84 protein-coding genes, 1 tRNA gene and 2 pseudogenes are annotated in these 109376 nt (G+C 45.1%); 41 read left to right on the forward strand and 46 right to left on the reverse strand.

All coding sequences use genetic code 11. The annotated features are described in order from the left end of the window. Both QUA42_RS05110 and QUA42_RS05115 read right to left on the reverse strand, forming a co-directional pair. The coding region (locus tag QUA42_RS05110; RefSeq protein ID WP_445301289.1) for an SAM-dependent methyltransferase at positions 1-1037 on the reverse strand (1037 nt) is incomplete at its 3' end. A gap of 143 nt (positions 1038-1180) precedes the next feature. Next, entirely contained in the window at positions 1181-1354 is a 174-nt protein-coding gene (locus QUA42_RS05115) for a hypothetical protein (RefSeq protein ID WP_333135684.1), read from the reverse strand. Between the two features lie 135 nt (positions 1355-1489). Here QUA42_RS05115 and QUA42_RS05120 point away from each other — a divergent pair, with 135 nt between their 5' ends. The 3 genes from QUA42_RS05120 to QUA42_RS05130 are packed head-to-tail and all read left to right on the forward strand — an operon-like array spanning position 1490 to position 6864. Further along, the gene (locus tag QUA42_RS05120) at positions 1490-4498 is read left to right on the forward strand and encodes a tetratricopeptide repeat protein (protein ID WP_333135686.1); all 3009 of its coding nucleotides are present in this window, start codon (positions 1490-1492) and stop codon (positions 4496-4498) included. 20 nt (positions 4499-4518) lie between these two features. After that, the gene (locus QUA42_RS05125) at positions 4519-5484 is read left to right on the forward strand and encodes a DUF4214 domain-containing protein (protein ID WP_333135688.1); all 966 of its coding nucleotides are present in this window, start codon (positions 4519-4521) and stop codon (positions 5482-5484) included. A gap of 30 nt (positions 5485-5514) precedes the next feature. Continuing rightward, complete coding sequence (locus tag QUA42_RS05130; RefSeq protein ID WP_333135690.1) at positions 5515-6864, forward strand: glycosyltransferase family 61 protein; 1350 nt, start codon at positions 5515-5517, stop codon at positions 6862-6864. Positions 6865-6866: 2 nt separating this feature from the next. On the opposite strand, the gene QUA42_RS05135 is transcribed toward QUA42_RS05130, so the two are convergent. From QUA42_RS05135 to nadD, 7 genes are all read right to left on the reverse strand, one after another. Further along, complete coding sequence (locus QUA42_RS05135) at positions 6867-7781, reverse strand: NAD-dependent epimerase/dehydratase family protein (protein WP_333135692.1); 915 nt, start codon at positions 7779-7781, stop codon at positions 6867-6869. A gap of 16 nt (positions 7782-7797) precedes the next feature. Further along, on the reverse strand, positions 7798-9123 hold the full coding sequence (locus QUA42_RS05140) for a class I SAM-dependent methyltransferase (protein ID WP_333135694.1): 1326 nt from the start codon (positions 9121-9123) through the stop codon (positions 7798-7800). Between the two features lie 287 nt (positions 9124-9410). Then, a complete protein-coding gene (locus QUA42_RS05145; protein WP_333135696.1) occupies positions 9411-10418 on the reverse strand; it encodes a GDP-mannose 4,6-dehydratase in 1008 nt (335 codons plus the stop codon). Next, positions 10415-11191 (reverse strand): glucose-1-phosphate cytidylyltransferase, encoded by a 777-nt coding sequence (gene rfbF / locus QUA42_RS05150; RefSeq protein WP_333135698.1) that lies wholly within the window; start codon positions 11189-11191, stop codon positions 10415-10417. The genes QUA42_RS05145 and rfbF overlap by 4 nt, the downstream gene beginning before the upstream one ends. Positions 11192-11282: 91 nt before the next feature. Beyond that, positions 11283-12242: a GDP-mannose 4,6-dehydratase gene (locus QUA42_RS05155; RefSeq protein WP_333135700.1), complete on the reverse strand. Its 960-nt coding sequence runs from the start codon at positions 12240-12242 to the stop codon at positions 11283-11285. 413 nt (positions 12243-12655) lie between these two features. Then, entirely contained in the window at positions 12656-13675 is a 1020-nt protein-coding gene (locus tag QUA42_RS05160; RefSeq protein WP_333135702.1) for a type I glyceraldehyde-3-phosphate dehydrogenase, read from the reverse strand. 190 nt (positions 13676-13865) lie between these two features. Next, positions 13866-14582: a nicotinate (nicotinamide) nucleotide adenylyltransferase gene (nadD, locus tag QUA42_RS05165; RefSeq protein ID WP_333135704.1), complete on the reverse strand. Its 717-nt coding sequence runs from the start codon at positions 14580-14582 to the stop codon at positions 13866-13868. Between the two features lie 331 nt (positions 14583-14913). Here nadD and QUA42_RS05170 point away from each other — a divergent pair. From QUA42_RS05170 to QUA42_RS05195, 6 genes and pseudogenes are all read left to right on the forward strand, one after another. Further along, positions 14914-14982 (forward strand): annotated as a pseudogene (locus tag QUA42_RS05170) (hypothetical protein); the annotation flags it as partial. 203 nt (positions 14983-15185) lie between these two features. After that, positions 15186-16178, forward strand: a complete 993-nt coding sequence (locus QUA42_RS05175; RefSeq protein ID WP_333135706.1) for a transposase — start codon at positions 15186-15188, stop codon at positions 16176-16178. Between the two features lie 811 nt (positions 16179-16989). After that, a complete protein-coding gene (gene murC / locus QUA42_RS05180; protein WP_333135708.1) occupies positions 16990-18546 on the forward strand; it encodes a UDP-N-acetylmuramate--L-alanine ligase in 1557 nt (518 codons plus the stop codon). Between the two features lie 150 nt (positions 18547-18696). Further along, a complete protein-coding gene (murB, locus tag QUA42_RS05185; protein ID WP_333135710.1) occupies positions 18697-19653 on the forward strand; it encodes a UDP-N-acetylmuramate dehydrogenase in 957 nt (318 codons plus the stop codon). A 62-nt stretch (positions 19654-19715) separates the two neighbouring features. Next, the gene (locus QUA42_RS05190) at positions 19716-20066 is read left to right on the forward strand and encodes a YbaB/EbfC family nucleoid-associated protein (RefSeq protein WP_006634273.1); all 351 of its coding nucleotides are present in this window, start codon (positions 19716-19718) and stop codon (positions 20064-20066) included. A 207-nt stretch (positions 20067-20273) separates the two neighbouring features. Continuing rightward, positions 20274-20774: a low molecular weight protein-tyrosine-phosphatase gene (locus tag QUA42_RS05195; protein ID WP_333135712.1), complete on the forward strand. Its 501-nt coding sequence runs from the start codon at positions 20274-20276 to the stop codon at positions 20772-20774. Here the strand turns inward: QUA42_RS05195 and QUA42_RS05200 are convergent. From QUA42_RS05200 to QUA42_RS05210, 3 genes are all read right to left on the reverse strand, one after another. After that, positions 20745-21179: a hypothetical protein gene (locus tag QUA42_RS05200; protein WP_333135714.1), complete on the reverse strand. Its 435-nt coding sequence runs from the start codon at positions 21177-21179 to the stop codon at positions 20745-20747. The two genes, QUA42_RS05195 and QUA42_RS05200, sit on opposite strands and share 30 nt — an antisense overlap. 382 nt (positions 21180-21561) lie before the next feature. Beyond that, positions 21562-22296 (reverse strand): response regulator transcription factor, encoded by a 735-nt coding sequence (locus tag QUA42_RS05205; RefSeq protein WP_333135716.1) that lies wholly within the window; start codon positions 22294-22296, stop codon positions 21562-21564. A 72-nt stretch (positions 22297-22368) separates the two neighbouring features. Next, positions 22369-23961: a glucose-6-phosphate isomerase gene (locus tag QUA42_RS05210; RefSeq protein WP_333135718.1), complete on the reverse strand. Its 1593-nt coding sequence runs from the start codon at positions 23959-23961 to the stop codon at positions 22369-22371. 463 nt (positions 23962-24424) lie between these two features. Between QUA42_RS05210 and dusB the strand changes: the two genes are divergently transcribed. The 3 genes from dusB (at position 24425) to QUA42_RS05225 (ending at position 27266) form a co-directional block, all read left to right on the forward strand. Beyond that, on the forward strand, positions 24425-25435 hold the full coding sequence (gene dusB / locus QUA42_RS05215; RefSeq protein WP_333059203.1) for a tRNA dihydrouridine synthase DusB: 1011 nt from the start codon (positions 24425-24427) through the stop codon (positions 25433-25435). Between the two features lie 99 nt (positions 25436-25534). Continuing rightward, the gene (argF, locus tag QUA42_RS05220; RefSeq protein WP_333135720.1) at positions 25535-26455 is read left to right on the forward strand and encodes an ornithine carbamoyltransferase; all 921 of its coding nucleotides are present in this window, start codon (positions 25535-25537) and stop codon (positions 26453-26455) included. 160 nt (positions 26456-26615) lie between these two features. Continuing rightward, the gene (locus QUA42_RS05225; protein ID WP_333135722.1) at positions 26616-27266 is read left to right on the forward strand and encodes an NAD(P)H-dependent oxidoreductase; all 651 of its coding nucleotides are present in this window, start codon (positions 26616-26618) and stop codon (positions 27264-27266) included. Between the two features lie 228 nt (positions 27267-27494). Here the strand turns inward: QUA42_RS05225 and QUA42_RS05230 are convergent, their stop codons facing one another. From QUA42_RS05230 to QUA42_RS05245, 4 genes and pseudogenes are all read right to left on the reverse strand, one after another. After that, the gene (locus tag QUA42_RS05230) at positions 27495-29108 is read right to left on the reverse strand and encodes a family 10 glycosylhydrolase (RefSeq protein WP_333135724.1); all 1614 of its coding nucleotides are present in this window, start codon (positions 29106-29108) and stop codon (positions 27495-27497) included. Between the two features lie 92 nt (positions 29109-29200). Continuing rightward, positions 29201-29341: pseudogene (locus tag QUA42_RS05235) on the reverse strand (alpha-E domain-containing protein); the annotation flags it as partial. A 4-nt stretch (positions 29342-29345) separates the two neighbouring features. Continuing rightward, entirely contained in the window at positions 29346-30146 is an 801-nt protein-coding gene (locus tag QUA42_RS05240; RefSeq protein ID WP_333135726.1) for a hypothetical protein, read from the reverse strand. Next, positions 30143-31510, reverse strand: a complete 1368-nt coding sequence (locus QUA42_RS05245; protein ID WP_333135728.1) for an AAA family ATPase — start codon at positions 31508-31510, stop codon at positions 30143-30145. The genes QUA42_RS05240 and QUA42_RS05245 overlap by 4 nt, the downstream gene beginning before the upstream one ends. Before the next feature lie 198 nt (positions 31511-31708). Here QUA42_RS05245 and QUA42_RS05250 point away from each other — a divergent pair, with 198 nt between their 5' ends. Further along, on the forward strand, positions 31709-33763 hold the full coding sequence (locus QUA42_RS05250) for an Eco57I restriction-modification methylase domain-containing protein (protein ID WP_333135730.1): 2055 nt from the start codon (positions 31709-31711) through the stop codon (positions 33761-33763). Between the two features lie 128 nt (positions 33764-33891). Then, positions 33892-35256, forward strand: coding sequence for an MFS transporter (locus tag QUA42_RS05255; RefSeq protein ID WP_333135732.1), 1365 nt, complete (start codon positions 33892-33894; stop codon positions 35254-35256). Between the two features lie 215 nt (positions 35257-35471). Here the strand turns inward: QUA42_RS05255 and QUA42_RS05260 are convergent, their stop codons facing one another. Together QUA42_RS05260 and QUA42_RS05265 are read right to left on the reverse strand one after the other, a co-directional pair. After that, positions 35472-36830, reverse strand: a complete 1359-nt coding sequence (locus QUA42_RS05260) for a calcium-binding protein (RefSeq protein ID WP_333135734.1) — start codon at positions 36828-36830, stop codon at positions 35472-35474. 216 nt (positions 36831-37046) lie between these two features. Beyond that, complete coding sequence (locus tag QUA42_RS05265; protein WP_333135736.1) at positions 37047-38408, reverse strand: calcium-binding protein; 1362 nt, start codon at positions 38406-38408, stop codon at positions 37047-37049. Between the two features lie 135 nt (positions 38409-38543). Between QUA42_RS05265 and QUA42_RS05270 the strand changes: the two genes are divergently transcribed. From QUA42_RS05270 to QUA42_RS05285, 4 genes are all read left to right on the forward strand, one after another. Continuing rightward, positions 38544-38747, forward strand: a complete 204-nt coding sequence (locus QUA42_RS05270) for a hypothetical protein (RefSeq protein ID WP_333036629.1) — start codon at positions 38544-38546, stop codon at positions 38745-38747. 4 nt (positions 38748-38751) lie between these two features. After that, on the forward strand, positions 38752-39288 hold the full coding sequence (locus tag QUA42_RS05275; RefSeq protein ID WP_333135738.1) for a GNAT family N-acetyltransferase: 537 nt from the start codon (positions 38752-38754) through the stop codon (positions 39286-39288). Between the two features lie 339 nt (positions 39289-39627). Next, positions 39628-40374: a HEAT repeat domain-containing protein gene (locus tag QUA42_RS05280; RefSeq protein ID WP_333135740.1), complete on the forward strand. Its 747-nt coding sequence runs from the start codon at positions 39628-39630 to the stop codon at positions 40372-40374. Positions 40375-40415: 41 nt separating this feature from the next. Beyond that, entirely contained in the window at positions 40416-41318 is a 903-nt protein-coding gene (locus QUA42_RS05285; RefSeq protein ID WP_445301291.1) for an Rpn family recombination-promoting nuclease/putative transposase, read from the forward strand. 111 nt (positions 41319-41429) lie between these two features. On the opposite strand, the gene QUA42_RS05290 is transcribed toward QUA42_RS05285, so the two are convergent. The 6 genes from QUA42_RS05290 to QUA42_RS05315 all read right to left on the reverse strand — a co-directional run bounded on the left by QUA42_RS05290 (position 41430) and on the right by QUA42_RS05315 (position 46146). Next, on the reverse strand, positions 41430-42203 hold the full coding sequence (locus QUA42_RS05290) for a class II aldolase/adducin family protein (RefSeq protein ID WP_333135742.1): 774 nt from the start codon (positions 42201-42203) through the stop codon (positions 41430-41432). Between the two features lie 132 nt (positions 42204-42335). Then, complete coding sequence (locus tag QUA42_RS05295) at positions 42336-43004, reverse strand: hypothetical protein (protein ID WP_333135745.1); 669 nt, start codon at positions 43002-43004, stop codon at positions 42336-42338. A 179-nt stretch (positions 43005-43183) separates the two neighbouring features. After that, positions 43184-44449: an NAD(P)/FAD-dependent oxidoreductase gene (locus tag QUA42_RS05300; RefSeq protein WP_445301292.1), complete on the reverse strand. Its 1266-nt coding sequence runs from the start codon at positions 44447-44449 to the stop codon at positions 43184-43186. Between the two features lie 24 nt (positions 44450-44473). Beyond that, positions 44474-44632 (reverse strand): rubredoxin, encoded by a 159-nt coding sequence (rd, locus tag QUA42_RS05305; RefSeq protein WP_333036615.1) that lies wholly within the window; start codon positions 44630-44632, stop codon positions 44474-44476. 224 nt (positions 44633-44856) lie between these two features. Beyond that, positions 44857-45624, reverse strand: a complete 768-nt coding sequence (locus tag QUA42_RS05310; protein WP_333135748.1) for a ChaB family protein — start codon at positions 45622-45624, stop codon at positions 44857-44859. A 354-nt stretch (positions 45625-45978) separates the two neighbouring features. Continuing rightward, positions 45979-46146, reverse strand: coding sequence for a DUF433 domain-containing protein (locus QUA42_RS05315; RefSeq protein ID WP_333135750.1), 168 nt, complete (start codon positions 46144-46146; stop codon positions 45979-45981). Positions 46147-46225: 79 nt separating this feature from the next. Here QUA42_RS05315 and QUA42_RS05320 point away from each other — a divergent pair, with 79 nt between their 5' ends. The 4 genes from QUA42_RS05320 (at position 46226) to QUA42_RS05335 (ending at position 50504) form a co-directional block, all read left to right on the forward strand. Further along, on the forward strand, positions 46226-46915 hold the full coding sequence (locus QUA42_RS05320) for a polysaccharide deacetylase family protein (RefSeq protein WP_333036612.1): 690 nt from the start codon (positions 46226-46228) through the stop codon (positions 46913-46915). A gap of 4 nt (positions 46916-46919) precedes the next feature. Continuing rightward, positions 46920-47906 carry a DUF6263 family protein gene (locus QUA42_RS05325; protein ID WP_333135752.1) on the forward strand — a complete coding sequence of 329 codons (987 nt, stop codon included), beginning with the start codon at positions 46920-46922 and terminating at the stop codon, positions 47904-47906. Positions 47907-48068: 162 nt separating this feature from the next. Next, positions 48069-49550, forward strand: coding sequence for an S-layer homology domain-containing protein (locus QUA42_RS05330; protein ID WP_333135754.1), 1482 nt, complete (start codon positions 48069-48071; stop codon positions 49548-49550). A gap of 279 nt (positions 49551-49829) precedes the next feature. Next, entirely contained in the window at positions 49830-50504 is a 675-nt protein-coding gene (locus QUA42_RS05335; RefSeq protein ID WP_333135756.1) for an acetoacetate decarboxylase family protein, read from the forward strand. A gap of 364 nt (positions 50505-50868) precedes the next feature. Here QUA42_RS05335 and QUA42_RS05340 read toward each other — a convergent pair whose 3' ends face one another. Next, on the reverse strand, positions 50869-51348 hold the full coding sequence (locus QUA42_RS05340) for an orange carotenoid protein N-terminal domain-containing protein (RefSeq protein ID WP_333135758.1): 480 nt from the start codon (positions 51346-51348) through the stop codon (positions 50869-50871). A 288-nt stretch (positions 51349-51636) separates the two neighbouring features. Here QUA42_RS05340 and QUA42_RS05345 point away from each other — a divergent pair, with 288 nt between their 5' ends. Further along, positions 51637-52224 (forward strand): Uma2 family endonuclease, encoded by a 588-nt coding sequence (locus tag QUA42_RS05345; protein WP_333135760.1) that lies wholly within the window; start codon positions 51637-51639, stop codon positions 52222-52224. Between the two features lie 86 nt (positions 52225-52310). Here the strand turns inward: QUA42_RS05345 and QUA42_RS05350 are convergent, their stop codons facing one another. Both QUA42_RS05350 and QUA42_RS05355 read right to left on the reverse strand, forming a co-directional pair. Next, positions 52311-55454, reverse strand: coding sequence for an MFS transporter (locus QUA42_RS05350; protein ID WP_333135762.1), 3144 nt, complete (start codon positions 55452-55454; stop codon positions 52311-52313). 515 nt (positions 55455-55969) lie between these two features. Continuing rightward, on the reverse strand, positions 55970-56275 hold the full coding sequence (locus tag QUA42_RS05355; protein WP_333135764.1) for a hypothetical protein: 306 nt from the start codon (positions 56273-56275) through the stop codon (positions 55970-55972). 85 nt (positions 56276-56360) lie between these two features. Between QUA42_RS05355 and proS the strand changes: the two genes are divergently transcribed. Together proS and QUA42_RS05365 are read left to right on the forward strand one after the other, a co-directional pair. Next, positions 56361-58166, forward strand: coding sequence for a proline--tRNA ligase (gene proS / locus QUA42_RS05360; protein WP_333135766.1), 1806 nt, complete (start codon positions 56361-56363; stop codon positions 58164-58166). A gap of 349 nt (positions 58167-58515) precedes the next feature. Continuing rightward, complete coding sequence (locus QUA42_RS05365; RefSeq protein WP_333135768.1) at positions 58516-61485, forward strand: adenylate/guanylate cyclase domain-containing protein; 2970 nt, start codon at positions 58516-58518, stop codon at positions 61483-61485. A gap of 84 nt (positions 61486-61569) precedes the next feature. On the opposite strand, the gene rpmB is transcribed toward QUA42_RS05365, so the two are convergent. The 4 genes from rpmB to rppA all read right to left on the reverse strand — a co-directional run bounded on the left by rpmB (position 61570) and on the right by rppA (position 66638). Continuing rightward, the gene (gene rpmB / locus QUA42_RS05370; protein WP_015177569.1) at positions 61570-61806 is read right to left on the reverse strand and encodes a 50S ribosomal protein L28; all 237 of its coding nucleotides are present in this window, start codon (positions 61804-61806) and stop codon (positions 61570-61572) included. Positions 61807-61954: 148 nt separating this feature from the next. Beyond that, the gene (htpG, locus tag QUA42_RS05375) at positions 61955-63943 is read right to left on the reverse strand and encodes a molecular chaperone HtpG (RefSeq protein WP_333135770.1); all 1989 of its coding nucleotides are present in this window, start codon (positions 63941-63943) and stop codon (positions 61955-61957) included. 264 nt (positions 63944-64207) lie between these two features. Further along, positions 64208-65539 carry a two-component system sensor histidine kinase RppB gene (gene rppB, locus QUA42_RS05380; protein ID WP_333135772.1) on the reverse strand — a complete coding sequence of 444 codons (1332 nt, stop codon included), beginning with the start codon at positions 65537-65539 and terminating at the stop codon, positions 64208-64210. Positions 65540-65948: 409 nt separating this feature from the next. Beyond that, positions 65949-66638: a two-component system response regulator RppA gene (gene rppA, locus QUA42_RS05385; protein ID WP_333135774.1), complete on the reverse strand. Its 690-nt coding sequence runs from the start codon at positions 66636-66638 to the stop codon at positions 65949-65951. 207 nt (positions 66639-66845) lie between these two features. On the opposite strand from rppA, the gene QUA42_RS05390 reads away from it, so the two are divergent. The 3 genes from QUA42_RS05390 (at position 66846) to QUA42_RS05400 (ending at position 70065) form a co-directional block, all read left to right on the forward strand. Beyond that, the gene (locus tag QUA42_RS05390) at positions 66846-67850 is read left to right on the forward strand and encodes a multicopper oxidase domain-containing protein (protein ID WP_333135776.1); all 1005 of its coding nucleotides are present in this window, start codon (positions 66846-66848) and stop codon (positions 67848-67850) included. 164 nt (positions 67851-68014) lie between these two features. Beyond that, complete coding sequence (locus QUA42_RS05395; RefSeq protein ID WP_333135777.1) at positions 68015-69043, forward strand: helix-hairpin-helix domain-containing protein; 1029 nt, start codon at positions 68015-68017, stop codon at positions 69041-69043. Positions 69044-69120: 77 nt separating this feature from the next. Then, complete coding sequence (locus QUA42_RS05400; RefSeq protein ID WP_333135780.1) at positions 69121-70065, forward strand: FTR1 family protein; 945 nt, start codon at positions 69121-69123, stop codon at positions 70063-70065. Between the two features lie 114 nt (positions 70066-70179). On the opposite strand, the gene QUA42_RS05405 is transcribed toward QUA42_RS05400, so the two are convergent. From QUA42_RS05405 to QUA42_RS05425, 5 genes are all read right to left on the reverse strand, one after another. Further along, entirely contained in the window at positions 70180-70659 is a 480-nt protein-coding gene (locus QUA42_RS05405; protein ID WP_333135782.1) for a hypothetical protein, read from the reverse strand. 39 nt (positions 70660-70698) lie between these two features. Next, on the reverse strand, positions 70699-73812 hold the full coding sequence (locus QUA42_RS05410) for an efflux RND transporter permease subunit (protein WP_333135783.1): 3114 nt from the start codon (positions 73810-73812) through the stop codon (positions 70699-70701). A 65-nt stretch (positions 73813-73877) separates the two neighbouring features. Continuing rightward, positions 73878-75833 (reverse strand): efflux RND transporter periplasmic adaptor subunit, encoded by a 1956-nt coding sequence (locus QUA42_RS05415; RefSeq protein WP_445301290.1) that lies wholly within the window; start codon positions 75831-75833, stop codon positions 73878-73880. Positions 75834-76026: 193 nt separating this feature from the next. After that, a complete protein-coding gene (locus QUA42_RS05420) occupies positions 76027-76224 on the reverse strand; it encodes a hypothetical protein (protein WP_333135785.1) in 198 nt (65 codons plus the stop codon). Between the two features lie 348 nt (positions 76225-76572). Next, the gene (locus tag QUA42_RS05425; protein WP_333135787.1) at positions 76573-77295 is read right to left on the reverse strand and encodes a DUF305 domain-containing protein; all 723 of its coding nucleotides are present in this window, start codon (positions 77293-77295) and stop codon (positions 76573-76575) included. 319 nt (positions 77296-77614) lie between these two features. On the opposite strand from QUA42_RS05425, the gene QUA42_RS05430 reads away from it, so the two are divergent. The 4 genes from QUA42_RS05430 (at position 77615) to gloA (ending at position 81171) form a co-directional block, all read left to right on the forward strand. After that, entirely contained in the window at positions 77615-77809 is a 195-nt protein-coding gene (locus QUA42_RS05430; RefSeq protein WP_333135789.1) for a heavy-metal-associated domain-containing protein, read from the forward strand. Between the two features lie 35 nt (positions 77810-77844). Then, on the forward strand, positions 77845-80100 hold the full coding sequence (locus tag QUA42_RS05435) for a heavy metal translocating P-type ATPase (protein WP_333135791.1): 2256 nt from the start codon (positions 77845-77847) through the stop codon (positions 80098-80100). A gap of 19 nt (positions 80101-80119) precedes the next feature. After that, positions 80120-80632 (forward strand): cupredoxin domain-containing protein, encoded by a 513-nt coding sequence (locus QUA42_RS05440; protein WP_333135793.1) that lies wholly within the window; start codon positions 80120-80122, stop codon positions 80630-80632. 110 nt (positions 80633-80742) lie between these two features. Then, a complete protein-coding gene (gene gloA, locus QUA42_RS05445; protein ID WP_333052871.1) occupies positions 80743-81171 on the forward strand; it encodes a lactoylglutathione lyase in 429 nt (142 codons plus the stop codon). A 94-nt stretch (positions 81172-81265) separates the two neighbouring features. Here gloA and QUA42_RS05450 read toward each other — a convergent pair whose 3' ends face one another. The 3 genes from QUA42_RS05450 to QUA42_RS05460 form a co-directional block, all read right to left on the reverse strand. After that, complete coding sequence (locus tag QUA42_RS05450; protein ID WP_333135795.1) at positions 81266-83041, reverse strand: hypothetical protein; 1776 nt, start codon at positions 83039-83041, stop codon at positions 81266-81268. A 276-nt stretch (positions 83042-83317) separates the two neighbouring features. Next, the gene (locus QUA42_RS05455) at positions 83318-84307 is read right to left on the reverse strand and encodes a DUF459 domain-containing protein (protein WP_333135797.1); all 990 of its coding nucleotides are present in this window, start codon (positions 84305-84307) and stop codon (positions 83318-83320) included. Between the two features lie 5 nt (positions 84308-84312). Then, entirely contained in the window at positions 84313-85728 is a 1416-nt protein-coding gene (locus QUA42_RS05460) for an MBOAT family O-acyltransferase (RefSeq protein WP_333135799.1), read from the reverse strand. A gap of 275 nt (positions 85729-86003) precedes the next feature. Between QUA42_RS05460 and QUA42_RS05465 the strand changes: the two genes are divergently transcribed. After that, the gene (locus QUA42_RS05465) at positions 86004-88943 is read left to right on the forward strand and encodes an AAA family ATPase (RefSeq protein ID WP_333037380.1); all 2940 of its coding nucleotides are present in this window, start codon (positions 86004-86006) and stop codon (positions 88941-88943) included. A 185-nt stretch (positions 88944-89128) separates the two neighbouring features. Here QUA42_RS05465 and QUA42_RS05470 read toward each other — a convergent pair whose 3' ends face one another. Then, on the reverse strand, positions 89129-89359 hold the full coding sequence (locus QUA42_RS05470; protein WP_333037381.1) for a photosystem II protein, Psb35-related: 231 nt from the start codon (positions 89357-89359) through the stop codon (positions 89129-89131). A gap of 428 nt (positions 89360-89787) precedes the next feature. On the opposite strand from QUA42_RS05470, the gene treS reads away from it, so the two are divergent. After that, positions 89788-93171 carry a maltose alpha-D-glucosyltransferase gene (gene treS, locus QUA42_RS05475; protein ID WP_333135800.1) on the forward strand — a complete coding sequence of 1128 codons (3384 nt, stop codon included), beginning with the start codon at positions 89788-89790 and terminating at the stop codon, positions 93169-93171. 604 nt (positions 93172-93775) lie between these two features. On the opposite strand, the gene QUA42_RS05480 is transcribed toward treS, so the two are convergent. The 4 genes from QUA42_RS05480 to QUA42_RS05495 form a co-directional block, all read right to left on the reverse strand. Continuing rightward, positions 93776-94099 carry a 2Fe-2S iron-sulfur cluster-binding protein gene (locus QUA42_RS05480; RefSeq protein WP_333135802.1) on the reverse strand — a complete coding sequence of 108 codons (324 nt, stop codon included), beginning with the start codon at positions 94097-94099 and terminating at the stop codon, positions 93776-93778. A 174-nt stretch (positions 94100-94273) separates the two neighbouring features. Further along, on the reverse strand, positions 94274-94921 hold the full coding sequence (locus QUA42_RS05485; RefSeq protein WP_333060700.1) for a sigma-70 family RNA polymerase sigma factor: 648 nt from the start codon (positions 94919-94921) through the stop codon (positions 94274-94276). Between the two features lie 438 nt (positions 94922-95359). Then, positions 95360-99079: a hydantoinase B/oxoprolinase family protein gene (locus tag QUA42_RS05490; protein WP_333135804.1), complete on the reverse strand. Its 3720-nt coding sequence runs from the start codon at positions 99077-99079 to the stop codon at positions 95360-95362. A gap of 145 nt (positions 99080-99224) precedes the next feature. Next, positions 99225-100073, reverse strand: coding sequence for a M20/M25/M40 family metallo-hydrolase (locus QUA42_RS05495; protein WP_333135806.1), 849 nt, complete (start codon positions 100071-100073; stop codon positions 99225-99227). Positions 100074-100156: 83 nt separating this feature from the next. Here QUA42_RS05495 and QUA42_RS05500 point away from each other — a divergent pair, with 83 nt between their 5' ends. After that, the gene (locus tag QUA42_RS05500) at positions 100157-101287 is read left to right on the forward strand and encodes an AAA family ATPase (protein ID WP_333135826.1); all 1131 of its coding nucleotides are present in this window, start codon (positions 100157-100159) and stop codon (positions 101285-101287) included. A 1-nt stretch (position 101288) separates the two neighbouring features. Next, positions 101289-101960: a phage tail protein gene (locus tag QUA42_RS05505; RefSeq protein WP_333135808.1), complete on the forward strand. Its 672-nt coding sequence runs from the start codon at positions 101289-101291 to the stop codon at positions 101958-101960. A 33-nt stretch (positions 101961-101993) separates the two neighbouring features. On the opposite strand, the gene QUA42_RS05510 is transcribed toward QUA42_RS05505, so the two are convergent. Further along, positions 101994-103067 (reverse strand): DMT family transporter, encoded by a 1074-nt coding sequence (locus QUA42_RS05510; protein WP_333135810.1) that lies wholly within the window; start codon positions 103065-103067, stop codon positions 101994-101996. A 256-nt stretch (positions 103068-103323) separates the two neighbouring features. On the opposite strand from QUA42_RS05510, the gene sppA reads away from it, so the two are divergent. Both sppA and aroH read left to right on the forward strand, forming a co-directional pair. Next, a complete protein-coding gene (gene sppA, locus QUA42_RS05515; RefSeq protein ID WP_333135812.1) occupies positions 103324-104142 on the forward strand; it encodes a signal peptide peptidase SppA in 819 nt (272 codons plus the stop codon). 284 nt (positions 104143-104426) lie between these two features. Further along, complete coding sequence (gene aroH / locus QUA42_RS05520; protein ID WP_333135814.1) at positions 104427-104834, forward strand: chorismate mutase; 408 nt, start codon at positions 104427-104429, stop codon at positions 104832-104834. A 159-nt stretch (positions 104835-104993) separates the two neighbouring features. Here aroH and crtR read toward each other — a convergent pair whose 3' ends face one another. Beyond that, positions 104994-105884, reverse strand: a complete 891-nt coding sequence (gene crtR, locus QUA42_RS05525) for a beta-carotene hydroxylase (RefSeq protein WP_333135816.1) — start codon at positions 105882-105884, stop codon at positions 104994-104996. 432 nt (positions 105885-106316) lie between these two features. Here crtR and pyk point away from each other — a divergent pair, with 432 nt between their 5' ends. From pyk to QUA42_RS05540, 3 genes are all read left to right on the forward strand, one after another. Further along, positions 106317-108104: a pyruvate kinase gene (gene pyk / locus QUA42_RS05530; protein WP_333135818.1), complete on the forward strand. Its 1788-nt coding sequence runs from the start codon at positions 106317-106319 to the stop codon at positions 108102-108104. Positions 108105-108198: 94 nt separating this feature from the next. Beyond that, positions 108199-108270, forward strand: a tRNA-Thr gene (locus QUA42_RS05535). A gap of 242 nt (positions 108271-108512) precedes the next feature. Beyond that, entirely contained in the window at positions 108513-109316 is an 804-nt protein-coding gene (locus QUA42_RS05540; protein ID WP_333135820.1) for a type I restriction enzyme HsdR N-terminal domain-containing protein, read from the forward strand. Positions 109317-109376: the final 60 nt, after the last annotated feature.

Below are 109376 nucleotides of genomic sequence, written 5' to 3' on the forward strand. Positions count from 1 at the left end.
CTCTGAGTTTGGTGCTGTAGTGCTTGGGAGTGTTCCAATTCACTCTGAGTTTGGTGCTGTAGTGCTTGGGAGTGTTCCAATTCGCTCTGAGTTTGCTGCAGTTGTAACTGGGATTGTTCTAATTTACTCTGAGTCTGCTGCTGGAGTGCTTGGGATTGTTCCACTTCGCTCTGACTCAGTTGCAATTGCAACTTAAATTCTGCCAATTCACTTTGAGTTTGCTGTAGCAGAGCCTTGTTTTGCTCAAATTCTGTCCGCGTCTCATAGGGCATATTGTATAACAGAGGACTCGGCTCGACATTTAATTTTAAGTGAAAATCACTTGAAAGCTTGGAAAGCTCGATAACTGCGATCGCATTTGCTTGAGAAAAAGGTGAGCCGTATTCCACATAACTCAGTTCAAGAGCATCTAACTCTTCCCAAAGCACGTTAAAACCACGGTCAGTTGTTTCTCTGTCTATTAGCTTTAAACAATTAACTGAGACAGCCTCTTTCGGAATTCCATAGTTTTTACCTAATAAATACAAATACTCTTTACTAAACTGAATATACCATTCCCCATCTATAAGTTTCCCAAAAGGAACGGTAATCAAGGCTTTGCCATCAGGAGCCAGTAGGTCGTATATCTTAGCAATTGCTTTTAAGGGAGCTTCCAGATCACGGTTTTCGGCCTGCTCTCCATATCCACCAGAGGGATCTCCTTTTTGTCCAATGTGTTCGACTGTAGAAAGTGAGACAATGGCGTCGTATTTTTCTTCCGACGGCAGGTTCATTAAGTCTTCATTATCTACCCCTAGTTCTACTTCAAATTTATCGACAATTCGTCTTGATGTTATACCAAGCGTTTCACTCAAATGATTTTCATAATGAGATAGTACATTTCCCACTTCAAGTATGCTTCCTCGCTTTTCTATAGTGGCAAGAAAATTAAAAGCAATAGGTATCTCTACAGCTCTCTCGGTAGGATTGTTAAAATTTATACGATTGTAATAAAAGTCTTTTTTATTGAAAGAGAACGTTCTTTTCCATTCTTGCATTGTGGCTTCTCCTGTCTTTTATACATTAAATTTAGTCGGCTTTGAGACTTGTGTGAATTGACGTAAGTAATACTGACAAGGATTCCATTTGACTCATCTACACGTCAACACAATTTTCGCATACAATGATCATTAAGCGCGGCTTATATTACAGCAATTTCCGTTAGTCTATTAAGACTGGCGTCTAGCGCTATATGTTCCTGCCGATTTAATCTGGCATCAATCACTGTCGCCAAAATTTCTGACAACGCATGATGACTTTCACCTGTTGCACTTACCCAGCCCTCTGGCTGTTCGTGCTGCAACATCAAGTACATCGCCTCTCAAGATTCCGGGATTCAACCACAGTTTACACTAAGGTCAGGTCATTAAGGTTACATCTTGTCAAAGGTACACGACTTAGTGTAACCTGAAGTGGTTCATCAGCTTAGCACGATTGACACTAACTCAAGATGGAAGCGAAAAAAACTGCCGTTGATTATTTGGACGAGGGCGATCGACTTGTAGAGTCAGGGAATCTGGAGGAGGCGATCGCAGCTTTTCGCCGTGCTATTGAGCTAAATCCTGAGTTCTATTGGTCTCACCATAATTTAGGGGAAGCTCTAGCGAAACTCCGTCAATTCGAGGAAGCGATCGCATCTTACCGCCGCGCCATAGAACTCAACCCGGATTTTTCTTGGTCTTATCATCACTTGGGGGATGCTTTAGATCGACAGCAACAGTGGGAGGAAGCAGTGGCTGCCTTTCGTAAAGCTACTGAACTCAATGCCGATCACTTTGGTTCTTACTGTGGATTGGGGCAGAGTTTGGTGAAACTGGGCCGGTTAGATGAGGCGATCGCTGCTTACCGCCAAGCAAGTATTCTTAACCCGGATGTGGATTGGATTTACGGCTGCATAGCAGATCTTTTACAACAGCGAAGAGAGTTAGATTTGGAGGCGGCGATCGCCTCCTACCGCCGTGCAGTACAACTAAATCCAAATGACGTGCAAGCATACCGCAACCTGCTAAATATTCAACCAGATAACTTTGAAATTTATTTGGATTTGGGGAATGCTTTAGCGAAACAGGGAGATGGGCGGGGGGCGATCGACACATATCGGAGAGCGATCGAGCTTAATCCACAAGAGGCTTTAGTTCACAACCTTTTAGGGGAAGCGTTAGAACAACTCGGCGATCTAGAATCTGCCGTTTTCTCATACCGGAAAGCAATAGATATTAACTCATTTTTCATGTCGGATGAGCAGTTAGGGAAAGCGTTAGCTAAGCTTAGTTATCTGCAGCAATTTCCCCCGGATGACGCAGCCTTTTTGCAAAAAACTAGCCACCTCAGTGATGCAGATTTCGTCCAAGAACTTTTCTACACCTATATGAAACGCTCTCTCAATGATGAAGAAGTTGCGTCATTCGTTGAAGTTATTCGATCAAGTGGTCGAACTCGTCACCAAACAATCGCCGAAATCATCCGACCCTCAATGGAATTTCAATCAAGGTACAAACAATTCTGCTCACTTTCATTGGAGGAAGTTCACTGGCAATTGGGAACCTTGTTTGCACAAGCAGGGAAATGGGATAAAGCCCTTACCTCGTTCCATCATGCAGTTTTACTAAAACCTGAAATAGCATTAGGCTATAGCCGTTGGGCTGAATATCTAGTTTTAGAGAACAAATATGATGAGCAGGTTGCGATTAGATCCCAATTTTTCATTGCTTTACTAAATAAATCATACTCAGCGGAATTTTATGCCTGTTTAGGAAAAATTCTAGCACGAATAGGTCGGGTAGATGAAGCAATAGAAGCTTATAAAAATTCACTATTGTTAATTGAGCAACCAAATCGACCTCAATTTCCCGAAGAAATTTATATCAATATCGGTCAGCTACTGCAACAAAAAAATCAGCTAGACGAAGCGATAAAATATTATCAAGAAGCTCTGGCTATCAATCAAAACCAAGGTGAAGCGTACCTAAATATTGCGCATATTCTTTCAGTACAAAATCAACTATACGCAGCCATTAAATTTTACAAAAAAGCACTTGAAATGCAGCCCAGTAAAGGAAATATTTACATTTTTATTGGGCATATCTTATTACAGACCACTCAAATAGATGAGGCAATAAAGTATTACAAAAAAGCTCTGCAACAACCTGAAATCCACTACCATGCCTATCTAGCATTAGCAAGTAGCCTGACTCAACAAGGTAAATTAGATGAAGCTGTATCTTGTTTGGAAGAGCTAATTAATCAAGGGAGTTCATCTAATTATCCTGAAGCTCTCAGAAACTTGGGAAATATTTTGCTGCAACAAGGTAAAATAGATGAGGCAAATAGTTGTTTCCAAAAAGCAGAGCCCGTTACTCCTCTGCAAGGGTTTTATCCCTCAACTAGAGAGTGGGCAGTTAAATTGAGCTCGGAGTCAAGTCACTATATAGATATACATCCTAGTCATCAAATCCAAATCCCACTACCGAAAACACTAGATGAAGATGTCCATCCTGGTTTGAAGAATTGGAGTAATTTTGAATCGCCAGCTACCTTTGTTGCTGTAGTGCCAGAAGGAAGGTACTGTCAGCTTGACGGTAGGCAGACTGCTTACATCACGGCTGACAATCAGATATTGCTAGATGTTTCTAGTTTCATAAACCCTGGAAACTTATCAGAACTCTGTTTGCCGTCTATTCACGAAGTTAATGGTACAGTAGCAGTTTTATCAGGTAATACAAGTGCGATATACTACCATTGGATAATTGATGCGCTTCCCAAGTTGGGACTAATAGAATTGAGTGGGATAGAACTGGATAGTATAGACAAATTTGTAGTTCCCAATTATAAGTCTGACTTTCACAAAGAAACACTAAATATATTGGGAATTCCAGAAAATAAAATTATAGATGGTAGTAAATACCCTCATGTGAAAGCGGATAGGTTGGTTCTTTCATCTTACCCAGGCATAATTTGTTGCCCGACTAAATGGGCCACTGATTTTCTCCGGAGTAAATTTTTATTGGCGGCAGCTAAGTCAAAATTAGAGCATCCAGAGCGTATATATATCAGTAGGAGTATTGCAGGAAATCGGAGAATTATCAATGAAGCTGAAGTGATAGAAGTCTTGGATAAATTGGGGTTTGTAACTATTACGGCCGAATCAATCTCGATAGCCGAAAAGATTTCCTTGATGTCCAGCGCTAAAGTCATAGTAACTCAGCATAGCGGTGGAGGGACTAATCTGCTATTTTGTAATCCTGGGACTAAAGTTATAGAAATTTTTACTCCTCACAATGTGGGTATGTGTTACTACATTATGAGTCATCACTTAGCAATTGATTACTACTATTTGATGGGCGATGGTCTGGAATGCTCTTACTTGCGTCAAATCATTTATCAGATAGATGGTTTTGAAGATACAATCGTCAACATCGCTTCACTGAAAGCCTTGCTAAATATGGCTGGTATTACATAGCCTTTATAGAGATAGTAATTATGTTCAAGCCCTTAATTCATAAACTACTGTGGCACTGCCCACCCGATGACAATTTTTTTTTGAACGCAACTACAAACCTGAGTGATGTAGAGTTTGTGCAAACTGTTTACTGCGTTTATGTGAAGCGATGGGTGGAGTCCCCTGAAAGCATTAGTGAATTGGTGCTAATTTTACAAGAGTATAAAACACGCCAAGAATTTATCACCAGATTTATCCGACCCTCACAAGAATTTCAGTCTTTGTGTCAATGGTGGGCTTCTGCTTCCCAAGATGATATTTACTGGTCTTTGGGGATTTTCTTTGCCCAACAAGGAAAAAGACATGAAGCAATTACAGCCTACCGTCAAGTACTTGCTCCTAATTCAAAATCTGAGAACTTTTATGGGCAATTAGAGCAGATGCAGAGCAAGAACATACCTCAACTGCAACTAGAAGAATTCCCACCAAATGACGAGGCCTTTTTACAAGTAACTGGTGAGCTAAGCGATGCAAAGTTTGTGCAAGCTGTTTACTCCGCTTATGTGAAACGTTCAGTAGATTCGTCTGAAGGTATTACTGAATTAGTGCAAATTCTACAGCAACATCAAACGCGAAAACAATTTATCACTGGTTTCATCCAACCTTCAGAAGAATTTCAGTCTTTGTGTAGATTTTTTCAATCAGCCACAACTTCGGAAATTCAAGGGCGTTTAGCCTCATTGTATGCCAAAGAAGGAAAATGGGAGGAGGCTATAGCAGGATTTCATTGGGCCTTACTACTTAAACCCGATCTAGTAAAAGCTTACTGCCGTTGGGCAGATTCTTGCGCCCGACAAAACAGAAGCGATGAAAAGGTAAAGTTTGTAAGTAAATTTCTTAAAACCTTATTGCTTCATCCTTATTCTGAAGATGTTTATCTTAGTTTTGGCCAACTGCTAGCCCCCGGTAACGACTCAAATAGTAAAATGCAAGTTTACCGTCAATAACTATTAATTGAACAAATATTAGGACAAGCTGTGCTTTTAGCTTTGCAAGATAATTTAGATCAATTTTTAAATTATTTGCAAGATGAAATCTGTAAAATAAAAATTGATGAAATCGTCAATTCTCAAAATCACTCAATTCTTGATGATCCTTGGCTTTACTCCTCTATTCTTGCTCGCGCTAGTAAAATTTTATTTCATAAAGGTAACTTAAAGCAAGCATATATTTGCGAAAAAAGCGCACAGCCAGTAGGTGTGCCAAAAGATGTTTATGCTACTACAAAAGAATGGGCTTTAGCTTCAAACTTAGAATCTCACTACATAGAAATACATCCACCTCATAATCCTAATATTACAACTATTGCCAAAACAATTGCTGGAGAAATTCATCCAAATTTAACAGGAGAGTATTGGCTTGAATTTGAGTGCCCTGAAACATTTATTAGTATTCTTTCAGAAGGAAGATATTACCAATTTGGTGTTTATAACACTGCTGTTATTACTTCAGATAATTACTTGTTGCTTGATGTCTCTCAAATGCCTGGTTGTCCAAAAGAAGTTAAACCACTTATGTTTTTAGGCAAAAATCTTCCACCTATTTGTAAAGAAATAGAAGGTACAGTAGTTGTTTTTACATCAAATCCTTGTACAAATTTGTATCATTATATGTTTGATTTTTTACCCAGATTCGGTCTACTTGAAGTAAGTGGATTGGATTTAGATAAAATAGATTACTTTTTACTTAATTTTTATCCCTTTGATTTTTACAAAGAAACTTTAGAAATTTTAGGAGTTCCCCCCAAAAAAGTTCTGACTATTCAAAAGTATCCTCATGTGAAAGCTAAAAGTTTGATAGTTCCATCTTTACCTGGTGTTATATGCTTTCCCACTAAATGGTCAGTCGAATTTCTGAGGCGCAAATTTATGCCTCTAATCGATCAAATCACCTCTGAATCATCTGGTCGGGTATATATTAGTAGAAACCTGGGCTCCAACCGGAGAATGGTTAATGAAGATGAAGTTTTAGAATTATTGAATAACCTAGGATTTATAACCGTCTATTTTGAAAAAATGTCAATGCTGGAAAAAGTCGCACTTATGTCTAGGGCTGAAGTGGTAATTGGTGTGTGTGGTGCTGGATTAACTAATCTAGTTTTTGCTAATCCAGGAACGAAAGTAATAGAAATATTTGCCCCAAATTATATACATTTTACTTATTATATTCTCAGCCATCACTTGGGGCTGGAATATTATTATTTAGTTGGAGATGGGCTTGAGATAAATTACTTAGCAGAAGTAATTTATAAAGGGGGTATATATGAAGATGTAATAGTTAATCTCAATTCTCTAAGAGATATTTTAGAGCTTGCAGGAATAAAATAAATTCAGTTTAGTTGTTTTTGCCACCAAATAATAGCTTCATCTAAGCCCTTGTCTAAATCATATTTTGGTATAAAACTCATTTCTGTTGACAAATGAGAGACATTGGCAGCAAATAGGGGTGGTTCCTCAGCAGAAGCAACTATAGCCCCTAGTTTAACTAAATCCGATTTACCCAACTTTTTAGCTATTTTTAAGACAATTTCTTTAACAGCTACAGGCTTTCCAGAAGCTATATTAATCTCACCGGCAACATTACTTTCTAAAAGTGCAACAAAAGCGTTTGCCACATCTTCAACATACAGATAATCTCTTAGTTGATTACCATGAGAACACAAAGCCGATTCGCCACGCAACAGAGAACAGATAACTGATGAAACTAAACGCTTGGGATGATCGTAAGGGCCATAAACGTTAAAAATACGCCCCCAAGCACTACTAAGTTTAGTGATTTCTGTATAGGCTTTTAACATTTCTTGCAAAGCATTTTTGCAAACCCCGTAAGTTGTATGGGGGTTTCTTGGAGTTAAAACTTCCGAACAGTAACCGTAGTTCCAATCATATTCCAAGGCGCTACCAGCCATGACAACTCGTTCCCCGCCTTGTTCTCGAAAATGTCTTAGTAATTCTAAACTAGCTTGTACCCAAAGGAAATTTTCTTCTGCTACTAAGCATTTTCCCGGTATGTTGTACCAAGCAAAGTGCAGCAGGTGAGTTGGCTGGATGGTAGACACAAGATTTTTAACTTGAATGGGATCTAGTAAATTCATCGTATGCCAACAACATTTCCCGTCTACATCTGTTGAATTTACTGAGATTTTAGAGGTTACAGCATGAACCTCAAAACCCGCATCAGTTAAAGGTGCGATCGTGTGTCTACCAATAAAACCAGTCGCACCTGTTACTAGCACTTTTTTCATGGTTTATCGGCCTAATTTACAAAGGAAAAGCTAATTCTTCAAAAGGAGCGCTTAAATAGCGCTTATAGTTATCGCGATCGACAATATGCAGACGCGGTAAGTCAAACACCAACTTTCCACCTTTTTCCAGATACTCAATCTCATCCTCAATCACTTCGCGGCGGAAATGCCAGATGAGAACGAATACATAGTCAGGTTGATTGCGCCGCAACTCTTCTTGGCTAATAATCGGAATGCGCGTACCGGGCGTAACCAGACCGTCTTTCTGAGGTTGCTTATCACAGATGGCAACTAAATCTTGGGGCGTAAGACCGCAATAATTCAGTACAATATTGCCCTTGGTTGATGCTCCATAGCCATAGACTTTTTTGCCTGCAGCGCGGGTTAAATCGAAAAAATTGCGCACTTCATCGCGATGTTGAAGGACGCGATTTCGGAAGCGATTGTAAGGAGCTATTGTGGTAAGTGGCTCTTCATAATCAACCAGCTTCTTGATATTTTGATGATTCGGGGTCAGCGTACTATCATTCCGCGCTGCAATGATGTCAAAACTGCCACCATTAATGTCATTTAAGCTGACATCCAGAATTTTGATGTTAGCCCGTTGGGCCATCCAAAAAATTTGGCGCAAACCCATATAAGTTATGTGTTCGTGACAAACTTGATCGTAGGTAAGATTAGTCAACATCGTAGGCATATACGACAATTCAAAACCCCATACCCCTTCTTGGGCCAGTATTGAGTGAATTTGACGCATGAAGCCTACGGGATCTTCAAGGTCGTAAAACATCGCAATTGAAGTTATGATGCGACATTTACGATCTCCAAGGATGTCACGAACGCCATCGGCGGAAAAGAAATCATAAATAACCTGAATATCGGGATCGAAATTATCAGCGAATTTTTCACTTGATGGATCCATCCCAACCCGAACCAGGTCGAGGTCTCGATACAAATTCAGCACCGTACCGTCATTGCAACCGATATCCAATACGACATCGCCCTTCTTCGGCTGCACGATGTCTAGCAAGCGTTTAATCTTTGCTTCTAGGTGACTACGCATCGTGCGACTGGTGGAGGAACGGTAGCCGTAAGTTGTCCCGTACATTTCCGATACATTAGCGGTGTGCTTGAATTGCAGCATCCGACAAATATCACTTGAATCATCGCCATCACAGAGAACTAAATCGAGAGGAGAAATTGATGGGTTAGGGGAGTCTTGTTCTGGAAAAACACTGCTGAGGCATTGCTCGCCAAGACTTAAAACAGGGGTGAGATTTTCGTTGCCACAAATTCGACATTTAGTGATTTCTTTAATGGGGCTGGGGGAAGATTGAGTCATATGATTCTCCAAAGAGTCAGTATTCAAGCGGTAGATCGAGTTGGTTGATTCAGTTAATACTCTTGTCTGCAAATCAATAGCTTAGCATCATTAGTGCATCGTCATTGCCTCTAGTCTCACATTTGTTTTACTTGCAAAAATTCTCTGACGGTGAGCTGCTATTCAAAGCTAGTGTCAACAGCAAAAACATATTTACTAGACATACGGCTGGCAACTATGATTCCAGTTCATCTAGTTTTGGAGATGTTCCTTTTGAAATAAAACTAGCTAAGCAAGGCAAAGCTATTTTATTTTTGCATAAGTAATGGCAATGTTTTGCTGTCAGGATTGAGCAATTGCTCATACCATTGAATAGTCTCCCGCAGACCTTCTTCAATAGAATACTTTGCTTGCCAATTCAGCAGCTTACGTGCTTTTTCTGCTGACAGATACTGATGTTTGATTTCATTCTTAGCCTGATTCAAAATAATTGGCTTTAAATGAGTCTTATCCATCACTTCCAAAATCTTACACACCATTTCTAAAACCGGGATTTGCAACTCATTACTGAAATTAAACGCTTCTCCCCATATTTCTCTTCTATCCATCTGCTCTGCCAGATGTAAATAGGCTAAAACCCCATCTCTAATATAGAAATAGTCTCGGATATAACTCCCATCGCTGCGGAGTACCACTGGCTTGCCACGCAAAGCTGACCTAATTGTATCCGGCACTATACGATTAAAGTTTAAGTCTCCACCACCGTAAAAGTTGCCACACCGGGTTATGCACACTGGCATCCCATAGCTGACAGAATAAGTCCGACAAATCAAATCAGCACAACTTTTAGAGACATCGTAGGGGTGTTCTCCTTGTAGTGGCGTTGTTTCGTCGTAGGGTAACACTGGCTGGTCTCCATAGGCTTTGTCACTAGATGCCATAACAATGCGACTGACACCCCCAACTTGGCGACAGGCTTCTAGCAGGTTCCAAGTTCCTTTAATATTTGTCTCGAAAGTATCTAGTGGATCTCGGTTGCCAATACCCACAATAGATTGAGCTGCCAAGTGAAATACTGTGTCTACTTCATACTCATTGATCGCTCGTTTTAGGGTTTGTAAATCTTGTACGCACCCGCGTACTACGTTAATCTGCTGATCCCAGTTTTCTGTGTAAAGTCTGGATTGCGGTACCCAGTCTCTGACTAATCCAGTTACCCTTGCCCCCCTCTGCACTAAATCAGCTACCAACCAGCTACCCAAAAGGCCGGTGCAGCCAGTTACTAACACAGATCGATCGCGCCAAAATTCACTCATTCCCACACCCTCCAAGGAGCCTCTCCATTATCCCAAAGTTCGTTCAAATATTTATACTCGCGGTAAGTATCCATCGCAAAAAAGAAACCTTCGTGGCGGTAGGCCATCAATTGTCCCTGCGCCGCTAACTGCTCTAGTGGCTCTCGCTCAAAAAAACAATCATCTCCGCTCAAAGCCTCAAATATGCTGCGGTGAAGTACCAAAAATCCCGCACTAGCCCAGCCATCTATTTGAGGTTTTTCCGTAAATTCCAGAACTTTGCCTTGGCTGTCCACATCTAAAATACCATATCGGGATATCGGACGAACTGTACTAACAGTTGCCAGCTTACCATGAGCCTTATGAAAATCCACTAAAGCTCCAATATCGATATCAGCAACTCCATCACCGTATGTCACCATAAAGGTATCATCAGTAATGTATTTCTCCACACGTTTCACCCGCCCTCCAGTCATAGTGTCCGAGCCAGTTTCTGCCAGTGTCACCTTAAAATCTTGCTCGCGATGTTCCTCGTGATAGGTAATGCAATTCTGCCGACCCAAGCAAATAGTAAAATCATTATTCATCGCTTCATAATTCAGGAAATACTCCTTAATCATGTTGCCGCGATAGCCCAAACACACAATAAAGTCCCGGAAACCGTAATGGGCATAGGTCTTCATAATGTGCCAGAGAATTGGATACCCCCCTACATCTACTAGGGGCTTAGGACGAAATTCTGTTTCTTCTCGGAGACGTGTCCCCAAACCGCCTGCTAATATAACTACTTGCATTGTTTCACATCTTGAAAAGGGTACACAACCGCTGATAATTCACAACAGGTATTTATTGCAAACAAAGAGGTATTTTTATAGGAAAAAATCCTCACACCTTACCCATCCTCGCTTCTACCATCATCCGCACCACATCAGCCATCTTATACTTCGCCTCCCATCCCAATTTTTCTTTTGCTTTAGCCGGATTTCCCCTGCCAACAGCAATCTCGGTCGGTCTGTAGAGACTAGCATCACTTACTAAATGTTCCTGCCAATCCAAACCTGCAGAAACAAAAGCTGTCTGCACAAACTCCTCCAGAGGATAACTTACACCCGTTGCAATTACATAATCGTCCGGTTCTTCCTGCTGTAACATCAAATACATAGCCTCCACATATTCCGGCGCCCAACCCCAGTCCCGCTGCACTGAAATATTACCTAAATGCAGTTTTTCCGAACTACCCGCAGCAATTCGGCACACCACAGATACTATTTTTTGGGTAACAAATCTCTCCGGCCGCAGCGACGACTCGTGATTGAACAAAATACCAGAACACGCAAACAAATTGTAAGCTTCCCGATAATTCGCTACTTCCCAAAATGCCGTTGCTTTCGCCACCGCGTAAGGACTTCTGGGGCGAAAAGGCGTATTTTCATCGGCTGGATTGCCTCGGGTATCCCCAAAACATTCGCTGGAACTGGCGTTGTAAAGTTTGATTTTTCCGCCTGTAAACCGAATTGCTTCTAAGAGATTCAATGTGCCTGTGGCAATGCTTTCGAGGGTTTCTACGGGCTGTTCAAAAGACAGACCGACGGAACTTTGACCTGCTAGATTGTACACCTCATCTGGCTCTATTTTGGCAAGCACTTGCAAGACGCTGCGAAAATCGTTGAGAGACATGGATTCTAGTTTTACTCTGTCTCGGATGCCCAAACGGGCCAGGTTTCCGAAACTAGACATTTGGGCGTCTCTGGAGGTGCCACAAACTTCATAACCTCGATCGAGTAACAGTTTAGCTAAATAAGCTCCGTCCTGACCTGATATACCACTAATTAACGCTTTTTTCATACCACATTTTGCTTCCAAAACTCTACCGTAGCTGTTGCTATTTTTTCAGGTTTTTAACTTTTATAGTCGGAATTTTTATTTTTTTAATATTTGGGGTTTTCCGAGAACTTAACTAAAGCAATTTTAAGCGCTTACTACAAACAACAAATTTATCATCAAGCAGACCCGAAAGCCCAATCATAGTATTATGGCAAAAAGTTCGATAGCTGGGAGTAGCAGCTTACCAATATCGTAGAGACAGGGCAGTCCTGTGTCCCTACGATATTTCATCTTCTACTCGCCAACTATCGACTGCCAAAAGTCTCTACCGCTCGAAAACAGAAATAACCAATCAGCTAGAAATCGACTCAAAAGTACAAAATATCAGGATTTTTACCTTCTGCCGAATGACTAAAGCCTTCTGCCTTCGGGTACTAGGCTTCCCAACGTTCGGCGACCAATTCAGCCAAGTCAACCACCCGCTGACTGTAGCCCCACTCATTGTCGTACCAAGCCAACAGCTTCACCATGTCGCCATCCATCACCAGCGTCAAGCTGGAATCCAGAATCGAAGAAGCATCACTTCCGCGATAGTCGCAGGAAACTAAAGGCAAATCGTTGTACTCCAAAATCCCTTTCATGGAACCGGAGGCAGCTTCTTTGAACACTTGATTTACTTGCTCGGTAAAAGTCTTTTTCTCTACCTGAGCCACAAAATCAACTACCGACACATTAGGAGTCGGGACGCGCATGGCGATACCATTTAACTTGCCTTTCAATTCCGGAATCACCAAAGCCACAGCTTGGGCTGCTCCGGTAGAAGTCGGCACAATATTCATTGCTGCTGCCCGGGCCCGGCGCAAGTCTCGGTGGCTGGCATCCAGCAAGCGCTGGTCGCCAGTATAGCTGTGGGTAGTGGTCATCATGCCTTTGATGATGCCAAAATTTTCGTGCAGCACTTTCAGTACAGGAGCCAGACAGTTGGTAGTACAGCTAGCATTGCTGATGACTGTGTAGTCACTGTGCTTGTAGTTGTGGTGGTTGACTCCCATCACATAAGTGCCAACTTCAGAACCCTTGCCGGGAGCGGTAATTAGCACTTTTTTAGCGCCGGCAGTGATATGCTTCGATGCACCAGCTTGGTCAACGAAGACGCCGGTCGATTCAATAATCAGATCAATACCCCAATCTTTCCAAGGCAAGTTTAGCGGGTTGCGATCGCTCACGCATTTAACTGTCTTGCCGTTGAGAGTAATGGAATTTTCATCCGCACTGATGTCCACATTCTTCAACGTTCCCATCATGGAATCGTATCTCAGCAAGTGAGCATTACTTCTGGGATCGGAAGTGTCATTAATAGCTACCAACTCTAGCTGGCTGTTTTCTCTGCCCAGCCAGCAGCGCGCAAAACTGCGCCCGATACGTCCAAAACCATTGATCGCGACTCTAATCACCTTGTACCTCCTAACGATGGCAGCCTCTAGCTCAGGCTTAAATTTTGAAAAAATTTAAGAATTGACTTATGAGACAAGATCATATCGCAAAGGTCGATCCTTTCTAACTTTTTGTGTCGAGCAAAAAAGCTTGAACTTTTCTAGAAGGCTGAAATTGCAAGGCAGAAGGCATTAGGCTTTCTGGCGCTAGTTACTGGTAAAGCTGATGGGATGCAATATAAGTCCCGACCAATTCCGGGACTAAGTAGCGGAGGCCGATCCTTTCGGCGCAGCAGCGGCGGATGTGGCTCGACGAAATCTCGATCGCAGCCATGGAAAGCACCTCCCAGCGAATTTCCACGTCCAAAAGAGCCATTTGTTCGGCAACTCGTCTGCCCAAAGCATTTGCCTGAACCTGCATCCTGTCCCTCGCGGAATCGATGGGTTTTCCACTCGGACAATCTCCCCACTCGGACAGTCCCCCAATCTCCCCGCTTTCTGCTGTCTCTCGATCTTCCTGACTCGGACGTGGGGCTACCAACCAGTCGCACAACCCGGCAATTTCGCCGGACCGGTGCCATTTGGGCAGAGTAAGGAGTGCGTCACTACCAATAATCCAGTACCAGCGATGATCGCCTGGATACAATTTTTGCAAATACAGCAGGGTGTCGATCGCAAAAGAACTGTCGGATGGATTTGCCGACGGCGGCGAAATTACGAAGTCGGGGCGATCGGCGATCGCCAGAGCGAGCATTTCCCGTCGCTGGTCAAAACTTGCCAAATCCGGGCGCCACTTGTGAGGAGGAGAGCGATCCGGTACCCAGATGACTTGATCGAGAGCAAATTGACTCGCAGCCGTCTCGGCTACTAACACGTGACCCCAGTGAACCGGATCAAAAGTCCCCCCCAAAATCGCTATTTTCGCCATATTCCCCCCACATCAGGATTAATACAGACATCGCGCCAATTTTATGTTTATACGCTTTTAACCATAAGCTCGTTTATTAGAAAACCCTCGGTTTTCATTGGGGACAAACCCCTGGACGACCCTAGTTTCGACGATCGTCCTGAACGCTGAAACCGGTTTTTTTAACCCCCTTAACTTTTGAGGGGTTCGGGGAGCTATAAGTCTCGCGCTGTATGCTTCGCATCAGCCTCGGGATACATGGACTCCCCGCGCTTGTCGATTCCCCTCGATGGGGATGAGACAAGCATTTACCACTGATTATAGCTTGTGGTAAATTATAGCTATGCTGACAATGAACTACACCTACCGAATTTATCCAGATGCCACAGAGCAAACCAAATTGTTGGAGTGGCTTGAGATGTGCAGAGGCGTGTATAACTACGCTTTGCGCGAAATCAAGGACTGGATTGCTTCGCGTAAGTGTTCGGTAGACAGGTGTTCGCTGGAGAAGGAATATATCATTCCCGCCAATGAGCCATTCCCGTCTTACCATCGTCAGCAAAACAACTTGCCCAAAGCTAAGAAGCAATTCCCGCATTTGAGCAAGGCGCATTCCCAGGTATCATGCAGACTACAATTCGCAGACTGCATGATACCTGGGAAGGTTTTCAGAGGCGTGGGCATGGCTTCCCGCGTTTCAAAAAGTTTGGTCAATTCAAGTCCTTTGTGTTCCCCCAGTTCAAGGACAACCCCGTCAACGGCTTCACGATCAAGCTGCCGAAGATTGGAGAAGTGCCTATCAACCTGCACCGCCCCATCCCTGACGGGTTCAAGGTTAAGCAAGTGAGAGTTTTGTCTAGGGTGCGAGGAAAGCAGTGGTATGTCGTTGTCACCATTGAATCGGGGGTATCGGTTCCCAGTGTCCCGGTGCATGGTCGGGCGATTGGAATTGACCTGGGATTGGAGCGATTTTTGACGGCTTCGGATGGCAGCTTTCAGCAGCGCCCTAAGTTCTTCAAGTCGATGCAACGCAAGCTGAAATTGCTGCAACGCAGAGCGGCACGAAAACAGAAGGGTTCTCAAAACTGGGAGAAGGCGCAAATTGAAGTTGCCAAAATGCACCATCGGATTGCGAACCGTCGTAAAGACTTCCATCTGAAGACGGCTCACAAGCTTTGCGACCAAGCGCAAACTATCTTCGCAGAAGACCTCAACATCAAAGGGTTGACGCGGGGAATGCTGCGAAAAGATTGTATGGATGCTGCCTTCGGACAATTTCTGTCCCTGACCGAATGGGTGTGCTGGAAACGTGGGGTGTACTTTGCCAAGGTCAATCCCAACGGCACCAGTCAAACCTGTCCCAATTGCTTTGCCACTGTGAGCAAAGACTTAAAAGTCAGGGAACATCATTGTCCTGAGTGTAGCTATCGAACGCATCGTGACCATGCTGCCGCAGAGATGGTATTGCATCGTGGACTAGAACAAGTAAGTAGCCAGGGACTCCGGCGAAACGAAAGTGCCTGTCAAGTCGGTCTGTCGGGGGTCTATGACCTAGATAAGTGGCGGGGGACAGGAATGCCTAACTGCGAGGTTGGGAAGCCTGCGCTGTACCCGTAGGGTCAGCGCCGGGAGGATGTCACTTCGTTCAAACCTTCAATAAGACTTAAAAAACCCGGTTCTGAGGGTCGGAGTGGGTGCGGGACTGGATGATTAACCTTGCCAATATTAATCCCAACTTGTTTTGAGTGCGCGATCGACCGCCCGAGCATTCGTTTGTTGGCGGTCTAACAAGTTTTGACGGTAGATATACTTATCGCAGTGGTAAAAATTTTAAGGACTGCCAAGAGGGTGCATCGGCTTCTCGATCAAGCCCATGATTTGGTTTGCTCAATGGCTATTCAACTATTCCGACTAACTGCATAACTTGTATATATACAATAAAGTAAAAATATATACTATAGCTGCGATCGTGTCAATCTCTCACTTTCAAGAAAAAATGACCGTAGGGGTAGATAAATGACTATAAAAGGAGCGAAATTTTGTTGTTCGTGGTAGTGTTTGTAAATCCTTATGGGTTTTACCCTCAATCTTGGTAGAAAGGTTGTGGGGCTTTTGCTGCCGTATCCCAGCACAGCAGGCGGATCGAAATAGAAAGAATGCAGGAGTATGCAACCACCCAAAATTAGTCTATTGGCCCCGACCCCAGACCCCGTTTTCTGTTACCTGCAATTTTCGAGCTGTGACTGTTCCGGAAAACTACTCGGTACTAAGTCATATAGGATACAAGACAAACATCTCTACAAGTCCCGTAAATCTAGGGACGCGCAGAGAATTTTGTACAAAATCTCTAGCGAACTGTATCCTGAAAAAACAATTCTTGATATGATATCGCGTGTTATTGGCGTGGTGTGGTGTGTGAGGAGCAAAGATGCCGAGTTCTGTTGATTTTAGCGGTAGACCATTTCATTTCATCGGCATTGGTGGGATTGGGATGTCAGCCCTTGCCTACATTCTAGCTAAACGCAAGTTGCCTGTGTACGGCTCCGACATTAAATCGAGTCACATAACCGAGCGCTTGCAAGGAATGGGAGCTCATATTTTTTGGAGTCAAGACGCCAGCAATTTTGAATTATTTCAAACGGCCCTTAACGGTAGCAGTCCCGACTGCGGGCAACAGGAAAGGGCAGTATCCTCGATAGTCGCGGGTACGGTAGGGACTTCTGTCGCGACAGCCAAAGCTCTCCAATTGAACGGCAACAGTTCAAGCGCCCAAGCAATTCCGGGATTGCCTCAAGTAGTATGTTCGACGGCTATTCACCCAGCAAATGCCGAATATCGAGCTGCTTTAGATTTGGGCTGTCCGATTTTTCATCGATCGGATGTGTTGGCAGCGTTAATTCAAGATTACCAAAGCATAGCGGTAGCCGGGACTCACGGCAAAACTACTACTAGCAGTTTAATCGGCTTCATGCTGATGGCGGCGGGTCTAGACCCGACGATCGTGGTAGGAGGCGAGGTAAATGCTTGGGAAGGCAATGCCCGTTTGGGGGAAGGGCCCTACTTAGTGGCCGAGGCTGATGAATCCGACGGTTCTCTCGTTAAGCTGGTAGCCAAAATTGGCATAGTGACGAATGTGGAACTGGATCATCCAGACCATTACGATACCCTTGACCAGGTAATAGACACATTTAAGGTGTTTGCCCAAAACTGTCAAACCTTGGTGGGTTGCATTGACGACCAAATAGTCAAAGATTCCCTTCAGCCTCATGTCAGCTACAGCTTGCAGCCAGACAGCGGTGCTGACTACACAGCTTCGGGCGTGGAGTACGGAGCAGAAAGCACCAAGGCCCAGATTTGGGAGCGAGGATCTTTCCTAGGGGAAATGGAGTTGAAGTTGCTGGGTACACACAATCTCAGCAATGCACTAGCTGCGGTAGCAGTGGGCAGATTGTTGGGGTTAGAATTTTCGGCGATTGCCAAAGCGATTGCTGGCTTTGAAGGAGCTCGCCGCCGTTTTGAGGTGCGGGGTTTTCACAATGACATCCTGTTTGTGGACGACTACGCCCACCATCCTAGCGAAATTCGCGTTACCTTGGCGGCGGCTCGCTTGCGGATCGAAGGTAGCGAAAAAAATCCCAAATCCCGAAGAGTGGTTGCAATTTTTCAACCCCACCGTTACAGCCGGACTCTGACATTTTTGCCAGAATTTGCTCAATCTTTTGGGGATGCTGATTTGGTTGTGGCTTGCGATATTTATAGTGCTGGGGAACCGAATTTAGGAGAGATTAGCGGGCAGCAGGTTGCTGATTTGATTGCTAAAGAAGGCGGAGAGGTTGAGTTTGCGCCTTCCCTGGAGTCAGTCACTAAGTTTTTAACCAAAAATCTGCAACCGGGGGATTTGGCTCTGTTTTTGGGCGCTGGTAATCTGAATCAGATTATTCCAGAAGTTATGGCTTTTTATCAACAAGCCGATCGCCCGGATTAGCTCGCGAACTGAGTAGAGTTGATCGACATTATGGCGTGGCACGTTGTGCCGAAACTTCTGTCGGACGGCTCGCTCAAAGCGGCGACATAAGTTAGCTAAATGGATTTTGAATTACGTCTTCGAGCGAAGGTATTTTTAAGGATTTTCAAGATGGTGACTATCTCGAATGACTCCTCTGTTAAGGACAATCGGCGAGTGTATTCTCCTATTGCTTTGCGGGGAACTGATTGCAAGATTAACTCCCAAGTTTCGCTGGCGGGCCTGACTTCCTTCCGAGTTGGTGGCCCGGCCGAGTGGTACGTTGCTCCCCGCAGTATGGAGGCTTTGCAAGCGAGTTTTGCCTGGGCACACGATGAAGGAGTGCCGGTGACTCTGCTGGGTGCAGGTTCTAATTTGTTGGTGAGCGATCGGGGTTTGTCCGGTTTGGTCGTCGGCACTCGCTACCTCAAACAGGTGAATTTTAATCTAGAAACAGGTCAAGTTACAGCGGGGGCGGGGGAGTCAATTCCCCGCCTCGCTTGGTTGGCGGCTAAACGAGGCTGGAAAGGTCTAGAATGGGCAGTCGGGATACCAGGTACGGTGGGAGGGGCTGTGGTGATGAATGCAGGCGCTCACAGAGGCTGTACTGCTGATATTCTGGTCAACGCTCGCGTCCTATCGCCTGGTGGCAAGGTGGAAATTCTTACTCCCCAAGAGTTGGAGTACCGCTACCGGACTTCGGTGCTCCAAGGGGGCGATCGGCTAGTAACAGAAGCGACTTTCCAGTTGCAGCCGGGATTTGACCGATCGCAAGTAATGGCAGAAACTAATGACCATTTCAGCCAGCGGCGGACAACTCAACCTTACCACTTACCGAGCTGTGGCTCAGTCTTCCGCAACCCCGGCCCCAAGACGGCAGGTTGGTTCATCGAACAAGCGGGACTGAAGGGATATCAGATCGGAGGCGCACAAGTAGCTCAGCGCCATGCTAATTTTATTCTTAACTGCGGGTCGGCAACGGCCAATGATATTTTTCAAGTGATCCGCCACGTTCAACAGCAAGTCGAGCAGCGGTGGTCGCTGTTGTTGGAGCCAGAAGTTAGAATACTGGGAGAGTTTCCCTTCTAAGGCATCATTGAAGTAATACGGAAACGGCAGACTGCCAGCCCACACACCATCACAAAGTAGTTATGACAAAATCAGGACAAGGATTTGGCTTCGGCCTGGGAAAAATGAAAGAACTGACTGAAGCTTTCAAAAAAGCTCAGCAGGTTCAAGAAGGAGCTAAAAAGCTCCAAGAAGAGTTGGATGTAATGGAAATTGAGGGAACAGCCGGCGGCGGCTTGGTCAAGGTTTTTCTCAGCGGCAACCAAGAACCCCGCCGCGTGGAAATCTCACCGGATGCCCTCGGTGAAGGTGCTGATGTGGTTTCTGAACTCGTCACGGTGGCGATGCAGGATGCTTACGCTAAGTCTACGATGACGATGCGGGAGAAAATGGAAGAACTCACCGGCGGACTAAATCTCCCCGGTTTCGGTTAGTCATTAGTCATCAGTCAATTGTTGACTGTTGACTGTTGACTGTTGACTGATTAAACTTTCTGGAAAACCACTATAGTAAGGTGCGTCGCTGCTCCATGTTCGATGGAACTTGCAGATTGACTCTGAAAGCGACGCACCCAACAAATTAGCACTGTTGACTGACTAATAACTAATAACTAATAACTAATGACTAATAACTACTAACTAATGACTAAATTATTGTTTGTCTGCCTCGGAAATATCTGCCGATCGCCCTCAGCAGAAAATATTATGAATCACTTAATTGAACAAGCTGGTTTGAGCGATCGTATCACCTGCGATTCTGCCGGAACTGGTAGCTATCACATTGGCAGCCCCCCTGACAGGCGGATGGCATTGGCGGCGAGGAAGCGAGAAATTGAATTGTTAGGCGAAGCCCGCCAATTTATAAGGGAAGATTTCGAGAATTTTGATTGGATTCTGGCGATGGATCGGGAAAATTATCGGAATATTCTTGCTCTTGATAATGCTGGAAAATATAAAAAAAAAGTGCGGTTGATGTGCGAGTTTTGCCATAAATATGACCTGAAAGAAGTGCCAGATCCTTATTATGGTGGGCCGGAGGGATTCGATCGAGTAATTGATTTACTGTTAGATGCCTGCGAGGGTTTGTTGGAATACGTTGTTAGTCAGGAAGGCTTAAGGGTTGGTGGCCAGAAGGAAAGTTAGAAAATTGCGATCGACAGCTACTGTAAACTCTCTAGACGATGGGACACTATATTTTCTCTTTTGTGCTGTACCCGAGACTACTCGGGGATTTAACAAACTTTTGCAAGCTGCAACTGTTGGTAAAAATGTATAAGTTATGACTGTGATTCTTAATAAAGAAAGTAGGAATCCTCCTGCTAAATCTCTCCCTCGGCGCGGATTGAATAGGAAAGCGAAAACTAAAGGCAGCCAAATAATAGGTAAGGTTGTTACTAGAAATCCTACCCAAATTGCTAAAATGCCGCAAACATAGGGGCCGGAATAAACACATCCTATTAAAACAATTAATGTATTAGCCAGCAAAACGTCAAGGTGAGCATTAACTATCTGCTGGTTCAATAGCATGGGATTGACTAAATATGCCATTGTGTTCAGGCTGTGTAGGAATTTTTGAGTAATCGCCAAATCCAGTAAGGATTGAGTGAATGATTGTTGACTGTTTACTGTAGAAGGAGGGGTCAAAAAAATGAAAATTGCGAATTATTTGTTGGCCTCGGGATTCGACTTTACGCCCGACGAATGAAGCAAGGATTTGATATTATTCCGGCCTTACTGCGGGAATTGATATAAAACACTCTGTAAAACTTGGTGATTCCCCTTGAGGTCATGGCAATACAGAAAATTGTGGAAGCTGCTACTGCGGCAGCATATAGAATTTTCTAATTTTTTAAGTAATTGTTGATTATGCTGTTATTCATGTTTGTGTGACAATTGCAGGTGATTTTATTGAACGAGCGAGCGTTTGCGGTTATCTGACTAAATGGTGTTCCATCGCAAAGCGAACGAGTTCTGCACGGTTGTTGCTTTCAGTTTTTCTGAACAAGCTGCTGACGTGCTTTTCGACAGTTCGAGGGCTGAGGTGGAGCCGATCGCCTATTTGGATATTAGAAAGACCTTCTGTCAGCAAATCTAGGACTTCTCGCTCTCGCTGAGTCAAACTCGGAGCATTTTGGCTTGTGTATGCGCGTGAAGCGGAGCTATCCCGTAGGGAATCGTCGGTTTCTGACTTTTGAGTAATAAAATCCGATTCTGGCTGGCTATTGGCTCTGCTGCGTGCCTCTGTTGGCGTCGGTTCTGGTTTTGGGGAATGAGACGGTGCCTGAGCGATTAGAGCGTAGCGATCGAGCAAAGAGCGAATTACCGCCCCCAATTCTTGGAGTTCAAAAGGCTTAGCGAGATAATTGTCACACCCCATCTGATAGCCGCGAATCCGTTCCTGCGTGCTCGTGCGTTCCGTCAAAAAAATCACCGGCAGCAAGCGGAAAGCGGGACGAGTCCGAACTCGCCGCACGAATTCGTAGCCATCCATCTCCGGCATTGTAATGTCGGTAACAATCAAGTGGGGCTGAAATTCCTCTACCAAACCTAAAGCTTCTTTGCCATTCTCAGCAGGGATTACAGAGTATCCGGTAATTTCCAGATAATCGGTAATCGACAAGCGAGTCGCGAAATCGTCGTCAGCAACCAGAATCGTCAAGGGCATGAGAGGAATTTAAAAATTAAACCTTAAAAATTAAAAGTGACTAATTTCACTTTTAATTTTTAATTCTACTGTTTAATTCTGTTTATAACTTGCTGTTAAAGTAGCAGGCTGCCCTAATGTTCCCTCCAAAGCTACGCCGCGCCCGTTTGCTGCCAAATGCCGCAGAGTTTTGTAAATTGTCTCGATTTGCTCTGGCTTTCCTGCTTTTTTGGCTATTTCTGAGACAGACAGAGGTTTTTGGGCGTCTTTGAGCACTTGCAGTACCCGTTGCTGCAAGTCCAATACAGCAGCGGCCGCTTTTTTGCCTGCTTCGACGCCCGGCTGGTGATAGGCATTGACATTCACCAAGGAACCGTAAAAACCTACTGCTCTTTCGTAGAGGGCGATTAATGCTCCTACTGTCTCCGGGTTGACTTGGGGAATGGTGACAGTAATGGAATCTCGGTGATTTTCGTACAAAGCTTGTCGAGTTCCCTGCAACAAACCAGACAAATAATCTCCCGAAGTGACGCCGGTTTCTACTTCTGGGGAAATGCCTTGCCTGTCTTGCAAAACTTCGATAAATGTTAGGAAGAAATTCGGCACGCCGTCTCGAAGTTGCTGGACGTAGGCGTGTTGGTCGGTGGTGCCTTTGTTGCCGTAAACTGCGATACCTTGATGAACTGTATTGCCGTCTAAATCTTCCTGTTTGCCGATCGATTCCATGACTAATTGCTGCAAGTAGCGGCTGAACAATAGTAGTGAATCTTTATACGGCAAAACTACCATATCTTTTTCGCCCCGTCCGTTGCAGGCAAAATACCAACTCATGGCTAAAAGGGCGGCGGGATTATTTTTAATGTCGGGAATTCTGGTAGCTTCGTCCATGACTTTAGCGCCGTCGAGCATCGCCCGAATGTCGATGCCTTGCAAAGCTGCTGGCAAAAGTCCTACTGCTGAGAGTTCCGAAGTGCGTCCTCCCACCCAGTCGGCCATCGGGAAGCTGCCAATCCAGCCTTCAGATTTAGCTAATTTGTCTAGTTTGCTGTCTGTTCCAGTGATGGCAACTGCCTGTTTGGCGAAGTCTAGTTTTTGAGCGGCGAAGGCTTTTTGAACTTCGATCATGCCGTTGCGGGGTTCGGGGGTGCCGCCGGATTTGGAGATAGTAATTACTAGGGTGCTGGCGAGTTTGTCTTTGATTTTGTTAAGGATGCGATCGATCCCAGCCGGATCTGTGTTGTCGATAAAATGAATTGCTAGGGGCGGAATGTCTGGGGATAAAGCTTCGGCGACAAATTGGGGGCCTAGGGCGGAACCGCCGATGCCGATCGAAATTATGTCGGTAAATTGCGGAGCAAAGGGCGGTTTAATATCGCGGTTTTGAACTTTCTTGACAAATGCTTCGACTTGTACTATGCCTTCGACTATTTCTTGTTTTAATTCTGGAGTGGGAGCTAAATCGGGGTTTCGCAGCCAGTAGTGCCCCACCATGCGGTTTTCGTCTGGATTGGCGATCGCACCTGCTTCCAAAGCTGCCATGTCTTTGAAAGCTTTGTCAAATTTGGGCTTCAATGCTGCTGCGAAAGCGTCGTCGAATCCCATGCGGCTGATATCGAGGTAAAGTCCCAATCCAGAGTGATAGTAAAGCCAGTCTTGATAGCGTTGCCAGAGTGCTGCGGCGTCCATAGGAATTCTCTACAATTTTTTTAATGTTCGATCGGCGTCGTCAGGAATCCACCAATTGTAGTTTAAAACGATCTGATGTACGGCTTTTGCACAATCCCAATAAATTTAAGCATTAGTCGTCTGAAGGCAGCCGGAGCCGAAGGCAGGCAGAGCATTCGGCAGAATTAAACAATAAAAATATGACTCGGGCAACACTCTTAGTAGGTAGATCCCTCATTAATGGTCACACCCCATAGATAGATCGAAGAGGCACAGAGATTTAACGGTGGTCGGTGTTGGCGTTTGAGTCCTGGTTTCAGAATATTCAAATTCGGGCGATCGGGATGTGTAAAATAGGCATTGCGGTCAGGTTAAATATACTTTTAGCTGCCACTCAATAATCGGTTAAAAATATAGTTAACAACGGTCAACTATCTGAAGTGTAGTATAATATACAGATATTAGAATTAAAGTGCGATCCACTATGCTTGCTCTATCTCCAGAATTAAAAGAAAGGTTAGCAACTCCGCTCAAAATCGGCGATTTTGAAGTTAAAAGCCGCGTCCTGCAATCGCCCTTATCCGGCGTTACCGATTTGGTATTTCGCCGCCTGGTGCGCCGCTACGCGCCGGATTCGATGATGTACACGGAAATGGTGAACGCTACGGGTTTGCACTACGTGAAGCAACTGCCGAGAATTATGGAAGTTGACCCGAACGAGCGCCCGATTAGCATTCAATTGTTTGACTGCCGGCCGGATTTCTTGGCAGAAGCGGCGCAGAAAGCAGTGGCAGAAGGAGCGGATACTGTTGATATTAATATGGGCTGTCCGGTTAACAAAATTACTAAAAATGGCGGCGGTTCTTCCCTGCTGCGAGATCCGGAAACTGCCGAGGCAATTGTGCGGGCTGTTGTGGAAGCGGTAGATGTTCCTGTCACCGTTAAAACTAGGATTGGTTGGACTGACAAAGAAATTAATATTTTGGAATTTGCGAAGCGGATGGAAGATGCGGGAGCAAAAATGATTACCGTGCACGGCCGCACTCGATCGCAAGGTTACACTGGCCCGGCCAAATGGGAGTGGATTCGCCGAGTTAAAGAAGTTTTATCGATTCCTGTTATTGCTAACGGGGATATTTTTTCAGTGGAAGCAGCGATGCGATGTCTGGAAGAAACCGGCGCGGATGGAGTGATGTGTTCGCGGGGAACTTTGGGCTATCCTTTTTTGGTGGGAGAAGTTGATTATTTCTTGAAAACTGGTGTGGAAAAGATAGCTCCGACACCAATTGAACGCCTCGAATGTGCTAAGGAACATTTGCGGGCTTTGTGGGAATATAAAGGTGAAAGCGGTGTCTCCCAAGCGCGCAAGCACTTAACCTGGTATGCTAAGGGTTTCCCCGGCGCTGGGGAATTGCGGGGCGTGTTGGCTGTGGTAGAAACGGTTGAACAAGGTTGCGATTCGATCGATCGCGCGATCGAGCAATTGCCCGCATAAACCTTACCCGCAGATGTCAACTAGGGATTACAGAAACAAAACCCACCTCTGCGGGCTAAGATTTAAGACACAGTTAAAAATTTGTGTGTGGGGGAAAGCATGGACTCATTAAAAGGGCGAGATTTATTAAGTCTGGCAGATTTAAGCATAGATGAATTAAATTATTTGCTGGATCTAGCAGCCAGTTTAAAATCGGGAATGGTCAAGCTGAAACGCAATAAAGTTCTCGGCTTGTTATTTTCTAAAGCTTCAACGCGAACGCGGGTAAGTTTTACGGTGGCAATGTATAAATTGGGAGGGCAAGTGATTGACCTCAATCCCAACGTTACACAAGTCAGCCGCGGCGAACCTTTGGTAGATACAGCCAGGGTTTTAGACAGATATTTAGATATTTTGGCGATTCGGACTTTCGAGCAAAAGGATTTAGTTACTTTTGCCAACTATGCGAAAATTCCTGTGATTAATGCACTGACAGATGACGAACACCCATGCCAAGTGCTGGCGGATTTAATGACAGTAAAAGAGTGTTTTGGCAAGCTGGAAGGGGTGACTTTGACTTATTTGGGCGATGGCAATAATATGGCAAATTCGCTGATGTTGGGCTGTGCAATGACGGGAATGAATGTCAGAATTGCTTGCCCTCAAGATTTCCATCCGAATGCTGAGATAGTGGAAAAAGCTAAGAATATTGCTAATGGAAAAACAGAAGTTACTGTGACGGCGGACGCAGAAGCTGCTGTGAAGAATGCTCAAGTAATTTATACTGATGTTTGGGCGAGTATGGGACAGGAAGAGGAAGCAAAAATCAGGATTCCTTTGTTTGAACCCTATCAGGTAAATGAACAATTGCTGAAGTTAGCAGATAAGAATGCAATTGTATTGCACTGTTTGCCCGCACACCGAGATGAAGAGATTACCGATGCCGTGATTGAAGGCAGTCAATCGCGCGTTTGGGATCAGGCAGAAAATCGGATGCACGCTCAGCAAGCTTTGCTCGCAAGCATTCTGGAAAGCGATTAGGAATTAGCTAAAAATTAGTCTGGCGGGGGATCAAATCGACCTGCTCGCTACTTTTTGCAGACCGCTTCCGTTATCATTTCATTTGAACCAGGATTATTTGCAACCAGCCTGTAATTATCCGTTTCAACCATGATTAATTGCAATCTCTTAAGTAAAAGAAATGAATCACATCACTACGACAGACTTACTCGAAAATCTCAAATGGCGATATGCCACCAAACAGTTCGATCCAGCCAAAACAATTGCTCCAGAAATCTGGACAGCTTTAGAAGATGCGTTAGTGTTAACACCATCTTCTTATGGGCTTCAACCTTGGAAATTTCTGATTATTACCAGCTCGGAACTTAAAGAACAGCTCAAGCCCCACTCCTGGAATCAGTCACAGGTTACTGATTGCTCTCATTATGTCGTTTTCGCGATTAAAAAGAATCTCACTGCCGAGGATGTCGATCGCTTTATTGCCCGCACTGCCGAGGTGCGAGGCGGGACTGTAGAGGCAATGGCAGGATATCGGAGTCTAATCGTCAGTGACTTGGTTGATGGTGGCCGCAGTTTTAATATCAATGACTGGTCAACGCGCCAAACTTATATTGCACTGGGCAACTTTATGACCAGTGCTGCATTGCTTGGTGTTGACACCTGTCCAATGGAAGGAATTGAACCTGTCAATTACGATCGCCTGTTGGGTCTTTCTGCAAAAGGCTTTACTACCGTCGTAGCTTGTGCGGCTGGCTATCGCTCTGAAGCAGATAAGTATGCTTCACTCGCAAAAGTAAGATTCCCTAAGTCAGAAATCTTAGAAACTTTATAGAACCCATTTGGTATCTTCTTGAGCGAACTATATGGTTTTGAGGGGATCGTTTTACTAGAGGATTTAATACCAGAGTCAGGACTTTAAGCTAACAGGCATCAAACCAGATACAATCTAGATACCTCAAAGGCTTGTGAGACAACAAAAAGATCCTAAATGGGTTCTATAAACCCGGGATACGCTGTAAGTCGATCGCAATAGCCCACCTCGGCGCACCCTAAAAAGTGATTAAGAGGCTCCGAAATTGATTTTTGCAACTTCACCGGCGACAAGATTAACTGTTTGTTGAATTTGACTTCCGTCAACTTTCAACTGATAAGTTCCCGGAGAAAGCTCGATCGCCCCAAACCATCCTTTACCATCCGCGCGCAGTTCACGCACCTTGGCAGCAGCATCGATCGACTGCAATGTCAAGCTCGCACCGTCGCAAGTTCGATCGCACCGCTGCAAATTTCCGGCGATCGCACCTGTAGTCGGCCGCGACTTCCAAGGCATATCGGGAACCGCTGCTGCTGTCGCCCACACAGGCTGAGTTTCATAGGTTTTGCCCGTCGCAGCGTCAACGTATTGACTCGGCTGCGACAGCGCGGTGTAAAACAAATCGTTGCTTTGGGGAACGTATTTCCAAGGCTGGCGGGGCAAATCTCCGCTGCCGCCCGATCGCAGTTCCACATTCGTGTACACGTTGCTGCTAGCGTAGGAATAGAGCACCGTACCTGCGACGTGATTTCCTTTCGCAGACGGCTGTTCGGCACGACGAATCTGGCCTAGAGTGTCTTCGATGTAGTTGAGGTAATTGCCGGGGCCGATCGCAATTTGGCGGTTGTACTGGTGGTCTTTGGCGTACTCGATCCAGTGGTCATAAGCGAGTTTTTGCGATGGTTTGTACTCGCGCTGGTAGGTCATCGGCATTGCCATGTCTACGATCCCTTCTTCCAGCCAAGCGCGCCAATCCTGCAATACTTCTTTGTACGGCTGCGTTTGATACCATCCTGCATCGTTTTTCGGGCCGTCTCCCCAGGCGATCGTGGCGGCGGTAATTTTAACACGCGGTTTAATGGCAAGGCTTTCTACATAAAGCTTCCGCACTAAATTTGTCACCTGGTCGCGCCGCCACTGCATCCAGGCGGGATCGGTGGGTGCGGGTTTGCCCGATCGACCTGTTTGCTGATTGAAACGGGCGATCGCAGTCGGATTGTAGCCCCAAGTCGGCCCGCCGTAGCGCACATAATCCAACTGTACTCCGTCCACATCGTAGCGCTTGATCAAGTCCAAATAGACGGAAACAGTGTAATCTACGGCGTCTGGATGACCGGGATCGAGGAAACCGGGTGATTCGCCACTCGAAGTCAGCATCGCCCAATTGTCGCTGCCGGGGGCAGAAGGCCCGTGTTGTTGCCAAACGTGACCGGCGGGAAGTTTGGTGCCCGAAACCACCGGCAGCGTCACCATCCAAGCGTGTACTTCAATGCCTGCGGCGTGGGCTTTGTCAATCAAATCTTGCAGGGGATCGAAACCGGGGGGAACGTTGGGATCGAGGGTGCGGGGTTCGATCGCACTCGTGTAAAAAGCATCGCCACGGCGGCGGACTTGGGCGACGATGGCATTGGCATTTGCCCGCTGCGCGTCTGCGATCAATTTTGTGACTTCTTGAGGAGTTTTGAAGCCGGGGTTGAAGGCGTCAACCCAGAAAGCGCGAAATTCGGCGGTTTGGGTTTGCGGGGGCATAGTTGCGCTAGCGCGGGATGGGAAGTTGGAGAACCAACCAGGAGTCAGCAGAAAACTAATTGTTAAGCCGATCAGGAACAAGCTTGACAAAAAGAATGTTTTGGTATTTCGCATCAGAAATGTGTGAGAGAGCGTTTAACAGTCCTTTACGGACTTTTGCTTTGAGCGTCCGCTTGACATTTTCGCACAATGGTACATTAAGTGGGCAGATCGGTAAATAGTTGAGTAATACCGCTGGGAGAGTCGAGAATGAGATTAAAATTGACCTCGGCAAAATGGGCGATATTTTCCGATCTTTCAATATAGCGGTTGAGCCAGTAAATTGAATCCGCTACACCACTTAACATAGTTTTAGAGGGTAAATAGGGTTTTAATGATTTTCATTTGGGCTGTATCAAGGCCGCCTTCAAGTTTGGAAATTGGAGTTAGGGTTTTCCACTTGCCTTTATTCGCGGTAAAGATAGCATCGGCTGTTTTTTCGGCATCAATATTTTCAAAGCCGCCTATTTTATTAGTGAATAAGTAATTGAGGCGATCGAAAATCTCATCTCTTGATGCACGTTTCACACTAACTGCTTCAGGCGGTGGTGGCGGTGGCGCGAGTGGAGCAGGCGGCGAGAGATAGAATACTTTTGCTAAAGCATCTAACTTTTTACCCTTAGTAATGGAACATTTTAAGCTGGTAACAGGGTTAAAGTTTGACCATGTTTCTCGATTGGCTGCTGAAATGCGATTAGTCGCTACAATGACATCCAATCCCTTCAATGCACTTCCTGGTTCTGCCACCAAATATCTAAGTGCAGCAAGAATAGTATCTCTTGATGCTGTGCTAAGGTTAACTTTGGGTATTACTTCCCTTGCCAAAATTTTAGCTTGCTCAATGTCTTTAGATTCGGGTTCAATGATTATGCACCAGACTCGCTCTAGGTCAGCTTGTTGAGCGACTGCATAAATAAAGGAATTGCTGACTACTTGATATTGATAATCACCTGTTTCTTTAACAATCACAGGAATCCAATTGTGTCCGCCAGCTTGCAGAACTGCCTCGGCTGCGGCGGTGATGATAAACTCAGATTCAGAGCATAGTTCCCCTGGTTCAATATCCGCTAATGGCAGGTGCATCAGCTTACCGATGTCATCATACTTACTCATTTCAAGAAATACTCCTTAATTAGACCAGAATAGTGTTCTAAAGCGATATTGTTGAGAAAGACAGCGGGAATGTGAGAGAAGGCAGCGTTGGCGACAGTAGCATAACTGGAAATACTGAAGATAGTTTTAATTTCTTTTCCAGGTGTAGATTTAGGCCAATAATATGGTAGCAGATCGAAGCCATCTTTTTTAGCTTGATCGATTATTTTTCCAATTTCCTGATTTGCTGTCTGAAGGGCAGAATCTGTAATCTTCTCTCCATTGAAAAAGATTGGTAAGGCAATTGGCCCACCATCTCCTCTTACTTGTTTAATTTCAGGAATAAACTGCGTAATCACCCTAGCTGCATTGTGTAGTGATGCTAATCCATTATGCTTCGTAGGGATGAGAACAACATCCGACGCATAAACACTGCTTTGGCTGAAAAATAACCATTGGGTAGGGCAATCAATCAATATGTAATCATATTGAGAAACAAAAGGTTTAAGGATATCTCGCAATCTTTTTGCACCTTTTTGAATTTTTGATTCAGCTAGACGCTGATCTGTAAACTCTTCCATGTCATCACTTGAGGGAATCACGTCAAAAAAATGTATAATTTTTCCTCGCTTGTCCTTGTGATTAAAATTAACAACTGTTTTGTTAACATCTGCTTTTGTATCAGTCAGACAGTCAGATAAAGTAATAGCTCCTACGTCTAGACCAAGAGTTCTAGTTAAATCTCTTTGTGAATCAAAATCAACGACGAGAACATTCTTTTTCTGTTTTCGCAAAATTGCTGCTAAATTGAGCGTTGTTGTCGTTTTGCCCACTCCTCCTTTATTGTTATAGATACAAACCGTCAATGCTCGGGGCGGGTTGTCAATCAAAGATTTGATATGTTGGACAATAGCACTAATATTACCTTTATTAATCAGAGTGCAAGCAGTTGCAGGAATTACAACTTTCCCATGCCTCCTAAATAACTGGATATGAATGGCATTAGTAATAATGCCCCATTGAGCCATTTCGCAGTTAGGAGATAGCAGATATTTTTTAATCTGTTCCCTAGTAGTGTTATATTTGGGAGTACCTTCGGCCAAGTTAATTTTAGCCCCTGTCGCTATTGCCCGTCCCTTGCCTTCAACAAGTAAGTAGGGCTCGACACCAGAAAACAAAAACTTATCAGTTCCAATATTTTTACGAGCAGCGAAATCTACTGTATCAGCACTTCGACCGGTTGGAAACTGCGGAAACTGCATTTCATTTTTAGTGAATCCAAGTGCTTCTATCAGAACCGAAACAAATTGAGAGTTGACGATCGCTTCACTGGCATTGTCGGGAATACCATCTAAAACTTTATTCCAGTTGATAGTTGTCATCATTTATAGCTAGAGACTTAAGTAAAATCATAACGCTTGGTTTCAGTTTGTGTCATCGTTAGCTACCTCCCGCTCTAGCTATATGAACTGTCAACATACTTTTGGATAAGTTATATATTTTCTAGCGTGCTTGACATTTTTGCACATCGGTGAAATTTTGGGCGAAAATATACTGAACAGGCGATCGCACTTTTTGAACAAATGATACTACCGCACTTTCAAACCCTAGCCCTTCCGGCTGCAAGCAATTTACTCGATCGAGTAGATAGCTGGCGCCAAGAAGCAACCCGAAAGTTGCAGCAAAGCCAGAGAGGAGAAAAGGGACAATTTTTAACACCTTCGTCAGTCGCAACTTTGATGGCGGGAATGTTTGAATTTAACAGTCCCGATATATCGCTTTTAGATGCCGGTGCTGGTATTGGTTCCCTGTTAGCAGCCGTTGTTTGCGAGCTTTGCCAGCGCCAAAACAAACCGCACAGCCTGCACGTTACAGCTTATGAAATTGACCTTATTTTGATTGAATACCTCAAGCAAACCTTAGAATTGTGCAGTATTGAATGTCAGCGCTTTGGAATATCTTTTACCTGTGAGGTTCGCGAAATTGATTTTATTCAAGACAGCGCCGATATGTTGCAGCCCAATCTATTTACACAGCCAGTAAAACGGGAATTTACCCATGCAATTATCAATCCTCCCTATGCCAAGATAGACGCTAAATCCCAAGCCCGAACCTTGCTGCGTTCTATAGGACTAGAAACCAGCAATCTCTACGCTGGCTTCACAGTTGCTGCCGCTCACCTGCTCAAACCAAACGGTGAATTAGTATCGATTACTCCCCGCAGCTTTTGCAACGGTTTATACTTTCGAGATTTCCGCAAAGTATTCCTTCAAATGATGGCTTTACGCCAAGTACACATCTTTGAATCCCGACAGTTGCCATTTCGCGATGATGCGGTGCTGCAAGAAACTATTATTGTGCGCGCCACCAAACAAATAGAACAGCCAGATACTGTACTAATTACCTCAAGCAGCAGCGTGGGCGACGACCTGGTTTTGTCTCACCAACTGCCCTATACCGCCCTAATTAATCCCCAAGACTCCGAGCAATTTATTCGGATTTTACCGGATTCTGTCAGCCAGAAAGTAGTCGAGCAAATGGCTCAATTTACTTGCACTTTAGAGGAATTAGGCTTAACAGTTTCCACCGGAAAAGTTGTAGATTTTCGTGTTCGCTCTGACTTGCGACTAAAACCTGAAAACGATACAGTTCCGCTGATTTATCCCGCACACTTCTCGGCTGGCGCTGTTGAATATCCCACAGCCACGAGAAAGCATCAAGCTTTAGCTGTCACGGAAAAAACTGCTGCACTCCTCGTACCTAACGAACATTATGTTTTGAGCAAGCGCTTCTCGTCAAAGGAAGAGAAAAAGCGAATTGTTGCAGTTGTCTGGGATGCCCATAAATTTAATAGTTCTCGCGTTGGTTTTGAGAACCATTTGAATTACTTCCACCAACAGGGACGCGGATTACACCTCACCCTGGCGCGGGGATTGGCCGTTTATCTAAATTCGAGTTTGGTAGATGCGTTTTTTCGACTGTTCAACGGACATACTCAAGTGAATGCTACGGATTTACGAAATTTGAAGTATCCTAATCGAGAGCAATTACTTTTACTGGGCGCTCAAATAGGAGAAATATTTCCTACACAGCGGGAGATCGATCGACTTGTCGAGACACAACTGCTTAACGCGACCAATCCGTTAGAAAATAGCCCGAGGACAATCAAGAACCGTATTGATGAATCTCTAGAAATACTTGCAGCGCTCGGTTTTCCAAAAGGTCAGCTTAACGAACGTTCCGCCTTAACCCTTCTGGCTTTGCTTGACCTCAAGCCAAAGGATGCTTGGGAATCGGCAAAATCTCCACTTCGGGGAATCACACCAATTATGGAATTTATGGATCAGGAGTACAGTAAAAAATATGCACCAAATACGCGGGAAACTGCGCGCCGCCAGACTGTGCATCAGTTTCTAGATGCAGGTTTAATTGTTGTTAATCCTGACAGTCCCGAACGTCCGGCGAATAGTCCAAAAACGGCATATCAGATAGAAGAAAGTGCTTTAGAACTGCTGCGAACCTATGGCACTTATCATTGGGACAATAATGTTCGCGCTTACCTCGTTCATTTTAACGGAGAAAAATTATTGCAGCCTTATTCCAAAAATGAAAATATTTGTGAGTCCGAAGGATGCTAAAATACACTCTTTCTATGGCTGCCGCAGGCATCGGAATGACATATACTGTGATGCAAGCGGTTTAATTGACCGGAATTGTCGATCGCACTCAGTAAATCAAATAAGTAACTAGGTAAAATATCTCTGCAATGGAAAAAAAGCATAACGCTGGATTGTGGGTATCAGTATTATACTTCGCTCAAGGTCTCCCTTACACCGTCGTTAATTTAATGTCGGTGATTTTTTTGAAAGGTATGGGAACCAGCAACGAACTCATCGGATTGACAAGTCTGTTGTCTTTTCCTTGGGTTTTAAAAGGTTTGTGGGGGCCAGTTGTTGATTTGTATTCCACCAAACGCAAATGGATTTTAGCAACCGAAATCATTTGTGCTTTTCTGTTTGCTTTCCTAGCTTTTGGCGTATTAACGCCGGCACCGATTATTATATCGCTTGTTATCTTTACGGCGATCGCATTTGTATCAGCTACTCACGACATCGCTATTGACGGATTTTATTTAAACACTCTCAATAAAGACCAACAAGCACTATTTGTCGGGGTTCGCAACACGGCTTATAGAGGTGCTGTCATTGCCGGTAGCGGTTTATTGGTGTTCTTAGCCGGGAAACTGGCCGAAAACCATTTAGTCACCGGAAATACAGGCGACACCAAAATCTATCAAAACATTCCACTGTCACTTTTCGGTTCCGATTTTAGCGTGTCTGCGCTTAACTACGGATGGGCGACAGCCTTTGGCATTTGTGCGGTTATTTTTGTGCTGATATATCTTTTTCAGCGGTGGTATCTTCCCTATCCGAGAAATTACGATTTGGAATCCGATACCCCCCAACAAAGAACCAGCTTTATCGAAGCATTCAAAACCTATTTTCAGCAAGATAAAATAGGTTGGATTGTGGCTTACGTTTTGATTTTTCGCTTGGGCGATGCCTTGACTTTTAAAATGGCTCCGCCATTTTTAATGGATAAAGTTGAGAAAGGAGGATTAGCAGTTTCTACGTCGGATATGGGCTTATTATCCGGTACTTTAGGGGTAATGTTTTTGTTAATAGGAGGGTTGCTGGGCGGCTATTTGATTGCCAAACAAGGATTGAAAAAATGGATGTGGCCGACGGCAATTCTGCAAAATTCGACTAACGTGCTGTATTGGCTGTTGGCAATAAATCAACCGGGGATTGAATGGGCTTATGCCGTAAATTCGATCGAGCAATTTACTTACGGACTTGGCGTAGCTGCCTATACAGTGTTCTTGATGCGGACTGTCCGCCCTGAATACGAAGCATCTCACTATGCAATTACAACGGCTTTTATGGCCGCAGGAGTGCTGATTCCGGGCGTTTTCAGCGGCTACTTGCAGGCGAATCTCGGCTATCAAAATTATTTTTTGATGAGCGCGCTGGCTGTGATTCCCGGTATGCTGACGATTTTCTTTCTGCCCCTAGAAGATGAGAAAAAATTAGCATCCATGCCCAGACCTGGACTGGACGATTTCGATTAATATCAAGTGCGATCGCTATAATTATAAGAGCCGGGCGGGGCGGGTTTACGAATGTCTGCACTTTTTTTTCGAGATTTCGATTAACCCGCCGTTGGAGGAATATTGATATTTTTAATCATGGCAGAGTATAAATTGTCGGTGTTTGTTTTCCTAAGATAAAATAAGGACACAACATTGTTGTGTCCTTAACGAATATCTGTATTGCCAGCCGCCAACTAAATCGCAATAAAATCACTAGCTGTTAGCGGACTACTTGGAATGCCAGGAATACTGGCAAGAACTTCGCCATTACGGGCTAGTTCAATCGTCGTTATAAAATCCCCTGGAGTAACTCTGACTTGGTTGAAGGTCAAACCTCCGCTCAAACCGATTAAATCTTGACCCTTTTGAAAGTCTACAAGTGTATCTGTACCGGCACCTGCTCCTAACACTAATACGTCGCGTCCAGCGCCACTGATTAAGAGATCCGCACCCGCTGCGCCAATGAGTGTATCGTCTCCTTCTGCCCCGTTCAAATTGTCATCCCCTTTGCCACCTAATAGCAGATCGTTGCCGCTGCCACCGCTGATAATATCGTTGCCTTTGTTGCCGCTGAGAGTGTCGTTTCCCCCATTGCCAGTGATAATATCGTCCGCTGCCAAACCTGATGCTATATTGTTGGCATCGTCGCCTACTAAATTATTAATTTGGGATAGATCGAGAGCAGTTTTCATTGCCACAACGTTTGCTAAAAAGGAGCTTCCCGGAGCGGTTCTTAATTGTTCTAAACTGCTGCGCGATTCCAGCGATGTTCCCAAGGCAGGCAGTGCAAAGTCTAAGCCAGCTAACAGTTCTAAATAATCTGAATCTGTGAAAGTGAAATCAGGGCGGTTCAACTGGTCTACAGAGATTTCTGCCTGAGTCAAGCCTGGAGGAGGAGCAGTTAACAAACCGCTTTGGGTGTGCTTGTCCAAGACAAGTAGCGGGTTGATAATCGGGTTAGTAAATGTGTGAAGAACTACTTTTCCCGGGAGAAAAGCTTCTCCTCCCAAACTAACAAAGTCGCCGCTAACTATGTAGTGAGTTACATTTTTTCCGGCGCCGACTTTCTGCTTAAATGTATTGACGGTGGTCTGATCAACTCCGGGAGAATTGAAGGTGACAACATCTCCGATAGTAGAGGTAAATTCAGTGGCGGCTAGTTGCGTTATGGCGCCGCCCAAGCTGTGTCCGAGAAGGTCTGGTGGCAAGCGGCTGGGGTTTTTGGCTGTATCTTGACTGATTTCTGTCAACCAATTTCCTAATGCTTGTTTGTTGGCTTCAAATTGGTTGAAACCGGCGCCGCGCGGGTCTGCGTTGGCAATATCGTCTACGGGCGAGTCGGTGCCACGAACTACCAAAACCGGCGGTTTGTCTGGGGTAGTGGAAATTAAGCCGATCGCGTGAAATCCAGTTCCGGGATCGTCAAAGGTGCGATCGATTTGATAGCCACCAGCATTCAAGCCTGTTTGAACTACAGTTTGAAACTCGGGATCGTCATCTATGTAAACAAGTTGCTTGGCTATAGTTTCGTAAGCCGCGGGGGAGGAGGGCATATTTTTTTATTTCCTGTCTTTTGAGGGGGAATTAGTTTTTAAGCTACTTAACTAAGTTTACTATAAACTTCGTTTATTGACCATATTAATTGGTCATTTTTAGTAACTTTTTAGTGGCAAAGTGAGAGAGATTTTTTAATACAAAAAAAACACTATCGCTACAAAACCCAGGCAGGTTTAGCGCCACCAAAAATACAAATTTTGAGCACCCTAAAGCTATACAAAATCTACCCGCGTAATATCGCTTGCCACTACGCCTCTGAGAGTAGCAAGAATTTCCCCAGTAACCGGGATAGTAATTAAAGCTCCGTCACCACCTTGGGTTACTCTAATTTGAGGAAAAGTTAGACCCCGCGACAGGGTAATTAAATCTTCACTATCTTGAAAATCTAAAATCACATCTGCGCCGCCGCCGGATTCCAATACAAAGCGATCGCGCCCCGCACCACCAATTAAAAAATCGTTGCCAAACTCGCCGGAAACCAAATCGTTTCCGTCGCCGCCCTCGAAATAATCGTTATCTCTGCCGCCGTACAAGAAATCGTCGCCATCACCACCGGTGATGCTGTCATTACCTCGATTGCCTCTGAGAGTATCGTTACCGCCGTTGCCGATAACTGTATCCTCTCCAGGGCCCCCCGTAGCAGTATTGTTGCGAGCGTCGCCTGATAAATAATTCGGTTGTAAGGGAGCTAAACCGTATTGCATTTCTCTGATCAACTGCACAAAAGAAAATTCTGGCGCTGTTCTCACACTCTCTGCACCGCCTCTGCTTCTGATCGCTACTGACACATTGGGCAGGGCCAAATTCATCGCAGCTATAAACTCGTTAAAATCTGAATCGTTGTTATAAGTAAATTCAGAACTGTTTAATTGTTCTACGGAAATTTGCCTCTGCAAAAAACCGACGGGCGGAGTAGTTAACAAATTTTCAGTTCGATGTTTTGCCAAAACAGTTAAGGGATTAATACTCGGATCTGTAAAACTTTGGATAAATACTTTACCCGGGATAAATGCTTCGCCAAACAAGCTGACTACATCTCCGCTGGCAATGTAGTGAGTGACATTTTTGTTGCCTGCCCTGCTGAGATTTCTCCGAAAAGTGTTAAATGTACTCACTGATACTCCCGGAGAGTTGAAAGTAAAGATATCGCCGGTCAGAGATGTGTATTCGGTTGCTACAATTTGAGCGACAGCTCCGCCCCAACTGTGCCCGATGACATCGGGCAATAATTTGCTGGGGTTTTTACCAGTATTTTGACCGATTTCTGTGAGCCAATTTTTGATATTATCTTTGTTCTTTTCAAATTCAGGTAAACCAATGTCCCGCGAGTCGGAAAAGATAGCGTCGCCGTCGATGAAGTCTGTACCTTTAAATACCAGGGCGGGCGGGTTTTCGGGATTGGATGAACCGAATCCGATCGCATAAAAGTTTGTTTCTGGGTCGTCGAATATGCGATCGATATAGTAGCCATTAGTATCTAGGAAAGTCGAAACTTGATTTTGCGCGCTCGGCTTTTGATTCAAAAAAACAATTGATTTAGCTAGAGCTTCATAAACAGCAGGCGAGGCACTCATAATATTATATTTTCTGTTTGTTGGTATTTGCGATCGCTCAATGTTGAGCTAATTGTCCAATGGTAGCAATTATAGCTGACAAGATTTGTATGGTACACTTGATAATATCAACTCAAGAATTAAGTTTTTGCGGTTATGGGTATCATTCGTCAATACATTGCTCCATTGATAGCGGTATTAGTATTTTTCGCGGCTCTGGTAGCAGTCAGTGCTCGCATCTTTTTGCCTGGTGACATGGCTGCCCCCGCACCGATTGAGGAAGCGATCCCCCAAAAGCAAGCGGCAGTAGTGAATCCAATTTTCTTGGGGCTAAATTATTCCGCTTTTCGTGTCCGCTGAGCTGATGTCTGCTCAACTACTACCGGGCTACCTGCTGCGCTCAGGATCGGGACTCGATCGGGCAAAACTGGTAAAGTTTATGCACCGGACTTACCAAGAGCTTTACCCGGATGGGGAATTGGGACATTTGGCTCAAACTGTCGAGCAGTATTTTTCTAACCAGACGCCGGTTTGGTGGGTAGAGTGCCAGAAAAACACCCAGGAAGAGGCAGAAATTTTGCCGGCGCTTCCCTCGCAGTATCTCAATCCCCAATCTCAAGCCCAAAATCTGACATCGGTTGTCGGATGTTTGTGGTTGGGAAATGCGATCGACCAAACCACCGGAGAACGCTACGCTCACATTTTTTTGCTGTACGTAGCACCGGAACATCGCCGTCTGGGGCTCGGTGCAGCTTTAGTTATTCATGCTGAAAATTGGGCGCGGGAAAGAGGCGATCGGCAAATTGGTTTGCAAGTATTTGTGAGCAATCAGCCTGCGGTGAATCTCTATCAAAAATTAGGCTATCAAACTCATTCCTTCTCGATGCTCAAATCCCTTTGAAATATAAATTCTACTGGTTTGGAATCAGGGCTAAAGTCCTGATTCATCCAACTAATGAGGACTGAAGTCCTCAACTACAAACTTAAGTAGCAGCAGAGATATTCCTTTGTAGTAACTCATATGTTGCACCATTCTCAATTAGCCTTTTATGAACAGGCTTTCCGGCCTGTCCCACAAAAGATAAATTTTCTTGTGGAACAGGCCGGAAAGCCTGTTGCTGACAATGGTGCAATATCTCAGTAGTAAGGTACTGCGCGCGCACCCTACAATTATTGACTGCTGGCTGCTGACTGCTGAGTGAGTTGCTTAGGAGCATCCTCTGTACGGTAAAGTTTTTTTATGAACAATAACGACTACTCCAACGCCCTTGATAGTGATACGGAACTGGAAAGCCCTTTGGATCAATTTGACGAATCCGAACCCCCGCTGCCAGATCCCGAGGAAATGCTGCCTTTGCTGGAATCCCCAGAACCTCAGCACCGGATGATTGCGGCGCGGGCTTTTTGCGAACTGCAGGACGATCGAGCAATTTCGCATTTAATTAATTTATTGAGAGACGGTTGCCCCTTGGTGCGAGTGAGCGCGGCTTATGCTTTGGGGCGAAATCCGAGTCCCGATGCTGTGGAACCGCTGATTCTTCAACTTAACCGCGATTGGAACGGTTACGTTCGCAAGGGGGTAGTTTGGGCCTTGGGAAATTGCAACGACCACCGCGCTTTGCCATCTTTAATTGATGCTCTGAAAACTGATATTTCGGCGGTGCGTTTGTGGGCGGCGAGTTCTCTGGGTCAAATGGCAAAAGTTGGTTACTATGTGGTGATTGCTGCGATTCCACCGTTGATTGAAGCGCTGCGGGGAGATGTTGTGTCTGCTGTGCGGAGCAACTGCGCTTGGGCGATCGGGCAACTGGCACGCGAATTGCCGAATAATATAGTGTACGCTGGGGCGATCGACGGTTTGATTGAAGCTTTAGAAGAAGATGAAGATATGGGCGTGCGGGAAGATTCTAAATCTTCGCTCTTGCGAGTCGGCGACCCGCGCGGATTGCAGATTATTGAAGATTTAGAAATGGAAGGACTTTTGTGATATCATTACCACACTTAAACACCACTTACTAATTCCCAATTATCAATTTCATCAATCCTAAGACAGAATTTGGTTTCAAAAAAATCTTTGCTTCGCCCCAGAGCAAAGACATTTTGATTAGCTTCCTCAATGCTATGCTCTATGACGCACAGCCAACCATTGAAGACTTAGAAATTATTGACCCTTACGCCGCGGCGAGCGTTACTGGATTAAAAGACACTTACCTAGATGTTAAAGCAAAAATTACAGGCAACAAAACTGTGATTATCGAAATGCAGGTAATAAATGTAGAAGCTTTTACTAAACGGGTAGTGTACAATGCCGCCAAAACCTACGCAACTCAACTCAGACCCAGGGAAGGATACTCTAAATTAAATCCTCTGATTGCTTTAACAATTACTGATTTTATTTTGTTTGAAAATACCGAAAAGTTTCTCACTCATTTTGTATTTAAAGAACTAGAAGAAAACTTCGAGTATTATAACCGAGAAATCGAATTAGTGTTTGTCGAACTGCCCAAGTTTAACAAAGAACTAGAACAAGTCGAAAACATAATTCAAAGCTGGATTTATTTTATCAAAAATGCTCCTCTATTCGAGGAAATTCACGAAAAATTTGCATCAATACCAGAAATTCAAACAGCTTTTTCCATCGCCAGCAGAACTAATTTAACCCTTAAGGAATTAGAGGAATTAGAAAAGCGGGAAATATTTTTTGAAGACCAGCGCGGTGCTATTATTAAAAGCCGCAAAGAAGGCATAATAGAGGGTCAGATAGCATTAATTCTCCGTCAAATTGCGCGCCGCACTGGTGAAATTTCGCCGGAAATTCAAACTCGCATCCAGCAGCTATCTCTCGAACAATTAGATGATTTAGGAGAAATATTGTTAGATTTTACCAGTCAAGAGGATTTGATAGCTTGGCTTGAATCGGTGTCAACATAAATTTATAACTTTTGCACTCCTGATACTAAATCAGGCTTTAATACCCCCTTCATTCTTTATTCGCTGCAGGCAGACGGTGTTTGTGTACTAGCGATTTCAACCGCCTAGTTCCTAATCTAATAGGTCGGGTTCCCGGCGCACTATCATGTCATAAAGCGGTTGAAAGCTAAACCATCCCATCCGGTGAGATCCTACTTGCTGCTGTGTTAAACGCGCACATTCTGGCTTGATGAGAATGGGTTTTCCCGCGGCTTCGGCCATTAACTGCGCTTGACAAGAACGTTCCATTGCAATAAACCACCAAGCTGCTTCATCTACTGTTTGACCTACTGTTAACAGTCCGTGATTTTGTAAAATAATAGCTTTTTTCTCACCTAAAGTTTTGGCGATGCGTTTAGCTTCTTCGATTTCCAAAACAACTCCGGTGTAATCGTCAAATAAAGCTTGGTCTTCATAAAAAGAACAAGCATCTTGCGTCAGCGGGTCAAGCAGGCGGCCCAAACTCGACCAACTTTTGCCGTAGGGAGAATGAGCGTGCGCTGCTGCGATTACGTCGGGGCGGGCGCTGTGCACTTGGGAATGAATGGCAAATGCTGCTTCGTTTACGGGTTTATTTCCTTCAACAACGTCGCCTTTGTGGTTGACTAAAATTAGGTCGCTGACTCGAATTAAACTAAAGTGCATTCCAAAAGAATTGACCCAGAAATGGTCTAGGTGTTCGGGGTCGCGGACTGTGATGTGTCCGGCAATTCCTTCGCTAAATCCGAAGCGGGCAAATAATCGGAATGCGGCGGCTAAACGTTGTTTGCGGTGGCGGCGTTCTTCTTCAAGTGAGTTAAATGTTGGGGGTTGAAAAGTGACTTTGGGGATTTTTATTGCAACCATATATTTTATTAGTGAAAAGACAGGAGGCAGAGCCTCCGAATCGGCATTCCCAGTCAGAGACTGGGAACGAGATAAATTTTGAATTGGGAAATTTGAATTGGGAACTGTGGGGGCGGCATCTTGCCTGCCCTACTAAACTGCGACTTCACTAAGGCGCAAACCTGCGATGTTTTTGCAGTCGAAGGTGGCGTTATTGCCGGGGCGACGTTCTATTAATTCTAGAATTTGTCCGGCGGGGTTTTGCAGAAACCACTGAGTTAATGAGCCGTAGTCTAGAGGACGCTCTGATAGCGGTTTAAAGTTTTTATTTTGCCATATTGTAGCAGCATTCTGCACGTTTTCGACTCGAATCGCGACGTGGTGAACTGCTGCTAATCCTCTTTCTTCCTGGAAACGGTTTTTTTGGTCGCCGACTGCGTGGGGCGCATCTAATACTACTAAGCCGCCCGCTGGCATTAATAAGGTCATTAAATGCAGCCACAAATCGGAGGGAACGTTAATGTTTCCCGCACAAAAGTTAATCGGGAATAAGTCGGGGCCTTCGACAATTTTGGCACCGAAGGGGCGGAAAGATGCGGCGTAGTTTTCGAGTTCGGTGCGGCTGGGAAATGTGATGACAAAATGGTCGATCGCCACTTGTTCGTCGTACAGGTGTGTTTCAAACGTCCAGGTTGTTAAAAATTCGGGAGTGATAAATTTGGGGTTGAATTCCAGCAAGCCATTGTTTTCGATGAAAGGTGAGTCAACTTGGCTGTCAAGGTTGCGATCGAACTTTAGGGTTTTTAGATTCAAGTTTTTCATCTGTCTTCCCCGATGTTAACTCCGCAAAACTGCGAATTGTGTCTACAAGCTGAAGTTGACACACATTTGGTGCGCCTTCTGTCAAAAATAACACAAAATTTAATACAGGCAAGCAGAACGGGCGATCGTAACTCCCAAACCTTTACAGAGCAAATATTCCCCAATTTAAAATCTAAAATCTAAAATCTAAAATCGGATGGTTTGCCGATCGCCAGCCCGGCCAACCACGCTGTAGTCCAGGCACTTTGGAAGTTGAAACCGCCCGTCACACCGTCGATATCCAAGATTTCGCCAGCAAAGAAAAGTCCGGGACAGCGGCGGCTTTCCATTGTTTTAAAATCGACTTCTTTGAGGTTGACACCGCCGCAGGTGACGAACTCTTCTTTAAATGCGCCTTTTCCGGCAATCTGATATTCGCCTTGAACGAGTTCTAGGAGGAGGCGATCGAGGATTTTGTTAGATAAGTCTGCCCAGCGTTTTTGCTCATCAATGCCGATCGAACTTGTCAAGCGTTCCCAGAGGCGGCGCGGCACCGGAAACGGACAGCTAGAGACAATCAATCGGTGCGACAACTGCGACTTAACTGCTAGCAGTTGCTGCCGCAAAACTTCCGCATTGTACTGGGGAAGCCAATTAATCAGTACAGATGTTTTATAATGGCGATCGTGCAAAAATCTCGCACCCCAAGCCGAAAGTTTGAGTACAGCAGGCCCGCTTAAACCCCAGTGAGTAATTAGCAAAGGCCCGCTTTGTTCTAATTTAGCCCCCGGCAATTTCACCTTAGCATTAGGAACAGAAATTCCGGCTAAATCTTTGATTCTGCTGTCGGAAATATTAAAAGTAAATAGAGAAGGAACGGGCAGTTCTACAGTATTACCTAACTCTTTTGCCCACTTATAACCCGACGGATTGCTGCCTGTAGCGAGAAGAATGCGATCGCACTTCAATTTCTCCCCGGATTTCAACTCAATTTCAAACGTAGGGGCGGTGCCCCCCTGTTCGCCCTCTGCGGTGTTGCCCGTTAATTTCTTTACTGAAACGACTGCATCACCCGTGCAAATTTTCACGCCTGCATCCTCAGCAGCCCGAATCAAACAGTTAACAATTGTCCCCGAATCGTCGGTGATCGGAAACATTCGCCCGTCTTCTTCGGTTTTCAACTTCACACCGTGACCGGCAAACCATTCTACAGTATCGCGGGGTTGAAATCGAGTAAAAGCACCGCGCAGAGCTTTCCCTCCTCTGGGGTAATTCTGCACTAAAACACCGGGATCAAAACAAGCGTGAGTCACATTGCAGCGCCCGCCGCCAGAGATGCGAACTTTTGCCAGGAGTTGCCGGCCAGCTTCTAGTAAAGTGACGCGGGCCTGCGGGTAGGTTTTGGCACAGGTAATTGCACTAAAAAAACCCGCAGCACCGCCACCTATGACTGTAATTTTGAGAATTCGATCGGACAAATTTTTTCTCGCTTATTCTGGTTCAAAATCGGATTTTGCCGCCCCGCAAGTGGGACAAACCCAATCGTCGGGGATATCTTCAAAGGCAGTACCGGGAGCTATGCCTCCGTCGGGGTCGCCTTCTGCTGGATCGTAGACGTAATTGCAAACTGTACAAACGTATTTTTGCATTTGCTTAACTCAATTTTTTATTGTAAGCCTATAGATTGTACTTGACAACGCAACCTAGTGCAATACCACTTTCAAAAAGTAATGAGACTTTCTGTAATTCCCAAGTCTTTACGAATTAAGTTTTGCACCATCTTCAAATCTAAAATCTAAAATCGTCAAAGCCTCCAGAACCGCAGTTCTAGAGGCTTGATCGTATTTTTTATTAGTTTGCTGCGATTGGAAGACTAGACTTTTGCTAAAGGCTTAGTCCAAACGCCGTTTTCATCTTCTTCATACTGCTGGTGAATGGCATTCCAAGCGGTGTGTTCCGCTTGTATCGAGTCGTTGCTTTCGTCAAATGCGGCGTTGTAGGATTCCATAAAGGTTTTTTGAGCAGCTTCCGACAGGTGCGATCGCACTTCTGGAGACAAGTCTGCCGGACTATTGCAGCGGCCTTTGACGGCGCGCGGCAGCGTCATTTCGCTAACTGAAACTTCTTCGCCACCTGCACTTTCTAGCAAGAGTTGAAATTCGCCCGATTTATCTGCGGGAACTTCTGCCATCACGAGAAATTCGCCTGCTTCAACGCGGGTTTGATAGATAGTTGCTTTGTCTTCCGGCATTCCCAAAGCGACCAAAGCCGAAACTAGACCCGCACCGGCCGAACCTGCGATCGCCCCGCTAGCAGCACCCAACAGTACCGCACCCAACGGGCCCGCCGATACTACTGCACCGACAAAGGGAATAAACAGCACGCCGACGCCTGTTAGCAAACCCAAAAAAGAACCGAATAAGGAACCAAAAATCGCCCCGCTTCGCAGACCGCCTAATATCACATCTTTTTTAGTAATAAAGCCGGCAATTTTAGTTTTAGATTGAAAGTTTTTTCCCATTACTGAGATGTGGTCGCGGGAAACTCCGCGATCGAGCAACCGCCGAATTACACCGTCTAATTGTTCTTCTTCCTTAAATACGGCTGAAACTGTGCGTTCGGCTAAATATTCCTCGGTCATTGTTCCTCCTTGATAATTGGTAGATTAGCTGTGCTATTTCTTAGTATAGGAAGACACTGTAGGGTAAGCGCATCGACCCCGAGATAGAGGTCGATTAATGGGATATAGTTTGAGGCTCTATCAAAAGACTTAAGAGATTTTTTAAGGAGTGATTACTCATATATTACAGATAGTTATTAACCTCTCATATAACCTTACTAATATTATGATTATATTCTCTTTTAACGGTTTGAGTTGGATTATGTATTCAGATGTTCCGGACTCAAAATCAGCCTTTTATGCTGCTATATCCGCGTCGAGTTTGTCTTGATTCGCCAAAGAATAGGCTAGTAAACCATAAATTTGTGTTTTTGATCAAGTCAAGTGCGGTTTTTGATCAATGATTTGTTCTGGAGTCAGCCTAGCATTAACATCAATAGCAATATTTTTTACGGTAATTCGGGTTTGGGCGATGCGCGGGTGGGTGCCGCAAGTTCCCGGCGTGCTGACAATTAGCGTTCCAATCTCAACGGTAGTTGTCATCTTTACCTAGATTAAGTTAACTTTATTTTATTGTAACGCAGCTTCATTTCTACCCGATCGCATTTATCAAGGTTAATCAATGCCATTAGCACCCCTGTTTCCTGTCGTTCATCCCATCCTCAAATCTGCTTTTCCCAGATGTCTGTGGACTGGAGATATCAACAGCCGAGAGATCGCCCTCACATTTGACGACGGGCCGCACCGTCAGCACACACCTCAACTGTTAAAAATTTTAGATAAATACGACATCAAAGCTAGTTTTTTCTGGCTAGGTTTTTGCGTGGACAGGCATCCAGAAACGGCTAAAGAAGTGTACGATCGCGGACACTGGATCGGCCTCCACGGCTATCAGCATATATCGTTTCCCAAACTAAAAACCCACGAGCTCAAACAAAGTTTAGAAGACACGCAGAAAGCAATTGCCAAAGCTTGCGATTTAGACCCACAATTAATCCTGGACGTGCGGCCACCCAACGGCATTTTTACGCCGCGAACATTAGAGTTATTGCAACAGTGGGAATATCGCCCTGTAATGTGGAGTGTCGTCCCAGAAGATTGGGTGCGACCGGGGGTGAGGAAAGTTATTAGTCGCATCGTGCAGCAAACAGAAAACGGATCAATTATTGTACTGCACGACGGATATTGCGGCGGTGAAGATGTTGCTGCTTCGGCGGATAAAATAATTCCATTGCTTTTGTACAAAGGTTACAAATTTGTGACAGTCGATAGACTGTGGGAACAGACCAACATTCAAATAACAGGAAATTAAGTTAATGAAAAAAAGACAGTTTATTGCATCTCTTTGTTTGGTAAGTGCCGGATGGGCGATCGAGCTTTCTCCTGCTTCCCTAAGCGCGGAAACTCCACTTGTAGTGCAGCAGCCAGCCCCTGGCGTATCCGCGCCTGCCCCCAACTCGAAAACCCCGCAAGTGGAACTGCTAAATCCGGGAGTGGAACCACGACAGGAACTGCGTTTAAAACCCGCTATCGATGTCAAAGAAACAACTGTTATGACCGTAAAAACGGATATGGAAATATCCGCATCCGGTCGGTCTTCGCCTGGGGCTAAAATTCCAGTATCGGTGATGACTTTCGAGACAAAAGTCACTAAAATTGATCCCAATGGCGATATTCACTACGAGTTTGCTTATACTAACTCAGATATCGTCGGCGATACTGGAAATATGCCACCAGCCGTCCGAGATGCCATGCGTTCCGCACTCAAAAGCATGGTGGGAGTGAAAGGCTCTTTCATCATGGACAATCGCGGTTTTCATAAAGGAGGTGACATTATTTTGCCCGAAGGAGCTGACAACAACCTCAAACAAATGGTTGGACAAATGTCTAAATCTCTAGAACAACTAGCCTCGCCGCTGCCTGCAGAAGCAGTCGGAAAAGGAGCCACATGGCGCGTTTCTTCTTCCTCTGATTTCAGTGGCATGAATGTGAATGACATTGCTACCTATGAATTGGATAGCTGGCAAGATGGAGTTGTGTCTCTGAATGTAAGTATAGAGCAGCAAGCCAACCCCCAAAATATTACCTCTCCCCAATTGCCTGCTGGAACTACCTTAAGCCTCAAATCTTTTAGTTCTCAGGGCAGGGGAAAAGTTACAGGGCGCTTGGATAGATTAATTCCTTTGCGCTCTAGTGTGTCTATTAGTTCAAATAGCGAAATGAGTGTTAAAAATGCTGGCAGCTCAGAAGAATCAACAATCACAACAAAAATGGCGATGGAGATGACTTTAGAGTCGAAGTAAGCTTTATTATACCAACTCTAAAAAGTAGAGACACGGCACTGCCGTGTCCTTAGTCGCCGGTAATTTTATAATAAATGGTATTAAATCGGGTTAATATACCTGATATTATCAAAAGTTTCCGAAAGTTTCGATCGCCAATTTGTAAGTAGAGGAGTCTGTTCTATGATTCGATCGCACAGATGGCAAGCTATCATCGGTTTACTGGTAGCCCTGGGGATAATCATCGGGAATTTAATGTTTCCGGGTCTGAATGTAGCGCCGGCATTTGCTCAAGCCCAATTTAAGGATGTTAACGACCATTGGGCGCAAGCTTGCATTGAGGAGTTAGCGCAGAAAAAAATCATCAGTGGCTACTACGAAGACGGCACTTTTCGCCCGAATCGCCCCGTCAGCCGCGCTGAGTTTGCGGCGATGGTTCGCATGGCTTTTCCCGATGCCAAAACCGTCCGCGCTCCGATCGACTTTGCAGATATTCCTACAAATTACTGGGGTTTTAAAGCAATTCGAGAAGCTTATCAGACGGGTTTTATGTCTGGATACAGTGGCAGTATCTTTAACCCTACTTTGAATATTACCCGCTGGCAGGCTTTGGTAGCTTTAACCAGCGGCTTGAAATATACACCTACGGGGTCGGCGGCTGAGATTTTGGATGCGACTTTTGAGGATGCGCGGGATATTCCCGAACTGGCCAGAAGTGCGATCGCCGCCGCCGCCGAAAAACAACTTGTGGTCAATTATCCTGCTGTTAAACAGCTAGAACCTACTCGGAATGTTACTCGCGCCGAAGTCGCAACTTTTTTCTGTCAGGCGATCGCCAAACCCGGCCAAACTGCCTTAGTGCCTGCCCAATATATTGCCCAAGTTCCGGCGAATATCGGCCCGCCGAGAACAACAGAAATCTCGGAAGCGGGGAAAGTTCGGGCGGAAGTTTCTTTCGTAAAAGAAGCAGAAAATGCTAAAAATCTCCGCATCAGAATTATCCGCGACGGTAAAACTTTATTAGAAGAACCAGTGCTGATACCGACTCGTTCTCTAGTAGATAACCCCGACCAAAGAGCCCGCGAAGAAATATCAGAAGGACGTTTTTTATCGCTGCGAATCCGTGATTTGGACGGGGACAAGGAACCGGAAGTGCTGGCAGATTTAGTGTCAATCAAAAGCGGCGTCCGCTGCTGCAATTATTCGTTTATTTATCGCTACGAATCGGGGGCTAACAAGTACAGTCACATCAAGCATTTCTGGGGCAATGTGAGTTACGAAATAGTCGATTTTGGCAAAAATGATATCCCAGAGTTTAAGAGTCTGGACGGCAGATTTTCCGAGGCTTTTACAAATTATGCTGATTCTCGCTTTCCGCTGCAAATTTGGCAGTACCGCCAAGGTAAAATGCAAGATGTTAGCAAACAGTATCCGGTGGAAGTATACACGAATTCTGCTGAGCTTTGGCTGGAATCTAACAAGCGTCTGAGTGAAAATGGGGAGGTGAAAGGGGTGTTGGCGGCATTCATGGCGAACAAGTATGTCATGGGCCAGGAGGCGGAAGGTTGGCAGTTGTTGGAGAGGGTTTATCAAGGACGCGATCGCACTCAATTCTTTGGAAAGTTGCGGGAGTTTTTGGTGAGCACTGGTTATGCTAGTAAGTAGATTAGGAGGTTTTTAACCGCCGATGAACGCGGATAAACGCTGATAATATCTGTAGGGGCGGGTTTTACGAATAATATCTAATTCCTACTAACAATATTACTAAACCCGCCCCCATACAACAGATAACCCACGTCAACTATTCATCAAATTTATCGTCACATATTAATTTGTTTAAATAAAGTAAATTACTAACAACTTGTGAAGAAATACCAAAAATAGTTGCTTTTTGAAGCGCCAAGCTAAAATAAATATAAAATCTCATAAATTTAATCACTGAAAATGGTATATCCATCTGCACCTTGGAATCTGCAAGGTTATGCTGTTGAGACTTTACAATTGGTAGATGTGGCACGAGTGCGCCCCTTGGTTCCCTCTGAGTTAGAAATTGTCTCTTTATTGCCAGGAAAAACCCTAGGTGGCATTTATATATCCTCCTACGGGTTGGGTTCGGTGATGGAGTACAATGAGTTAATTGTCGTTAGCGCGATCGTCAATTATGCAGGAAAATGGGGGGCTTGGATTTCCCATATTTACGTAGACAATCCTAACTCGGTAGCCGGCGGGCGCGAAATTTGGGGGCTTCCTAAAGAATTAGCTCAATTTAGTTGGGAAGGCAGCGATTCGGTAAAGGCAGCACCGCTAGGCTACCGCATCACAGTTCGCCAAGAAAACCGTCAACTGTGCAGCCTCAATTACAGCAAGCAAACGTTAGCCTTACCCCTGCCTTTTAGCGGAAATGTTTTCAGCGCTGACCGCAGCAATTTGTTGTTGTTTAAAGGAGGATTACAATCTCGCATCGGTTTGATTAAAGGCGAATTAGAAGTGGCAGAACAAAGTCCTTTTGCCAGTTTAAACTTAGGTCAGCCCTTGCTAACAGTTGCCTGCGAAGATATGCGTTTAACAGTCGCTGCGCCCGAAGTTGTGGGAAACCGAGCCGTTGAATTCAGTTATTAGCTGTAAAGTGCGGATCTTCGCCGTAAACCTAAAAAAACAGAACAGCCAGAAACCCGGTTTCTTGAAGAAGCCGGGTTTCTGGCGCCGCGTATTAGTTTGAGCTACTTACCAGAAAGAATTGGTTTAAAGCCGGAACCCATAAGCGGAAGAAATTAAAATAAGACTATTCATTACTCCAATCCTCTTCCTTCCAGGTAGAGGTCGCTGTCAACTGTCAACTGTCAACTGTCAACTGTCAACTGAATAATCTTTTTGAGGACTTACGCATCAAACGGCTAAAAACCGGGTTTCTTCAACTAAAATGCGTCGTTGCCACACCCAATATTCTCCGAGAAACCGGGTTTTTTTTTCGTAAGTCCTATTTTTAAATGCCAGCCCCCGGAGCGGCTTCAGCACCCATTACTAAAACTGTACCGCGAAGGAAATCAATTTGCTGCTGAAAGTCCATGCCCTGAACCTTTCCTAATAAAGCTTTTCCGGCTTCAGGAAGTTGATAGTCGGGAGGCATGGGTATAATAGTTCCTTCGTCCATTCCTACTGCTAAGAAATACCAAAAAGCCAGCTTAGTTTCAGGGCTCATCGAGCCGTACATCCGGCTGATTTCAGTATTGGCTTTTGAGGCAATGTCGCGCATTACTTGTAGTTGTTCTTCGTGGGGCAGCGGTTTGACTTGATCGAACAAACCTTGAGCGATGTCGGAACCGGAAGCACCGGGAGCCGCTGGTGTTATTGACTTGCCCATTTCGGTGTAAACAAACCACAGCAAACCTAATTGGTCGTCTACACTCAAGCTCTGAATATCTGCTTTTCCTTGGTCGTAAGCACCGGTAGTAGTAAATGTCATTCAAGCCTCCAAAATAATATGTATTGCTCAGTTTTCTTATTTGTGAGAAAACTTTTGTTTGCTACTTAAGTTAAAGTACCTAATAAATAGTGATGCTAGAATCTTGCTTAAGACAGAGATGATCCCGAACATAAATTCGGGGATTAAATTTACCAAAATTGGGAAAAATTGCAACCAAAGGATGAGGGAAATTTGCCAATATTGTTGTTAGCGGAGCTCATGATTAGCATGGTTTAGCCGATCGACGATCGCCTATAATCGCAACAGACCTGTATTGAGGTGGCTGTTATGTCGATCGCAACTGCAAAACGCTTCACCATAGCGGAATATCACCGCCTGACAGAACTGGGGTTCTTTGGTGAGGACGATCGAGTTGAGTTAATTAATGGAGAACTTGTGAAAATGGCAGCTAAAGGTACCGCTCACGAAACCTGTCTGAGAAGATTATTGCGGGAATTAAGCGCCCTAGTAGCAGAGCGGGCAACTTTACAGTGTCAATCTCCCATCGTTTTACCGACAAACAGCGAACCTGAACCTGATTTTTCGCTCGTACAAAATCGCCCTGACGACTATCTATCCTCTCACCCCTGTCCAGGGGATATACTGTTGCTGATTGAGATTGCAGATTCTTCTTTGAGTTACGACAAACAGGTTAAGCTCCCCCTTTATGCTGAAGCCGGAATCTCGAACTATTGGATATTTAATTTATCACAAACTTGCTTGGAATGTTACAGCGAGCCGTATCAGAATGCCCCTGGCCAATTTGGTTATCGCAGGACGCTGATTTTTCTGCCCAACGAGTCTGTTAATTTGCCTTATTTTCACGACTTGGCGCTCGATTTATCGAGAGTATTTCCGCCAACTATAGAATCCTGAAGGACTCTGATATTATTCCCAAGAAAATAGGCTGGCAAATAGCCAGCCTAGAATCAGGAGAACTTTATTTCCAATTCGTGGAAAGTCTAGCTAAACAAACCAGAAATACCGTTGACTGCTATTGCTCCAGCCAAAGCGGAAACAACCACAGAAGTCAGAGCCGTACCGAACAGCCACCAAGCTGCTGCTGCTGCCGCTTCGCGCGCATCTTCTGCTTGCTGCTTGGTCTTTTTCTTGAGCTGTTTGATGCGTTTTTTGGCTTCAGATTGCAGGCGTTCCGAGCGTAATAAAACGCTGTCCCGGGCTCCTTCCATTTGGTCAACAATTCGGTGCGCGTCTGTCTCGGAAATATCGGAACGAGAACTCAGCAGGGCAACTAAAGTACCGCGATCGAACTCACCTAAACGCTCTTTAATCGCGTCCAATCCGGCCTGCGGGTCGTCAAACACTTTGCGTAAGTCCCGCTTGATGCCTTCGTAGTTGAGCTCTGGTCGCTCCAGCGAATTGAGATAATCCCGAATTTTCCCGAAAATACCGTCAATTGCTGACTGGAACTTGTCCTGAACCATTTGAACTTGTTCGACAATTTGGTTGCGGACAGATTCAATTTGGTCGGCAATTCTGTTAGCTTCCTCTTCCGAGATGTCTTCCCGCTGCGACAACAATGCTACCAGAGTCGATCGATCGAAGTGCTTCAGGCGATCGCCCAAACTTTGCATCCCCATTCCCGGCTCGCTAAACAGCAACTGCAAATCGCGTTTGATGCTTTCAGGATTGAGTTCTTCCTTGTCCGTATTCCGCAAGTAATTTTCCAAACTGCCTTGGAAATCGCGGACTGTTTTTTGAGCGCGAGAGGCCAAGCGGCGGGGCGATTTCACGATGCTACGAATCGAATCTTGCACGCGATCGATCGTCCGATTGATCTGTTCTTCGCTCAAATCTTCCCGCTGCGACAGCAACTTGACCAAAGTTTCGCGATCGACCTGAGAAAGTCTATCCCGAAGTGCCAAAGCACCCTCTTTGGGATTTTCAAACAATTTGGTCAAATCCCGAGTGATACCTTCTGGATCGAGTTCATCGAGGTTTGTATTCCGCAGGTATTCGCCAATTTTTGCAGTAACTTCCTCGTACTGCTGCTTAGCTCTATCTGCCACTATTTGCGGCGCGTGGATAATGTTGTCGCGCACAGATTCAATCCGGTCGATCGCCTGATTGATCTGTTCTTCGCTGAGGTCTTGGCGCTGTGACAGCAACTGCACCAGCGTATCGCGGTCGAATTGAGACAAGCGTTCTCTCAGCGCTTTAAATCCGGCTTCCGGGTCGTTTAACAGCGTTTGAAACTCGCGCTCGATCGCTTCAGGATTGAGTTCTTCCTTATTAGTATTGCGGAGATAGTCTTCTACCTTTTGTCGCAATTCTTGGGCTTTCGATTGCGCTTGCTCTTGCAATTCTTGAGCTCTAGAAATCACGCGATCGCGCGAACTTTCGAGCCGCCCGATTAACTGATCGGCTTCCTCTGGACTGAAATCTTCCCGCTGACCCAGCAACTGCACCAAAGTATCGCGGTTAAACTGCGAAAGGCGATCGCGCAAAGCCTCAAAACCAGCATCCCGGTCTTCCAAAAGCGCTTGGAAATCCCGTTCGATACCTTCAGGATTCAGCTCATCTTTGCCAGTCGATCGCAAATAATTCTCAATCCGACTCCGCAAATCTTGAGACTGTTCTTCACCAGCAGCAGCTTGCACAATTTCCAACACTTCTTGTCGGACACCTTCAAGCTGTTCGGCAATTTCCGTCACCTGTTCCGGAGCAAACCCCTCGCGGCGCCCCAGAATCCCTACAAAATAATCGGGATTAAACAGCTCTAACTGGCGCAAAACTGCCCCCGGAGAAGCTTCCGGGTCGTAAATCACATCCCTAAATTCCTGCTTGATTGTCTCCCGGTTGAGATGCCACGGTTGGGAATTCATCAAGTAGTTTTCCACATCAGCCTTAGCTGTATTGAAAGGCAGCGCAGGCACTTTGTCGCCCACCTGAGAAGCCAAAGATTTAGCTTTTTGAGTCCCTTGTGCTGTCAGTTGTTGCAACTGACCAGAGATTTTTTCCACATCCAAATCAGACAAATCCGTCCGCGACAAAACAGTGCCCACAAGAGCTTCCACACCCAACTGCATCGCTCGCTTCATGCCGCTGCTGGATTCCGATTTGTTTTCCCTACTTTCCAGAATTTGAGACAGCTTGGCGTTGAGTTCGTCAGACTTCAGCAAATCGGGAGCCGCAAACTTGAGAAAATCAACCAACTCTAAATTCGGGTCTTTCTGCTCTTGCTGCTTGCCGAAAGTTTGCTTCCAAACCCCTTCGAGTTGGTCAGCAACTTGAGTGATTTCCTCTTGAGAAAAGTCGGTGCGACTCTTAACTAAATCCACAAAAGTCTGGCGGTTAACATTCTTCAGAACGTCGCTTCCCGCAATAGATTGGATATCTGCATCGCCCAGCAACTTTTCAAATTGACCGCGAATTTCCTTAACATCTAGTTTCGGTAACTGCAAAGAACCCACATAATCTTGCAGTGTTTCGCGAATGCTATCCGGGTCCACCGCCGAACTCAATTCGCGGCGGACAGCGGCAACAGATGCCTCTACAGTGTTGACCATTTGGTCGCTGGCCATCTTGCCGCCGATCGCTGCACCAGCAGTACCCATGACGCCTTGAATGCCTGAAAAAGCAGTTTTTATCAAGGAACCGATCATGGAACCGACGGCGCTAGAACCGAGCCACACCAGCGTTAAGAAGTACGCAGCCCAGATTACCACACCAATAATTGCCGCTCCGTCTACCGAGGCAATTGAAGTTAGTTTGACTGCCAGAAAACAAGCCAAAAATAAAGCCAGGTTAACGGTGACTAAAATCCAACCCCCGACTAAACCTTCGATTTTGCGAACTTTACGGCCTATACTTTCGGACTCATCATCATCGTCATCGTCGGGTAAAGCCTCGTCCCAATTTGATATTTTGGCGGCTATGGAGAAATTTGTTAACAGGAATTGGAAGCCGAAAGCCATAATGACTCCGGCGATTAATGCCACGAAAAACTGCGGGCTTAAAAACATCAGCCCTCCGATATCGGGGTGGTCAAATGGCACATCAATTTCTACTGGCATTTGTACTGGCATTTGGCCCCTATTGACTTGGGGAGTGTACAGCGACATTAATAACTCGCTTTGAAACATAATTTCCCTCCTAAGTTTTTTTGCCTAACTCGGCATAGCGAAAAGAGTCCCCAACTTTTTTATAGGGGATTTTGTAATCTTTAGATGATGGTTTGTTTTGGTTCGGCTTTATCTTACAGAAGCCCTTATTAGTGAAATTGGGATGAATAGTAAATCAGTTCTCTAGTGATCTCATCCTTACTGCTTATTATGGCTGTGAAAGCTAAAAAATAAATCAGTCTAAAGTCAGAAATTAGTTTTTAAGGGACTGGTAGCAGCAGAGTCCGCCAAAAGTTTTTAAGTTGGAGGCGGGGGCGATTCCCACCAATTCTCAATAGTAGTAAAGTGCGATGTGGTACACTCTACATATCGTAGAGTGCGCTACCTAGTTGAGGATTCGGTTTGATATTTAGGTTCAAAACTAGCTAGTAATTCCTAGGGATTGAGCGGCCTAATCAGTCGGTTGCGATAGAGGATTTCTCAATCTAATTGCAGGCAATTCAACAAACATGATATCGGGTGCGCGGCAGCCTAGGCTAGGAATTTTTGCCGCAGCATTTACCCTCACAGTTGCGAAAGCTGCGAATACAGCCGTACTCCTCGAAACGTTGACTGTGTTTGCGAACAGTAGGATAGGCCAGTAAATATAAGGGAATTCCGATTATTTTGTAAAGCAATCGACCAGCAGCATGAACAATATCCCAAATTTCGCTTAAATTAGGTTCTCGAACAAATTCTCCTATTTCATCTTTTAAGGCAAGCCACTGAGATTGCACAGTAGGAGAGTGACAATTATCAAATACTGCCATACCTTTTTGATAATTTTCCCAAATTTTATTCATATATTTAATCAAATCAGGCTCACGTCTGATAATATCAGAAGTTGATCTGAGATTACAATCATTCGGTATTTTAAGGAAATTAGCTATGCGACTCTCTCAAATGCTTTTTGTCACCCTGCGCGAAGACCCCGCAGAAGCAGAAATTCCCAGCCACAAACTATTACTCCGTGCCGGATACATCCGGCGCATCGGTAGCGGCCTTTACGCTTATCTCCCTTTGATGTGGCGAGTTCTCAAAAAAGTATCTCAAATTGTGCGCGAAGAAATGGACGCTACCGGCGCTCAAGAATGCCTCCTCCCGCAATTGCAACCGGCCGATTTGTGGCGGGAATCCGGCCGCTGGGACACCTACACTCAAGCGGAAGGTATTATGTTTTCCATGACAGACAGGCAGCAGCGAGAATTGGGACTGGGCCCAACTCACGAAGAAGTAATTACTACAATTGCTAAAGATATGATTCGTTCCTATCGGCAATTGCCTTTACATCTTTATCAAATCCAAACTAAGTTTCGCGATGAAATTCGCCCGCGTTTTGGGTTGATGCGCGGTCGCGAATTCATTATGAAAGATGGCTATTCTTTCCACACTAACGAAGAAAGTCTGAAAAAAACTTATCAGGATATGGCTCAAGCTTATAGCAATATGCTGCGCCGATCGGGCTTGCAATTCCGAGCAGTAGATGCTGATTCGGGAGCAATTGGCGGCTCTGGTTCTCAAGAGTTTATGGTGCTGGCAGAAGCGGGCGAGGATGAAGTTCTATATACTGAAGACGGTCAGTATGCCGCTAATGTGGAAAAGGCTGTATCGATGCCTGCTGATGCCGAACCGTCGCCCTTTGCCACTTTTGAAAAGCGGGAAACGCCGGGAACTGAAACAATTGATAAACTTTGCAAATTTTTGAAATGTTCTCCGACGCAAGTTGTCAAAAATGTGCTTTACCAAGCTGTTTATGATAATGGCATCACAGTCTTGGTATTGGTAAGTATTCGCGGCGACCAAGATGTGAATCAGGTAAAGTTGCTCAATGAATTGACGAAGTTAGCGGGCAATTATCAAGCTAAAAATGTTTTATTCTTGACTGTTCCGGATGCGGAAGCTCAGCGGAAATGGGCTGCTAAATCTTTACCTCTCGGTTATATGGCTCCCGATGTTGCTGATGATTATATCGCTGGAAGCAAGCAGGTAAACTCTAAGTTTTTGCGTTTAGTCGATCGCACCGCAGTTGACCTGACAAACTTTGTCACTGGTTCAAACGAATCAGGATACCACGTGGTCGGGGCGAATTGGAACAAAGAATTTCCTCTACCAGCAACGGTTGTAGGTGTCAGAACAGCCAAAAAGGGCGATCGGGCAGTGCACAACCCCGAACAAACCTTGCACAGCGCCAGAGGCATCGAAGTCGGCCACATATTCCAATTAGGCACAAAATACTCCCAAGCAATGGGCGCCACCTACACCAGCGAACAAGGCGAAGAAATGCCCTTTGTGATGGGCTGCTACGGCGTCGGCGTGTCGCGGCTAGCTCAATCGGCCGTAGAACAATCCTACGACAAAGACGGGATAATTTGGCCAGTGGCGATCGCCCCGTATCACGCCATCATTAGCATCCCCAATATTTCCGACGGCCAACAAGTAGAAGTCGCCGAAAAACTCTATGCAGAGCTCAATCAATCAGGCATTGAAACGTTACTAGATGACCGCGATGAACGAGCAGGAGTTAAATTCAAAGATGCCGATTTAATCGGCATTCCCTATCGCATTGTTCCGGGTCGTTCGCTGAAAGCAGGCAAAGTTGAAGTCGTGGAAAGAGCAACTCACAAATCACATGAAATTCTCATAGATGAAGTTAATTCTACGTTGAAACAGTGGATTGAAGCCGCCGTCAGTTAAGACTTTTTAATCCGTAAGGTGCGCGCTGCACCTACATTTAGGATCGCAATCTGCGCGGTGTACACCCTACATTAGCTCCCCTTTTGGGAGCATCTCAATGAAAGCACTCCAGCTAGAAATTGGAGTTTGGAGGCAGGAGACAGGAGGCAGGAGGCAGAATGCAGGAGGAAATAGGAAGAAAGAAGAAGCCAGAAGAAGTGTTGTTACAAATATGAGATACTCCCCCCTCTTCCCTCTTCCTTCCTCCTTCTTCCCTCTTCCTGACATCCATTACATCCGTTACATCCGTTACAGAATCCGTTGCCGAACTTCCTTGAGATGTGAAATTATCTAAAACTTAAAACTCGATATGAATCTGAACCTAAATCAGTTTCTTCGATTCCCTCAATCCCGAATTGGGCGGTACTTAGTTCAAGTAACTGTCGTTGCGGTCGCTTACGCCGTGGGGGCGAGGCTAGCAATTTCAATTCAAGGTGTCAATCCTTTTGCTGCCTCGGTGTGGCCACCCGCAGGAATTGCACAAGCCGGACTTTTATTGTTTGGGAGTAAAGTCTGGCCTGCCATAGTTTTGGGTACATTTTTGCTCAATTTGGTTAACCCAACTGAACAGATATTTGCACTTTGGGTGGGAGGAAACGCCGGGGCAATTCTGCAAGCTGTTTTTGCCGTAACTGCCCTGAGCTGGTTCCGGTTTCGTCCCTCTCTCGAACGCTTGAAAGATGTAATTAATTTAATCTTGTGTGGCGCTCTAATTGCTACTCAAATTAGTTGCACTATTGGCGCCTTTTCTCTATATTTAGCTGGCAAAATAGAGTGGAGTGAATATTGGTCTGTTCGATGGAATTGGTGGTTGGGAGACACCATGGGAGTTTTAATCCTAACTCCATTAATTTTAATATTTATTCGTCCTCAAGTAACGGCAAAACGTTTAAAAATACAAACAGAAACGAAGAAAACTTATTTAATTGAGCGAGGAGTATGGTTAATATTATTGATCGGGGTGAGCTGGCTGGTATTTGAGTCGAAACATGAAGCTTCGATTTCTCGTTATCCCCTGGAATATTTACCGTTTCCTTTGATCATGTGGGCTGCGCTTCAATTCGGTCAGCGAGCCGCTGTCCTAGCATCGTTTATTGTCTCAATCATCGCAATTTTTGGCAGTTCTCATGGAGGGGGCACCTTCACAGCCAAAGCCGACAATATCAATCAAGCTATCTTATTTTTGCAAGCTTTTATGGGTGTAATTACGATTACCTCGCTGTTATTGGCAGCAACAGTCGCTGAACGCACATCAGCGGAGTATTCTTTACGAGAGAGCGAAATTAAATATCGAGAATTGGTGGAAAATGCTAACAGCATTATTCTGAAACTGGACGCTGAGGGCAATATTATTTTTTTTAACGAATTCGCCGAAAATTTCTTTGGTTACAAGGAGGAAGAAATCATTGGAAAAAATGCCTTGGGAACCATTATTCCACAGACGGACATCGAAGGGAATAACTTAGAGTTGGTTTATAGTCAAATTTTACAAAATCCTGAGCGCTTTATTAGCTATGAAAATGAAAATATCCGGCGCAGTGGCGATCGCGTTTGGGTATCTTGGGCAAATAAGCCACTGGTTGATTCAGCGGGCAAAACTTTGGGTATTCTCTGCATCGGGACAGATATCACCGATCGTCGCAAAGCTGAAATAGCGCTGCAAAAGCTCAAGGAAAAGCTGGAAATCCGAGTTGAAGAGCGGACAAATGCCCTGAAACAAAGCGAACTTCAGCTACAGAAACAGAAATCGGCATTAATTGATTTAGCCAAAAATAAAGCGCTGAATCAAGGCGACTTAACAAAAGCGCTTCAAGAAATAACTGAAGCTGCTAGCCGTACTCTGGAAGTGGCCCGATCGAGCGTCTGGGTGTACGATCGCACTAAATCCAAGATGGAGTGCCTGGATTTGTTCGATTGCACTCTCAACCAGCACTCACACGGTTTGGAATTAGCAGCAGCAGACTATCCTGTCTATTTTCAAACACTGCGAGAAGAACGTGCAATTGCTGCCTTTGACGCGCAAAACGATTTTAGAACTAGAGAATTTGCGGAATCTTACCTAATTCCCTTGGGCATCGCTTCTATGCTAGATACGCCGATTCAAATAGGCGGAGAAACCGCAGGAGTTATTTGTTTGGAACACATAGGAAGGCTCCGCTATTGGACGATTGAAGAACAAAGTTTTGCTGTTTCTCTAGCAGACTCTGTAACTTTCGCAGTGGAAGCCCGAGAACGCCAGCGGGCTGAAGAAGCGCTGCGGAAAGCGGAAGAAAAATACCGCAGCATTTTTGAAAATGCGATCGTCGGCATTTTTCAAACTACCCCAGGTGGGCAATTTCTCAGCGCTAATCCTGCTTTGCTTCGCATTTACGGTTACAGTTCACGCGAGGAATTGGTGGGTACACTAACTGATATTAGCCAACAACTTTATGTTGACCCCGATCGCCGCGCCGAGGTGGTCCGCTTAATAGAACAACAAGGCAAAGTATCGGATTTTGAATCTCAAATTTACCGCCGAGATGGCAGTATAATTTGGATTTCAGAAAATACTTATACCGTGCGCGATTCCTACGGAAATTTGCTTTATTACGAAGGTACTGTTCAAGACATCACAACTCGTAAACAAGCTGAGGCAGCTTTGCGTTTAGAACAAGAAAAATCCGACCGTCTCCTGCTAAACGTTTTACCACAACCCATCGCCGACAGATTAAAACAAGACCAAAGCATCATCGCCGATACTTTTGCCGAAGTAACAGTATTATTTGCAGATATAGTCGGTTTTACCACAATTAGTTCCCAAATTTCTCCGCCAGAATTAGTTTCCTTGCTTAACGACATTTTTTCCACATTCGATCGCCTAGCAGAAAAGCACGGATTGGAAAAAATTAAGACGATTGGCGACGCTTACATGGTAGTTGGAGGGCTGCCAATTCCTCGCTTGGATCACGCAGAGGCGATCGCAGAAATGGCCATCGATATGCAGCAGGCAATTATTGACTTTAGCAATACCCACAGTCAAGCTTTTAGCATCAGAATTGGCATCAACACTGGCCCAGTTGTCGCCGGAGTCATTGGGATTAAAAAATTTATTTACGATTTGTGGGGAGACACCGTTAACACCGCTTCCCGCATGGAATCTCACGGCAAGCCAGGGAGCATTCAGGCCACGTTTGCAACTTATGATATATTGCAGGACAAGTATGTATTTGAAAGTCGCGGCGCGATCGAAGTTAAAGGCAAAGGCCTGATGACTACTTATTTACTGAAATGCCGAAAATAGCTTTAGTAAAGGTTTTTCTCTAAAAGTAAGGGCGATCGCACTCTCAAGTGTGCGATCGCCCTCATTTTAATTTAGCCAAGTTTTTTAAAGCTTGTACAGGTTAATTCCAGCTTCCTTCGCCATGATTTCCAAACCCTTGTTTTGCAAGGTTTTAATCGCTTTTGTAGAAAGGTGCAATCTTACCCAGCGCTTCTCCTGCGGCCACCAAACCCGCTTCCACTGCAAATTGGCGTCTTGCAATTTGTGAGTGCGGTGGTGCGAGTGAGAAACTGCAAAACCGTTATTAGCCTTCTTTCCCGTTAGCTGACATTTCCGTGACATATTGCCCTCCAGATTACCGTTTTTTTGCGTGCAGCCTTTCATTATACCCGAAGGAAGAAGGAAGAAGGAAGAAGGCTTGACTTATCCCTTTACCAATAGAAATAAACTCTTGCTCCCCCCCTTAGCAAGGGGGGGTTGGGGGGGATAATTACATCGCACGTTCAGTCAATTTTGTCAAGACTTGATTCGATCGCTCGACAAAATCCTTCATCCCTTCAGCATCGAAACCCTTCTGGGCCATCAAAGCCAAGTCGTAAACGTGGTGACAAATCATACTCGCCAACTGACTGGACGGAGACTCCCCGCCGCCTTGAATAATCGCACCCTGACTCAAACTCGCCAGATTTTGAATCAGCGGGTGAGAGGTATTCACCAGCAAAACGTGTTCTTCGGGGAATTCGGCGGCTTGCTGCTGCAAAAGCGCCGTCATGTCGCGCATCCGGCGCAAAGCTTCCGGCAAAAGTACGATCGCAGGTGGCGTCGCCTCCGCAGAGTCAGACTTCAAAGCTTCTGTGCGAATGTTCACTTTCGGCTTATTGAGAGCTTTTTGGAACATTTCTTTAACTTGTTCGCTGCGAGTTTTATTCGTCGCCGGATCGACAATTTCCGCTTCTTTCTCTTTGTCAATTAGCGTTTCGTCGATGTCCGAATCAACCCGCGAGAATTTGACATCTGAGTATTCTCGTTCCAAGAAGCTGATAAAGTGCGTGTCGATGAAAGAATCCATAAACAGCACTTCTAAACCTTGGCTTTTGTGCATAGCAACATAAGTTGCTTGAGACGCCGGATCGGTACAATAAAAGACACGATTTTCGTGGCGTTTTTGATTGCGTTCCAAATACTCTTTTAGAGTCGTGTAAGGCTGCGTGGAACTAGAATTTTCCGACTTCGGAGTGACATCTTGCCACAAATCTCCTTCCTCACTTTGCACCTGAACTTCGGGCGTTACAGTTTCTGGCTTCTCGGCTGTTGGCTCGTAGGTGCTGCGGTAGATTAAGATATCTTCGACTTGCTTTTTGAACTTGTCATCGTTGAGAGTTCCGAACTTGACAAAAGTGCCGATATCTTGCCAGCAGCGAATGTATTCGTTGCGGTCGTCGCGGTAGAGCTCTTTCAGGCGATCGCCCACTTTTTTCGCAATATAATCAGCGATTCTCCGCACAGTGCGATTGCTTTGCAAAGAACTGCGAGAAACGTTCAGGGGAATGTCGGTACTGTCAATGACTCCCCGCAGCGGCATCAAGAATTTCGGGATAATTTCTTCGCAGTGGTCGCTGACAAAAACCTGGTTGCAGAATAACTTAATATTGCCTTGGGTAACATCGACATCCGGGCGCAGTTTGGGAAAGTAAAGAATCCCGTTGACAATGAAAGGATAATCTGTATTCAGGTGTACCCACAGCAGCGGCTCGTCTTGGAACGGATAAAGGTAGCGGTACAGTTCTAAGTAATCTTCTTTTTGCAAATTGCTGGCTGATTCCCGCCAAATTGCTTTGTGCTTGTTGAGTTCCTCTCCCTCAAATTTGATGGGAACTGGCATGAAATCGCAGTAAGTTTTGATTAACTGCTTAATGCGGCTGGGTTCTAAATATTCTTCTTCTTCGTCTTGGAGGGTAAGAGTAATAGTAGTTCCGCGTTCTGTGCGGGAAGATTCTGATAGTTGAAAAGCGGGAGAACCGTCGCAAGACCAGTGTACTGCTTGCGAGCCTTCTTGGTAAGAAAGAGTATCAATCTCTACTTTCTTTGCCACCATGAAAGAAGAGTAGAAACCTAGGCCGAAGTGACCGATGATTGCGTCGTCGCCACTGCCTTGGTATTTTTGAATAAATTCTTCTGCGCTGGAGAAAGCGACTTGGTTGATGTATTTTTTTACCTCGTCGGGGGTCATCCCGATCCCGTTATCGGAAATTGAGAGGGTTTTGTTTTCTTTGTCGATCGCTATGTTGATTTGCGGTTCGCCCATGTCGCCGCCGTATTCGCCGGAACGGGAAACCATTTTGAGTTTGGCAATGGCATCGACGCCGTTAGAAATTAGTTCCCGCAAGAAGACTTCGTGGTCAGTGTATAGTGACTTCTTGATAATCGGGAAAATATTTTCGGTATGGATTGAGATTGTTCCCTGTTCTAAAACTGTCATAATTTTTCTCTGTGATGACTGCTAATTGCTGAGAAATAGCTATTTAATGATTTTCGGCGATCGTGCTCTCTTCTGCAAAAGGGATTACCACAAAAAGATGATTCGGTTTTCCCCACATCTTGCACAATTCTCAATTAGCCTTTCACTGGCGGGTTCTCCTGTCCAACCCCTACTCCCCACAAGATATTTCAATTTTTGTGGAACAGGCCCAAAAGCCTGTTAAGCGAACATGGTGCAAGATGTCAGTTGCCCTCACATAGTAGCTCACAAAGGCAACTGCAGGAGAAAGGTGCTGCCGGAACCCAACTCGCTGCGGGCGCTGAGGCTGCCGCGGTGGGCGCGGGCTATGGTTTGGGCGATCGCCAATCCCAGTCCCGAACCGCCGGTATGGCGCGATCGATCGCTGTTGACTCGGTAAAATCGATCGAATATTCGCTCTAAATCTGCCGCCGCCATCCCAATACCGGTATCTTGAACCTGAACGATCGCCTCTTGGTGGCTGCAATCTAAAATAACTGTTACTTTCCCGCCCGCCGGAGTGTATTGAATGGCATTAACAATTAAATTAGCAACTAAGCGATAAAGTTGGTCGGAATTGCCGACAACATTTAATTGCTGCTGGACTCGCACTTCGGATGTTAACGCTACCTTAGAAGCGATCGCCATTGCGGCCAATTCCTCGACTAAATCGCTCACCAAGTCATTCAAACAACACAATTGAGGGCGATCGCGTATCGCCTGATTATCCATGCGAGCCAGCAGCAGCAAATCAGCAACTAACTGAGTCAATCGTCGGTTTTGGCGATCGATCGTCCGCAAAATTTCCCGCGCTTCTTTTTCATCTAATTGAGGCGTCAACAGGGCCGATTCTACAGTCGCCTGCGAAGCCGCTAAAGGCGTCCGCAATTCGTGGGCTGCATCCGCTGTAAACTGTTGAATTTGTCGGTAGGAAGAGTAAATCGGTTTCATTGCCAATCCTGCCAACAACCAACTAGCAAAGCCTATCAAAATCAATGCTGTAGGCAATCCTAATTTCAAAACCCATTTCACTGTACTGAGATAATCATTGAAGTCTTGCAGGCTCCGCCCAACTTGAAAATATCCCCAATCTTGCTGTGTTTTGGTGTGTAGCGCTACAGAAATTTGGTGGTAAACCTTGCCTTTGGCGTCAGTTATTGTTTGCCAGTATTGGGAGCTAAATTCAGGTGGTAATTCTTCGGGATAAGCGCCTGCTGTAGCAATTAATTTCCCCGAATAATCAAATAAACGAATATAGTAATAGCCTTGGTTGATAGCGCTTAAAATATGGCGACTTGGCAACTGTTCTTTAATGCCTTTAACTCCAATTAGGCGGAGGTTGGGCAAAAGTTCGTTTACTATAGGCTCCAAGCGTCCGGGCTGCTGCAATTTGAGTTCTAGGCTGTCGTGTAGCGTCCCCGCTACCGATTCTAATTCCCGGTCTATGGCTACCCAGTGAGCGTGGGCGATCGCCTTATATACGCCAAATCCCAACAAGCTTAAAATCAAACCCATTACAGCCGCATAGGAAATGGCTAATTGCCAGCGAGTTCGGTTAAATAGTTTATTTTGATTCATTTAAACTTATATTTTATATAATTTAGAACGAAGGCTAACTGTTACAAATAAGGCTGCAATTTTACGTATGTAGTTGCGCTTCAGCGCTCTTAGCTAGCCCTGTCTGGCGTGTTAAATCTGAACCATACAAAAAGCCGAAAACCCCTATTTCAAGTTCTGATTTTTGAGACTTCAATCAAGGAAAATTGCTTGGGGGAGCTTGGACTCAGAATCAAAACGCCTAAAGTTAGTAGGCTCGTTACTCACCTTGACACGGCTAAGCGCTTTTAGCTTAGGAAAGAGCGCTGAAGCGCAACTAAATACCTTTGTGCCAGTTAGCCTTAGTCCTCTAATTGTTAAGAACAGGCAAGATGCCTGTCCCACAAAAATTAAATTTTATTGTGGGGGCGACCGGAGAACCCGCCCTACTTTAATTTCTCATGCGGTATCCGACGCCGTGAACGGTTTCAATTAAATTCGCGCCACCAACCGACTCAAGTTTGCGCCGCAGCAACCGCACTTGAGCTGCTACCACATTGCTAAAGGTATCTGCACTCGCCTCCCATAGCTGATTCCGAATTTGGTCAGTGGTGATAATTTGGTTGGGATGTTTCATAAAGTATTCTAGCAGTTGAAACTCTTTGTTTGTTAGAGCAATTATCTGGCTGTGGCCACTTCGATCGAGATGGCACACAGTGCGTGTTCCGCAGTCCAAAACTAGATTTCCTACCTGTAGCTGTTGTGGCTGAATTTGGGGCGATCGCCTTTGCAAAGCCCGCAATCTTGCTAACAGTTCCGCCATGCCAAACGGTTTAACTAAATAATCGTCAGCCCCGGCGTCTAGTCCCGCCACTTTATCTTCCATGCGGTCTTTTGCTGTTAGCATCAAGACGGGCAGGGCGCTATTTTTAGCACGCAATCTCCGCAGCAGTTCCAAGCCTGATATTCCTGGTAGCAACCAGTCAAAAATAGCTAGGTTATATTGCGTCCACTGACTGTCTAAATATTCCCAAGCTTCACTGCCATCTAGGGCCCAATCAACTATATATTTTTCCTGCTTTAAAGTGCGATCGATCGCTTTCCCTAAATCTGGCTCATCTTCAACTAGCAAAACTCTCATAACTCTAATTTATAGCGGTAAATCCTTATACATTGTTAGCGATCGGCAGCATCTACCCCAATCTTTAAGCTCACATACTGAGATGAAATCAGCATGAAATATTCTGAATTCGCAGAAAAAAAGAACAGTTGACAATAATTGACAACAAGCTGGTAATGTCTTATAATCAACCACGAGTAAATTTTTGAGAAAAGTTTTCAATAAGTTATGACAGATTTATCCGATCGTCCCGCCATTAAAAAGGCTGGGCGCTGGAGTCGCCGTCAACTGCTACAGCTAGGAATAGCTGGGGCTGGGGTAGCGGGTGGCGCAATCGCACTTCAAAACTTGACTCGCAAACCGACATCAGTCGCGAGAATACCGCCTATCCCCGCAGATGCACTCACCGTCAGCAAGATTAACCCGATGCAAATTGCGCGGGATTTTGATTACGGCACGGTGACGCGCGAAAACGGGCGCACGGTTAGGGAATTTCGCCTGGAAGCTAATACTTCGATCGTCCAACTTAACAGCGCCGTCACTTTCAACGCCTGGAACGTCAACAATCGCGTGCCGGGGCCGACATTAAGGGCAACAGAGGGCGATCGTATCCGCGTCATTTTTTATAACAAAGCCGGAGATTCTCATTCGCTGCACTTTCACGGCGTTCATACCAGCGAAATGGATGGCGTTAAACCAGTGAAACACGGTTCGGTATTTATTTATGAATTCGATGCCAATCCCTACGGAGTGCATCTATATCACTGCCATATTGAACCCGTAACTCGCCATATAGGTAAAGGACTCTATGGAATGTTCATCATCGATCCGCCAAAACCCCGCCCTCCTGCAGATGAAATCTTGTTAATCATGGGAGGATACGACGTAAACGACGACAAAAAAAACGAGCTTTACGCTTTTAACGGGTTGCCCAATTATTACATGAACAACCCGATACCTATTTACCGAAATCAGCTAATCCGGCTGTACGTTCTCAACCTGATTGAGTATGAAGCGGCAGTAACTTTTCACCTGCACGCCAACTTTTTTGACGTATATCGCACGGGGATGACTTTGACTCCCAGTGAAAGAACCGATGTCATCACAATGGGAGTAGCTGAAAGACATATTTTAGAATTTACTTACGGCTATGCTGGAAAATTTATGTTTCATCCCCATCAAGATGCGATCGCCGAAGCTGGCTGCATGGGTGTATTTGAAGTCCTCACTTAAACCAAATCCTGCTACCATGGTGCGCCGATTCAAATAAAGAAATTATGAAATTATTTGACAAGCTCGATCGCAAATAGGTAGAATGAATAGCTCGCAAATAATTGAGAATTATTCTTAATAACTTGCGAAACCAAACGCACATAACGTAAAAATTAGCAACTGCCATGTTATCCACATTTCGTTTATTACCTAGAGTCACTGCTACAGCCATCCTCGTTGCTCTGGCTGGTTGCGCTTCCCCCACGGCTAGCAACACCGACAGCACACCCTCACCCGCTGCCACAGCCAGTCCCGCATCCACAAGCGGTCACAGCGGGCATCACGGCGGCAAAGGCGGCATCAACATCAATACTGCCATTCTTTCAGAGTTAGATAAACTCGAAGCCAAGTTAGGAGTGCCGGCACTTTCTAACAAAATTCAAGCCAGCCGCCCTTACGGAAAAGTCGAAGAATTGGTTTCAAAAAATGTCATTACTCAAGCGCAATTCGACCAAATCAAAGACTTGGTAACTATTGAAAATGTGGTGCTGACAGGCGAACCCAAAGATGTAGATTACATGACTAAACTTGGCTTGATGAAAGGCCATCTTTTCGTAGCCCAAGAACTCTTGGATCAAGGCAAACCAGACCAGGCAGAACCGCACATCGGGCATCCAGTCGAAGAAATTTATGCCGATGTGGAAGATCAGCTAAACGAGCGTAAAATTCCTGAATTTAAGGCTACTTTAATTAAATTGCAAGATTTAGTTAAAGCGGGTGCAAAAGATCCGGCTCAAGTGAAAGCAGAATTTGACACATCAATGCAAGCAGTTGATGGAGCAATTGCCGCTCTTCCCGAAACGCAGCGAAAAGATCCGAAATTCGTGCTGCAAGTGATTAACGGCTTGTTGGATACAGCTAATTCCGAATACGGAGCGGCAGTTGCTAACGGCAAAATTTCCGCAATTATTGAATACCAAGATTCGCGGGGTTTTGTCATGTACGCGGAAAGCCTGTACAAAGATATTGCCGAGCAAGTGGCTAAAACCAGCCCGGAAATTGACAAAGCAATTGTTGCCAACATGAATGAACTTAAGACAAATTGGCCAACTGCGATCGCGCCGGCGGCCCCCGTAAAAACCACGGAACAAGTCAACCAGCTAGTTAAATCGATCGAGAACGACAGCCAAAAAGTTCTCAAACCCGCATCTTAAAAAATTTAACTGAAACCGCCAACGGTAATTGGTAAAAAAATTACCAATTACCTCCCGATATTACCTCAACTAAAAAGATGAATTTTAGCGAAGCATTGCCCACATTTGTAATTACTCTCCGCGAAGGAGTCGAAGCCGCTTTAGTTGTCGGCATCGTTCTCGCTTGCCTCAAAAAGTCTGGACAAAGCTATTTAAGCCGTTGGGTTTTTGGGGGGGTAGGAGTTGGACTTATTGCCAGCGCTTTTATAGGTGTACTGTTGGTCTGGACGATGCAAATTTTGTCCGCATCCAATCAGCCTTTTGCACCGATTATGGAATTGCTGCTAGAAGCAATCTTTGGGATTATAGCAATAGCAATGCTGAGCTGGATGCTGATTTGGATGACCAAGCAAGCGCGATTTATGAAAGCCGAAGTCGAAGGCGCTGTAAATGCTGCCTTAACGCAAAACTCTCATGCCGGTTGGGGCGTATTTAGTTTAGTTTTTATTGCCGTTTTGCGGGAAGGGTTTGAAACTGTTTTGTTTGTCGTCGCCAAGTTTCAACAAGGCATTATTCCGGCGCTCGGCGCTTTGGGGGGCATTCTCTCAGCCACCGGATTTGGTGTCCTGCTGTTTAAATGGGGAGTCAAAATTAATATCCGCCTGTTTTTTAAATATATGGGCATTTTATTGCTCTTGATTGTAGCGGGTTTAGTGGTATCTACTTTGGGGCTTTTTGACAGCGCGATGAATATTTTATCGCAAACAAACCGCGAATCAGCAGCACTGTGTTTCTATTACGAAAGATTTACTAAAATCCACTCTTGCATTCTCGGGCCGATGGTCTGGAATACCTCGCAACTGCTTCCCGAAGACAAGTTTCCAGGTTTGTTGTTGAGTGCGCTGTTTGGCTACACGGATAAGCTATATGTCGTGCAGGCGATCGCTTATTTCGTCTTTTTAATTACCGTCGGCGGCATTTACTTTCAAAGTTTGGCAGGTCGAGTGTTTTTCCCATTCAAAAAAACCCAGGCAAGTAAATAGGAAATTAACTGCGAGCGAAATACGATCGGCTTTTTAGTGGAAACGCAGGAGGCAGTTGTTTGTTGCTAATAACTAATGCGCCCATAAGTTAGAGCGCATTAGGAAATCAGCTATCTATTGATTGAAGGTAAAACGACCGTCAACTTTTTCTCCGTTAATATCCGCAGTAACTTTCACGGGATAACTTCCTGCATCTTTGCCGGGAAACACCACAGCGTAATGTTTGCCCTCAGCATCATACTTGAGAGCTAGGGTTTGCTGCTTTCCATTCGGCAACTGCACTTGAGCCGTCACTTTCGCGTTAGGAACTGGTTCCTTGTTATCCTCTTTTAGCAAATAAAAATCTAAATGAGTTCCGGTAGCTTCTTTTTCAGTTACAAACTCTAAATGGTAAGCTCCCGACTCCACAACTTGCCCTCCTTTAGTCGCTTTTCCAGGAGCAGCGGCGGGAGGCGAAGACGCAGGTTGAGAGGCTACAGGAGGGGATGCTGGATTGCTATTTGTATCGCTTGCTTGGTCCCCTTTACTGCAAGCTCCCAAAAACAGCAATCCAACACTACCTAAAACAATTAAATTTGATTTAAGCGATTTCATTTTTTTGACTCCTTGCTGAGTGACAATAATTAGAAATTATCACACATTAACTACCTTCCCGTCTTCAAGAACTGGCTGAGGTTGTTGAGGTCGTAAAAAATGCCCAAATTGAGCATACAAAGCTGGCAAAACTAACAGAGTTAAGGCTGTAGAAGTAAATAACCCTCCTAAAACTACGACTGACAGCGGTTGCAAAATTTCCTTGCCCGCCCCACCTTCAAAGACTAAAGGTGCTAAACCCAAAGCTGAAGTTAAAGCGGTCATCAGGATGGCGTTGAGCCGTTCCATCGAGCCTTTAATAATTGCTTCCTTAAAAGGCAGTCCTTCAGCAAATTTAGTGTTGTAGTTGTCTACTAAAAGCAAGCCGTTACGGGTAGCAACGCCGAATAATGTGACAAAGCCAACCAGGGAAGCTACAGAGATGATGCCGCCAGTCAAAGCTACCGCAATTACTCCTCCTACTAATCCGATCGGCAAATTAATCATAATCATAGCAGTTGAAGCGATAGACTTGACGGACAAGTACATCAATACTGTAATTACAAAAAAGGCGATCGCACTAAATATCATAATATTTTGCGAAGCTCTTTGCTCAGCTTCAAATTGACCGCCGTACTGGATAAAATAGCCAAAAGGCAACTCTACCTCTCGTTTGACTTTAGCTTGAATTTCATTCACAACCGATCGCAAATCCCTACCTTTAGCATTAGCCGCTGCCACAATCAAGCGAGAAACATTCTCGCGGTTAATCGTATTTGGACCCGTACCGTATTTTACAGTAGCAACTTGGGCGAGGGGAATCTTATTGCCGCTCGGAGTATCAACTAACAAATTCTGAATAGTTTCTAAGTTATTTCTAGCTTCAGGCTGCAACCAAACAACTAAATCGAAAGTTTGCTGCACCTCCAAAACTTGAGAAACAACCTTGCCGTTCAAAGCTGTTTCAATTATTTCTGAAAGTTCTCCGATTTTCAAACCGTATCTACCTGCTGCTTGACGGTTAAACTTAATTTGAATTTGTTGCACAGGCACCTGCGGTTCGAGTTGAAAATCTACAATTCCCTCAACTGTTTTCATTTGCTCTTCAACTTGGGCACCGATGCTGCGAAGTTGATCCAAATCCGGGCCAAAGATTTTGACAGCAATCTGACTCCTGACACCAGATAAAACCTCATCCATCCGGTGAGAAATAAAACCGCCGATATTTGGTGCAACTCCCGGCAATTTAGCGAATTCCTGCCGCAGCGATTCCAAAGTTTTCGGCCTGTTTTTCATCCCTGCCTCGCTTAAACCGATATCAATGTGAGCTAAATTGACTCCCGCAGCATCAGAATCTCCCGGAGCTCTGCCCGATCGCACTTGCACGTATTCAAACCTGGTATCATCCTTAAGTGCATCTTCAATAGCAAAAGCCGCGCTATCTGTTGTTTCCAAAGACACCCCCGGATAAAGCATAATAGTATTTACCAAAGTTTGCTCCTGAAACTCCGGCAAAAACACCCGTCCAAAGGAAGGCAAAATAATTAGTGCAGTCACCATACTAGCAGCAGCAAAAACTAAAATTATTCCCGAATAGCGCATTGATAATTTTATAAAAAAGTGATATATTTTCTTGCAAAATCTCGGCAGCCAAGGTTCCGCAGCAGTCATACGTTTGTTAGGCAACAAGATAGCGCAAAGGGCCGGAGATATTAACAGCGATTCCAGACTAGAAATCACAACAACTACCAGATAAGTAATCCCCATAGGCGTAAAAATTCGACCTTCTACACCGGGCAAAGTAAAAATAGGAGAAAACACCACAATCCCAATAACAGTTGCTCCAATTAACGAATCGCGCACCTCCTGACTGCCATCAAAAATCACATCCATCACCGGGCGAGGATGAAGAGAAGACGTATTTTCTCTCAAGTTGCGGTAGGTATTTTCGGCATAGACGATCGCATCGTCGATCGCAGTGCCGATCGCCACCGACAAACCCCCCAAAGTCATCGTATTTAATCCCAGCCCCAGCCAATACATCGCCAGCAGCGCCAACAGCCAAGTCAGAAAGAAATCTAGTAAAACAACCGCCAGAGTGCGCCAATTCATCAAAAACGGGATGAGAATAAGGGTGACGATAATACTGCCTTCAACTAAAGCCGATCGCACATTCTCCACCGAGGAATTAATATATTCTTCCTGTCGAAAAGTCACAGTAACTTTAATATCTTTTGGCAGAGCTTGCTGCACCTCAGCCATTGCTGCCTCAACCTCTTTAGTTACCGTCGGAGTATCAGCAACTGGCTGTCTGTTTACCATCACAATCACAGCTTTTTTGCCCTTAAAACTGCCATCGCCCCGCTTGATAGCAGCCCCAATCTTGACATCAGCCACATCACCAATTCTGACGGGCGTTCCGTGGCGAGAGTCGATCGCCGATTGCTGCAAATCTTCCAGAGACTCAATCCGCCCCACCCCCCGGATTAAAGTTTCTCGATCCGGCGTAATTAAATACCCCCCCGGCGCGTTAACATTCGCAGCAGCAGCCGCTTCGGCAACTTGCTGCAACGACACATTAAAAGCTTTCAACTTGGCAGGTTCTACTAATACTTGATACTGCCTTTCTTCGCCGCCGTAAGCTACTACTTGAGCAACGCCCGTCACTGCCAGAAGCCGATTTGTGACTTGCCAATCAACCAGACGGCGCACTTCCATCAAAGGAGTAGTTTCTGATGTAAAAGCATAGGTAATAACAGTGCCCACAGGAGAAGTTGTGGGAGAAATTTGTGGTGTTTCTACCCCAGCCGGGAGTTTGCTTTGCGCTTGCTGTAAGCGTTCTGTGATCAACTGCCGCGCTTGATAAGTTTCCGTTCCCCAATCAAAGATTACCTTAACCGCAGAAAGGCCCACAGCCGAAGATGATCGCACTGCTGTTACCCCAGGAGTTCCGTTAATGGCACTTTCGATCGGTAGTGTTACCAAAGACTCGATTTCTTCCGGCGCGAGTCCCGGTGCTTCCGTCTGAATTTCGACTTGCGGGGGTGCAAAAGGAGGGAATACATCAAGCGACATTTGGGGAATGATAGAAAATGTCCAAAGGCTAACAATAATGGTAGCGATAACAACTAGCCAGCGGCGGTTTATTACCCATCTAAGAATAGTGCTGAACATTTTATTATCTTGGAGTTAATAGATACATACTTCTGCAAACTAAATTGCTATATTCACGCAATTGTTTACTTCAAACTCTTGACTTCTATCTCTTGAGTTTTAACCTGATGGTTGTCATTGTGTAACAGCAGTTCATTGTCCAACGTCGATGCAGAGCTGGAAAAACTATTGTTTCGGACATTGTTTCCAGAATCCGCTGCTATTGCTGGCAATTTGCGCCGATTTCCCCACAACACGCCGGCTGTGAAAGTCAGAGATGCGATCGCAACTCCTCCCCCTATTCCCGCCCACCATAAAGACACGGGGAAATTATTAAAATTAACCTCTGTTGCCTTGGGAGGTGCGTCTTTCTTTTCATCGTCTTTTGAGGGCTTGCTACCGCCCCGCAAAGATTGTGCGTAAAGTTGAGGTGCTCGCTGCGTTACTATCAAATCTCCCTCGAATAAACCCCTCTTCACTTCAACTTTATCTCCCGCCGTTTGACCGAGTTCAATTTCAACCACTTGATAAGCATTGCCATTTTGGACGTAAACGGTTTTTTTGCCGCTAACATCCACTACCGCCGCACTCGGAATTGCTAAAATATTTGTTGCAGTTTTGTCGGTTAAAATCTCCAACTCAGCAAACAGTCCTGGCTTTAATTCACCGTTAATATTATCTAGTTCTGCTTTCACCGCCACCACCCGCGTTTCTCCTTCCACGGATGACCCAATTAAGGCGATTTTTCCATTGAAAGTGCGATCGGGTAAATTAGCGACTTTTACCCTGACTTCCTGACCCTGTTTTACTTTATTGAGGTCTTTTTCGTAAATATTGGCTGTGGCAAAAACGCGGCTGTCATTTAACAGACTCATCAACGGTTTTTCAGTGTTTACTGACTCTCCTGGGGTGATTTCGCGATCGGCTACCGTCCCCGAAATCGGAGCAACTACGGTAACGAGTCCTCGATCGTTGGCAACAGTTCCTAATTGTTGGAGTCGCGCTTGATAGGCTGCGTCAGCCAAGCGAATGCGCGACTGAGCGACTTCGACGGCAGTTTTGGCGCGTTTGAGTTGGTTCTCGGCTTCTAGGACTTCCCGGCGGCTCTGAACTCTGGTAAGTTGAGCTTTTGCTTCTGCTACTCTGCCTTGAGATTCCCGCAATTCCCGCATAGGGAGGTCTACTTCGGCTTGTTTAATTTCGGTTTCGGCTTTGATAACTTCAGGACGGCTTTTTGCCTTAGCAACAGCGGCTTGTGCTTCGGCGAAGTGGGCTTGCGATTCCAGCATTGTGCGCCGCGCGATCGCCCCCGATGCCACTAATTCTTTGTCGCGATCGAACTGTTCTTTAGCCACAGTCAGTTCAGTTTCTGCCCGCGCTATTTCTGCTTGCGCTATTTCAACTTGACGCTGATAGTTTTCTTTAGCAACTTTGACAACAGAGCGCTTATTTACTAATTCTTGCTCTTTTTCGTACTGTTGGCTAGTTGCTGCTAATTGAGTTGTGGCCTGTGCTATTTCAGCTTCAGCTATTTTCACCAGGCGATCGTAATTTTCTCGTGCTAGTTTAAGATCGCCTTCCGCTTGCTGCAAATCTGCCTCAGCTTCGGCACGTTTCGAGAGAGATTCAACCCGCAATTGTCCTAATTCTGAACTGGATAAAACCGCAACCAGTTGACCTTTTGATACTTTGTCCCCAGGCTTAACGAGCAACTCTACTACTTTCCCAGCAACAGGAGCCGTAACTTCTACTTTTTCGTTGGGTAAAGTTTCAATTTCTCCTGTGGTTTTGATGCCGATATCTAGTCGCTGGCGAGCGGCAGGGGAGACTTTAATTCCTAATCGTTTTGCTGTTTCGGCATCGACAGAAATAGCAGCAGGAGTTTCAGTTGTTTCGCCGCTTTGGTGAAATTCATCTCCGTGTCCCGCGTGTGCCAAAACGACAGCCGGAGAACTTAGCCAAATTAGGCTGAACAACGTTCCAGAAAATCTGCTAATAATTGCCCGAGATTGAGCATATTTGTGGAATATCATCGTTGGCATTGTCCTTGAAATCAGGTTGAGTGCCACAGGTTTAGCAGTTGGTATTTTGCCAAGGTAAGTAAGTGATACCCATTAAGTAAAGTTACTTATTAGCATTTTCCAAGAAGCGACCGCTAAGCAATGACCAAGAGCTAGAAATGCTCTACTCAACCTAGTATTTCACGGTCAAATGAAATTAGGATGAAATTTTGAATCAGCAGCCCAGATGCCCACCCGATTCTAAAATACGAAGATAAGTTTCGCCTAATGACAAGCGATTTTGCTGTAAATTTTTTTCCGGTTTTTTTATCTCTGCTGGCGCTGCAATTTCTTTTGTCAATTCGCTCAGTAGCTCATCTACGGCTGCATTTGATTTATAAGTGCTGTTTAATTCCAAGGTATTCAATATCATAAACTACCCTCTCTATGTATATAGCTTTTTGCTGACCTATCTACTACTTTAGAGGTAGGGCTGATCCATTGTCTACAGTATTCTTACGTAACTTTCTACTACTTTAGAGGTAGGACGGCTCAATTATCTACAGTATGTGTAGATACTCTCAGGAAACTGAGGTGGAGTCAGACCAATGCTGACAGCCACTGTCGAGCTACATTACTTTGTCTACCAAGGTTGTCGCCACTTTTTCATTTGCTCAATTTCTTGCTTTGGTGAAGCAAGTATTTTCGGAACTCTTGAGCTACTGTGATTAATGTCACTCATTTTCGGGATTTGGGTCACGTTTTGTTGAGGTGAGCAAAATTACTGTTTGTACCAAGCTTGCCGCCACTGTTTCATTTGCTCAATTTCTTGCTTTTGCGAAGTCATAATTTCTTGAGACAATTTCTTCATTTCCGGGCGTTTTGACTTCTTCAAAGCATCTTCAGCCATCACTAAAGCTCCTTCGTGGTGAGGAATCATCGCATTGATAAATCGCAAGTCAAATTGGTCGTCAGCGGCCCCTAAATCCATGCTCATCATCATGCTTTGCATTTGTTCGGGAGTCATTGCCATCATGTGACCCATTGGAGCGTGATAAGCCATCGGGGTACTGCTGGCTTTGGGATACCAAGCTTTTCGCCACTCTTTCATTTGATTGATTTCGCGGTTTTGAGCAGCAATTATATCAGTGGCAAGTTTTTTCATTTCCGGGCGTTTGGATTGTTTAAGCACATCTTGAGCCATTTTTACAGCACCTTGGTGGTGTACTGTCATCCCATCAATAAACCGCAAATCGTAGTCGGCATCAGCAGGGCCTAAATCCATTGACATATCGTGATTCGTGCCATGATTCATGCCATGATTCATGCCACCGCCTTGGGCCACGTTTTGCTTGTTGTTTGCTTCGGTTGCAGCCGTAACATTTGGGGCTTGAGCTTCGCTGGAAGGGGCTTTTGAACAAGCTGCAAGCACTCCGCTGGTTAAAGCGGCTGCGGCGGTGAATATCAGGGCTGCAAAGCCTGTTTTTAATGAAATTGGTTTCATAGATTTTATATCCTTAAAACGGCCATTTATCTTCAGCTTTCCACATATAAATGAAATTAGGATGAAATTTTTGCCTCGGAATTGTAAAGAATTATTGCTGTGCCGTCGATCGAACTCAAATTTAAGATTTACAGGACTGACAACCGAATTATGTAGGGTGAACAGTGCGCGCCTTACCCCTATGGGTAGCGTGTCAAACCACTTTTTTGAGAATTTCTGATTTATTTCGCAATTCCTCTTGACTCTCCAGTGAACTGGAGACTTTACAATGGAGTTAATTCATTTATTGAGCAGAGTAGTTTCTGCTGAGGTTCAAACTATGACTTTACAGCTAAAAGTTCCTAAGATGGCTTGTTCTGCTTGTGCGAATACAATAACAAAAGCAGTCCAAGCCATTGACTCAGCCGCTGGTGTTGAGGCGGATCTCAAGACAAAATTGGTCACGATTCAAACCGCTAAGTCGGAAAGTGAAGTTAGGAAAGCGATCGCATCGGCGGGCTATCCAACTATTTAAAGACAAAGGGTAAAGTCTCATTGAGGATGGCATATATGGACAATCTCACACTTAAATTGCGGGGCATGAGTTGTGCTTCTTGTGCTTCATCTATCGAACAAGCCATTCAATCTGTTCCCGGCGTAATTGAGTGTCATGTCAATTTTGGGATGGAACAAGCAACCATCCAATACGACTCCCAGCAAACCAACTTAGAAACAATTCAATCGGCGGTTGATGATGCGGGATACCAAGCTTTGCCGCTTCAAGAAATGGCGGCGCCAGAGGATGATTCCGAACAAGCCGATCGCAAATCTGAATCTCAAACCTTGCAGCGGAAACTCTGGACAGCAGGTATCATCAGCATCCTGCTGGTTGTGGGCGCTATTCCAGCGATGACCGGCTTGCACCTGCCATTTATTCCCGCATGGCTGCACAATTTTTGGCTGCAATTAGTCCTGACATCACCAGTACAATTCTGGTGCGGGAAATCGTTTTATGTGGGAGCTTGGAAATCCCTAAAACGGCGCGTAGCAACAATGGATACCCTGATTGCTTTGGGTACGAGTGCTGCTTACTTTTATTCTGTATTTGTGACCTGTTTTCCTGGTTTCTTCACTGCCCAAGGTTTGACTCCTAGCGTTTACTATGAAGTAGCCGCCAGCGTTATCGCCTTAATTTTGTTGGGGAAAACCCTAGAAAATCGGGCGAAGGGAGAGACTTCGGAGGCAATTCGCAAACTCATGGGTTTGCAAGCAAAAACTGCTCGGATAATTCGCAACGGGGAAGAGTTAGAAGTGCCGATCGCCCAAGTGGAAATTGGCGACATCGTGCAGGTGCGGCCGGGAGAGCAAATTCCCGTAGACGGAGATGTAATTGAGGGTGCTTCGACGGTAGACGAAGCAATGGTTACGGGAGAAAGTTTGCCCGTTAAAAAACAGCTTGGCGACGAAGTTATCGGAGCCACAATCAACAAAACTGGCAGCTTCAAATTTCGGGCGACAAGAGTTGGCAAAAATACATTTTTAGCTCAAATTGTCAAGATGGTGCAGGACGCACAGGGTTCAAAAGCACCGATTCAAAAGTTAGCAGACCAAGTGACTGGTTGGTTTGTTCCCATAGTAATTGCCGTCGCTTTAGCTACTTTCATTATCTGGTTTAACGCGACGGGAAACTTCACTCTAGCCACAGTGACAATGGTGGAAGTGCTGATTATTGCCTGTCCTTGTGCTTTGGGTTTGGCGACTCCGACTGCTGTGATGGTGGGCACGGGTAAAGGTGCAGAAAATGGGATTTTAATTAAAGGAGCCGAGAGTTTAGAATTGTCTCATAAAATTCAAATTATCGTGTTAGATAAAACTGGAACTATTACTGAAGGCAAGCCGACAGTAACTGATTTTGTGACAATTAAAGGAACGGCGAACAGCAATGAGTTAAAGTTGCTGCAATTGGCGGCGTCTGTAGAGCAAAATTCGGAGCATCCTTTGGGGGAAGCTGTTGTGAGGTACGCTCAATCTCAAGAGGTAAATTTGACGGATGTTAAGGATTTTGAGGCGATCGCGGGGAGTGGTGTTCGCGGAGTTGTAGGCGGAAAGTCGATCGCCCTGGGAACGCTGAGGTGGATGCAGGAACTCGGCTGCGATACTGAATATCTGGAACTGCGCGGGAGAGCTTTGGAAGCTGCGAGCAAAACGGTTGTTTGGATGGCTGTAGAAGGCAAAATAGAGGCAATTCTGGGCATTGCGGATGCCCTCAAACCGTCGTCAGCGCAGGCGGTGAAAGCACTTCAAAAGCTCGGTTTGGAGGTGGCGATGCTGACGGGGGACAACCGCGCGACTGCGGAGTCGATCGCCCAATCCGTGGGCATTACGCGCGTTTTTGCCGAAGTTAGACCCGACCAAAAAGCAGCTCAAATCCAAGCCCTGCAACGGGGAGGAAAAATTGTCGCGATGGTGGGAGACGGGATTAACGACGCACCGGCTTTGGCCTTAGCAGACGTGGGAATTGCGATCGGCACCGGCACCGATGTGGCGATCGCAGCCAGCGACATTACCTTAATTTCAGGCGATTTGCAAGGCATAGTTACAGCAATTAAACTTTCCCGCGCCACCATGCGGAACATCCGCGAGAATCTGTTTTTTGCGTTTATTTACAACATCGCTGGAATACCGATCGCGGCGGGCATTTTGTACCCCTTTTTTGGCTGGCTGCTAAATCCAATTATCGCCGGTGCAGCAATGGCTTTCAGTTCAGTCTCTGTAGTTACTAATGCTTTGCGATTGCGGAATTTTCAAGCCAAATCTAGTGCATAAATTTGGAGGAATTAGAAAAATGTTACAGCCTAGTCAAATTTGGGGAAGTCTCGCGAGTTTAGGACTTGTGATGGGAATGGCATCGGGAGTTCAAGCTTCCGAAATGTCCGTCCCGCATTCTACTTCAACGACTCAATTCCGCAGCATTGAACAGCCACTAGGTTTAAAAGTTGGCGTCACAATAGGTGGTTTGACATTAATCGGTTTGGAATTGTGGTGGTTTTTGTTCAGTAAAGCTAAAGGGCAGCAAGCTGAATCTATTCAGGGGATACAAGAGTTGACTATTACTGTGGACGGGGGTTATGAGCCTGCTACTGTAGTTGTGAAAGCAGGTCAATTAGTCAGGCTCAATTTCTTGAGGCGCGACCCCAACATTTGTCTTGAAAAAGTGTTGTTACCAGATTTCCACATTGTGCAAGAATTACCTCTAAATCAGCTAACGGCTGTTGAATTCACCCCTCAAAGACCTGGACGATACCTATTTACTTGCGGCATGAATATGTTTAGGGGTGTGGTGGAAGTACAAAGCTAAATCAAATAGACAGTTGTCAACCTGCGGCAATGGCGACGGTTGAGGCGCGAGTTTTTTCAGCAAGAAATCGCTAAAATAGATGAAAGCTTAAAAAATTTGGAGTGAGCTAAATGCAACTACTACACACGATGCTCCGAGTCGGCAACCTGGAAGAGTCCCTCAAATTTTACACTGAGGTTCTGGGCATGAAATTGCTGCGGCAAAAGGACTATCCAGACGGTAAATTTACTCTGGCTTTTGTGGGCTACGGCGATGAATCGGACACTACAGTTTTGGAATTAACATACAACTGGGGCGTCACAGAGTACAATTTGGGTGATGCTTACGGTCATATTGCGATCGGCGTTGACGACATTTACGGTACTTGCGAAGAAATTAAAGCTCGCGGCGGTAAAGTTAGTCGCGAACCCGGCCCGATGAAGCACGGTTCAACAGTCATCGCTTTTGTGCAAGACCCAGATGGATATAAAGTTGAATTAATTCAACTGGAAAATCAAGGTAGCAACACCCAGAAAGTAGCAGCAACAACCGCATCCTAACTTTCTTAAGAGGGGGAAGGGGAAGGAAAAACTATCTTCCCTCTTCCGTTTTCCTTTTGACAACAGTCGTACCCACAACGGTCAACTGAAACTTTTAATTCGATCGCACCGACGGTAAAAACTGCTGCAAATATATTTTTTGCCACAATATAGAAAAACTGCTCCCTATTTGGCTTAAGCTATCAAATTGAGGAATTAATTTAGATTCTCGGCGCTGGTCTAAAGCAGCGAGCGCCGAAAAGAATACAGCTAATACTAATAAAAATACCACCATTACACTAAATAAAATAGTCCAATAAACTAGAAATTCGCTTGTGTAGCTGACCCCGAATATCCAGTTAATCACTAAATTTGATAAATAAAAAAACCACCCTACTGAAAACCCCACCGCGAACAATAGCCACGTCCACCTAAACATATCTGTTGCCGTCTTGCTATTTTTGGATGCCGAAAGTTCTAACTCTCTAATTTGACTGTTAATATTTGATGTGACTTCATACAATGTATACTGCAAAGAATCTCTGATATAATTGAGTTCATTGTCGAGGTTTATGCACTGCTCGGAGGTACTTTTATCCAAGCTCAGGTTTTGAATTTTTTTGCGGTGCGCCGCCAGTTTATTGTCTAGAGTGTAATCCCATTTTTCCAGCCGATCTACAGTCAAATACAAAAGTTCCCTATTAGCATCTAACAAGCTCTGGCAATTTATGATTGACTTAACTAACTTGCTGAGATTGTTGATATACTCCTGTAGAGTATGTTGGTATTCCCTTTGTTTAGCGGACAAGAAACTTGCGAGTTCGACATCCCGATCGCCGCACAGCGCCAAAGCCTCACAATACAAGTCGTCAATTTCCATTTTACCGAAATATAGTGACGCTTTGTACTCCTCGATTTCGGGAATAGTAAGGGATTCTAAAGGCTGATATTTTACATTAAATTTATATAGGAGCGCTGTCAGAATCTGCGCCGATTTTCGGTCAATCTTGTCTTTGTAAGGTTCTAAAATAATTGTAGCTAGATTTTTAACTCTCGCTTCCGGGTGGTGCAGAAACTCAAAAATTTTGGCAAGTATTTTGGAGAATTCCAAGTCATTAAAATTATTTTCTGCCACTTCCAAAAAGTTTGTTACCCCTGCATCGTTGTCGGCACTCAATTTGTACGGGCCCCTAAGTGCGATCGCAGCAAATACTCGATCGATCCAAAACAGATATTCGTCGCAATCCATTGCCAGGCTCGGCAGCAGCCAGCTAGGGCCGTACACCCAAAAATCGAGACAATTCTCATATTCCTTGTGGCTGTCATTTCTGCGGCTGTCGCCCAAAGCAAATTTGTTGCTTGCTAATAGTTGAATTTGCTCTTCTACAACCCGTCGCTCAATTTCCTCTGCATTGATTGTGACATTGACAGCACCTTCCTTGCCTTGTTGTTGCCCTGCTTCATCCAACCAAATTGACTTAATAATAACAGCCGCAGACCACCGAATTAAAGGAGTCGATCCCCCTCGCGCTTCCTGTTCTAACGCCGCCAGCAGATTTTTGCTAAAATTACTTGCTCTAGCCTTTCTCTCACTTGATATCAGCCCCTCTCCCACCTTCCCAAATGCCTGAATTGCCAAAGCGCGAAACAGCAAATTCGGATGCGGTTTTCTGAGGGATTCCGGTATATTTTCTCTGAATATTCCGCTGTTGGGTACGCCCAAAACTTCAGCAAAAGGCTCGATGCCGCACTGTTGCAGGATTTTTTTAACTAGGTTTATTCTTTGCCAAGGTTGAGTATATTTAGTGAGAGTGAAGATTAGCGCTCTGCCGCTGCACCCCATTGACTCAGGGATGTTAGTGCGATCGAGTTTCCACATATTGCTCGTCATAATTTGTCGCCATGACAATTGCTAGATATGGAGGCCGTTGTTGGATGCTGAATTCAGCATTACATTTACTGTGGCTTTTTGTCAATATTAGTCCTGAACGCATAGGGAGTTATAAACCCGGTTTCACGAGTAAATTTATTATAACTCAAGCCTAGATTTTCCCTAAAAACCTAGTTAATCAAGGCAAATGTGCGTCCCGAACTAAATATATTATTTTGCAATAATTGGTGAAATGTCTAAATTTTAGGTTGGGCAACGAAACCCAACCTACTATAGTCATTTTTTTGTCTGAGCTTTTAATATTTTGTCGCTTACCATTTGGTCAACGAGTAAGTCGCTGATAATTTGAGCTCCGTGGGATGTAAAGTGCAAGCCGTCATTATTTTTTACATAGCCTCGCTTACCCGATTTATTAGCAACTACTGGAACAAATCTTCCTCCTTGTCCAAAAGTGTCCCAAGTAGAAATAAATTCGATTTTGGATGAAGATTTGCTGGCATTTTTATAAATATCGTTCATCAGGTAAAAAGCTTTGAGATACGAAGATTTGTTAGGGATCGATTGACCGACCCAATACACTTTTCTTACGGATGACGAATCAAGTAAATTGGCATATCTTTCTACTCTTTCTTGATAAGCTTTTTGCCATTCTTTGGTCATTATTCTCCAGGCTTTTCCTTGAGAGTCAATGATATTTTGACGGTCATTGGCTCCGAACAAAACTATCACTACATCCGGCTGGTAATTATTAAGAGTTTGGCGAGTTCTGGCATACCAATCATAATAATCTATCCGATTTAATCCGGTCGCGACCTTGTAGTCAATTTTCGTATCGGCGATATTGTATTTTTTCTTAAGACTGTACTGGAGTTGAATTCCTAAGTCGAACATTACGGAATCTCCAATAAATAAAAATCGGCGATAAGGTCTGGTCAGTTTAGGTTGAGCTGGGGGTGTTTTTTTAGCTGGGGTTGGTTTTTTAGGATTACCAGGCTTTGGGGGTTCAACGGTTGCTTTTGTTTCGGTTTGGACAGATGAAATTTCTGGTTCTTTGGGGAGGTTATCGAAGTTAATATCTTTAATTTTGCTCCAAAAATCTTGTTCGGATTTTCTGAAACCGTCTATTTCTATCTGGCGCGCGGCTTGTTTAATTTCTGGACTGGCGAAAGGAGTTGAAGCAAAGCTTTTTAGAAATAATGATAAGTTTGAAAATATTAAAGTGAGAATTACAGAAGTAACAATCAGCAAAAATTCCCGGTCTTTCATATTTCTTAGAAATTAAAGTAAATAAAAGGCGCGACGGTACTTGGCCCCAACATCAAGATAGTATACACGAGCAGTGAAACTAAGACAACCCGAAAGAAAATGTTTTTTAATGACAATACGGTTTGCAATAGTTGGGAGATGCGATCGCCCCACAAGTTGAGCGCGCCAATGACCGCAATTACTAAATACAATTGCCAAAAGTTAAATTGAAAAGTTGCGACGGCAGGATGGAAAATTCCTTCAAAAAAACTCACCGCAGTTTCCCAATTGGGAGTGCCAAAAAATACCCAGCTACAAGTAACAAAAGTAAATGTTAGCAGCCAACTGCAAAATTTAGCAAATCTGGGAAAGGCATAGTCTAATTTAAAGTGGATAGCTTGGGGAATATCTTTACATAAATGGTTGACAATTAATCCTAAACCGTGAATTGCTCCCCAGAAAATAAAGTTTAAACCTGCGCCGTGCCAAAATCCACCGATCGCCATTGTTAAAAATAGATTTAGGTACTTCCTCAACTTGCCGTATTTGTTACCGCCCAAGGGAAAGTAAACGTAATCCCTCAGCCACTCGGAAAGACTGATGTGCCACCTTTTCCAAAATTCTTGCAGACTGAGCGATCGGTATGGCATATTAAAGTTGGCAATGGGTTTGAAACCCAGCAAACAGGAGATGCCGTTGGCTAAATCTGAATAGCCGCTGAAATCTACGTAAATTAAACAGGAATAGGAAATTGCTGCGAGGATTAAATCGATGCGGTTGTACTGCTGGGGTACTTTGAAGGGTAAGTCAGTGAAGTTAAACAAAAAGCTCGATAAAGTATATTTTTTGAAGAGTCCAGACAAAATCAAAACTATAACTTCTTCAATTTGATAGTCGTATTTTTTCCGTGAATTTAGCTGCCAATAAAATTCGCGAGCTCGCGAGATTGGCCCAGAGGCAATTTGCGGAAAGTAGGTAATGTAGGCCGCATAGTCTATAAATTTTGGACAGGGTATTTTTTGCTGGTAGCAGTCGATTAAATGAGAAATCATTCTAAAAGTGTAGAAAGACACGCCGACGGGGGCAATTATTTGCAAAACTGGAAAGCTGGCGGGAATTTGTAGCTGGTTCAGTATCTCAAATAAAGAAGTTACAAAGAAGTTGCAATATTTAAAGATGCCGAGATAAGCAATGTTGAAAACTAAGCCGGAGATTAAAGCAAATTTTTTATACTTATTGTTGCAGAGAACCCGGAGAGTGATATAGTTATAGGCTGTAGAGAAAACGAGGAGCAAGAGAAAGTCGAAACTCCAAAAGGAATAAAATAATAAACTTGAAATTAACAAGACAATTTTATACAAATTGACTTGGGGTTTCACAGAGACTATCAGGCTAAAAATAATTAGGAAAAAAACTAGAAATTGGTAAGTGGGAAATAGCATAAGTCTCAGCCGATAAAAAATCTTGTTTCTGGCAATATTTTTATAAGTACGACCAGCGAAACTATCCCGAAGGGAATCGCCAGAGTCGGTCTGACCTCACCAAATTTCGGGGTGGATTGCGGACTGTAAGCTTTTGTAAGAGGCCAATTATGCCACAACTTCCGCCCTAGTTAACCGCACTCATAAATTCATAATCCTGTTTAAAGATTATGATGGTTGTGAGACGATGTATTAACGGATAACAACAGGAATCCCCTTGATTGCGAGGAACCAACGTGCAGCCAACAGACCCTAGCAAATTTACAGATCAAGCCTGGGAAGCCATTGTCAAATCCCAGGATGTAGCCCGCCGCTTTGCCAATCAGCAGCTAGAGGTTGAACATTTAGCCATCGCCCTTCTCGAACAGCAAGGCCAGGCCAACAGCATTCTCAGCAAAGCTGGAGTCGATGCCCCCCGCTTGGCGCAGCAGTTAGATGCTTTTGCCAAACGACAGCCCAGAGTTGCCAACGCTGACCAACTATACCTCGGTCGCGGCTTAGAAGTGATGTTAGATGTTGCCGAGGCCACCAGGGCGACTTGGCAAGATAATTTTATCGCCGTTGAACATTTATTAATTGGCTTAGTAGAAGACGAACGAGTCGGCCGCAGGTTGCTGACAAAAGGCGACGGCCCGCCGGGCCGCCCCGGTTACGATCGCAAACCCCCAGCCGGTACGCTCGATCGACCAAAACTCGAAGAAGCAATCAAATCTTTCCGCGCCACTGCTAAAGCCCAAGAAAAAAATTCCGAAACTGGGAAAGGCAGCCGCAGCAGCGCTAAAGCCCAAGATCAAGATGGCGAAGCTAACTCGGACGCCCTCAGCAAGTACGGCCGCGATTTGACAGAAGCCGCCAAAGCCGGCAAACTCGACCCAGTAATCGGCCGCGACGAGGAAATCCGCCGCGTGGTGCAAGTTCTTTCTCGCCGTCAAAAAAACAATCCGGTGTTAATTGGAGATCCCGGAGTCGGAAAAACTGCGATCGCCGAAGGTTTAGCCCAGCGAATTGTCAACGGTGACGTACCGGAATCTTTGAAAAATCGCCAGCTATTTAGCCTTGACATGGGCAGTTTAATTGCTGGAGCAAAATTCCGGGGCGAATTTGAAGAACGATTGCGGTCTGTTCTGCGGGAAGTCATCGATTCCGACGGGCAAATTGTTTTATTTATTGACGAATTGCACACCGTTGTTGGCACTGGTGGCGGTGGCAGTTCCGGTTCGGGAATGGATGCGGGAAATTTGTTAAAACCAATGTTGGCGAGAGGCGAATTGCGCTGCATCGGCGCTACAACTCTCGACGAATTCCGCAAGAATATTGAAAAAGATCCTGCACTAGAACGCCGATTTCAACAAGTATTTGTCGGCGAACCCAGCGTTGAAGATACTGTTTCGATTTTGCGCGGATTGAAAGACCGTTACGAACGCCACCACGGGGTAAAAATTACTGATTCGGCCCTGGTAGCTGCTGCAACTTTGTCTTTTCGCTATATTTCCGATCGCTTTTTGCCGGACAAGGCGATCGACCTTGTAGATGAAGCGGCCGCCCACTTGAAAATGGAGATTACCTCTAAACCTGTGGAATTGGAAGGAATCGACCGCCGGGTGATGCAGTTGGAAATGGAAAAATTGTCGATCGAAGGCGAAGGAAAAGGTGCTCTCGCCCCTGGGCTCGGCTTCCGCGTCGAACGCATCACATCGGAGATTGACATCTTAAAAGTCAAGCAGGAAAAATTGTCTTCTCAGTGGTTGGGCGAAAAGCAGTTGTTGGATGCAATCAATAAATTGAAAGCAGAAGAAGACCAACTGCGAGTGCAAATCGAACAAGCAGAAAGGGCTTACGATTTGAATAAAGCCGCACAGTTAAAGTACGGCAAGTTGGAAACTGCGGTGCGCGATCGCGAAGCGAAAGAAGCGGAACTTTTGAAACAGCAAGCTCAAGGTTCTTCCCTGCTGCGGGAAAAAGTTACTGAGGGCGATATTGCGGAAATTGTCGCTAAATGGACGGGCATTCCGGTTAACCGATTGTTAGAATCCGAACGCCAAAAATTGCTGCAATTGGAAAAACACTTGCACCAAAAAGTCATCGGTCAAGAGGAAGCTGTAACAGCCGTGGCTGCTGCGATTCGGCGGGCTAGGGCGGGCATGAAAGATCCGGGAAGACCGATCGGCTCTTTCTTGTTTATGGGCCCGACAGGCGTCGGCAAAACTGAGTTAGCGCGGGCGTTGGCGGAGTTTTTGTTTGACAGCGATGATGCGATCGTCCGCATCGATATGTCGGAATACATGGAGAAACACAGCGTTTCCCGGTTGGTAGGAGCTCCCCCCGGATATGTCGGTTACGATGAAGGGGGACAACTTTCGGAAGCAGTGCGGAGACATCCTTATTCGGTAGTGCTGTTTGACGAAGTGGAAAAAGCGCACCCGGACGTATTTAACATTTTGCTGCAAGTGTTGGATGACGGCAGAATTACCGATTCTCAAGGTCGAGTGGTTGACTTTAGAAATACCGTAATTGTGATGACTAGCAATATCGGCAGCGACCACATTTTAGACGTGTTTACTAAGAAGGAAAAAACCGTCAAAAAACCTGCTAGCCGGAAGCAGGAAACGAAAGATTTGTCAAGTCAAAAGACAGATTATAAAGTGGCTGCCGATGGTACTGTTGAGGTGTCTGCCCAGCGAGTTGATGTTGATAGTGTAACCAAGAGTGAAAACAAGAGTGAAAATGAAAATTTATTGACTCAAGAACGGGAGACCGACCAAGAGTACGAACAGATGTTAAAACGGGTAATGACAGCCCTGCGATCGCACTTTCGGCCCGAATTTCTCAATCGGGTGGACGAGATAATTTTGTTCCACACTTTGAGCAAGGTCGAACTACGGCAAATAGTCAGTATCCAAGTGAAGCGGATCGAGCGTTTGTTGGCTGAGCAAAAAATCACTTTGGAACTGTCCGATGCGGCAAAAAACCATATCACAGATGTAGGTTACGACCCGGTTTACGGCGCTCGTCCCTTGAAACGCGCCATCCAGCGGGAGCTGGAAAACCCGCTGGCAAACAAGATTCTGGAAAATGCGTTTGTGGAGGGAGATACAATTGCGATCGACTGCGAAAATAACACTTTGCAGTTTCGCAAAAAAGATTCTCGCCCAGCGCTAGTCGGTAATAGTTTGTAGTTGCCGAACAGCTAGGAAAAGGCATCCTGCCTGTTCCACAAATAATAAGTCTTCTTGTGGAACAGGCATCCGCCCTGTTATTGAAAATTAGGAACAGGCAAGATGCCTGTTCCACAAACCATCAATTCTCTTGTGGAACAGGCATCCTGCCTGTTATTGAAAATGGTGAAACCTGTTACTTGATATCAAGAATTCGAGATGGTGCGGCTACCATAGGCATCCATGCTATAGGCAGGAACGCGAACGCTGTAATCCATCTCTGTTGCTGTGATTGCTACAGCCAATTTTTCAAAAGATTCATCGTTCCAATTCCGCTCGTGGATGGGCTTTGACTGTTCCCCGAGGAAATATGCTTGAGTGCCAATTAATGCTGCTGCGACCCAACCGACGATTAAAAGAGAGATTACAATAGCCATATTTGCTTTTTCCTTAACTTTTGTTGCTTTATGTAAACTAATGTAACGAAAATTAGTAATAAACGTCAAGGTACTGTAATGTCGTGGCAACCGTCCGGCAGGTAGTAAATACCGCACCTTTGACGGCAGGGCCAGAGGGGAAGAAGGAGAGAGAGCGAGAGTATGTATGGTGGGCACTACGGCGCATCGGTAGCTAGCACAGTACCCGGATTGTGAACTGTATCCGAAATAGCAAACAGATTGTTGAAATTTTATAGTTAAGAAATTATAAGTTTTGCGTTAATAAATTACGATTAAAAGTCTGCGGCTGGCATGAGGAATAGCGGCCAAATTATAAGTTATGATTTATCAGTTTGGATGGGAACTAACAAATCCCAATTACCAAATTTTAAGTACAAATTACCAATTACCAATCATCCCTACAAATCATGCCAAACTCAATGTTAAATGACGACCCGTTGTGGTTCAAAGACGCGATTATTTACGAAGTACCAGTTCGGGCTTTTGCCGACAGCAATGCAGACGGCATCGGCGACTTTAGAGGGCTGACAGAAAAACTGGATTACCTGCAAAACTTGGGAGTAACAGCAATTTGGGTACTACCATTTTTTCCCTCGCCGCTCCGAGACGACGGCTACGATACATCTCACTATACCACCGTAAACCCGATTTACGGCACATTAGAGGACTTTAAAGACCTTTTAGAAGCAGCGCACCAGCGGGGAATTCGAGTCATTATTGAGTTAATTGTTAACCACACTTCTGACCAGCACGCTTGGTTTCAGCGAGCGCGCCGCGCCCCGAAAGGAAGTAACGAAAGAGATTTTTATGTGTGGAGCGACACGCCGGAAAAATATCAAGATGCTCGGATTATTTTCCAAGATTTTGAAACATCTAATTGGGCGTGGGATTCTGTAGCAAAAGCTTATTACTGGCACCGTTTTTATTCCCACCAACCCGATTTGAATTACGACAATCCGGCAGTCCGCCAAGCCATCTTAGATGTGGTAGATTTCTGGTTGGCACTAGGAGTAGACGGACTGCGGATGGATGCGGTGCCTTACCTTTACGAGCGCGAAGGTACTAACTGCGAAAACCTGCCAGAAACTCACCTATTCCTGAAGCAATTGCGGCAGCACGTAGATGAGAAATTTCCGAACCGGATGCTGCTTGCTGAGGCGAATCAGTGGCCGGAGGATGCAGTTCAATATTACGCTGCCGGGGATGAATGTCACATGAACTTTCATTTTCCGCTGATGCCGCGTTTATTTATGGCTTTGTATATGGAAGATAGCTTCCCAATTAGCGACATTCTCCAGCAAACTCCGCAGATTCCCAATAACTGTCAGTGGGCATTATTTTTGCGGAATCACGATGAATTGACGCTGGAAATGGTGAGTGATGAAGACCGAGATTATATGTATCGGGTTTACGCTCAAGACACTCAGGCGAGAATTAATTTGGGAATCCGCCGCCGCTTGGCTCCTTTGATGGGAAATAACCGCCGCCGCATCGAGTTGATGAATGCTTTGCTGCTGTCTCTTCCGGGTACGCCGGTGCTTTACTACGGCGATGAAATTGGCATGGGAGACAATATCTATTTGGGCGATCGCAACGGGGTGAGAACTCCGATGCAGTGGAGTGGCGATCGCAATGCCGGTTTTAGCCGTGCTAACCCGCAGCGACTGTATGCACCGCCAATTGTTGACCCTGAATATCACTACGAATCTGTTAACGTGGACGCGCAGCGGGCGAATCCGAGTTCTCTTTGGTGGTGGATGAAACGCCTGATTGCAATTAGGCAGCGCTTCCAAGCATTCGGCCGCGGAACTTGCGAGTTTCTCTACCCGGAAAACCGCAAAGTTTTAGCTTTTGTACGCACTTATCAAGACGAACACATCCTCGTAGTGGCTAATTTGTCGCGCTTCGTCCAGACGGCAGAATTAGACCTTGCGCCCTTTAAAGGTGCTGTTCCGGTGGAGATTTTCGGCCGCACGGAGTTTCCTCCTGTTGGCGAGTCGCCTTACTTTTTGTGCTTGAGTCCTCACACGTTTTACTGGTTTACTCTTACTGTTAAACATGAAGATTTGGCGCTGCACGGTGTTCCCACAGACTTGCCTACTTTGGCGGTGATAGGCAATTGGAAAACTGCTTTTGCTACAAGTCAGTTAAGCGAGATGCTGCTTAATATTTTGCCGGGATACCTGCGGCGCCATCGCTGGTTTAGCGGTACAGCTCGGACAATTCAATCATTAGAAATAAGTGAGATTGTACCGATTGAATGTAAAGATAGTGCGGGGGAGCAATCTCAAGTTTACATTCTGTTTTTGCAGTTGAATTATACTGAAGGTATGCCGGAAACTTACGTTTTGCCTTTAGGCTGGGAAGAGATGAAAGGCGATGTGGACGATCGGGCGATCGCGCGCCTCCACTTCCCAGAAACCAACAAGGAAGTCGGGGTACTATTTGACGCTGCGGGGGACAAAGGTTTTCTGAGCGCGCTGCTGGGGGCGATCGCCACTTCTCGCAGTTACAGAGGTGCTGCAGGTCAACTGCTAGGAATTGCCGACAGTGCATTCAACTCCGAACAAGATTTATCGCAGCTCGACCCTCACCTGTTCAAAAAAGAACAAAGCAATACATCCGCAGGTTACGGCGACCGCTTCGTCCTGAAAATATTGCGGAAAGTCGAGGAAGGAATCAACCCCGAATTAGAAATCGGACGCTTTTTAACCCATCTCAACTCGATTCAACACTACGCTCCAATTGCCGGAGCATTGGAATATCACACACCAGGAAAACAAGTCTTTACCGTCGGAATACTGCAAAAATTAATCCCCGACAGCATAGACGCTTGGTCTTATACATTAGACACACTGCGCGACTATTTCGAGCAAGTAATGACCGTAGAAGCAAAGCATTCCGGCGAGAATTTATCTACTGCCCCCGAAAATTATTTACCGAGCGCTTTGACCGGACCAATGCAGCGGAACTCAAACTCGCTAGTAGCGGATTTATCCCTAGAAATTCCTGCATTAGCTCGCGAACTCATCGGCTCTTACTTAGCATCAGCCGAACTTTTAGGTCAGCGGACAGCCGAACTTCACCTCGCTTTAACTGGTGACACAGAAAATCCCGCTTTTGCCCCAGAAAGCTTCACCTCCTTTTACCAGCGTTCCATCTATCAACACATGAGAAATCTGGCAGGAAGAACTTTGCTGGATCTGAAAAAACGGATGTCCAAACTGCCGCCCGAAATACAAAAATCGGCGCAAAAGCTGCTCAACCGCGAAGATTTGCTCATGGAACGTTTCAAGTCTATTTTGAACTTGAGAATCACGACCGATAGAATTCGCTGTCACGGAGACTTTCATTTCGGGCAAGTTCTTTATACAGGCAAAGACTTCGTAATTATTGACTTCGGAGGAGAACGCGATCGACCATTAAACGAGCGGCGGATGAAGAGGTCGCCCCTGCGAGATGTTGCGGGAATGCTGCAATCTATAAGTTACGCTGTTACTTTGGCACTCCGCAATGAAGTAGAAAGTGGGATGATTCGCCCTGAAAATCTCCCGGAGATGCAGCAGTGGGCGAACGTTTGGCACCGCTGGGTCAGCCTAACTTTTGTTAAGAGCTATTTGGCAACAGCAGCCGATGCAGATTTCTTGCCCAAATCTATACCGGAACTACAAGTTTTGCTGGATGCTTACATTTTGGAAAAAGCGGTTGGCGAGCTAGCCTACGAACTTAATTACCGCTTGGATTGGGCCCACATTCCGCTTCAGCGGATTGTAGAGTTGCTGAATTTATAAGGGCGGGTTTATCTACCCTCGTTAGGGTGCGTGACTTTCTAGCCACTCAAGTGGCAGCGAGATGCTGGAAAGTCACGCACCTTACATGATACGAAATCTGCTTGAACAACCATTTCCCGCGGCGAATATTAGGTAAGAGTCACAACTGATTCACGTATCTTTGCGATCGCTTTGATAATTTCTTCTCGATTCTTACCTAATTGTATCCATTTTGGAAGTCGAGACAACAGACTCTGATTCGACCAGCCATAAAGTTCATGAGGCTTTCGTTCCCTCAGCTTTGCCCGAACAAAAGCCTCAATAAATTCTAAATGTCGAAGATTGTAAGCCCAAAGCGTCTTACCGCAACAGGAAGTTTGAAGCCACAGAGGATAGTGGAAGTAGTTATCCTGTGCCTTACTATACCAGCTTTCAATATTCTGTTCAGACCAATCTTTTGAGGAACCACAAGTTGTACAGGAAAATCTGCGAGGAGCAAAGCTATCGACCTTATCAGGATCTATACAACGCACGATCGCACATGAACCACAAAAAGGGCATCTCACCAGAAATTCATTCTGGAATGAGTAGATGTCTTCACGAGTATCTTTAAATCGCTCCATACTTACCATTTTAAATAAAGAGATGTTTGATATAAAACTTGTTCTTGATGCGTTAACAACGTGCAGTCAGAAAGCGGGTAAGCCACACAAGTAACAGCGTAGCCAGCTTGCACTTCAGACGGCTTCAAAAACTTTTGTTCGCTTTGGTCGATTTCACCGCTCAGCAGTTTGACAACGCAAGCAGAACACTCGCCTTGCTTGCATCCATTGGGCAAGCGGATGCCGGCATCTTCTGCCATATCTAAGATATACTGGTCGTCTGGTACTGCGATCGTGCGATCGAGCGCGAGTGCCTCATTCACCAACCGAACTTGATAAACAGCCATTTCCACCTCTTATATTGGGATTGCTTGTATTCAACTAAAATAGATGATTACAACTTACAGAAAAAATCAAAATGTAGGGTGCCGACGGAGGATATGCCGCTATACATGATAGCTAAAAAACCCAGTATTTTCAAAACACCGGGTTTTTGAGAAACCACAACCTCGATCGCTATACTAGACAAGCGCTTCTTGATAATCGAGATTTTCATCTAGATAAATAGCCCGAATATCCTCCGGCAAGTTGGATTCTAAACTTTGATATCCTTTTTGCAGCAAAGCCTTTACCTGAGCGGGGGAAATAGCTTCGCCTTCTGCTTGCAAATAAGCTGCAATTCGAGTTTCGCTCCAGCGGAAAGTCTGAGCCATCAACACCACTAAACGCGGCAGCGGCGCTAACAATTCCAAGGCTTGTTTGACGTAACACCACAGCGGAGGCGGAGCCGATTGCAAAGAGTAGTGAATCGATTCAACAGGGGGCAATTCAGCTTGATTTATGCAGACTGCGGTGACATTAATCAGCCAGTTTTGGAGACTGAGATTTCCGCCATCAGACTCTTGGGTTTCGCGGCGCAAATCGAGGCCTCGGAGTTCGTGATAGATGTGCAGCCAAGTGTGGGCAAATAGGTAATCGCCTTGTACGGGCGATCGCACAGAATGGCGAATCAGGGAGTGTACAATTTGAGCGTAGCGGCAAAAAATCGCCGTGAAGAAGCGACCCTGATCGGGATGGTTTTGAAACAGAGTCAATAATTCCTGGTCGCTGTGATGGAACAGGGATTTGACCACAGGATGGTTGAGTTCTGAAAAATTAGGTGTTTGCACAATTGTTCTGGAAAGGTTTGGAGAATAAATGCGGGTGCAGCCCGATTCTACACGATTTGTCGATCGACATTCCAGAGTTGAGGGTGATTTTTTAGCGGTACGATGCTCGCAGAGCGGTATTTATGGCATTTTGCGGCTCTTTCAAGATAATATATACTTTTCACTTCGGCGAGCGAGCTTTTCACACATCAGAAAAGTTATGAAAAACTCTGGCTATATTACTCCCCATAAAAAAGAACCTTCACCGGAAAAATGCCTGTCGGTTCATAACGATAAATTAAAAGCGAGGGCTTACTTATATCGTTTCCGGTAGCATCAGAATGATACCGAGGACACGGCAGTGCCGTGTCCCTACCCGATTAATTGTAGGGACACGGCACTGCCGTGTCCTGACTGTGAGTAATATTAATTCCGATGCTACCGGAGTTGATATTACTACTATAAATAACCATATCCTCCGCCCCCCGGAGTCTCAATGACAAACACATCCCCCGGCTGCATTTCCACAGTCGCCGTACTCCCCAATTCCTCAACTTTACCATCAACCTTTTCAACATAATTCTGCCCAACTTTCCCCGCTTCCCCCCCCTTCAAACCGCAAGGATAAATCACCCGTCTCCCCGATAAAATACCAGCAGTCATCGCTTCCCGAAAGCGCACTCGCCGCACCACTCCATTACCCCCGCGATGAGATCCATTCCCCCCACTATGAGCCCGAACTGCAAAACTTTCCAACAGCACCGGGAACCGCCATTCTAATACTTCTGGATCGGTTAAACGCGAATTAGTCATGTGAGTTTGTACCGCATCCGTACCATCAAAACTGGCACCAGCACCCGAACCGCCGCAAATAGTTTCATAATATTGATAGCGCTGATTCCCAAAGGTAAAATTATTCATAGTTCCTTGAGAAGCAGCCATCACTCCCAACGCGCAATACAAAGCATCGGTAATATTCTGCGAAGTTTCCACATTACCTGCAACTACGGCCGCTGGATAGCGAGGATTCAGCATACAGCCTGCGGGATTGATGATTTCGAGAGGTTTCAAACAGCCCGCATTTAGAGGGATATCGTCATCTACCAAGGTGCGGAAAACATACAAAACAGCAGCTTTGCACACGGCTGCGGGAGCATTAAAATTGTTAGATTGTTGAGCAGAAGTGCCAGTAAAATCTATTTTTGCACTGCGCGCAGATTTGTCAATTGTAATCGCTACCTTAATTTGTCCGCCACTATCCATCGGATAAGTAAACTCGCCATCTTGCAACACATCAATTACCCGCCGCACTGACTCCTCAGCATTGTCTTGTACGAAGCCCATATAAGCTTGCACAGTCTCTAATCCATAATGTTCTACCATCTTGAGAAGTTCTTCGGCGCCGCGCTTGTTAGCAGCAATTTGTGCTTGCAAGTCGGCTAGGTTGTGAGCGGAATTGCGAACAGGAAAATTACCCGCTGTCAGAATTTCTAGTAATTCTTTTTCTCGAAATTTGCCCTCGCTTATTAACAGGAAATTATCAAGCAATACACCTTCTTCGGTTACTGTTGTACTGTTAGGAGGCATAGAACCGGGAGTAATGCCGCCGATGTCGGCGTGGTGTCCCCGCGAGGCTACATAAAACAAAGGAAGGGAGGAATTACGATCGAATACTGGAGTAATAACGGTGATATCTGGTAAATGCGTGCCGCCGTTGTAGGGATTGTTAGAAACATAAACATCGCCCGGTTGAATCGCCTTGCCTTGTGCTAAAATTAAAGCTTCAACGCTTTCGCTCATCGAGCCCAGATGTACGGGAATGTGCGGCGCGTTGGCAACTAATTGCCCGTTTTGGTCGAAAATTGCACAGGAAAAGTCGAGACGTTCCTTGATGTTGACTGAGGAACTTGTGTTTTGCAAGGTGACGCCCATTTGTTCCGCGATCGCCCGAAACAAATTATTAAAAATTTCCAGCAAAACCGGATCTGATTTAACCGCAGATGAACGCGAATCAACGCGGATATTATCTGCGTCCATCTGCGTGCATCTGCGGTTCAAAATTAAATCATTATTTTCGGTGATTTCCCCTTCCCAGCCCGGTTCTATGATATTAGTTCCCGTAGCTTCAACAATCATAGCAGGGCCTTCTATGCAGTCGCCCGATCGCAAATCATCTCTCTGATAAACAGGCGTTGCCCGCCACCCGCCAGCCACATAGGTTTGTACGGTTGAAATTGGTTGCACAGGCAAGATGCCCGTGCCACCAGAGGGGGAAATTGTGGATGCTTCCGGCACATCCATTCTTTCTACAACTTCCACCGAAACCGCTTCCACAATCAGCGGTTTTTCTGGCATAATAAAACTGTAACGCTGTCGGTGGGCAGCTTCAAATTCAGCCTGCATAACCTCAATAGTGTCAGCAAAATCTACGGCCAAAACAGAGTCACTTCCCTGATATTTTAAGCGCAGCTTCCTAACAACTAAAACCTCTGGCTCATTCTCTGCGTTCTCTGCGCCTCTGCGGTTCAATTCCCTCTTCCCCTCAGCCTCCAATGCAGTTAAAATATGATGCAAATCCGCTAATAATTCTGCATTTAATTGTTGCTCGATCGCCCTTTCGCGAATAGCCCGCACATCAGCCAAACCCATACCGTAAGCGGACAACACACCCGCATAAGGGTGAATAAATACCCGTTTCATCCCCAAAGCATCCGCGATCGCACAAGCGTGTTGGCCGCCCGCACCGCCGAAACAGCACAATGTATACTCCGAAACATCGTAACCGCGCTGAAGCGAGATTTTTTTGACAGCATTTGCCATCTTTTCCACAGCGATCGCCAAAAAACCCTCCGCCACCTGTTCCGCCGTCCTCTCGCCCCCAATTTCCCCCGCTAGTTGCCCAAATTTTTGCTTTACTACCTCCGGGGCGATCGGCAAATCTCCATTCAATCCAAATACTTTCGGGAAAAAATCCGGTTGAATTTTCCCCAACATCACATTGCAATCAGTCACCGTCAAGGGGCCGCCTTTGCGATAGCAAGCAGGCCCAGGATTGGCCCCTGCAGACTCCGGCCCGACGCGGTAGCGAGCCCCGTCAAAAAAGACAATTGAACCGCCGCCGGCTGCTACAGTGTGAATTGCCATCACGGGCGATCGCAATCTCACCCCAGCAATTTCCGTCTCAAATTCGCGTTCGTATTCGCCGTTAAAATGGGCAACATCTGTCGAAGTTCCGCCCATATCAAAGGTAATAATTTTATCAAAACCTGCCTTTTTGCTCGTTTGAACTGCACCGACAATTCCCCCAGCAGGCCCGGATAAAATACTGTTTTTTCCTTGGAATTGTGCCGCGTCCACTAAGCCGCCATTCGATTGCATGAACATTAATTTAGGGGACGGTGCCCCCGTGCCCGCCCCTACAGCCTCGTTCCCAGGCTCGGCCTGGGAACGCATATCCAGAGGCTCTACCTCTCTTAATTGACTGGTTACTTGTTCGACATAACGCCGCAAAATCGGAGATAAATAAGCATCGACAACCGCAGTATCTCCCCGCGAAACCAGTTTCATCAGCGGGCTAACTTCGTGAGATACTGAAATTTGAGTAAAGCCAATTTCTTTCGCTATTTTAGCAACTTGTTTTTCGTGTTCCGAGTATCGGTAGCCGTGCATAAATACGATCGCACAACTGCGAATTCCCTCATCGTATGCTTGCTGCAAAGAGGGGATAAACTCGGGATTGACAGCAGTTAACTCCTCACCTTGAGCGCTGTAGCGTTCTGCAACTTCAATAACTCGATCGTACAGCATCTGGGGCAAAACTATGTGGCGGGCGAAAATATTCGGGCGGTTTTGATAGCCAATTCTCAGCGCATCGCCGAAACCTTTAGTAATTAACAGAATTGTGCGATCGCCCTTTCGTTCCAGCAAAGCATTTGTCGCTACCGTCGTCCCCATTTTAATCGCTTCAATTTCGGCGGCGGGTATCGCTGCGTCGGCGGGAATTCCCAAAATGTCGCGAATTCCTTGGACTGCGGCGTCGGTGTAGCGTTCCGGGTTTTCCGACAGCAGCTTGTGAATGACTAATTTACCGTCGGGGCTGTTGGCGACAATATCGGTAAAAGTGCCACCGCGATCGATCCAGAATTGCCAGCGAGTGCGATCGGGATAAGTAGGATTCATATCTCTTTTTTTTGATATTTTTGCTTGATTAATTTACAATTATTGACCCAACTTCTGTTCGAGTCAATTCATAAAACTCATAACTTCGGCTCATAAAAGTCAGAATTTATGGTCGCTCAAACTAGCAGGGGCTCGCTCGCGTTAATTAGAGATGTCGAATGCCCTTGACTAACCCCTGACAAACACCAGCCAGAAAATCCAAATCCAAAGTCTCAATCCTATCGCTTTCTCGATGATAATGCGGATTTCGCATATTAGCAGTATCAGTCACCATAATAGCCGGATAACCATTATCCCAAAAAGGAACATGATCGCTGCGGCGAGTATCAGGCACAATTAAACCTCGATTCGGCACCGGCAGCCACTCGCAGGGCTGACCCGATTTGCGAATTTTGCCACTCAAATTAATCAAATCGGGAACGGTCCGCAAAGTGCCAATTAAAGCAATAAAATTACCACTATTTGGATAAAAATATTTCAAGCCAGCGGAATAGCTTTGAGAATTAGGATTATGGTTGCAGTAACCCAACATTTCCAAAGAAATCATTAACCGGATTGACTTTTGCTGTTGCTTGTATTTAGCTGCATAATGCTTGCTGCCCAAACAGCCGTATTCTTCCATATCGAAGGCGACTAATTGCACTGGATATTTGAGCGGCCCAGATGCGAGTTCCCTTGCGAGTTCCAGCAAAACAGCAACACCAGTAGCATTATCATCGGCCCCAGGCGATCCGGGTACAGTATCGTAATGAGCACCAATTACGATCGGTGGCAACCGCTTCTTACTCGCCTTTTCGGAGGGGCGTAAATCTAAAATCAAATTGTGATGAATTCGCCCGCGCACCGCAAAATCGTCAATTTCTACACTTCCCCACTGTGCCAACTGTTCGCGGATGTATTGCTGAGCATAAAAATGCCCTTGGGATGCGAGGTATGGGTTGCGATCGCGTACAATTTGAATCAGATGGCTGTGCAAGCGTTCTTTGAGATTCATGCGATCGGAGATACAATGAGTACACTAAGATTATATGGGATTGAATTATGATTGGAGAAGTCAGAATCTAAAATTATAAGTCCATTCAAAAGCTGAAGCTAGAATTAGGACGAGTAACTGTATTGATCGGTGAAAATGGTTGCGGCAAAAGCAATATCCTAGAGGCGATCGCCCTTGCTTCTGCTGTGGCAGATGATAAGCTGGATAACGAGTTTTTAGCTTCTCGGGGCATCCGAGTTACAGAACCTCAATTAATGCGATCGGCTTTTGAAATTGACAATTTGATTAAAGATATCAAAATTGAGTTAAGAGGAAATGAGGTACAACCATTCAGTTGTATTTTACAAAATGATAATTCTCCCTATTCTCAGTGGGTTAGTAAAAACTTTTTGGGTGATATTGAAACCTCTCTAAAAAATGCTGTTAAAATTGTTGTTGACAAATACGGTGCGGTAGAAACACTCCGATATATTTTAGAAGAAAAAACTGATCTTTCACAACAAGAATTCTCCAGATTTAAAAAAGATTTGCAATCATTTTGGCTGATAGTTTTTCTCAGAAAATTTATAATTTATTCTCCTGAAAACCAAGCCTTACGAACTTTTGAAAAAGAAGGTCAAATTCAACCATTAGGTATTAATGGAGAAGGGTTGTTTAAACTTTTAAAATTTTTGAGTTCAGATAACCAGCAGCAGCTTAATGAAATAAAAAAAAAGCTGCAAATGATAGATTGGTTTCAAGATTTTGAAGCTCCTCCAAATTTATCAAATCTTCAAAATTCTCTCCAAATTAAAGATAGATACTTAGATCAAGATTTAACTTATTTTGACCAAAAAAGTTCTAATGAAGGCTTTTTATTTTTGCTTTTTTACTTCGCTTTATTTATTAGCGATATCACACCTAAATTTTTTGCAATTGATAACATTGATGCTTCTCTCAACCCCAGATTGTGTCGCCGATTAATGCAAGAATTAGTTGAATTAGCCAAAAAACACGACAAACAGGTTATATTCACAACCCACAACCCGGCAGTTTTGGACGGTTTGGATTTAGATGATGATGAACAGCGACTGTTTGCGATCTACCGCAACCAATTAGGGCATACTAAAGCTAGACGCATTCTCAAACCTGAACCTCTCGAAGGACAGGAACCTGTAAAATTATCCGAAGCTTTTTTGAGGGGCTATATCGGAGGGCTTCCTAAGAATTTTTAATATGATTAGTTTTGGATTAATTACTGAGGGATTGACTGACCAGATTGTGATTGAAAATATTTTAGCAGGATATTTCAAGAATCCCGATCTAGATATTAGACCGCTTCAACCAGAAAGAGATAAAAAAGATGAAAAAAAATTTAAAGGTTATGGTAGTTGGAGTCAAGTTTTTGCTTATTGCCGTTTAAAAGATTTTCAAGAAGCGTTTCAATTTAATGACTATATAATTATCCAAATAGATACTGATATTTCAGAAGAGTATGATATCCCACAGCAAGATGAAAATGGTGAATTTACTCCTAAAGAGTTGATTGCAAAAGTTATCCAAAAGTTTAAAGAGGAAATTGGCGCATATTTCTACAGTCAATGTCAACAGCGAATCATTTGGGCTATATCAGTACACTCTATTGAGTGTTGGTTGCTGCCACTGTATTATAAAGACAACAAAAAGTCTAAATTCAAAAATTGTTTAGAAACGTTAAATAAGGAGCTTGTAAAGAAACATGATTTTACAATTGACGCTAAAAAGCCTGAATATTATCGGGAAATTTCCAAACAATATAGCAAGCATAAGGAATTGATGGCTTGTTACCAACACAATCCCAGTTTGACAAGTTTTGTAGTAGAGATTGAAAGCAAGAAAATTGTTATTCCTTTAGAAGACGAGTGGTAAATTCAGGCAATTTTGCCTAAACTTTTCCACCTGCTAAACTTCTGATTCCAATTCGCTAACCCGCAACTGCACGGGTAATTCTACAGAATTCAACTCAGACGACTCTAACAATCCTGTTGTTTCAACTTCTGCACTCGCTTCACCGTGTCGCACTTTTCGCAATTTCTCACCCAAAGTATCCCGCTGATTAATCAAATAAATACTCACCAAAGTCAGCCCAACTCCCATCGATTGCAGCGGATTGAGGACTTCGCCCAAAAACAAATTGCCGAACAGCAAAGCAAATACAGGCGTAAGAAAGGTAAGAGAACTTAAACTGGTTAGACTGCCGGTAGAAGCAAAATAAAAGAACAAACCGTAGGCGATCGCACTTCCGAACACGGTAGAATAACCTAACGCCATCCAGCCGGAAAAATCAATATTCACAAACTGTTCGGACTCCGTTGCAGCCGAAATTGCCAACAGCGGCAAACCGCCCAAAATCATGTGCCAACCAGTCGCAACCACCGGGTCAACATAACGGCACACCCAGCGCACCAAAACCGTACCCACAGCCATCGACAAAGCAGCCAACAGCATCAACCATTCTCCACCCTGAAACAACTGTTCGATACCCGCAGAAACCTGCCTGTTTTCAGGATGAAAAAGCCCCAAAATCCAGCCATCGGGCAACCCAATTAAACTGATGCCGACAACGCCAATCACTAATCCCAACCAGCCCCAAAAACCTATTTTTTCTTGAAACAGCCACAAACACAAAATCGCCACTGCTAGCGGTTGAGAATCAATCATCACCGAACCCAAGCCGGCACTGGTTCTCGCCAAACCTTCGGCTAAAAAGCCTTGAAACAAAGTAGCGTCAACCAAAGCAAACAGCGAAATCCACAGCCAAGCTTTCCAACCCTGTGGCTGCTGTTTGCCCATCAGTGCCGCCGCCAGCAGCACCAACACACCCGCAGGTACTAAACGCACGAATGCCACAAACAACGGCGTTGTGTGCGGCATCACCCCCTTCATCGCTACCATCGCGGTTCCCCACAGGAAAAACGGCGCAATTAGCAACAGCGGAGCAAAAGGCAGTTTAGAATCGGTAAGCTTTAGCTGCATGGCGGAGACTCCAAATAATTGATGAGAATGGCTCTCACGAGAATGATGTAGATTTGTTAAGCAATTTTTACAATTATATATTGGTGTTGAGTTAAATTCGATCGCACTTATGGCAGAGGAACCCGAGAGTCGGAGAGTGGGAGAGCCCGAAAGTGAGGGAGCGCCAGATGCGGAATGCCGAATGCCTTCTGCCTTGGGATGAGTCACACTATAAGAGTTAGCTACAAAAATCCGTAACATTGCCAGTACACTGCCCATGATTTGGCCATTCAAGCCCCGCTACCGCAAACAAATCGCCCGTATCGAAATCACCGGAGCCATTGCCGGAGAAACCCGCAAACGAGTCCTAGAAGCTCTCAAAACCGTTGAAGAACGTAAATTTCCCGCCTTGCTGCTGCGGATAGACAGCCCCGGCGGCACTGTCGGCGATTCCCAGGAAATTTACAGCGCACTCAAACGTTTGCGCGAAAAAGTCAAAATTGTTGCCAGTTTCGGCAATATTTCAGCTTCTGGCGGAGTTTACATCGGCATGGGAGCCGAGCATATCGTTGCCAATCCCGGTACAATTACTGGCAGCATTGGCGTGATTATCCGGGGCAACAATTTAGAAAGGCTGTTAGAAAAAGTAGGCGTTTCTTTTCAGGTGATTAAATCGGGGCCGTATAAAGATATCTTGGCATTCGATCGCGAATTGACGGATCCGGAACAGCAAATTCTGCAAGACTTGATCGACACCAGCTACCAGCAATTCGTGGAAACGGTTGCCGAAGCACGGAACTTGGGTGTTGAGAAAGTCAAAAGTTTTGCCGACGGTCGGGTTTTTACCGGCCAGCAAGCCTTAGAATTGGGTTTGGTCGATCGACTGGGAACAGAAGAGGACGCTCGTCGCCTTGCAGCCGAACTCGCAGGCCTCGACCCGGAAAAAACCGAGTCTTGCACCCTAGAAAAACAAAAACCTTTCCTAAATCGCGTCTTGGGGAGTAGTCTGGATATATCCGGGCTTTCAGCTTACAATAATGTGCTGGAATTCGAGCTTTCTACTAGCGGTTTGCCGCTGTGGATGTATCGCCCGTGATTAAATAAATTAGTCATTGGTCAGGAGTCAGTAGTCATTAGTTACTCCCTGGATGATTGGGCGATTGAAATCTGTTGACCTCAAACTCAAATGTGGTGCTTCGCCCGTCATAAGCGCTTCGCGCTGGCTTCGCCTACGAGTTTGAGGTCAAACTACACAAACGAACTCCACTCAAGGGCGGACTAAGAAATAAAGTGGGTATTTAAGCCTAATTTAGTATAACTACTTATTAGTGACTAATAACTAACGACTAATGACTAATGAGCGATAACAACTGACAAAAAATGGAGGAAATTTGCGTGGAGTGGCAAGTGCGGGCGATTCGCGGGGCAACAACTGCCAGCGAGAATTCGGTGGAAGCAATTCGAGAAGCCGTGAGAGAATTGTTAGATGAATTAGAAGCAAAAAATGATATAAATCCAGAATTAATTATTAGTGCTACCTTTTCTGCAACTCGTGATTTAGATGCTGTGTTTCCGGCCGCGATCGCCCGCGAACGTCCCCACTGGTGTAATGTTCCTTTGTTGGACGTACAGCAAATGCACGTTGAGGGTGCTTTGGAACGCTGCATTAGGTTTTTAATTCACGTCAATTGGCCGGCACATACTGAAATTTATCATCCTTATTTGCGGGGAGCTCAAAATTTGCGCCCCGATAGGAATTTAGCGGTTATGGGGGCTGGGGAAAAATAATAGATTCACTTTGGGCTTGATTTAAAAGTTAACTCACCATTACAGGTGGGTTTATTTTTTACGGGACTTGATAAAGTACAAAACCTGCGCTGGGGATATATGATTAAAAGCTTTTATTATAAAAAAAACCCCGGCCTCTCAAAGAAACCGGGTTTTTTGTCAATCAGACGCTTTCTTGTGATGCAGCCTAATCCCTAAAAAAATGTCATATATAAAACTCCAAAAGTCCTTTTTCCCTTCCAATATTCCCAAACTTTGAGGGGAACCCTTCTCATCCAACAGCGGCTTCACAGCCTCATAAGCAGGCTTGTAATTGTACCAAGGAATAGAAGGCCACAAGTGATGAATCAGATGATAATTCTGCCCCAAAATCAAGATATTTAGAATAGGACTAGGATATACTCTGGCATTTTTCCAACGATCGCGCTCGTGAAACGGACGGTGTGGCAAATAATCAAAAAATAACCCCAAGGCCAACCCCACCACCAAAGCCGGAGAAAACCAAAAATTCAGGACGTAATCTAAATGGCCGTATTGAATCGAGATATACACGATCGCGATCACAAACAAACGGCTGAGAAACCATTCCAATAGTTCGTATTTCCGCCACAGTTTGCGCTTAAAAAAGAAAATCTCGTGGTAAAAAAACCTCGCAGCAATCAACCACAAAGGCCCGCCGGTGGAAACATAATGGTCTGGATCGTTATCTGGGTCATTAACGTGGGCGTGATGCTGCATATGTACCCGCGTAAACACCGGGAAAGCAAAACCCAACATCAGCGCGCTACCGTGTCCCAAAATAGCATTGATCGTGCGATCGCGATGGGCCGCATTGTGAGACGCATCGTGAATCACAGTTCCAGCCATGTGCAAAGCCAACACGTTCAGCGTAAAACAGCACCACTGCGGCCATCCCCAGCACCAGAAACCCAAGTTAGAAATCACGATAATCGCTACTGCACTCAAAAACAGCAGCAGTGTCGGATTAAAGTCACCGGGAGGACTCAGAAACTCTTTCGGCACTGTCAGCGGCCGTCCTGCCTCCGACATCTTTGTTAAGACTCCTTAATATTTCACTCTTGCGTAGTATAAGATACAAGCCGGACAATAGTAAAGTTTTATGAAAGAACAGAGTTCGATCGCCAGACACCAACATCTGCACAAGCAAAAAAGTATTGCTGTTGTACAAGGATACCAGTGCTAGAGTAGCCACAAGAACTCAGCAGAAGAAACAAAATCAATGGGTATGTTTGTATTTATGTCAAGCCTGAGAGCGGAAAAATTTGCAAAAAAGAGCGCTCTCGAAGAAAAAATTACCGATCGGTAAAAAGTCAGATATTCTATATATTGTTCAATACCTGCTTTTTTGACCACTATCAAAATTTTTAAGACTTGAGACTAGCGTCATTGCTTGTAGTGCAAAGATGAAACGTTAGCCGAAATTTACACAAGAAATCCACCTGCTTCCCCAGAACACCGCTGATGCAATTGCCAAAAGCCCTACGCCGGACTAAAATCGTCGCCACCATTGGCCCAGCAACTTCTGACCCACAAGTGCTGCGCCAGCTTATAGAAGCCGGTGCCACAACTTTGCGACTCAACTTTTCCCACGGAACAGAAGAAGACCACCAGCGCAGCATTCGCTTAATCCGGCAAACGTCCTTTGAACTGAACCAGCCGGTTGCCATCCTCCAAGACCTCCAAGGCCCGAAAATTCGTTTAGGGCGCTTTGAGACAGGCTCTATAGTCGTCAAAAACGGCGATCCTTTCATTCTCACCAGCCGCCAGGTTCCCGGCACCGAACTCATTTCTTCCGTCACCTACGACCCCCTAGCAGACGAAGTTCCAGAGGGAGCAGTGATTCTGCTCGACGACGGCAAAGTGGAAATGCTGGTCGAAAAAGTAGACCGCGCGGCGCGGGAATTGTACTGCCGCGTCGTAGTCGGCGGGCCACTTTCCAACAACAAAGGTGTGAATTTTCCGGGAGTTTACCTGTCAATTAAAGCGCTGACTGATAAAGACCGCAAAGATTTAATGTTCGGCCTCGACCAAGGTGTCGATTGGGTAGCCCTGAGCTTTGTGCGGAATCCCCAAGATGTGCTCGAAATTAAAGAGCTCATTGCCAGTGCGGGCAAGCAAGTACCGGTGATTGCCAAGATCGAAAAGCACGAGGCGATCGAACAAATGGAGGAAATTCTCACCCTTTGCAACGGCGTGATGGTCGCCCGCGGCGATTTGGGAGTGGAACTGCCCGCCGAAGACGTGCCGATTTTGCAAAAGCGCCTGATTGCTACCTCCAACCGCCTGGGCATTCCGGTAATTACCGCTACCCAGATGCTCGACAGCATGGTCAACAATCCCCGTCCCACCCGCGCCGAGATTTCCGACGTGGCAAACGCGATTCTTGACGGAACTGATGCAGTGATGCTGTCCAATGAAACTGCTGTCGGCAAGTTCCCCGTCGAAGCGGTGGCGACGATGGCGAGAATTGCGGTGCGGATGGAGAGGGAAGGAATTAAGCGGAATATTAGGAATGTAGAAGATATTGGTCGATCGATCCCCAACGGCATCAGCCAAGCAGTCAGCCAAATCTCCGAACAATTGAACGCTGCGGCGATCATGACGCTGACTAAAACCGGCGCCACAGCCAGAAATGTCTCGAAGTTCCGACCCAAAACTCCGATTTTGGCAGTTACTCCTCACGTAGACGTAGCTCGACAACTGCAATTAGTATGGGGAGTAAAACCCTTGCTGGTGTTGGATTTGCCCTCCACCGGCCAGACATTTCACTCTGCCATGACAGTCGCCCAGGAAAAAGAGTTAGTGTGCGACGGAGATTTAGTGGTGATGACCGCCGGTACTCTGCAAGGGGTTGCCGGATCGACGGATTTGATCAAAGTTGAAGTAGTGACAGCAGTTTTAGGCAAAGGCACCGGTGTCGGTTTGGGATCGGTCAGTGGCATGGCCAGGGTTGCTCGCACTGCTGCGGATGTAGGCAATTTCCACGCTGGAGAAATTTTGGTAGTCGAACACACAAGCGTCGCTTTTGTCGAGATGATTCGGAAAGCTGCAGGTGTGGTGACGGAGGAGGACAGTTTGACTTCTCACGCCGCGATTATCGGTTTGCGCTTGGGCGTGCCGGTGATGGTGGGCGTAAAGAATGCCACGCGCGTAATTCGGGACGGAACTATGCTGACGCTCGATATGCAGCGGGGTTTAGTTTATTCCGGGGCCAGAGGCGGCTCAACTGACGCGGAAGTGACCGTTTAACTGTTGGTGAGCTAGGAGTTGTGGAGTTTTGAATTAAATTCTACAACTCCTTGCTTTTTTGGCTTAGGTTGTGCTATAATTCAAAATTGTCTGTGCCGATGTAGCTCAGGGGTAGAGTATTCGATTCGTAATCGAACGGTCGTGGGTTCAAATCCCACCATCGGCTTTGGGTTTTGTCGAGTGTCAAATTATTTGTCTGCGTTGACAGATTGTTGTACATATTGACAAATTAATACCATCACTCAGCTTGGGCTGAGGGGAAGTTTGTTGTGCCGATGTGGTTAGATGTGATTTATGGGCGATCGCGTGAGAGAGTAAAGGAGTAGGGTGCGATTAGAGTCATTAATACTTGCTGGAAAATTTTAGAAATTATCCCAAATTAAGAATTTAAAATGGATGAATTGTTAAATGTCTACTGAAAATAATAGAACATACCTTGAACAAGCTATTGAAAAGGGACACGCTGAATTTACAAGTGAAGGAAAAAACGAGCGTATCCGCTATATTGCTGCTAATCACTCTGAGCGTTGGTCTGACCCAGAGGAGAAAATTCGGGCAGAGTTTTGGGCAGAACTGATTTATAAGTACGAATACGACCCAAAACGGATTAAGTTTGAGGTCAAAGTACCAAGACGTACTCCAAATGACTTGGCTGATTTAGTCATCTACAACGATGATGAAGGCAAAGATCCTTATTTTGTTTTTGAGCTCAAACGTTCAGATATCAGTGATGCAGAATTTACGCAAGCTATTGAACAAGCTTGTGGTAATCGTGCCAATCTTGATGCGCCCTTTTGCGGTTCTATTGCTGGCTTAACTCGTCGTCTCCTACGTTTTGATGATCGGAAAAAATATCCACCAGGGGAACGCGATCGCAACCACCTCACAGATATTCCGATTTGTTACGGTAAGCTTCCTGAATGGCGTTTCTACAAAAATAAAACTGGTCAAGACCTTTCCGCAGTTCCCCGTAAAGAACTTTGTTCTGCGATTAGAAAATGTCATCAAACTCTTTGGGAAGGAGGTCGCCGTAGTCCTATTGCTGCTTTTGGTGAGTTTTGTAAGATTGTTTTTGTTAAATATCGAGACGAGAAGAATCAAGATCGTTTAGATGGAGAACCCTATGCTTTTCAGCGTCACACAGAAGAAAGCAGCGATCAACTTGCCAACCGTATTCTCAAACTCTATGCTACTGATACCAATTTAATATGAAGCTGCATAGAATAGGGCTTCAAGAATAAAATTGTAAGATGACAACGAACAGATTTGCTC

The organism is Microcoleus sp. Pol11C2, from assembly GCF_036701505.1.
Classification (GTDB): domain Bacteria; phylum Cyanobacteriota; class Cyanobacteriia; order Cyanobacteriales; family Microcoleaceae; genus Microcoleus.

What these genes read in the sequence shown, in the direction of transcription:
- QUA42_RS05115 (WP_333135684.1), bottom strand. Translation starts at nt 1,354, where the DNA reads ATGTACTTGATGTTGCAGCACGAACAGCCAGAGGGCTGGGTAAGTGCA.
- QUA42_RS05120 (WP_333135686.1), top strand. Translation starts at nt 1,490, where the DNA reads ATGGAAGCGAAAAAAACTGCCGTTGATTATTTGGACGAGGGCGATCGA.
- QUA42_RS05125 (WP_333135688.1), top strand. Translation starts at nt 4,519, where the DNA reads ATGTTCAAGCCCTTAATTCATAAACTACTGTGGCACTGCCCACCCGAT.
- QUA42_RS05135 (WP_333135692.1), bottom strand. Translation starts at nt 7,781, where the DNA reads ATGAAAAAAGTGCTAGTAACAGGTGCGACTGGTTTTATTGGTAGACAC.
- QUA42_RS05140 (WP_333135694.1), bottom strand. Translation starts at nt 9,123, where the DNA reads ATGACTCAATCTTCCCCCAGCCCCATTAAAGAAATCACTAAATGTCGA.
- QUA42_RS05145 (WP_333135696.1), bottom strand. Translation starts at nt 10,418, where the DNA reads ATGAGTGAATTTTGGCGCGATCGATCTGTGTTAGTAACTGGCTGCACC.
- rfbF (WP_333135698.1), bottom strand. Translation starts at nt 11,191, where the DNA reads ATGCAAGTAGTTATATTAGCAGGCGGTTTGGGGACACGTCTCCGAGAA.
- QUA42_RS05155 (WP_333135700.1), bottom strand. Translation starts at nt 12,242, where the DNA reads ATGAAAAAAGCGTTAATTAGTGGTATATCAGGTCAGGACGGAGCTTAT.
- nadD (WP_333135704.1), bottom strand. Translation starts at nt 14,582, where the DNA reads ATGGCGAAAATAGCGATTTTGGGGGGGACTTTTGATCCGGTTCACTGG.
- QUA42_RS05175 (WP_333135706.1), top strand. Translation starts at nt 15,186, where the DNA reads ATGCAGACTACAATTCGCAGACTGCATGATACCTGGGAAGGTTTTCAG.
- murC (WP_333135708.1), top strand. Translation starts at nt 16,990, where the DNA reads ATGCCGAGTTCTGTTGATTTTAGCGGTAGACCATTTCATTTCATCGGC.
- murB (WP_333135710.1), top strand. Translation starts at nt 18,697, where the DNA reads ATGGTGACTATCTCGAATGACTCCTCTGTTAAGGACAATCGGCGAGTG.
- QUA42_RS05190 (WP_006634273.1), top strand. Translation starts at nt 19,716, where the DNA reads ATGACAAAATCAGGACAAGGATTTGGCTTCGGCCTGGGAAAAATGAAA.
- QUA42_RS05195 (WP_333135712.1), top strand. Translation starts at nt 20,274, where the DNA reads ATGACTAAATTATTGTTTGTCTGCCTCGGAAATATCTGCCGATCGCCC.
- QUA42_RS05200 (WP_333135714.1), bottom strand. Translation starts at nt 21,179, where the DNA reads ATGGCATATTTAGTCAATCCCATGCTATTGAACCAGCAGATAGTTAAT.
- QUA42_RS05205 (WP_333135716.1), bottom strand. Translation starts at nt 22,296, where the DNA reads ATGCCCTTGACGATTCTGGTTGCTGACGACGATTTCGCGACTCGCTTG.
- QUA42_RS05210 (WP_333135718.1), bottom strand. Translation starts at nt 23,961, where the DNA reads ATGGACGCCGCAGCACTCTGGCAACGCTATCAAGACTGGCTTTACTAT.
- dusB (WP_333059203.1), top strand. Translation starts at nt 24,425, where the DNA reads ATGCTTGCTCTATCTCCAGAATTAAAAGAAAGGTTAGCAACTCCGCTC.
- argF (WP_333135720.1), top strand. Translation starts at nt 25,535, where the DNA reads ATGGACTCATTAAAAGGGCGAGATTTATTAAGTCTGGCAGATTTAAGC.
- QUA42_RS05225 (WP_333135722.1), top strand. Translation starts at nt 26,616, where the DNA reads ATGAATCACATCACTACGACAGACTTACTCGAAAATCTCAAATGGCGA.
- QUA42_RS05230 (WP_333135724.1), bottom strand. Translation starts at nt 29,108, where the DNA reads ATGCGAAATACCAAAACATTCTTTTTGTCAAGCTTGTTCCTGATCGGC.
- QUA42_RS05240 (WP_333135726.1), bottom strand. Translation starts at nt 30,146, where the DNA reads ATGAGTAAGTATGATGACATCGGTAAGCTGATGCACCTGCCATTAGCG.
- QUA42_RS05245 (WP_333135728.1), bottom strand. Translation starts at nt 31,510, where the DNA reads ATGATGACAACTATCAACTGGAATAAAGTTTTAGATGGTATTCCCGAC.
- QUA42_RS05250 (WP_333135730.1), top strand. Translation starts at nt 31,709, where the DNA reads ATGATACTACCGCACTTTCAAACCCTAGCCCTTCCGGCTGCAAGCAAT.
- QUA42_RS05255 (WP_333135732.1), top strand. Translation starts at nt 33,892, where the DNA reads ATGGAAAAAAAGCATAACGCTGGATTGTGGGTATCAGTATTATACTTC.
- QUA42_RS05260 (WP_333135734.1), bottom strand. Translation starts at nt 36,830, where the DNA reads ATGCCCTCCTCCCCCGCGGCTTACGAAACTATAGCCAAGCAACTTGTT.
- QUA42_RS05265 (WP_333135736.1), bottom strand. Translation starts at nt 38,408, where the DNA reads ATGAGTGCCTCGCCTGCTGTTTATGAAGCTCTAGCTAAATCAATTGTT.
- QUA42_RS05270 (WP_333036629.1), top strand. Translation starts at nt 38,544, where the DNA reads ATGGGTATCATTCGTCAATACATTGCTCCATTGATAGCGGTATTAGTA.
- QUA42_RS05275 (WP_333135738.1), top strand. Translation starts at nt 38,752, where the DNA reads ATGTCTGCTCAACTACTACCGGGCTACCTGCTGCGCTCAGGATCGGGA.
- QUA42_RS05280 (WP_333135740.1), top strand. Translation starts at nt 39,628, where the DNA reads ATGAACAATAACGACTACTCCAACGCCCTTGATAGTGATACGGAACTG.
- QUA42_RS05290 (WP_333135742.1), bottom strand. Translation starts at nt 42,203, where the DNA reads ATGGTTGCAATAAAAATCCCCAAAGTCACTTTTCAACCCCCAACATTT.
- QUA42_RS05295 (WP_333135745.1), bottom strand. Translation starts at nt 43,004, where the DNA reads ATGAAAAACTTGAATCTAAAAACCCTAAAGTTCGATCGCAACCTTGAC.
- rd (WP_333036615.1), bottom strand. Translation starts at nt 44,632, where the DNA reads ATGCAAAAATACGTTTGTACAGTTTGCAATTACGTCTACGATCCAGCA.
- QUA42_RS05310 (WP_333135748.1), bottom strand. Translation starts at nt 45,624, where the DNA reads ATGACCGAGGAATATTTAGCCGAACGCACAGTTTCAGCCGTATTTAAG.
- QUA42_RS05315 (WP_333135750.1), bottom strand. Translation starts at nt 46,146, where the DNA reads ATGACAACTACCGTTGAGATTGGAACGCTAATTGTCAGCACGCCGGGA.
- QUA42_RS05320 (WP_333036612.1), top strand. Translation starts at nt 46,226, where the DNA reads ATGCCATTAGCACCCCTGTTTCCTGTCGTTCATCCCATCCTCAAATCT.
- QUA42_RS05325 (WP_333135752.1), top strand. Translation starts at nt 46,920, where the DNA reads ATGAAAAAAAGACAGTTTATTGCATCTCTTTGTTTGGTAAGTGCCGGA.
- QUA42_RS05330 (WP_333135754.1), top strand. Translation starts at nt 48,069, where the DNA reads ATGATTCGATCGCACAGATGGCAAGCTATCATCGGTTTACTGGTAGCC.
- QUA42_RS05335 (WP_333135756.1), top strand. Translation starts at nt 49,830, where the DNA reads ATGGTATATCCATCTGCACCTTGGAATCTGCAAGGTTATGCTGTTGAG.
- QUA42_RS05340 (WP_333135758.1), bottom strand. Translation starts at nt 51,348, where the DNA reads ATGACATTTACTACTACCGGTGCTTACGACCAAGGAAAAGCAGATATT.
- QUA42_RS05345 (WP_333135760.1), top strand. Translation starts at nt 51,637, where the DNA reads ATGTCGATCGCAACTGCAAAACGCTTCACCATAGCGGAATATCACCGC.
- QUA42_RS05350 (WP_333135762.1), bottom strand. Translation starts at nt 55,454, where the DNA reads ATGTTTCAAAGCGAGTTATTAATGTCGCTGTACACTCCCCAAGTCAAT.
- QUA42_RS05355 (WP_333135764.1), bottom strand. Translation starts at nt 56,275, where the DNA reads ATGAATAAAATTTGGGAAAATTATCAAAAAGGTATGGCAGTATTTGAT.
- proS (WP_333135766.1), top strand. Translation starts at nt 56,361, where the DNA reads ATGCGACTCTCTCAAATGCTTTTTGTCACCCTGCGCGAAGACCCCGCA.
- QUA42_RS05365 (WP_333135768.1), top strand. Translation starts at nt 58,516, where the DNA reads ATGAATCTGAACCTAAATCAGTTTCTTCGATTCCCTCAATCCCGAATT.
- rpmB (WP_015177569.1), bottom strand. Translation starts at nt 61,806, where the DNA reads ATGTCACGGAAATGTCAGCTAACGGGAAAGAAGGCTAATAACGGTTTT.
- htpG (WP_333135770.1), bottom strand. Translation starts at nt 63,943, where the DNA reads ATGACAGTTTTAGAACAGGGAACAATCTCAATCCATACCGAAAATATT.
- rppB (WP_333135772.1), bottom strand. Translation starts at nt 65,539, where the DNA reads ATGAATCAAAATAAACTATTTAACCGAACTCGCTGGCAATTAGCCATT.
- rppA (WP_333135774.1), bottom strand. Translation starts at nt 66,638, where the DNA reads ATGAGAGTTTTGCTAGTTGAAGATGAGCCAGATTTAGGGAAAGCGATC.
- QUA42_RS05390 (WP_333135776.1), top strand. Translation starts at nt 66,846, where the DNA reads ATGACAGATTTATCCGATCGTCCCGCCATTAAAAAGGCTGGGCGCTGG.
- QUA42_RS05395 (WP_333135777.1), top strand. Translation starts at nt 68,015, where the DNA reads ATGTTATCCACATTTCGTTTATTACCTAGAGTCACTGCTACAGCCATC.
- QUA42_RS05400 (WP_333135780.1), top strand. Translation starts at nt 69,121, where the DNA reads ATGAATTTTAGCGAAGCATTGCCCACATTTGTAATTACTCTCCGCGAA.
- QUA42_RS05405 (WP_333135782.1), bottom strand. Translation starts at nt 70,659, where the DNA reads ATGAAATCGCTTAAATCAAATTTAATTGTTTTAGGTAGTGTTGGATTG.
- QUA42_RS05410 (WP_333135783.1), bottom strand. Translation starts at nt 73,812, where the DNA reads ATGTTCAGCACTATTCTTAGATGGGTAATAAACCGCCGCTGGCTAGTT.
- QUA42_RS05415 (WP_445301290.1), bottom strand. Translation starts at nt 75,833, where the DNA reads ATGCCAACGATGATATTCCACAAATATGCTCAATCTCGGGCAATTATT.
- QUA42_RS05420 (WP_333135785.1), bottom strand. Translation starts at nt 76,224, where the DNA reads ATGATATTGAATACCTTGGAATTAAACAGCACTTATAAATCAAATGCA.
- QUA42_RS05425 (WP_333135787.1), bottom strand. Translation starts at nt 77,295, where the DNA reads ATGAAACCAATTTCATTAAAAACAGGCTTTGCAGCCCTGATATTCACC.
- QUA42_RS05430 (WP_333135789.1), top strand. Translation starts at nt 77,615, where the DNA reads ATGACTTTACAGCTAAAAGTTCCTAAGATGGCTTGTTCTGCTTGTGCG.
- QUA42_RS05435 (WP_333135791.1), top strand. Translation starts at nt 77,845, where the DNA reads ATGGACAATCTCACACTTAAATTGCGGGGCATGAGTTGTGCTTCTTGT.
- QUA42_RS05440 (WP_333135793.1), top strand. Translation starts at nt 80,120, where the DNA reads ATGTTACAGCCTAGTCAAATTTGGGGAAGTCTCGCGAGTTTAGGACTT.
- gloA (WP_333052871.1), top strand. Translation starts at nt 80,743, where the DNA reads ATGCAACTACTACACACGATGCTCCGAGTCGGCAACCTGGAAGAGTCC.
- QUA42_RS05450 (WP_333135795.1), bottom strand. Translation starts at nt 83,041, where the DNA reads ATGACGAGCAATATGTGGAAACTCGATCGCACTAACATCCCTGAGTCA.
- QUA42_RS05455 (WP_333135797.1), bottom strand. Translation starts at nt 84,307, where the DNA reads ATGAAAGACCGGGAATTTTTGCTGATTGTTACTTCTGTAATTCTCACT.
- QUA42_RS05460 (WP_333135799.1), bottom strand. Translation starts at nt 85,728, where the DNA reads ATGCTATTTCCCACTTACCAATTTCTAGTTTTTTTCCTAATTATTTTT.
- QUA42_RS05470 (WP_333037381.1), bottom strand. Translation starts at nt 89,359, where the DNA reads ATGGCTATTGTAATCTCTCTTTTAATCGTCGGTTGGGTCGCAGCAGCA.
- treS (WP_333135800.1), top strand. Translation starts at nt 89,788, where the DNA reads ATGCCAAACTCAATGTTAAATGACGACCCGTTGTGGTTCAAAGACGCG.
- QUA42_RS05480 (WP_333135802.1), bottom strand. Translation starts at nt 94,099, where the DNA reads ATGGCTGTTTATCAAGTTCGGTTGGTGAATGAGGCACTCGCGCTCGAT.
- QUA42_RS05490 (WP_333135804.1), bottom strand. Translation starts at nt 99,079, where the DNA reads ATGAATCCTACTTATCCCGATCGCACTCGCTGGCAATTCTGGATCGAT.
- QUA42_RS05495 (WP_333135806.1), bottom strand. Translation starts at nt 100,073, where the DNA reads ATGAATCTCAAAGAACGCTTGCACAGCCATCTGATTCAAATTGTACGC.
- QUA42_RS05505 (WP_333135808.1), top strand. Translation starts at nt 101,289, where the DNA reads ATGATTAGTTTTGGATTAATTACTGAGGGATTGACTGACCAGATTGTG.
- QUA42_RS05510 (WP_333135810.1), bottom strand. Translation starts at nt 103,067, where the DNA reads ATGCAGCTAAAGCTTACCGATTCTAAACTGCCTTTTGCTCCGCTGTTG.
- sppA (WP_333135812.1), top strand. Translation starts at nt 103,324, where the DNA reads ATGATTTGGCCATTCAAGCCCCGCTACCGCAAACAAATCGCCCGTATC.
- aroH (WP_333135814.1), top strand. Translation starts at nt 104,427, where the DNA reads ATGGAGGAAATTTGCGTGGAGTGGCAAGTGCGGGCGATTCGCGGGGCA.
- crtR (WP_333135816.1), bottom strand. Translation starts at nt 105,884, where the DNA reads ATGTCGGAGGCAGGACGGCCGCTGACAGTGCCGAAAGAGTTTCTGAGT.
- pyk (WP_333135818.1), top strand. Translation starts at nt 106,317, where the DNA reads ATGCAATTGCCAAAAGCCCTACGCCGGACTAAAATCGTCGCCACCATT.
- QUA42_RS05540 (WP_333135820.1), top strand. Translation starts at nt 108,513, where the DNA reads ATGTCTACTGAAAATAATAGAACATACCTTGAACAAGCTATTGAAAAG.